This window comes from Aeromonas sp. S12(2024) (genome assembly GCF_041402305.1).
GTDB classification, from domain to species: domain Bacteria; phylum Pseudomonadota; class Gammaproteobacteria; order Enterobacterales; family Aeromonadaceae; genus Aeromonas; species Aeromonas veronii.
Genome location: NZ_JBGLRB010000016.1, coordinates 1 through 115,093, shown reverse-complemented (window position 1 = coordinate 115,093; position 115,093 = coordinate 1). Strand labels below are relative to the sequence as shown.

105 protein-coding genes, 1 pseudogene and 1 riboswitch (1 of these 107 cut by a window edge) are annotated in these 115,093 nt (G+C 59.8%); of the genes and pseudogenes, 31 read left to right on the top strand and 75 right to left on the bottom strand.

What is annotated here, in order from left to right; genetic code table 11:
• Nucleotides 1-2,111: the 3' portion of a DNA mismatch repair protein MutS gene (gene mutS / locus ACB035_RS15650; RefSeq protein WP_371167637.1), read on the top strand. The gene continues 481 nt to the left of window position 1, outside the view; 2,111 of the gene's 2,592 nt are visible here — the last part of the coding sequence; its start codon lies beyond the left edge, outside the window; it ends in the stop codon at nt 2,109-2,111.
• Between the two features lie 76 nt (nt 2,112-2,187).
• On the opposite strand, the gene ACB035_RS15645 is transcribed toward mutS, so the two are convergent.
• The 4 genes from ACB035_RS15645 to ACB035_RS15630 form a co-directional block, all read right to left on the bottom strand.
• Nucleotides 2,188-3,051 (bottom strand): patatin family protein, encoded by an 864-nt coding sequence (locus ACB035_RS15645; protein WP_279486445.1) that lies wholly within the window; start codon nt 3,049-3,051, stop codon nt 2,188-2,190.
• A gap of 277 nt (nt 3,052-3,328) precedes the next feature.
• Nucleotides 3,329-4,228 carry a hypothetical protein gene (locus tag ACB035_RS15640; RefSeq protein ID WP_279486444.1) on the bottom strand — a complete coding sequence of 300 codons (900 nt, stop codon included), beginning with the start codon at nt 4,226-4,228 and terminating at the stop codon, nt 3,329-3,331.
• 74 nt (nt 4,229-4,302) lie between these two features.
• Entirely contained in the window at nt 4,303-4,992 is a 690-nt protein-coding gene (locus ACB035_RS15635) for an LrgB family protein (protein WP_042081343.1), read from the bottom strand.
• On the bottom strand, nt 4,985-5,386 hold the full coding sequence (locus ACB035_RS15630; protein ID WP_040069042.1) for a CidA/LrgA family protein: 402 nt from the start codon (nt 5,384-5,386) through the stop codon (nt 4,985-4,987). The genes ACB035_RS15635 and ACB035_RS15630 overlap by 8 nt, the downstream gene beginning before the upstream one ends.
• A gap of 134 nt (nt 5,387-5,520) precedes the next feature.
• Here ACB035_RS15630 and ACB035_RS15625 point away from each other — a divergent pair, with 134 nt between their 5' ends.
• On the top strand, nt 5,521-6,405 hold the full coding sequence (locus ACB035_RS15625; RefSeq protein WP_371167636.1) for a LysR substrate-binding domain-containing protein: 885 nt from the start codon (nt 5,521-5,523) through the stop codon (nt 6,403-6,405).
• Here the strand turns inward: ACB035_RS15625 and ACB035_RS15620 are convergent.
• Both ACB035_RS15620 and ybaK read right to left on the bottom strand, forming a co-directional pair.
• The gene (locus ACB035_RS15620) at nt 6,399-7,283 is read right to left on the bottom strand and encodes a hypothetical protein (RefSeq protein ID WP_371167635.1); all 885 of its coding nucleotides are present in this window, start codon (nt 7,281-7,283) and stop codon (nt 6,399-6,401) included. The two genes, ACB035_RS15625 and ACB035_RS15620, sit on opposite strands and share 7 nt — an antisense overlap.
• 183 nt (nt 7,284-7,466) lie before the next feature.
• A complete protein-coding gene (gene ybaK / locus ACB035_RS15615) occupies nt 7,467-7,931 on the bottom strand; it encodes a Cys-tRNA(Pro) deacylase (RefSeq protein ID WP_005336092.1) in 465 nt (154 codons plus the stop codon).
• A 218-nt stretch (nt 7,932-8,149) separates the two neighbouring features.
• Here ybaK and ACB035_RS15610 point away from each other — a divergent pair, with 218 nt between their 5' ends.
• Entirely contained in the window at nt 8,150-8,578 is a 429-nt protein-coding gene (locus ACB035_RS15610) for a GNAT family N-acetyltransferase (protein WP_058056327.1), read from the top strand.
• A pseudogene (locus tag ACB035_RS15605) lies at nt 8,578-9,110 on the top strand (GNAT family N-acetyltransferase). The gene ACB035_RS15610 and the pseudogene ACB035_RS15605 overlap by 1 nt, the downstream one beginning before the upstream one ends.
• A 182-nt stretch (nt 9,111-9,292) precedes the next feature.
• Here ACB035_RS15605 and ACB035_RS15600 read toward each other — a convergent pair.
• From ACB035_RS15600 to ACB035_RS15550, 11 genes are all read right to left on the bottom strand, one after another.
• Complete coding sequence (locus ACB035_RS15600) at nt 9,293-9,958, bottom strand: HNH endonuclease (protein ID WP_259584280.1); 666 nt, start codon at nt 9,956-9,958, stop codon at nt 9,293-9,295.
• Nucleotides 9,959-9,961: 3 nt separating this feature from the next.
• Nucleotides 9,962-11,191, bottom strand: a complete 1,230-nt coding sequence (locus ACB035_RS15595; protein WP_371167634.1) for an AAA family ATPase — start codon at nt 11,189-11,191, stop codon at nt 9,962-9,964.
• Between the two features lie 604 nt (nt 11,192-11,795).
• Nucleotides 11,796-13,022 (bottom strand): 2-iminoacetate synthase ThiH, encoded by a 1,227-nt coding sequence (thiH, locus tag ACB035_RS15590; RefSeq protein WP_371167641.1) that lies wholly within the window; start codon nt 13,020-13,022, stop codon nt 11,796-11,798.
• Between the two features lie 17 nt (nt 13,023-13,039).
• Complete coding sequence (locus ACB035_RS15585) at nt 13,040-13,807, bottom strand: thiazole synthase (RefSeq protein WP_371167633.1); 768 nt, start codon at nt 13,805-13,807, stop codon at nt 13,040-13,042.
• A gap of 1 nt (nt 13,808) precedes the next feature.
• On the bottom strand, nt 13,809-14,015 hold the full coding sequence (gene thiS, locus ACB035_RS15580; RefSeq protein WP_069555221.1) for a sulfur carrier protein ThiS: 207 nt from the start codon (nt 14,013-14,015) through the stop codon (nt 13,809-13,811).
• Complete coding sequence (locus ACB035_RS15575; protein WP_371167632.1) at nt 14,012-14,788, bottom strand: ThiF family adenylyltransferase; 777 nt, start codon at nt 14,786-14,788, stop codon at nt 14,012-14,014. Before ACB035_RS15575 ends, thiS begins: the two co-directional genes overlap by 4 nt.
• The gene (thiE, locus tag ACB035_RS15570) at nt 14,778-16,394 is read right to left on the bottom strand and encodes a thiamine phosphate synthase (RefSeq protein ID WP_371167631.1); all 1,617 of its coding nucleotides are present in this window, start codon (nt 16,392-16,394) and stop codon (nt 14,778-14,780) included. The genes ACB035_RS15575 and thiE overlap by 11 nt, the downstream gene beginning before the upstream one ends.
• On the bottom strand, nt 16,391-18,448 hold the full coding sequence (thiC, locus tag ACB035_RS15565) for a phosphomethylpyrimidine synthase ThiC (RefSeq protein WP_371167630.1): 2,058 nt from the start codon (nt 18,446-18,448) through the stop codon (nt 16,391-16,393). Before thiC ends, thiE begins: the two co-directional genes overlap by 4 nt.
• A 280-nt stretch (nt 18,449-18,728) precedes the next feature.
• Nucleotides 18,729-18,841, bottom strand: a riboswitch (TPP riboswitch).
• Nucleotides 18,842-19,101: 260 nt separating this feature from the next.
• On the bottom strand, nt 19,102-20,565 hold the full coding sequence (gene aerA / locus ACB035_RS15560) for an aerolysin AerA (RefSeq protein WP_013724157.1): 1,464 nt from the start codon (nt 20,563-20,565) through the stop codon (nt 19,102-19,104).
• Between the two features lie 260 nt (nt 20,566-20,825).
• The gene (locus ACB035_RS15555) at nt 20,826-21,311 is read right to left on the bottom strand and encodes a hypothetical protein (RefSeq protein WP_371167629.1); all 486 of its coding nucleotides are present in this window, start codon (nt 21,309-21,311) and stop codon (nt 20,826-20,828) included.
• A gap of 86 nt (nt 21,312-21,397) precedes the next feature.
• Nucleotides 21,398-21,820, bottom strand: coding sequence for a hypothetical protein (locus ACB035_RS15550; RefSeq protein WP_371167628.1), 423 nt, complete (start codon nt 21,818-21,820; stop codon nt 21,398-21,400).
• Nucleotides 21,821-21,908: 88 nt separating this feature from the next.
• Here ACB035_RS15550 and ACB035_RS15545 point away from each other — a divergent pair, with 88 nt between their 5' ends.
• Both ACB035_RS15545 and ACB035_RS15540 read left to right on the top strand, forming a co-directional pair.
• Nucleotides 21,909-22,577 (top strand): response regulator transcription factor, encoded by a 669-nt coding sequence (locus ACB035_RS15545; RefSeq protein WP_111900303.1) that lies wholly within the window; start codon nt 21,909-21,911, stop codon nt 22,575-22,577.
• Nucleotides 22,574-23,818, top strand: coding sequence for a sensor histidine kinase (locus tag ACB035_RS15540; RefSeq protein WP_371167627.1), 1,245 nt, complete (start codon nt 22,574-22,576; stop codon nt 23,816-23,818). The genes ACB035_RS15545 and ACB035_RS15540 overlap by 4 nt, the downstream gene beginning before the upstream one ends.
• 84 nt (nt 23,819-23,902) lie before the next feature.
• Here the strand turns inward: ACB035_RS15540 and rimK are convergent, their stop codons facing one another.
• Together rimK and metH are read right to left on the bottom strand one after the other, a co-directional pair.
• On the bottom strand, nt 23,903-24,799 hold the full coding sequence (rimK, locus tag ACB035_RS15535; protein ID WP_005340088.1) for a 30S ribosomal protein S6--L-glutamate ligase: 897 nt from the start codon (nt 24,797-24,799) through the stop codon (nt 23,903-23,905).
• A gap of 231 nt (nt 24,800-25,030) precedes the next feature.
• Nucleotides 25,031-28,726, bottom strand: coding sequence for a methionine synthase (metH, locus tag ACB035_RS15530; RefSeq protein WP_371167640.1), 3,696 nt, complete (start codon nt 28,724-28,726; stop codon nt 25,031-25,033).
• Between the two features lie 216 nt (nt 28,727-28,942).
• Here metH and ACB035_RS15525 point away from each other — a divergent pair, with 216 nt between their 5' ends.
• Together ACB035_RS15525 and ACB035_RS15520 are read left to right on the top strand one after the other, a co-directional pair.
• On the top strand, nt 28,943-30,220 hold the full coding sequence (locus ACB035_RS15525) for a sodium:proton antiporter (protein ID WP_021231596.1): 1,278 nt from the start codon (nt 28,943-28,945) through the stop codon (nt 30,218-30,220).
• A gap of 506 nt (nt 30,221-30,726) precedes the next feature.
• Nucleotides 30,727-30,903 carry a hypothetical protein gene (locus ACB035_RS15520; RefSeq protein ID WP_005340085.1) on the top strand — a complete coding sequence of 59 codons (177 nt, stop codon included), beginning with the start codon at nt 30,727-30,729 and terminating at the stop codon, nt 30,901-30,903.
• Between the two features lie 155 nt (nt 30,904-31,058).
• Here the strand turns inward: ACB035_RS15520 and ACB035_RS15515 are convergent, their stop codons facing one another.
• On the bottom strand, nt 31,059-31,556 hold the full coding sequence (locus ACB035_RS15515; protein WP_069529746.1) for a GNAT family N-acetyltransferase: 498 nt from the start codon (nt 31,554-31,556) through the stop codon (nt 31,059-31,061).
• A 128-nt stretch (nt 31,557-31,684) separates the two neighbouring features.
• Nucleotides 31,685-32,506 (bottom strand): HDOD domain-containing protein, encoded by an 822-nt coding sequence (locus tag ACB035_RS15510; protein WP_129504839.1) that lies wholly within the window; start codon nt 32,504-32,506, stop codon nt 31,685-31,687.
• Nucleotides 32,507-32,675: 169 nt separating this feature from the next.
• Between ACB035_RS15510 and ACB035_RS15505 the strand changes: the two genes are divergently transcribed.
• Nucleotides 32,676-32,942: a hypothetical protein gene (locus ACB035_RS15505; RefSeq protein WP_005348674.1), complete on the top strand. Its 267-nt coding sequence runs from the start codon at nt 32,676-32,678 to the stop codon at nt 32,940-32,942.
• Between the two features lie 72 nt (nt 32,943-33,014).
• On the opposite strand, the gene aphA is transcribed toward ACB035_RS15505, so the two are convergent.
• Nucleotides 33,015-33,734: an acid phosphatase AphA gene (gene aphA, locus ACB035_RS15500; RefSeq protein ID WP_371167626.1), complete on the bottom strand. Its 720-nt coding sequence runs from the start codon at nt 33,732-33,734 to the stop codon at nt 33,015-33,017.
• A gap of 106 nt (nt 33,735-33,840) precedes the next feature.
• Nucleotides 33,841-34,515 (bottom strand): ATP-binding protein, encoded by a 675-nt coding sequence (locus ACB035_RS15495; RefSeq protein ID WP_371167639.1) that lies wholly within the window; start codon nt 34,513-34,515, stop codon nt 33,841-33,843.
• A gap of 166 nt (nt 34,516-34,681) precedes the next feature.
• Here ACB035_RS15495 and ACB035_RS15490 point away from each other — a divergent pair, with 166 nt between their 5' ends.
• From ACB035_RS15490 to ACB035_RS15480, 3 genes are all read left to right on the top strand, one after another.
• The gene (locus tag ACB035_RS15490) at nt 34,682-36,001 is read left to right on the top strand and encodes an MFS transporter (protein WP_371167625.1); all 1,320 of its coding nucleotides are present in this window, start codon (nt 34,682-34,684) and stop codon (nt 35,999-36,001) included.
• Nucleotides 36,002-36,139: 138 nt separating this feature from the next.
• Nucleotides 36,140-36,862, top strand: a complete 723-nt coding sequence (locus ACB035_RS15485) for a MarC family NAAT transporter (RefSeq protein WP_371167624.1) — start codon at nt 36,140-36,142, stop codon at nt 36,860-36,862.
• Nucleotides 36,863-37,021: 159 nt separating this feature from the next.
• Nucleotides 37,022-37,225, top strand: coding sequence for a hypothetical protein (locus ACB035_RS15480; protein ID WP_005340062.1), 204 nt, complete (start codon nt 37,022-37,024; stop codon nt 37,223-37,225).
• A gap of 132 nt (nt 37,226-37,357) precedes the next feature.
• Here the strand turns inward: ACB035_RS15480 and tldD are convergent, their stop codons facing one another.
• The 26 genes from tldD to ACB035_RS15350 form a co-directional block, all read right to left on the bottom strand.
• Nucleotides 37,358-38,806 carry a metalloprotease TldD gene (tldD, locus tag ACB035_RS15475; RefSeq protein WP_042052567.1) on the bottom strand — a complete coding sequence of 483 codons (1,449 nt, stop codon included), beginning with the start codon at nt 38,804-38,806 and terminating at the stop codon, nt 37,358-37,360.
• Between the two features lie 133 nt (nt 38,807-38,939).
• Nucleotides 38,940-39,758, bottom strand: coding sequence for a carbon-nitrogen hydrolase family protein (locus ACB035_RS15470; RefSeq protein ID WP_371167623.1), 819 nt, complete (start codon nt 39,756-39,758; stop codon nt 38,940-38,942).
• Between the two features lie 25 nt (nt 39,759-39,783).
• Complete coding sequence (locus ACB035_RS15465) at nt 39,784-40,104, bottom strand: Dabb family protein (RefSeq protein ID WP_371167622.1); 321 nt, start codon at nt 40,102-40,104, stop codon at nt 39,784-39,786.
• Between the two features lie 34 nt (nt 40,105-40,138).
• A complete protein-coding gene (locus ACB035_RS15460; protein WP_371167621.1) occupies nt 40,139-44,032 on the bottom strand; it encodes a YhdP family protein in 3,894 nt (1,297 codons plus the stop codon).
• Nucleotides 44,033-45,502 carry a ribonuclease G gene (rng, locus tag ACB035_RS15455; protein ID WP_005340056.1) on the bottom strand — a complete coding sequence of 490 codons (1,470 nt, stop codon included), beginning with the start codon at nt 45,500-45,502 and terminating at the stop codon, nt 44,033-44,035.
• A gap of 95 nt (nt 45,503-45,597) precedes the next feature.
• Nucleotides 45,598-46,185, bottom strand: coding sequence for a nucleoside triphosphate pyrophosphatase (locus ACB035_RS15450; RefSeq protein ID WP_005340055.1), 588 nt, complete (start codon nt 46,183-46,185; stop codon nt 45,598-45,600).
• A 2-nt stretch (nt 46,186-46,187) separates the two neighbouring features.
• Nucleotides 46,188-46,673, bottom strand: a complete 486-nt coding sequence (mreD, locus tag ACB035_RS15445; RefSeq protein WP_005340054.1) for a rod shape-determining protein MreD — start codon at nt 46,671-46,673, stop codon at nt 46,188-46,190.
• A complete protein-coding gene (gene mreC, locus ACB035_RS15440; RefSeq protein ID WP_005340053.1) occupies nt 46,673-47,563 on the bottom strand; it encodes a rod shape-determining protein MreC in 891 nt (296 codons plus the stop codon). The genes mreD and mreC overlap by 1 nt, the downstream gene beginning before the upstream one ends.
• Before the next feature lie 42 nt (nt 47,564-47,605).
• On the bottom strand, nt 47,606-48,646 hold the full coding sequence (locus tag ACB035_RS15435; protein WP_005340051.1) for a rod shape-determining protein: 1,041 nt from the start codon (nt 48,644-48,646) through the stop codon (nt 47,606-47,608).
• A gap of 204 nt (nt 48,647-48,850) precedes the next feature.
• On the bottom strand, nt 48,851-52,531 hold the full coding sequence (locus ACB035_RS15430; protein ID WP_371167620.1) for a DUF6701 domain-containing protein: 3,681 nt from the start codon (nt 52,529-52,531) through the stop codon (nt 48,851-48,853).
• Nucleotides 52,528-52,953, bottom strand: coding sequence for an MSHA biogenesis protein MshP (locus tag ACB035_RS15425; RefSeq protein WP_111900315.1), 426 nt, complete (start codon nt 52,951-52,953; stop codon nt 52,528-52,530). Before ACB035_RS15425 ends, ACB035_RS15430 begins: the two co-directional genes overlap by 4 nt.
• 37 nt (nt 52,954-52,990) lie before the next feature.
• Nucleotides 52,991-53,920: a PilW family protein gene (locus tag ACB035_RS15420; RefSeq protein ID WP_371167619.1), complete on the bottom strand. Its 930-nt coding sequence runs from the start codon at nt 53,918-53,920 to the stop codon at nt 52,991-52,993.
• Entirely contained in the window at nt 53,920-54,480 is a 561-nt protein-coding gene (locus tag ACB035_RS15415) for a prepilin-type N-terminal cleavage/methylation domain-containing protein (RefSeq protein ID WP_201954087.1), read from the bottom strand. The genes ACB035_RS15420 and ACB035_RS15415 overlap by 1 nt, the downstream gene beginning before the upstream one ends.
• Entirely contained in the window at nt 54,467-54,961 is a 495-nt protein-coding gene (locus ACB035_RS15410) for a prepilin-type N-terminal cleavage/methylation domain-containing protein (protein WP_139405096.1), read from the bottom strand. The genes ACB035_RS15415 and ACB035_RS15410 overlap by 14 nt, the downstream gene beginning before the upstream one ends.
• Nucleotides 54,962-55,020: 59 nt before the next feature.
• On the bottom strand, nt 55,021-55,464 hold the full coding sequence (locus ACB035_RS15405) for a prepilin-type N-terminal cleavage/methylation domain-containing protein (RefSeq protein WP_120416282.1): 444 nt from the start codon (nt 55,462-55,464) through the stop codon (nt 55,021-55,023).
• A 14-nt stretch (nt 55,465-55,478) separates the two neighbouring features.
• Nucleotides 55,479-56,150, bottom strand: a complete 672-nt coding sequence (locus tag ACB035_RS15400) for a type II secretion system protein (protein ID WP_371167618.1) — start codon at nt 56,148-56,150, stop codon at nt 55,479-55,481.
• A 77-nt stretch (nt 56,151-56,227) separates the two neighbouring features.
• Nucleotides 56,228-56,689: a hypothetical protein gene (locus ACB035_RS15395; protein WP_005340030.1), complete on the bottom strand. Its 462-nt coding sequence runs from the start codon at nt 56,687-56,689 to the stop codon at nt 56,228-56,230.
• A gap of 77 nt (nt 56,690-56,766) precedes the next feature.
• Nucleotides 56,767-57,987, bottom strand: a complete 1,221-nt coding sequence (locus tag ACB035_RS15390) for a type II secretion system F family protein (protein WP_335812750.1) — start codon at nt 57,985-57,987, stop codon at nt 56,767-56,769.
• A 3-nt stretch (nt 57,988-57,990) separates the two neighbouring features.
• On the bottom strand, nt 57,991-59,700 hold the full coding sequence (gene mshE / locus ACB035_RS15385; protein ID WP_371167617.1) for an MSHA fimbrial ATPase MshE: 1,710 nt from the start codon (nt 59,698-59,700) through the stop codon (nt 57,991-57,993).
• A 74-nt stretch (nt 59,701-59,774) separates the two neighbouring features.
• Entirely contained in the window at nt 59,775-60,869 is a 1,095-nt protein-coding gene (locus ACB035_RS15380; protein ID WP_371167616.1) for a tetratricopeptide repeat protein, read from the bottom strand.
• Nucleotides 60,866-61,756, bottom strand: coding sequence for an ExeA family protein (locus ACB035_RS15375; RefSeq protein ID WP_005348609.1), 891 nt, complete (start codon nt 61,754-61,756; stop codon nt 60,866-60,868). Before ACB035_RS15375 ends, ACB035_RS15380 begins: the two co-directional genes overlap by 4 nt.
• Before the next feature lie 92 nt (nt 61,757-61,848).
• On the bottom strand, nt 61,849-63,516 hold the full coding sequence (gene mshL / locus ACB035_RS15370) for a pilus (MSHA type) biogenesis protein MshL (RefSeq protein ID WP_371167615.1): 1,668 nt from the start codon (nt 63,514-63,516) through the stop codon (nt 61,849-61,851).
• A 70-nt stretch (nt 63,517-63,586) separates the two neighbouring features.
• Nucleotides 63,587-63,916, bottom strand: coding sequence for an MSHA biogenesis protein MshK (locus ACB035_RS15365; protein WP_005342886.1), 330 nt, complete (start codon nt 63,914-63,916; stop codon nt 63,587-63,589).
• Nucleotides 63,909-64,556, bottom strand: coding sequence for an MSHA biogenesis protein MshJ (locus ACB035_RS15360; RefSeq protein WP_371167614.1), 648 nt, complete (start codon nt 64,554-64,556; stop codon nt 63,909-63,911). The genes ACB035_RS15365 and ACB035_RS15360 overlap by 8 nt, the downstream gene beginning before the upstream one ends.
• Nucleotides 64,556-65,149, bottom strand: a complete 594-nt coding sequence (locus tag ACB035_RS15355) for a PilN domain-containing protein (RefSeq protein WP_139476573.1) — start codon at nt 65,147-65,149, stop codon at nt 64,556-64,558. The genes ACB035_RS15360 and ACB035_RS15355 overlap by 1 nt, the downstream gene beginning before the upstream one ends.
• Entirely contained in the window at nt 65,149-66,012 is an 864-nt protein-coding gene (locus ACB035_RS15350; protein WP_040069497.1) for a hypothetical protein, read from the bottom strand. Before ACB035_RS15350 ends, ACB035_RS15355 begins: the two co-directional genes overlap by 1 nt.
• Before the next feature lie 87 nt (nt 66,013-66,099).
• On the opposite strand from ACB035_RS15350, the gene ACB035_RS15345 reads away from it, so the two are divergent.
• On the top strand, nt 66,100-67,023 hold the full coding sequence (locus ACB035_RS15345; protein WP_371167613.1) for a 1-aminocyclopropane-1-carboxylate deaminase/D-cysteine desulfhydrase: 924 nt from the start codon (nt 66,100-66,102) through the stop codon (nt 67,021-67,023).
• Nucleotides 67,024-67,099: 76 nt separating this feature from the next.
• Here ACB035_RS15345 and ACB035_RS15340 read toward each other — a convergent pair whose 3' ends face one another.
• Nucleotides 67,100-69,028 (bottom strand): EAL domain-containing protein, encoded by a 1,929-nt coding sequence (locus ACB035_RS15340; protein WP_076493535.1) that lies wholly within the window; start codon nt 69,026-69,028, stop codon nt 67,100-67,102.
• Nucleotides 69,029-69,533: 505 nt separating this feature from the next.
• Here ACB035_RS15340 and ACB035_RS15335 point away from each other — a divergent pair.
• Nucleotides 69,534-71,060 carry an EAL domain-containing protein gene (locus ACB035_RS15335; RefSeq protein WP_371167612.1) on the top strand — a complete coding sequence of 509 codons (1,527 nt, stop codon included), beginning with the start codon at nt 69,534-69,536 and terminating at the stop codon, nt 71,058-71,060.
• A 310-nt stretch (nt 71,061-71,370) separates the two neighbouring features.
• Nucleotides 71,371-72,468 carry a calcium:proton antiporter gene (locus tag ACB035_RS15330; protein ID WP_005340008.1) on the top strand — a complete coding sequence of 366 codons (1,098 nt, stop codon included), beginning with the start codon at nt 71,371-71,373 and terminating at the stop codon, nt 72,466-72,468.
• A gap of 145 nt (nt 72,469-72,613) precedes the next feature.
• On the opposite strand, the gene hutH is transcribed toward ACB035_RS15330, so the two are convergent.
• From hutH to ftsY, 10 genes are all read right to left on the bottom strand, one after another.
• Nucleotides 72,614-74,146 carry a histidine ammonia-lyase gene (hutH, locus tag ACB035_RS15325; protein WP_371167611.1) on the bottom strand — a complete coding sequence of 511 codons (1,533 nt, stop codon included), beginning with the start codon at nt 74,144-74,146 and terminating at the stop codon, nt 72,614-72,616.
• A 4-nt stretch (nt 74,147-74,150) separates the two neighbouring features.
• Nucleotides 74,151-75,860 carry a urocanate hydratase gene (hutU, locus tag ACB035_RS15320; protein WP_371167610.1) on the bottom strand — a complete coding sequence of 570 codons (1,710 nt, stop codon included), beginning with the start codon at nt 75,858-75,860 and terminating at the stop codon, nt 74,151-74,153.
• A 53-nt stretch (nt 75,861-75,913) separates the two neighbouring features.
• Nucleotides 75,914-76,858: a formimidoylglutamase gene (gene hutG, locus ACB035_RS15315; RefSeq protein WP_371167609.1), complete on the bottom strand. Its 945-nt coding sequence runs from the start codon at nt 76,856-76,858 to the stop codon at nt 75,914-75,916.
• Nucleotides 76,851-78,086 (bottom strand): imidazolonepropionase, encoded by a 1,236-nt coding sequence (hutI, locus tag ACB035_RS15310; protein WP_371167608.1) that lies wholly within the window; start codon nt 78,084-78,086, stop codon nt 76,851-76,853. The genes hutG and hutI overlap by 8 nt, the downstream gene beginning before the upstream one ends.
• Before the next feature lie 154 nt (nt 78,087-78,240).
• Nucleotides 78,241-78,945: a histidine utilization repressor gene (gene hutC, locus ACB035_RS15305; protein ID WP_144716013.1), complete on the bottom strand. Its 705-nt coding sequence runs from the start codon at nt 78,943-78,945 to the stop codon at nt 78,241-78,243.
• Between the two features lie 11 nt (nt 78,946-78,956).
• A complete protein-coding gene (gene can, locus ACB035_RS15300; RefSeq protein WP_005339998.1) occupies nt 78,957-79,616 on the bottom strand; it encodes a carbonate dehydratase in 660 nt (219 codons plus the stop codon).
• Between the two features lie 125 nt (nt 79,617-79,741).
• Complete coding sequence (rpoH, locus tag ACB035_RS15295; RefSeq protein WP_005339997.1) at nt 79,742-80,596, bottom strand: RNA polymerase sigma factor RpoH; 855 nt, start codon at nt 80,594-80,596, stop codon at nt 79,742-79,744.
• A 452-nt stretch (nt 80,597-81,048) separates the two neighbouring features.
• On the bottom strand, nt 81,049-82,002 hold the full coding sequence (gene ftsX, locus ACB035_RS15290) for a permease-like cell division protein FtsX (protein WP_005339996.1): 954 nt from the start codon (nt 82,000-82,002) through the stop codon (nt 81,049-81,051).
• Nucleotides 82,002-82,670, bottom strand: a complete 669-nt coding sequence (gene ftsE, locus ACB035_RS15285; protein WP_005339995.1) for a cell division ATP-binding protein FtsE — start codon at nt 82,668-82,670, stop codon at nt 82,002-82,004. Before ftsE ends, ftsX begins: the two co-directional genes overlap by 1 nt.
• An 89-nt stretch (nt 82,671-82,759) precedes the next feature.
• Nucleotides 82,760-84,478 (bottom strand): signal recognition particle-docking protein FtsY, encoded by a 1,719-nt coding sequence (ftsY, locus tag ACB035_RS15280; RefSeq protein ID WP_371167607.1) that lies wholly within the window; start codon nt 84,476-84,478, stop codon nt 82,760-82,762.
• Between the two features lie 110 nt (nt 84,479-84,588).
• Here ftsY and rsmD point away from each other — a divergent pair, with 110 nt between their 5' ends.
• Entirely contained in the window at nt 84,589-85,218 is a 630-nt protein-coding gene (gene rsmD / locus ACB035_RS15275; protein ID WP_042081417.1) for a 16S rRNA (guanine(966)-N(2))-methyltransferase RsmD, read from the top strand.
• Nucleotides 85,202-85,513: a DUF1145 domain-containing protein gene (locus tag ACB035_RS15270; protein WP_005342853.1), complete on the top strand. Its 312-nt coding sequence runs from the start codon at nt 85,202-85,204 to the stop codon at nt 85,511-85,513. The genes rsmD and ACB035_RS15270 overlap by 17 nt, the downstream gene beginning before the upstream one ends.
• Before the next feature lie 854 nt (nt 85,514-86,367).
• On the opposite strand, the gene ACB035_RS15265 is transcribed toward ACB035_RS15270, so the two are convergent.
• The 5 genes from ACB035_RS15265 to ACB035_RS15245 all read right to left on the bottom strand — a co-directional run bounded on the left by ACB035_RS15265 (nt 86,368) and on the right by ACB035_RS15245 (nt 91,489).
• Complete coding sequence (locus ACB035_RS15265) at nt 86,368-87,354, bottom strand: YafY family protein (RefSeq protein ID WP_005339987.1); 987 nt, start codon at nt 87,352-87,354, stop codon at nt 86,368-86,370.
• Nucleotides 87,355-87,641: 287 nt separating this feature from the next.
• On the bottom strand, nt 87,642-88,028 hold the full coding sequence (locus ACB035_RS15260; RefSeq protein ID WP_005339984.1) for a SirB2 family protein: 387 nt from the start codon (nt 88,026-88,028) through the stop codon (nt 87,642-87,644).
• A complete protein-coding gene (locus ACB035_RS15255; protein ID WP_371167606.1) occupies nt 88,025-89,881 on the bottom strand; it encodes a monovalent cation:proton antiporter-2 (CPA2) family protein in 1,857 nt (618 codons plus the stop codon). The genes ACB035_RS15260 and ACB035_RS15255 overlap by 4 nt, the downstream gene beginning before the upstream one ends.
• 67 nt (nt 89,882-89,948) lie before the next feature.
• A complete protein-coding gene (locus ACB035_RS15250; RefSeq protein ID WP_101531252.1) occupies nt 89,949-90,545 on the bottom strand; it encodes an NAD(P)H-dependent oxidoreductase in 597 nt (198 codons plus the stop codon).
• 101 nt (nt 90,546-90,646) lie between these two features.
• Entirely contained in the window at nt 90,647-91,489 is an 843-nt protein-coding gene (locus ACB035_RS15245; RefSeq protein WP_101531251.1) for a LysR family transcriptional regulator, read from the bottom strand.
• Nucleotides 91,490-91,631: 142 nt separating this feature from the next.
• On the opposite strand from ACB035_RS15245, the gene ACB035_RS15240 reads away from it, so the two are divergent.
• The 6 genes from ACB035_RS15240 (at nt 91,632) to ACB035_RS15215 (ending at nt 99,677) form a co-directional block, all read left to right on the top strand.
• A complete protein-coding gene (locus ACB035_RS15240; RefSeq protein WP_005348556.1) occupies nt 91,632-92,354 on the top strand; it encodes an SDR family oxidoreductase in 723 nt (240 codons plus the stop codon).
• A gap of 88 nt (nt 92,355-92,442) precedes the next feature.
• Nucleotides 92,443-92,766 (top strand): hypothetical protein, encoded by a 324-nt coding sequence (locus ACB035_RS15235; protein WP_371167605.1) that lies wholly within the window; start codon nt 92,443-92,445, stop codon nt 92,764-92,766.
• Nucleotides 92,767-92,812: 46 nt separating this feature from the next.
• Nucleotides 92,813-93,244, top strand: coding sequence for a DUF411 domain-containing protein (locus ACB035_RS15230; protein ID WP_371167604.1), 432 nt, complete (start codon nt 92,813-92,815; stop codon nt 93,242-93,244).
• 234 nt (nt 93,245-93,478) lie between these two features.
• Nucleotides 93,479-95,632, top strand: coding sequence for a S9 family peptidase (locus tag ACB035_RS15225; protein ID WP_335829061.1), 2,154 nt, complete (start codon nt 93,479-93,481; stop codon nt 95,630-95,632).
• Nucleotides 95,633-96,046: 414 nt separating this feature from the next.
• The gene (locus ACB035_RS15220) at nt 96,047-97,018 is read left to right on the top strand and encodes a TAXI family TRAP transporter solute-binding subunit (protein ID WP_005339950.1); all 972 of its coding nucleotides are present in this window, start codon (nt 96,047-96,049) and stop codon (nt 97,016-97,018) included.
• A 103-nt stretch (nt 97,019-97,121) separates the two neighbouring features.
• Entirely contained in the window at nt 97,122-99,677 is a 2,556-nt protein-coding gene (locus ACB035_RS15215) for a TRAP transporter permease (protein WP_005357644.1), read from the top strand.
• Between the two features lie 520 nt (nt 99,678-100,197).
• Here the strand turns inward: ACB035_RS15215 and ACB035_RS15210 are convergent.
• Nucleotides 100,198-101,451 carry a phosphatidylserine/phosphatidylglycerophosphate/cardiolipin synthase family protein gene (locus ACB035_RS15210; protein WP_371167603.1) on the bottom strand — a complete coding sequence of 418 codons (1,254 nt, stop codon included), beginning with the start codon at nt 101,449-101,451 and terminating at the stop codon, nt 100,198-100,200.
• A gap of 73 nt (nt 101,452-101,524) precedes the next feature.
• Here ACB035_RS15210 and ACB035_RS15205 point away from each other — a divergent pair, with 73 nt between their 5' ends.
• Nucleotides 101,525-101,701, top strand: coding sequence for a hypothetical protein (locus ACB035_RS15205; RefSeq protein ID WP_005339947.1), 177 nt, complete (start codon nt 101,525-101,527; stop codon nt 101,699-101,701).
• Here ACB035_RS15205 and ACB035_RS15200 read toward each other — a convergent pair.
• The 3 genes from ACB035_RS15200 to tatA form a co-directional block, all read right to left on the bottom strand.
• Complete coding sequence (locus ACB035_RS15200; protein ID WP_371167602.1) at nt 101,679-103,100, bottom strand: transglycosylase SLT domain-containing protein; 1,422 nt, start codon at nt 103,098-103,100, stop codon at nt 101,679-101,681. The two genes, ACB035_RS15205 and ACB035_RS15200, sit on opposite strands and share 23 nt — an antisense overlap.
• 229 nt (nt 103,101-103,329) lie before the next feature.
• Nucleotides 103,330-103,632, bottom strand: coding sequence for a YfcZ/YiiS family protein (locus ACB035_RS15195; protein WP_005339945.1), 303 nt, complete (start codon nt 103,630-103,632; stop codon nt 103,330-103,332).
• 16 nt (nt 103,633-103,648) lie between these two features.
• Complete coding sequence (tatA, locus tag ACB035_RS15190) at nt 103,649-103,810, bottom strand: twin-arginine translocase TatA/TatE family subunit (RefSeq protein ID WP_005339944.1); 162 nt, start codon at nt 103,808-103,810, stop codon at nt 103,649-103,651.
• A 276-nt stretch (nt 103,811-104,086) separates the two neighbouring features.
• Here tatA and ACB035_RS15185 point away from each other — a divergent pair, with 276 nt between their 5' ends.
• Nucleotides 104,087-105,055 (top strand): LysR family transcriptional regulator, encoded by a 969-nt coding sequence (locus ACB035_RS15185; protein WP_005357635.1) that lies wholly within the window; start codon nt 104,087-104,089, stop codon nt 105,053-105,055.
• A gap of 76 nt (nt 105,056-105,131) precedes the next feature.
• Here ACB035_RS15185 and ACB035_RS15180 read toward each other — a convergent pair whose 3' ends face one another.
• Nucleotides 105,132-105,731, bottom strand: a complete 600-nt coding sequence (locus tag ACB035_RS15180) for a YhgN family NAAT transporter (RefSeq protein ID WP_041234986.1) — start codon at nt 105,729-105,731, stop codon at nt 105,132-105,134.
• Between the two features lie 99 nt (nt 105,732-105,830).
• Nucleotides 105,831-106,076: a YecH family metal-binding protein gene (locus ACB035_RS15175; RefSeq protein ID WP_005357633.1), complete on the bottom strand. Its 246-nt coding sequence runs from the start codon at nt 106,074-106,076 to the stop codon at nt 105,831-105,833.
• A 209-nt stretch (nt 106,077-106,285) separates the two neighbouring features.
• On the opposite strand from ACB035_RS15175, the gene ACB035_RS15170 reads away from it, so the two are divergent.
• Entirely contained in the window at nt 106,286-107,569 is a 1,284-nt protein-coding gene (locus tag ACB035_RS15170; protein ID WP_021231554.1) for a dicarboxylate/amino acid:cation symporter, read from the top strand.
• Between the two features lie 11 nt (nt 107,570-107,580).
• Here the strand turns inward: ACB035_RS15170 and ACB035_RS15165 are convergent, their stop codons facing one another.
• Both ACB035_RS15165 and ACB035_RS15160 read right to left on the bottom strand, forming a co-directional pair.
• Nucleotides 107,581-107,895 (bottom strand): DUF2007 domain-containing protein, encoded by a 315-nt coding sequence (locus tag ACB035_RS15165; RefSeq protein ID WP_005339933.1) that lies wholly within the window; start codon nt 107,893-107,895, stop codon nt 107,581-107,583.
• A 9-nt stretch (nt 107,896-107,904) separates the two neighbouring features.
• Nucleotides 107,905-108,807, bottom strand: coding sequence for a LysR family transcriptional regulator (locus tag ACB035_RS15160; protein ID WP_371167601.1), 903 nt, complete (start codon nt 108,805-108,807; stop codon nt 107,905-107,907).
• A gap of 96 nt (nt 108,808-108,903) precedes the next feature.
• Between ACB035_RS15160 and ACB035_RS15155 the strand changes: the two genes are divergently transcribed.
• Nucleotides 108,904-109,956 (top strand): HlyD family secretion protein, encoded by a 1,053-nt coding sequence (locus ACB035_RS15155; protein WP_371167600.1) that lies wholly within the window; start codon nt 108,904-108,906, stop codon nt 109,954-109,956.
• Nucleotides 109,956-111,509: a DHA2 family efflux MFS transporter permease subunit gene (locus ACB035_RS15150; protein ID WP_108541708.1), complete on the top strand. Its 1,554-nt coding sequence runs from the start codon at nt 109,956-109,958 to the stop codon at nt 111,507-111,509. Before ACB035_RS15155 ends, ACB035_RS15150 begins: the two co-directional genes overlap by 1 nt.
• 78 nt (nt 111,510-111,587) lie before the next feature.
• On the opposite strand, the gene ACB035_RS15145 is transcribed toward ACB035_RS15150, so the two are convergent.
• Nucleotides 111,588-112,214, bottom strand: a complete 627-nt coding sequence (locus ACB035_RS15145; protein WP_005348507.1) for a lysoplasmalogenase — start codon at nt 112,212-112,214, stop codon at nt 111,588-111,590.
• Nucleotides 112,215-112,389: 175 nt separating this feature from the next.
• Here ACB035_RS15145 and ACB035_RS15140 point away from each other — a divergent pair, with 175 nt between their 5' ends.
• Nucleotides 112,390-112,545 carry a hypothetical protein gene (locus ACB035_RS15140; protein ID WP_005348505.1) on the top strand — a complete coding sequence of 52 codons (156 nt, stop codon included), beginning with the start codon at nt 112,390-112,392 and terminating at the stop codon, nt 112,543-112,545.
• Nucleotides 112,546-112,624: 79 nt separating this feature from the next.
• On the opposite strand, the gene ACB035_RS15135 is transcribed toward ACB035_RS15140, so the two are convergent.
• Nucleotides 112,625-113,743: a fatty acid desaturase gene (locus ACB035_RS15135; RefSeq protein WP_371167599.1), complete on the bottom strand. Its 1,119-nt coding sequence runs from the start codon at nt 113,741-113,743 to the stop codon at nt 112,625-112,627.
• Nucleotides 113,744-113,890: 147 nt separating this feature from the next.
• On the opposite strand from ACB035_RS15135, the gene fabR reads away from it, so the two are divergent.
• Nucleotides 113,891-114,511, top strand: coding sequence for an HTH-type transcriptional repressor FabR (gene fabR / locus ACB035_RS15130; protein WP_005339921.1), 621 nt, complete (start codon nt 113,891-113,893; stop codon nt 114,509-114,511).
• Nucleotides 114,512-114,530: 19 nt separating this feature from the next.
• Nucleotides 114,531-114,896: a YijD family membrane protein gene (locus tag ACB035_RS15125; RefSeq protein ID WP_139442142.1), complete on the top strand. Its 366-nt coding sequence runs from the start codon at nt 114,531-114,533 to the stop codon at nt 114,894-114,896.
• Nucleotides 114,897-115,093 lie beyond the last annotated feature (197 nt).

The window sequence follows — 115,093 nt, the reverse complement described above, 5'->3', positions numbered from 1 at the left end:
ACATCGGCTCCGGCCGCTTCTTCATCAACCAGTTCGAGAAAGAAGAGACCCTGCTGGCAGAGCTGCAGCGCACCAATCCGGCCGAGCTGCTCTACCCGGAATCCTTCGAATTCCTGCACCATATAGAGGGTCGCCGCGGCCTGCGTCGCCGCCCGGAGTGGGAGTTTGAGCTGGGCACCGCCCGCAAGCTGCTCTGCCAGCAATTCGGCACCCAGGATCTGGTGGGCTTTGGTGTCGACAAGAGCGAGACCGCCCTGTGCGCCGCTGGTTGTCTGATGCAGTACGTCAAAGATACCCAGCGCACCGCCCTGCCCCACATCCGCAACGTACGCCTCGAGCAGCCAGATCATGCGGTCATCATGGATGCCGCTACCCGCCGCAATCTGGAGCTGACCCAGAATCTGGCCGGTGGCTATGAAAATACCCTGGCCGAGGTGCTGGATCGCACCGCCACTCCCATGGGCAGCCGCCTGCTCAAGCGCTGGATCCACCAGCCGATCCGCGATCGGGTGATCCTGAAAGGTCGCCAGAGCACCATCAAGGAGCTCATTGAGCAGAACCTCTATGACGAGCTGGGCAACCTGCTGCGTCAGGTGGGGGATGTGGAGCGGGTGCTGGCTCGTCTGGCCCTGCGCTCGGCCCGCCCGCGCGACCTCACCCGTCTGCGTCAGGCCTTCGCCCAGTTACCCGAGTTGCAGCGCCTGCTGACGGACAACGAGCACGAAGCGGTGCAACAACTGGCCGAGCGTGCCAGCACCTTCCCCGAGCTGCTCGACCTGCTGGAGCGTGCGGTGATGGAGGTGCCGCCGGTGCTGATCCGCGATGGTGGCGTCATTCGTGACGGCTTCAATCAGGAGCTGGACGAGCTACGGGATCTGGCCAACGGTGCCACCGCCAGCCTCGCCCGCATCGAAGAGCGGGAAAAACTGCTGACCGGCATCAACACCCTCAAGGTGGGTTACAACAAGGTGCACGGCTTCTATATAGAGGTGAGCCGCGCCAACAGCCATCTGGTGCCGGCCCACTACATCCGCCGTCAGACCCTCAAGAACAACGAACGCTACATCATCGATGAGCTGAAGAAGTACGAGGACAAGGTGCTCACCGCCCAGTCCCAGGCGCTGGCGCTGGAGAAACGGCTCTACGAAGAGTTGCTCGATGCTCTGCTGCCCCACCTCAGCGATCTGCAGGATTCCGCCGCAGCACTGGCGGAGCTGGACGTGCTGGCCAACCTGGCCGAGCGGGCCGAGACCCTCGACTATCGCTGCCCCACCCTCATCGACGAGGATCAGATCATCATCGAGGCGGGCCGCCATCCGGTGGTGGAGCAGGTGATGACAGATCCCTTTATCGCCAACCCTATCCGGCTGGAGCGGGAGCGGCGGATGCTGATCATCACCGGCCCCAACATGGGCGGTAAATCGACCTACATGCGCCAGACCGCGCTGATCGTGCTGCTGGCCCATATCGGTGCCTTCGTCCCCGCCGACAGCGCCCGCATCGGCCCCATCGACCGCATCTTTACCCGCATCGGGGCATCGGACGATCTCGCCTCCGGCCGCTCCACCTTTATGGTGGAGATGACCGAGACCGCCAATATCCTCAACAACGCCACCGCCCGCAGTCTGGTGCTGATGGACGAGATTGGCCGCGGCACCAGCACCTACGACGGCCTCTCGCTGGCGTGGGCCTGTGCCGGACAGCTGGCGAGCAAGATTGGCGCCTACACCCTGTTCGCCACCCACTACTTCGAGCTGACCCGCCTACCCGAGCTGATGAGCGGGCTGGCCAACGTTCATCTGGATGCAGTGGAGCACGGCGACACCATCGCCTTTATGCACGCGGTGCAGGAAGGGGCGGCCAGCCGCTCCTACGGCCTGCAAGTGGCGGCGTTGGCCGGGGTGCCGAAATCGGTGATCCAGCAGGCCCGCCACAAACTGCATGAGCTGGAGAGTGCCACTCCGGTCGCCGCTGGTGAAAGCCGCCCGGCTCCGGTGACTCTCGCCCCGCAGCCTCATCCGGTGGTGGAAGAGCTGGAAGCGCTGCGCCCCGACGAGCTCACCCCCCGTCAGGCTCTGGATCTGCTCTATCGTCTCAAGCAGATGCTGTAAGCACTGGCTGCCGTGCAAGCATGCAAAAGGGGAACCGCGAGGTTCCCCTTTTTATATTCAGCACCCGGCAAACCAGTCAGGCCACCGCCCGCACCTCTCCACGGGCCCGCAGCAGGCTCTGGCGCCCCTGCCAGTAACCCTGCAGATAGCCGGACTCCAGCTTGACCGGATCCTGGGTAAAACGGGAGACCATGAAATCGGCCGGTGGCGCGATCACCTCGATCTCGCAATCGGCAGGGGGATTGGCAATGAAATCGAGTGCCCGGTTGTAGGCGAGATCCCGCTCCAGCATGGCTTGCGCCAGCGCAGGCTGGGTTTTCAGCAAGGCTTTGACCATCCAGCAGAAACGGGTCGGCTTCTTGCGATAGCCCCAGGGTTCCGACAGCACCACCGTCATCCGCCGCGCCCCGCGCCGATAGGCCTCTATCACCGGAATGGAGTCGCTGATGCCGCCATCAGCCATCGGGCGACCATCGACGCAGGGGGTATCGTGCTGCACCACCGGCAGAGCGCAGGTGGCAGTCAGCACCTCATCCATGTTGTCAGGCCGCACCGGCAGATAGATGGCCTTGCCGCTCGCCACATCGGTCGCCACCGCGTAGAAGGGAATGTCGCGGGCGCAGAAAGTGTCGAGATCGAGCGGGAAGCGATGGCGACTGGCTTGCCACAGCCAGCCGATGTCCACCAGATCGCCCCCTTTGACGAAACGCAGGGGATCGAGAAAACGGGAGCTGCAAGCCAGCTCGGTGATGATGTGGTGACTGCGGCGCGGCTGCTCGCTCAGGTAGGAGACCAGATTGGTGGCACCGGCCGAGACGCCCATGACGAAATCGAACGGGTAGTGGTGACTTTCGACAAACGCATCGAGCACGCCGCTGGCAAAGATGCCGCGCATCGCGCCCCCTTCGACAATCAGGGCGCAAGAGTGGGGATTAAACATAACAAGGCTCCGTCAGCTGTAATACCTGCCGGGATCGATCCCGGCCCAGTGATGGACGCCTTCATGCAGAACATCAAGACGCCGCAGCAGGACGATTCAGGCTCACTCGCGCAAGCCAGAAGCGGGCAGGAGCAAACCTGAACCGTGAAGCGACCCCCAGTATATGCAGCGCACCAACCTTCAAAAAATGAATTTAAATAATAAAAAACATGCCTTCTTGGCATGATTTAGCACATCAGAAGAGACGGCCCTTTATCCGCTAACAGCACCATCAGGATCAAGGCAGCCCGGGCCCGAACGTCCCGTCGACGGGGTTGTAGTGGTAGGCCCGATAGTCAAAGTCCACCTTATCAAGGCGCGGATTGGCCAACTCGAACAACAGGCGCCTGGGGAGCTGCGCCTGCTCGAGGGAAGGTTTGAAGTGGCGCAGCCAGAGCTGTTGCAGCGAGCCATCCCGCCACGCCAGCTTGAGGCCGACCGAGAGGCGGCGGATGGCGGCCTGATTATCCTTGTGGGTGTAGAAGAGGTGGAGGAAGGGATAGTGCAGCGCCACTCGCCGATCCACGGTGAGACCGGGCAGATCACTGTGCTGCTCCTGCTCGATAAAGAGCTCGTTGGCACCGCGGCAGAAGAGGTCGATGCGACCGCGAGCCACCAGCTTGAACAGCCGCTCGTAACCGTCGATCTCCTGTACCTTGAATCCCCCATGACGCAGGATCTCCGCATCCTGCCAGCCACGCCCCTGCCCGTGCAGAAATTGTTGCAGGTCGGTCAGGGTATTGACCCTTGCCACTGCGTCGGCCTGCTGCGGGCTGACAAAGCAGATGCGATAACCGAGGATGCCCAGCTCCACCGGAAAGCGGACGTAATCCAGCGCTTCGCTCTCTGCGGCCGGGCGCAGACTGTCGGCCACAAACAGATTGGGGTATTGCTGAGTCTGCACAATCTGTCGCATCCGGATACGGTTCATCGGCGGCGCGGTTCGCAGCTCGTAGTCACCGAAGCTGTCGCGGGTCTTCTCCAGCGCCAGCTGCAACAGATCGCGAAAATAGAGGGTACGCAAGTCCCGATCGCTTTCGGGGCTGATATGAGTGATGACGTCACTCGCCCGTAGGGGAGTGGCAAGGAGGGAAAGACTGCACAGCAGCAAGCAGGAAGCGAGGCGATGAAAGGTCATACTGCTCATCCCGGAAATACAGGCTCACTAGAGTGTAGCGCCGGGACGAGCAGCCTTCTAAAGGGAAGCCCGGCCTACCAGAACAGCTGGCCCAGCAGGGGCGCCAGCAGCACGGTCACCATACCGGCGATCATCATCACCATGCTGGAGACCACTCCCTCTTCATTTCCCATCTGATAAGCCCTGGCAGTACCGGCTCCGTGGGCCGAGGCACCAAACCCCGCCCCCTTGCCGAGGCGGCTGCGAATGGCCAGCACGGTGAGCACGCTCTCCCCCACCGCCATGCCGATGACACCGGTGAGCACCACAAACAGCGCAGTGAGATCGCTCTGACCACCGATGGCGCGGGTCGCCTCCACCGCAAACGGCGTGGTGATGGAGCGCATCGCCAGACTGCGTTGCAGCATGTCGGAGAGATCGAGCCAGCGAGCCAGCAGCACGGTACTCCCCACCGCCATAATGACCGAGGCGACCACCCCCACCGACAGCGACAGCCAGTGGCGACGAATGAGCTGGCGGTTCTCGTAGACCGGCACCGCGAAGGCGACGGTCGCCGGGCCCAGCAGCCAGAGCAGCCAGTGGGATTCCGCCATGTAGTCCTGATAGGGGATGTGGAACAGCAGCACCACGGCCACCAGCAAAGTCGGCGCCAGCAGCAGCGGCATCAGCGGCAGAATGCGCTTTTTGCCGTAGAGCCATTTGCTGGCGTAGTAGAAGAGCAGGGTGAGGGCGAAACAGATCAGCCCGAGCAGGGTATCAGACATGGCGGCGACTCCGGCGGGCCAGTTTCAGTTCGAGGCGGTAAACCCGATCCACCACCAGAGCCGTGGTACCGAGCACTAGCGTAGTGCTCACCAGCAACACCACCATGATGCGCCACCCCTCCTGCAACAGCAGATCCTGATAGTTGACCACCGCCACCACGGCGGGCACGAAGAAGAGCAGCATCTCGGCCAGCAACCAGCGCGCACCCGCGCTGAACCACTCGGCTTTGACCACTCCGAGCAGGATGCAGGCCAGCAGCAACAGCATGCCGGTGAGGTTGGCGGGCAGCGGCAGATGGAGGGTACGCACCGCGGTATCGGCCAGCAGCCAGATGGCTGCCAGCAACACAATCTGGAAGGGAGTCTGTAACCAGCGCAAGCAGAGGGCTTTCATGATCATCGTCTTTCTGTGAACCGGCTCACAGTATAGAGTTGAGCAAAACCTGCCAGAAATGAATTAAAATTATCGAATTCATGCCGAATAGGCATACTTCATCCCGTACCCGCCAACACGAGTCGAGAGAGTCCATGGATATTCGCGCCCTGCGCTATTTTGTCGAACTGGTGCGGGAAAAGAGCTTCACCCGCGCCTCTGAAAAGCTGTTCGTCACCCAGCCCACCATCAGCAAGATGATCCGCAATATCGAAGAGGAGCTGGGCCAGCCCCTGCTCAACCGGGAAGGGCGCCGCTTCACCCTGACCGACAGCGGCCAGGTGCTGTTCAACCGTGCCCAGACCATCTTGGCGGAGATGCAGCAGCTGGAGGCCGAACTGGCGGATCTGCAGAGCCTGCAACATGGTCGCCTCACCCTCGGCATTCCCCCCATGGTGGGTCACGTCTATGCGGATCTGATCCGCGCCTACCGCACCCGCTATCCCAAGGTGGAGCTGACCCTGGTGGAGTACGGCGGTCGCCGCATTGAACAGGCGGTGCTGGAGGGGGAGCTGGATCTCGCCATCACCATGCTGCCGACCAAAGAGGGGGGGGCCCTCAGCGCGCTGGAGCTGGATCAATACCCGATCCGGGTAGTGCTGCCGGAGCAACCCCGCTGGCATGGCGAGGCGCCGCTGCGGCTGAAGTCCCTGCAGGAGGAGCCCTTCCTGCTCTATACCCAGGCGTTTACCCTGAGCGAGCGGCTGGAGCAGGCGTGTCAGGAGGCGGGCTTTGTGCCGCAGGTGGCAGCGCGCAGCAGCCAGTGGGATTTTCTCACCGCCATGGTACGCAGCGGCATGGGGGTCGCCTTCTTGCCGGAGCCGGTCTGCCACCGGCTGACCCCGGATGGTCTGGTGCTACGGCCGCTGGAGCCCGAATTGAGCTGGCGGCTCGGGGTGATCTGGCCGAGCGAGCGCTATCTGTCGCGCACCGCCGAGGCCTGGCTGGCCCTCTGCCGCCAGCGGCAAGCACCTCAGTAATCGCCGAAGCGATTGGTCTGCGGATTATAGAAGTAGGGGCGGTAATCGAAGCTGATCCCGTCGAGGAAGGGATTATCCAGTCGCAACAGTCGGCGCTGGGAGAGCTTGGCAAAGGCGATTGCCGGGCCAAAGCTCTTGCGCCACAGCGCCTGTAGCGAGCCATCCTGCCATGCCAGCTGCAACCCCCGCTCGACCCGCTGCAGCGCCTCGCGATTGTTGGGATTGGTGTAGAAAACCCGGGGCAGCGGGTAGTAGATCAACAGCGCGTCATCCACCAGCAGATCCGTCATCTCCTTGTGGGTCAGCTGCTCGCTGCGCAGCTCGCTCACCCCGCGGCAGAAGAGATCGAAGCGGCCCCGCGCCACCATCTTGAACAGCTTCTCGTACCCCTCCACCTCCACCGCCTCCATCCCGGCGTAGCGCAGGATATCCACATCCAGCCACCCCTTGCCCTGACCGAAGGTAAACTGCCGCAGCCCCTTGAGGTCGGTCACTTTGCTCACCGCCCCCTTTTGCTGCGGGCTGACAAAACAGATGCGGTAGCTGACGATCCCCAGATGGATGGGAAAACGGACATAGGCGAGCCCCAGATCCTCGCGGGTGCTACTGTAGCTGTCCATTACAAAGAGGTTGGGATAGCTGTCGAGCTGCATGCTGAGCCGCTCGCGCGCCTTGGTCATGGGCGGCGCAGGCTCCAGCAGATAGTCGCCAAACTGCTCACGGGTCTTGTCGAGGGCGAGCCGCAGCAGCTCCCGATCATAAGTGGTACGCGGATCCCGCTCGCTCTCCGGGCTGATATGGGTAAACCGGGTGGCCGCCTGTCCGGTCAGCGACAACACGCAGAGCAGAGCGGCAGCCAGCAGATGCAGGGGTGACATAAACCGCGCCTTGGCTGAAAGGGTACTTTCAGTGTAGCCCTGAGCGTGGGCACCCCACCTTGGCGCGGCCTGTGCGAGGATAAGCAACACGACAAACAGGGGGATGCGGGCAGATATCCTCACGAGTCACATCGCCTCCGGGCCGCCACAGGCCCGGAGAGCAGGTTCACACCGTGCCCGGTACTACTCTTCGCCGATGGGAGCGGCGATCCACTTCATCAGCGTCAGCATATCCTGCGGCGCCACCCCCACCGACAGCCCGCGCTTGCCGCCGCTCACCAGGATCTCGTCAAACTGCAGCGCCGACTCGTCGAGCACGGTGGGCAGCAGTTTCTTCTGGGCCAGCGGGCTGATGCCACCCACCTTGTAACCGGTCAGCTTCTCCGCTTCCGCCGGTTTCATCATCTCCACCTTCTTGAGGCCAGTCGCCTTGGCCAGCTGCTTCAGACTGCACATACCGGATGAGGGAACGATGGCCACCACCGCCTGCTTGTCGTGATGGGCGACCAGGGTCTTGAACACCTGCGCCTCCGGCAGCCCGAGCTGGGTCGCGGCATGCTTGCCGAAATCGTCGTGGGCTTCGCATTCGTAGGGGTAAAGCTTGTGGGGAATTTTGAGCTTCTTCAGCAGGTTGATGGCAGGAGTCATGATGGATGCCTTGAATCGAATCGCATAAAAACAAGGCCAAACAGTCTGCTCCTCACTCTGGGGTGATGCAAGGGGGGATGGAAGTTGCAAGGGCCATTGACTGGCCGCCATGCCATGCACGCTGGTGGCGAGCGACCAGAACACTTGACCAAACAGAGCCCAAACGGGTATTGCTTTAACCCTTTGACGCCGCCACAACCCATACCGCAGGAGCCCATATGCAACTAACCCCACCCCAACCGCCTCAGGACGATGATGTTGAAGCGCTGCGCATTGGCCTGACGGGCTACAACGTAAGCCAGGCAGGCCCTCAACTGTACGAACTTCGGCGCGAGCGGATCGCCAGCTTTATCAAGGATAAAGAGGGCAAGGTACACGGCGGCATCATCGCCGACATCAAGTGGGGCTGGCTGCACGTCGACTGGCTCTGGATCGACGAAAGCATCCGCCGCGATGGCTGGGGCGGCCGCCTGCTCGGCGCCATGGAGCAGTACGCCCAAAGCAAGGGCATCAGCAACTACCATCTGGAAACCACCAGTTTTCAGGCCCTCCCCTTCTATCAGAAGCAGGGTTACGAGGTCTTTGGCCAGCTGCCCGATATGCCGCCGGGGCATATCAGTTACTTCCTGAAAAAGCAGGACAAGTGATGACATTCCAGCGCCTTGCCAACGTCAATATCGTGATCCGCCCGTTCGAACCTGCTGATGCCGACGAGTTTGTCCGCGCGGCCCACGAATCGATCGAGACGGTCGGTAAATGGATGAGCTGGTGCTCCCATTCATTTACTCGGGAGAGCGCACTGGAGTGGTTTACCAGCTGCGAGCAGGATTGTGCGGCGAGACGCGCCTTTGACATGGGCATCTTCTGCGCCACTACCGGCCAACTGCTGGGTGGCGCAGGCATCAACCAGCTGTCGCCCCATCATCGTTACGGCAATATCGGTTACTGGGTACGCCAATCCCGCCAAGGCTGCGGCATCGCCCGACAAGCGGTCGCCCTGCTCCGTGACTTTGGCTTTCAGCAGTTAGGCCTATTTCCGTAATGGGGATTGGCAACAGTGCCAGCGAAGCTGTTGCTATCGCAGCAGGGGCAACCTTTGAGTGCTGGGCAAGAAACCGCATATTTCTCCATGGCCAGCCTATGGATGCGAATGTTTATGCCCTTATTACAGCCTACTAAATCTTGCAGTAGAGTAAATCTTATCGACCTCGATAACCTGCATGGACGATGGTCATGGAAAACTCACTCTGCACTTGCACCTAGGCACCCCAGACACAGAAGCCAAAATAGCGTACCCCTCAGAATTTCATTATATAAGACCCTATTATTTATGTTGGGACGTATATAGTATTCGCTTCAACTTAAAAACCAACTCTTAAGTGAGCATATGTATTAACCAAGAAGGTGTCACCTAAATAGTAGTAACGCCAAAATATTGAAAATGGATGTTTCACTGTCAACATTGCAGAAATAGTTTGCTCTGCACGAATTTTGTCCACCTCTGGAGATTTTTTATTTCTTAAAACGCGTCTAGCATTCAATAAATCTGTGTAGTGATCCCATAACTGCTCCATCAAGGCCTCACGACTTATACCTCGCAATGCAGTATTTTCAAGGTTAAAACATTCATCAAGTAATCTTGCCGTGTTTATCATTTCTTGAGTCGGATTCTGGCTAGTAGTTCCGACCATCACCCTATCTGACGGTGCTGATGGCATCTTGCAACTAATTAATGAGCCTACATCCAAGGTACCATCTGTACAGTCAAGAAGATTGACATGTCGATTACTTTTGATGCTATTACAACGCGAGCAAGAGTAAAAAAGATTCTCCCAAGAATATTTTAACGCATCATCACCCTCATGAGGAATAAAATGTTCTACTTCTACATCTTGAATCTCATCACGTTCACAAAGATAACATTTTTCAAAGAACATTGGTTTTAACACTACGAGAACTTCCTCTTTAGTGTAATGACCTCTTGCTATACATGCCGGTGCCGGATAAATTCGAGTAACATTAAACATCTGCTACTCCTCACCATCATTAGCATCAAGAAGTGCATTCTTACCAAGGAGAAGAAACGCTTTCGACTTCGAATCCAATCGTGCTTCATGAGGCTCAATTAAATTAACAACCTTTTGCACCTCATCTTTGTTAATAGGCCTTTTATTTATAAGTTTAGCCATCAACTCCAGCTGCTCATTTAATAGGTGAGATGTACTATCAACACCTAGCAAACCTTTCAAAATTGACTCATAAGAATACATAGATAAGTCTTCTAAACACTCCATTTTGCTTAAGTCATAAATGACAGCGTCATTTACTGATTGGACCACAAATGGTGAATGCGTTGTAATAATAAACTGTATTTTGGGGAATGCATTATCGAAAAATGAGAATATCTTTCTTTGAATTGAAACATGTAAATGTGCATCTATCTCATCAATCAAAACAAATCCAACGATTTCATCTGCTGATACATCCCTCAGCTCAACCTTCATTAACAAATCAGCATATATACTCAGTATAGAGCTATACCCTGATGATAATTCATTAAATCTAAATGGTATTTTACCTGGCTGAACAATGTAAAAAACTTGCTCCTCCGGACTATATTGCAGCGCCAATGCTGGGTCTTCAAATAAACTTTGCAGATCTTTCTCTACCTTTTTAAACCATTCATCAATAAATTCCGCCTTGCTTTTGTCTTTTTCTCTAGCAATAATATGACTTCCATAATTGAAATATCCAACCAGATACTTCTCAAATTTATCACTTGAGTCGACCTGAAGCCATTCATGTTTCCCACTACTTTTTATCGATGCTATGCTATCAACCTTACCATCACTTGCCAATTGATTGGCTAGACGATTAGCTTCAAAAAAACGGAATATAAGATTATTTGAATCAACTAACCTAAATATTTCTTCGACATTGGTAAATCCTATTTTACTTTTTGAATTTTGTGCAAGTTCAAATTGCAACTCCTTAAGTTTATGTTGATTATAAGGATAGTTGGCATCTGAAACGTCCATTGAAGAAAGTCTTCTGTTACGCGATTCTATCTCATTTAAGATAGTAGCTTCTGACCTGATATTTCGTTTTAAAAAACTCTGTAAATATTTATCAAGTTGATTTAGAAGTCTTGTCTTACCACAACCATTAGCTCCTGTTATGATAAGATTTTTATTATCTAGCTTTATTTTTATTTTTTTGTCTAAACTACCATCCAGTTCGAAATCAATGTACTCAATCATCCGCATCTCCTAAAAAATCAAAAGTAATTTCAAATAAATGAATTCTACACGAACCACATTAACATTAAAGCTATTAGTTAATTATGGAAGGCGGTACCGTAATTCAGTAGGGTTAATATTGTGTGTAATGCTCTCTGTTTATTGAACTCTATGACCACCTCTGAAACTATCGCGGGCACGGTTTTGGTTCCCCCTCTTATTCGCTGAGGCGAGCCCGCTTGTCCAGGCCGCGAGACAGGATGTCGAGCGAGCGGCGCCGGGCCATGGATGGCTCGTCGCCGCGTGCCGTCGGACAAGCGGGTGAGCCGAAGGAACCCGACGTAAGTCGGGCGAATAAGCGGGGGAGAAGACCTTTGGTGCATTTTTTGAAGAGAGCGGGTCTTTCCAAAGTCACTCGCCCCGGCCCGAAGGGCGGGCGAAAACCCTTCGAGGCCAGCGGCCTCGCGTCCTGCACGGCAAAGCCGTGCCATCGACTATCCCCCGGACGATTACGCCTGACGGCTAATCGACCCTACGATTGCACGGCGCAGCCGTGCCTGCTTGCCACAGGCACGGAATCTGGCTGGACGCCGGGATGCCACCGGCAAAAGGGGCGTGGCCGCCCCTATCGGCCCAAGAAGGGTTCCCAATCTTTAAACACCGGCTGCAACCCCGCCTGCCGCACGGCGGCGGCCACTTCCCCCACCGGGCGGTCGTCGTGTATGGCGAACTGCTCCAGCTCCTCGGCATCCCCTTCGGCATAGCCACCCGGCTGGGTGCGCGACTCGGCCGACATCTGGGTGATGCCAAGGCGCACCGCGCCGTTGCGAAAGGTGGCCGATTCGCGGGTGGAGAGCGACAAGTCCAGCGTGGGCGAGAAGAGGCGCCAGGCGCAGATAAGCTGGGCCAGCTGACGATCCGACATGACCACGGCAGGCTCCAGCCCACCGGTGCAGGGGCGCAGGCGCGGGAAGGAGAGCGAGTAGCGGCTCTGCCAGTGGTGGCGCTCAAGCCAGCTCAGATGCTCGGCGACAAAGTAGCTGTCGGCGCGCCAGTCCGAGGAGAGGCCGATCAGCGCCCCCAGCCCAATCTTGTCGATACCGGCGCGACCGAGCCGATCCGGTGTGGCGAGGCGCCACGCGATGTCCCGCTTGTTGCCACGCAGGTGGTGGCGGGCGTAGGTGGGGGCGTGGTAGGTCTCCTGATAGACCATGACCGAATCGAGGCCGAGGCTTTTCAGCTCGGCATATTCGGCCTGCGAGAGGGGCTGCACCTCCATCCCCACCGTGCTGAAGTGGCGGCGGATGATGGGCATCACCTCGCGAAAATAGGCGAGCCCCACCTTGTGCTCGTGCTCGCCGGTCACCAGCAGCACGCTGTCAAAACCGCGCGCCTTGATGGCCAGACACTCGCGCTCTATCTCCTCTACATTCAGGGTTTTGCGCTTGAGGCGGTTGCTCATGGAGAAGCCGCAGTAGGTGCAGTCGTTGGCGCAGAGGTTCGACAGATAGAGCGGCACATAGAAGCCGATGGTGTTGCCAAAGCGCTGGCGGGTGAGCCGCTCGGCCTCGGCCGCCATCTGCGGCAGATACGCCTCGGCGGCTGGCGAGATCAGCGCCATAAAGTCGCTCAGGGTACGGCGCGGTGCGCTTAGGCCTCGCGCTACATCGGCGGCAGTTTTGGCGCGGATCTGCATGCCGATATCGTCCCACTCCAGTTCGTGCCAGCGGTCGAGAAAGGTTGGCTCCTTAGTCCTCACCCCCAGCCCCTCTCCCTTATTTTGTGAAGAGCCGAGAGGGGGGCTATCACTCGGGCGCACTTGGGGTTGTACAAAAGGCTCGAAGTCACTCATCGCGCCAGCATCATGACTCATAACGCCCCCAGAAAATCGGTGAGCGGGCTGGAGGCTTGGGCCTGCAGGGCGCGGGCGCCGAGACCTGCCTCATAGGCGCTGCGACCGGCAGTGCAGGCCAGTGCAAAGGCGCGGCCCATGGCGACCGGGTCGCCGCTCACCGCGATGGCGGTGTTGACCAGCACGGCATCGGCGCCCAGCTCAAAAGCGGCGGCGGCATGGCTCGGCGCACCGATGCCCGCATCAACTACCACAGGCACATTGGCCTGCTCGACGATGATGGAGAGAAACTCCCGGGTCACCAGCCCCTGATTGGAACCGATGGGGGCGCCCAGCGGCATCACGGCGGCGCAGCCCACCTCTTCCAGCCGCTTGCAGAGCACGGGGTCGGCACCGCAGTAGGGCAGCACCACGAAGCCCTCTTTCACCAGCTGCTCGGCGGCTTTCAGCGTCTCGATGGGATCGGGCAGCAGATAGCGCGGGTCGGGGTGGATCTCCAGCTTCAGCCAGTTTGTGCCCAGCGCCTCGCGGGCGAGATGGGCGGCAAATAACGCCTCGGCGGCGGTCTTGGCGCCGGAAGTGTTGGGCAGCAGCTTGACCCCGAGTTGCCGCAAGGGGCTCAGGATATCGTCGTGGGCCTTGCCCGGTTCGAGCCGCTTGATAGCCATGGTGACCAGTTGGGATCCGCTCGCCTCGATGGCGGCGGCCATCAGTTCCGGGCGGGCAAACTTGCCGGTGCCGGTAAAGAGGCGCGATGAGAAGGTGTGATCGGCAATGGTCAGCATGTCAGCCTCCGGCAATGGCGGTAAAGAGGTGAAGTTCGTCCCCGTCATTGAGACGGGTCTCGGCCCAGCGGCCACGGGGCAGCACGGCCCCATTTAGGGCTACCGCCACTCCCTGTGGATTAACGTCTTGCGCCGCCAGCAGGTCGGCCACGCTCTGCCCTGCCGTCAGCGGCTGGGCTTTATCGTTGAGTCGGATGGTGAGGGTCATGGGGTGATCTCCTTATCGTGTGCCGGGCATCGGCGCTGCCCGCAAACCGGGCAATCGGGGTCGGGAGCCAGAGTGAGGGTCTGCCACTGATGGGTCAAAGCATCGAAGCGGCGCAATGTGCCAGCGACCGGACTTGGCAAACCGAGCAGCAGTTTCAATGCCTCCAGCGCCTGCAAAGAGCCCATCACCCCGACCAGCGGGCCGGTGACGCCGCTGGTTTCGCAGCTCTGGCTCACCTTGGTATCCAGCGGATAGAGGCAGGCGTAACAGGCGTGCTCACTGCTGGTGCGCGCCATCAGCTGCCCCTGCCACCCCACTGCGGCGGCGGAGATCCACGGCTTGCCCTGAGCCACGCAGGCGGCGTTGATGGCTTGCCGAGTGGCGAGGTTGTCGCAGCAGTCGATCACCAGATCTACCTCGGCCACAAACTCCGGCAGGCTGGCGGCATCGAGCCGCTGGTTGATGGCAATCAGCTCCACCAGTGGGTTGTGGGCAGCCAAGCGCTCGCGGGCCAGCTCCGCCTTGGAGTGGTTGACCGCCTCGCTATCGAACAGGATCTGGCGCGGCAAGTTGCTGGAATCGACCGTATCGCCATCGGCCAGCCACAAGGTGCCCACACCGGCCCCGGCCAGATAGAGGGCGAGCGGCGAGCCAAGCCCGCCGAGACCGACGATCAGTACGGACTTATCTTTCAGCCGCGCCTGACCCGCCTCCCCTACTTCCGCCAGCATCAGCTGGCGGCCGTATCGCAAATACTCAGCATCAGAGAGCATGGGCAGCCTCCTGCAAGTCGGTCATGAGCAGTGCTGAACGCGGCTCATCCCCTGTCCCCACGGCCGCGAACAGCCGTTCGGTCGCCCCCTGCCAGTCGTCGCTGGCAGTAATGGCCGAGACCAGCGCGATACTGCCGACCCCGCTTGCCTTGACCGCCGCCACCCGCTCCTCGCTGATGCCACCGATGGCCACCGTCGGCCACTCCGCCATCAGGGCGCGGTAGCGGTGCAACCGCACCAGCCCCTGCGGGCGTGAAGGCATCGCCTTGGTATTGGTCGGGAAGATATGACCCAGCGCCATATAGGAGGGGGCCAGCTCGCGGGCTCGCATCAGCTCGAAGTAGCCGTGGGTGGAGATGCCAAGGCGCAGCCCGGCCGCCTGAATGGCGGCGAGATCGGCGGTCTCCATATCCTCTTGCCCCAGATGCACGCCCCAGGCGCCCGCCTCGATGGCCTGCTGCCAGTAGTCGTTGATAAAGAGCCGCGCCCCATAGCGGCGACCAAGCGCCACAGCATCACGAATGGCCGGCGCCACCTCTGCGGCGGGCAGATTCTTGATCCGCAGCTGGATGGTTTTGACCCCCTGCCCCAGCAGGCGGCGCAGCCACTTGACCGAATCCACCACCGGATAGAGGCCGAGGTTGTGTTCGGTCGGCGCAAAGGGGCCCTGCGGCAGGCGGGCGCTGCTTGTCTGATAAAGTCCGAAGCGGCGATCGAGGGTTGATCCCGCCAACACGGCGCGGGGGAAGTGGGCAAGATCGGCTGGCCAGCCGAGATGGGCGATGGGCCCCGGGCCAGCCCCCACTCCCTGCGCTGCCGCCAACCCCTGTTGCAGGTAGGCACGCGCCAGGGTGAAGGCGTCCTCCACCGGATAATCCTGCGCCACCACGGCGGCGATGGCGCTGGCGTAGCAACAACCTGTACCGTGGCCGTGGCGGGTATTCAGGCGCGGCGCCGCCAGCCAGAATTCGCGGGTCTCGTCCTGGTAGTAGTCGAGGCAGAGCTCACCGCTCCAACCCAGATGGCCGCCCTTGACCAGCACGGCGCGGGCGCCGAGTTCGCGCAGCCGCTGGGCGGCGAAGCGCACCAGCACCGGGCTGGTCGCGGGAATGCCGGTCAGGGCTTCCAGTTCGGGGCCGTTGGGGGTGATGAGCGACAGACGTGGCAACAGCTGCTCGCGCACCGCCTCCAGCATATTGGGCTCCGCCATCGGGGTGCCGGTGCTGGCGATGGCCACCGGATCGTAGACCACGAAGGGACTCCCAATAGTTGCCAGTCGGCGGGCCAGCACTTCGACATGAAGCCGGGTCGGCAGCAGGCCGATCTTGATGGCGGCAGGCGGCAGATCGACGCCGAGGGCGTCGATCTGGGCGGTGAAGGTCTGCATCAGCACGGGGTCGACCATCTTCACCGCCACCGAGTTCTGGGCGGTGATGGCGGAGATAACCGAACAGCCGTGCACGCCAAGGTCGTGCAATGTGTGCAAGTCGGCCTGAATGCCGGCGCCACCGCCGGAGTCGGAACCGGCGATGGTCCAGACAACTGGGCGAGAGTCGGTCACGGGCGACAGGTCGGCGGGGCTGACAGCCCCGCTTGCGCTGCTCACGCCTCCTCCCCTGCGGCCTGTTTCAGCACCGCCGCCTGATGGTAGATCTCGCCGCCGGTCTCCTTGAAAGTCTCGGCCATCCGCTCCATGCCGCGCACTACCTCGGCCTGCTTGAAGGTCTCGGGCTCCTTACGGGCCATGCCGCTCTCGACCTGAGCCACTACCTGCTCCTGCTGGCCATCCATACCGACCAGCTTGATCTCTACCACTTCCAGCTTGGCGGCATTCAGTTCGGCGGCATAAGCACGCACATCCTGAGTGATCTTCATGGAGCAGAACTTGGGCCCGCACATGGAGCAGAAGTGGGCCACCTTGCCGGACTCCTGCGGCAGGGTCTCGTCGTGATAGGCGCGGGCGGTGTCGGGATCCAGCGCCAGATTGAACTGATCCTCCCAGCGGAACTCGAAGCGCGCCTTGGACATGGCGTTGTCGCGGATCTGGGCGCCCGGGTGACCCTTGGCCAGATCGGCGGCGTGAGCGGCGATCTTGTAGGTAATCAGCCCCTGCTTCACATCCTCCTTGTTGGGCAGCCCCAGATGCTCCTTGGGGGTGACGTAGCAGAGCATGGCGCAGCCGTACCAGCCGATGAGCGCCGCACCGATGCCAGAGGTGAAGTGATCGTAACCCGGCGCGATGTCGGTGGTGAGCGGGCCAAGAGTATAGAACGGTGCCTCGTGGCAGTGCTCCAGCTGCTCGGTCATGTTGCGCTCGATCATGTGCATCGGCACATGGCCCGGCCCTTCGATCATCACCTGCACGTCGTACTCCCAGGCAATTTGGGTCAGCTCACCCAGGGTGCGCAGCTCGGCGAACTGGGCCTCGTCGTTGGCGTCATAGACAGAGCCCGGGCGCAGACCGTCGCCCAGCGACAAGGCCACGTCATAGGCGGCGCAGATCTCGCAGATCTCGCGAAAGTGCTGATAGAGGAAGTTCTCCTTGTGGTGGGAGAGGCACCACTTGGCCATGATGCTGCCGCCGCGCGAGACGATGCCGGTGAGGCGCTTGGCGGTCATTGGCACGAAGCGCAGCAGGACGCCAGCGTGGATGGTGAAGTAGTCCACCCCCTGCTCGGCCTGCTCCAGCAGAGTGTCACGGAACAGCTCCCAGGTGAGGTCTTCGGCGATGCCGTTGGTCTTTTCCAGCGCCTGATAGATGGGCACGGTACCGATGGGCACCGGGCTGTTGCGCAGGATCCACTCGCGAGTCTCGTGGATATAGCGGCCGGTGGAGAGATCCATCACGGTGTCGGCGCCCCAGCGGGTCGACCACACCAGCTTCTCCACCTCCTCTTCGATGCTGGAGGTGACCGCCGAGTTGCCGATGTTGGCGTTGATCTTCACCAGAAAATTGCGGCCGATGATCATCGGCTCCGCTTCCGGGTGGTTGATGTTGCTGGGGATGATGGCGCGACCGGCGGCCACCTCATCGCGCACGAATTCGGGGGTGATGTTCTGGGGCAGGCGGGCACCGAAATCGCGGCCCGGATGCTGGGTGCGCAGGAGCTCGGAGCGCACCCGCTCACGGCCCATGTTTTCGCGAATGGCGATAAATTCCATCTCGGGAGTGACGATGCCGGCACGAGCATAGTGCAGCTGGGTAACCCGACGACCCGGCTTGGCGCGGCGCGGTTTCGGCAGATGCTCGAAGCGCAGGTGATCCAGCCCCTCGTCGGCCAGCCGCTCCTGAGTGAAGGTGGAGCTGAGCCCCGGCAGTTCGTCGGTATCATCACGCTCCAGCACCCAGTTCTCCCGCAGGCGCGGCAAGCCGCGGCGCACGTCGATGGCGACCCCCTCCTCCCCGTAACGGCCCGAGGTGTCGTAGACCGGCACCGGCTCGTTGGGTTCAAACTTGGGATCGTCTTTGGTGCCGCCGACGAAGGTGTCGGCCAGCTGGATCTCCCGCAGCGGGACACGGATATCTGCGCGGGAGCCTTCGATAAAGATGCGGCGGGAGTTGGGGTGAGCCATCCCCTTGAGGCTGTCGATAAAGGCCTGGGCGCTGGAGCGCTGCTCGCGGCGGCTGGATTTGGCGATATCAGATACGGAAGTAGACATAGCAAAACTCACATTAACTGGTTGAAGTTATGGGTGTTTGCTTGTCTGGAGTTCGAGGAGAAGATGAACTTGCGGCGGGGTGTTTATCTCGGGAGGGAGTGCGCGCGGGATGGATCTCCGCTCTGTTGTTCTGCCACTTCCCGCTCTCTGCATGCTTTGGGCAAGGCGCCCCACGTGCTGGACAACCGGACGGGACAGACTCCCTCCTGTGCGCCCTGACCCATCAAGGGTGATCCCTTCGATGAGCGGAAGAGGCTTGTTCCTCCTCCGGCGCGGTAACCCGCAAGTTACCCTTGTTCCCTTCGCAGGTTTTAACCTGATCAGGTTCCACGGATCCCGAATTAACGGTCTCAGCTTCGCGTCGTTCGACGGTCAGCACTCCGACAAGATGGCGCCAGTATAAGGGGGAAAATTTAAAGCACAAGCCGTTAACAATCTGGCCAACACGCCTCTTTCAACAAATGAGTGAACAATGCCTCGCTCACGGGGCCACCCCAAACAGAGGTCAAACCTGCGTTGGCATCACCTTGGCAAGCCATAGTTTCCCACTGTGATCATTCAGGGACAGGAGGACAAAAAGAGGGGCGCAGGGCAAGTGCATCGTCTTGCGCAGAACAGAAACAGGCCCCTATGAAAGGGGCCTGCGAGGGAGGTTATTGAACCGGAACTATGGTCAGGGATACGTTGCCAAAGCCTTCGTTGGCAAGAGCCTCGCTGTCCAGATCCACACCGGTAAGCGCCACCTCATCGGCAGAGGCACTGCGCAACTGGGCAGCCTTCGCGGAACGGGTCTGGGGCTGACCGATTTCGATATCGCCGGCAAACTGGCTCTCGGCATAGAAGTCACCGGTCACTGCCGAACGGATCGGGCGCAGCACACGACCCAGGTTATTCTGCATGGTCGACAAACCATACTCGCTGATGGTCCAGTTCCAGTCCCACCACTTCACTTCACCCGGGATATAACGCTTGTCCCACTGGTAGCGGATGCTGCTCGCCTTGTCGCGGAACGGGCCGACGGCAAAGGTATGCTCCCAGGTCGGGCGATTCTCAGGATGGGTATACCAGGCATTGCCGCCCCAACGCAGGAAGCCCTTCATGGTCAGGTCATAATTGACCTCGGCCTTGAACTCGTAGGGGTAGGAGATGTTGGACTTGTAGAGGGCAACCCGCACCGGCAGGCTGGAGTGAGGCGGCACCGTGGGGCGCGCTTCAACCGAGACGGTCTCGGTCGTCGAGCCCCCTTTCTGGGAGGCCCAGCTCTGGCTCGCAGCGATCTCGATAGCCAGTTCGGTTTCCCCCACCAGCGGCCACTGAAACTTGTTCTTGGTGGTCACCTTCTCGCTCAGGCTGTAGGTGTCGGTCTTCGACCAGTTAGTGGCCTTGTCGTACTTCAGGGTCACCACCACCTGCTGGGGCAGGTCGGTGTAGTTGGTCGCATTGGCCGTGATGGTCTTGACCAGCTGCTTGCCGCTCTCGGTGACCTGACCATGGCTGAAGGAGTCGGGTTCCAGGGTATATGAGAAGTTGCTTACCTTGATGGAGCTCTTCTCCCCGCAACGATATCCGGAGCAGCCGCCGTCATTATTTCCCTTTATCAGCCAGCCATCGCCAACCCGGGTAACATCCATATCCTCCCCGACATAGGGGCTATGATTTCCACCCACCCAGGCGTATCCCAAATAATGAGCGAGATAGCTGACTGGTTTGATAAAATAATCATTGTCGTGGACAAGCCGCCATTGCACATCGACCTCATCACCCGCCGGAATATTCCAGTCAGAGAGTGTTGGTATTTCTCCGGAAACCGGTGAATTGGGATAGCACCAGGTTTCTCCGGCAGTGCCCTGTTTGATTTCGCCATTATATCCCGACCCCATAATCACCCAGCGGTCAGCCAGCCCGGTAATCTGCCACTGCCCCATGCGGCTGACCAGATTACCCTTGATACTCATGGCTTCATCGCGGGTCAGAGGACGATAACCACTGGCACAGACGCCCGTGCCAAGACCCGCCCACTTGACCTGATCAGGGTAGACAGGTTCAGCCGCCTGCACCTGAGCGAGCATCAATGAAGACGCCAAAAACGCCAGATTGGCGGTAATTATTCTATTCATCATTTATCCCTCTTTCAGACATACGATAATTGTTATTGTGTAGAAATATCCTTTTTCATTTGACAGGTATGGACTCCGACAAAACCTGACACAAATAAAATAAACCACCAAAAAACATCCATGACAAACAAAATAATGGTGGTATAAGAAAATAATTAGAGCGATGACTTTATTGAGGAATAAATCATAAATATTGTGACAGCCATTATTTAATGGCTGCCACAATATGGTGAAGCTATATTAAATAAGAAGATGCTGAATTACTCTTCCGGATTGATCACTTCAATTCCCTGCAATATTCCATCCGCCGAACGGATCAATACCAGCTCGCTCCCGGCATGCAGATCGGCGGCCGAACCGTTGACCCAGCGCACCAGCGGATTGAGTGGCACAGTGCCCAGGGTTGCCAGCGTGAGCTGCCGTTCATCGAAGGATTGCAGGCGATCTTGCGCCCGCTGCCAGGGCAGATTGGCCAGCGGGGCTCTGGCGGCCAGCAGCTCAATGCGGGTGGCAACGCCATCGGCCACCAGCAGGGCGAGCTGGTCGCCGGGCTTGAGTGGCTGCGGCCAAATCTCCCCCTGCCGCCAAACGGCGGCACTGCCCTGTTCCACCTCGGCCCCCTGAAATTGCAGGCGGATGCCGTCGCTGTGCTCCAGCTCCACCAGCCACAATTCGTCGGCTCCCGCCTGCGCCGCCCAGAGCGGTACACCCAGCATCCATGCACACCACTTTCTCGATTGTTCCATCTTCGTTCGTCCCTGAACAAAAAGCCCATGCTGGACAAGCATGGGCTTCATTCGGGAGCATTTCTAATCGGAATGCAGAGATCGGATCAGTCATCCTCGCGGCAACGGCTCAGACGCATGCCGTCAAACTTGCACTCCAGCTCCAGCCAGCGCCCTTCGAACGGCGCCAGACTGTTGTCCGAGGTGGTGTAGCCCCAGATCCGCCCCCTTTCCACCGGCCCCTCCAGATCCATCTCGTCCTTGTCATCTTCGTCGAGGGCCTCGACCTTGCGTACATAGCGCACGCCGTTCTCCACCACCCCCTTCATCTCGACCCAGGTGCCGCCGAGATCATCTTCGTTGAGCCAATCCTTGAAGCGGGTCTGGTCGTCGATCACGAACGGCATGCCGTTGACCATCAACTGGCCAAGCTGCCAGGTGGTGCGGCCGGTCAGTTTGAATTCGGTCGCCTGTGCGGTGCCAAGTGGCAACAAGATAAGCAGCAGGAGGGCGCAGAGAGACTTCTTCATCAGGGATCCTCGGGGTTACACTGGCAAACAGGATGCCGAATCCGGTGTGAAAAGAGCGTGAAACGCTCGCCAACCAGGAGAGCAAAGCATGAAGATTTTGGTAGTGGAAGACAATCCTCAGGTGGCGGAAACCATCATGGATTATCTGGAGCTGGCCGGTCACCGCCTCGATTGTGCCTATCACGGTCAGGCGGCGCTGCAACTGCTGGAGGATCAGCGTTTCGACGTCATCATCATGGATGTGATGATGCCGCGCCTCGATGGCCTCAGCACGGTGGCGCGCCTGCGCGAGCAGGGGATTGCCACTCCCGTGCTGTTTCTCACCGCCCGTGACAGCCTGGAGGACAAGCTGGCAGGCTTCAAGGCGGGAGGGGATGACTATCTGGTCAAGCCGTTCGCCATGGAGGAGCTGGAAGTACGGCTGCAAGCTCTGAGCCTGCGTGGCCCGCGCGGCGATGTGGGGGCCATCAGCTTTGGCGATCTGACGGTCGATGTCGCCAGCGGCCGCGCCACCCGCGCCGGTGAGCCCCTCAAGCTCGGCAAGATCCCGTTCCAAATCCTCGCCCTGCTGGCCCGCCGCGCCCCCGCCATCGTCAGCCGTCAGGAGGTGCTCGACACCGTCTGGGGGGATGAGGAGCCCGACTCCGATGCCCTGCGCAGCCACATCTACGCCCTGCGCAACGCGCTCGACAAACCCTTCCCCACTCCCATGCTGGAGACCCTCCACGGCCAGGGCTACCGACTGGTGAGCGCATGAGCCTGCCGAGCCTGCGTCGCCGCCTGATCATGGCGCTCGGTGGCGCCGGGGTGGTGCTGCTGATCCTGCTCTCCGGCCTGATGCTGGTGGCCGAAGACAAGATGGAGGAGCTGAGCCTGCGCCACTGGCTGGAAGCGGAAGTGACCCGCTACGGCGATGACTGGCTGCGACTCGGCCCGGCCGCCGCTGCCCCGAGCCCCAGACAGTTCTCCAGCTACTGGACCGAGGCAGGCCGCTTGCCCAAGTGGTTGAAGCCCTACCAGACTCCCGGCTTTTTCGAGCACCAACTGGGCAAGGAGGACAAACACTTTCTGGTGGCCCGTCACCCCTCCGGCGAGGGACTACTCTATCTGGTCTTCAACGACGACGCTGACGACTACCTCGACCCCTACGAAGACAAGCTGCATCTGGCGACCCGACTGATCGGGGTGACCCTGCTGCTGGGCTGCCTCGGCTTCGGCATCTGGCTGGTGCGCCATATCACGGGGCCGCTGCAACGGCTGCAACAGAGGGTCGCCCACCTCACCCCGGATCAGGCGGATTTCGAGCCCGACGCCCCCTGGCAGGAGCTGCGGGATATCGAGCTGGCGCTGCTGGCCGGCAAGCAGGAGGTGAGCGCAGTGTTCGCCCGCGAGCAGGAGTTCAGCCGCTTCGCCAGCCACGAGCTGCGCACCCCCAACATGGTGATCCAGGGCTCGGCGGCCCTGCTCGGCAAGGTGACGGACTTGCCCGCACCGGCCGCCCGCGCCACCACCCGCATACGCGCCGCCGCCGACGAGATGGCACTGCTCACCGAGACCTTCCTGCTGCTGGGCCGCAAGGAGGCGGTGGAGCGACCGCTGCAGCAGGTCACCCCGCTGATCCGTCAGGAGCTGGCCCGCCTCGCTCCGCTGTTGCAGCGAGAGGCCCTCGATATCCGGCTTAATCTGGACGAGAGCAGCGAAGTAAATGCCCCCCTCTCCCTGCTCGCCATCGCCCTCGGCAACCTGCTGAAAAATGCCCTGAGCTATGCCGAGGGACATATCGACATCGAGCTGTGTGGCCCGGTGCTCACCATCAGCAACCCGACGGCGGCGGCGCCGGATCAGATCCTCGGCTACGGCTGTGGCCTCACCATCATCCAGCGCATCTGCGAGAAACTCGGTTGGAAGATCGATACCCGGCTGAAGAACGGAATTTTCAGCGCCCGGCTGGCGATGATCACTGCCGAACAGTTCCCTCTCCCTTTGGGAGAGGGCTAGGGTGAGGGATCTTCGGCACCAGCCAGATAGCAACAAGGCGCCCGAGGGCGCCCTGTTTCTATCTGACAGATGCAAGCCTGAGGCTCACTCCGCCGGTTTGTTCTTGCGGCTCGCCTTGAGTTCGAGGAACTCGATGATTTTGCCGGCCACATCCTTGCCGGAGGCGGCTTCCACCCCTTGCAATCCAGGAGAGGAGTTGACCTCCAGCACTAGCGGGCCGCGGGCGCTGCGCAGGATATCCACCCCCGCCACATCCAGCCCCATGATCTTGGCGGCCTGCACGGCGGTGGCGCGCTCTTCCGGGGTGATCTTGATCGCTTCGGCGGTGCCGCCACGGTGCAGGTTGGAGCGAAACTCCCCCGGCTGGGCCTGACGGCGCATGGCGGCAACCACCTTGCCGTTGACCACCAGACAGCGAATGTCGGCGCCATTGGCCTCGCGGATATACTCCTGCACCAGAATGTTGTTGTTGGTCTGGATAAAGGCTTCGATCACGCTCTCGGCGGCCTTCTGAGTCTCGCAGAGCACCACGCCAATCCCCTGGGTTCCCTCCAGCAGTTTCACCACCAGCGGCGCCCCGCCCACCATGGTGATGAGGTCGGGCACGTCGTGGGTGCTGTGGGCATAGCCGGTGATGGGCAGGCCGATACCGTGGCGGGAGAGCAGCTGCATCGCCCGCAGCTTGTCGCGGGAACGGCTGATGGCCACCGAGCTGTTGAGGGCCATGGTGTTCATCATCTCGAACTGGCGCAGCACGGCGGTGCCGTAGGCAGTAATGCTGGCCCCGATCCGCGGGATCACGGCGTCATAGCTTCCCAGCTCCCCACCCTCGTAGTGAATGGAGGGGTTGTGGGAAGCGATATTCATATAGCAGCGCAGGGTGTCGAGCACCTCTACCTGATGACCGCGCGCCTGTGCCACCTCGACCAGACGACGGGTGGAGTAGTTTTTCGGCTCACGGGATAAAATGGCGATCTTCATGACAATTCCGCTAGAAGGCTGTGCCTGGGCAGGATGGGGCGGGAGAGTATAAGGTGCCACAGCGCCAAGACAACGCCAATTGTTTATCCTGACAACAAGACAAACCACACCAAACCGCACGCTACCACATCACTGTGACCAACAGGTTAAACGGCGGCTCTGCGCAGGTTGTTCAACCCGTGCAAGGATGCCGCCGTTTCTCGTTAAAGATCAACCGATGTCACGCGGGAGTCAGTTCAGGTTTGGCCCCAGCCAGCGCTCGGCCTCGGCCAGCGTCATCCCCTTGCGAACAGCGTAATCTTCCACCTGATCTTGCTGGATCTGCGCCACCGCGAAGTATTTGCTCTCGGGATGGGAGAAGTACCAGCCCGACACCGCAGCCCCCGGCCACATGGCGTAGGATTCGGTGAGCTGCATGCCGATAGCCTGCTCCACCTCCAGCAGTTCCCAGATGCTCCCCTTCTCGGTGTGCTCCGGGCAGGCCGGATAACCGGGGGCCGGGCGGATGCCCTGATAGTTCTCGCGAATGAGCTCCTCGTTGCTGAGGGCCTCGTCGGGAGCATAACCCCAATGTACCTTGCGCACCTGCTCGTGCAGATACTCGGCAAAGGCTTCGGCCAGACGGTCGCACACAGCCTGAATAAGAATGGCGTTGTAGTCGTCATGCTGCGCCTTGTAGGCCTTGGCGATGGCCTCCTCACCGATGCCGCCGGTCACCGCGAAGGCGCCGATCCAGTCCGGTTTGCCGCTCTCTTTCGGCGCCACATAGTCCGCCAGACAGTAGTTAGGGAAGCCCTGCTTCTCGCTCTGCTGGCGCAGGTGATGCAGCACCTTGATAACCTCGGTGCGCGACTCGTCACTGTAAACTTCGATGCTGTCCCCTACCGCGTTGGCCGGGAACAGGCCGATCACCCCGGCGCAGCGCACGCTCTGATCCTTTTCCAGCTGGTCCAGCATGGCGTTGGCGTCGGCAAACAGCTTGGTCGCTTCCTCGCCGATGATCTCGTCCTCGAGGATGCGCGGGAATTTGCCCGCCAGCTCCCAGCTGAGGAAGAACGGCGTCCAGTCGATGTAGGGGCGCAGCACCGAAATGGCCACATCTTCGAACTTCTGCACCCCGAGCTCGCGGGGCTTCGGCGGCTGGTAGCCAACCCAGTCCAGCTGGTGCCGGTTGGCGCGGGCGTGGGCCAGACTGACCGGGCGGGAGCGCGGCTGCTTGCGGGCATGCTGATCCCGGGCAATCTCGTACTCCTTGTCGATGCGGGCGACAAATGCCTCCTTGAGATCCGGGCTGAGCAGGCTCTGGGCCACCCCCACCGCGCGGGAGGCGTTGGAGACATAGACCACTGGCTCCGAGTAGTTCTGCTCTATCTTCACCGCAGTGTGGGCCTTGGAGGTGGTGGCACCGCCGATCAGCAGCGGCAGCTTGAAGCCCTGACGCTCCATCTCCTTGGCCACGTGCACCATCTCGTCCAGCGACGGGGTGATGAGACCCGACAACCCGATGATATCGGCGCCGACCTCCCGCGCCGTCTTGAGAATGGTCTCGCAGGAGACCATGACCCCGAGGTCGACAATCTCGAAGTTGTTGCACTGCAGCACCACCCCGACAATGTTCTTGCCAATGTCGTGCACATCCCCCTTCACGGTCGCCAGCACGATTTTGCCGTTGCTGGAGCCGCCCGACTTTTCCGCCTCGATATAGGGCTGCAGATAGGCCACCGCCCGCTTCATCACCCGCGCCGATTTCACCACCTGGGGCAGGAACATCTTGCCCGCGCCGAACAGGTCGCCGACCACGTTCATACCATCCATCAGCGGCCCTTCGATGACGTGCAGCGGCTTCTCGGCACCAGCGCGTGCCTCTTCGGTATCCTCTTCGATAAAGTCGGTGATCCCCTTGACCAGTGCGTGCTCCAGCCGCTTGCCCACCGGCCAGCTGCGCCACTCCTGATCCCGCGGATCCTCCGCCTGGGCACCGGCTCCGCGATACTTCTCGGCGATGGCCAGCAGCTCTTCGGTGGCATTGTCATTGAGGTTGAGCACCACCGCCTCGACCTTCTCTTTCAGCTCTGCCGGAATGTCTTCATAGATGGCAAGCTGACCGGCGTTGACGATCCCCATGTCCATGCCGTTCTTGATGGCGTGGTAGAGGAAGACGGCGTGAATGGCTTCGCGCACCGGCTCGTTGCCGCGAAACGAAAACGAGACGTTGGAGACGCCGCCGGAGATCATGGCGTGGGGCAGGTGCGTTTTGATGTCCTTCACCGCCTCGATGAAGTCCACCGCGTAGTTGTTGTGCTCGTCGATGCCGGTCGCTACCGCGAAGATGTTGGGGTCGAAGATGATGTCTTCCGGCGGGAAACCGACCTGATCCACCAGGATCCGGTAGGCACGCTGGCAAATCTCGAACTTGCGGGCGCGGGTATCGGCCTGCCCCGCCTCGTCGAACGCCATCACGATGACGGCGGCGCCGTAGCGGCGCAGCAGTTTCGCCTGCTGAATGAACTTCTCCTCCCCCTCTTTCATGGAGATGGAGTTGACCACCGGCTTGCCCTGCACGCACTTGAGGCCCGCTTCCAGCACCTCCCACTTGGAGGAGTCGATCATCACAGGCACCCGGGCGATATCCGGCTCACCGGCGATAAGATTGAGGAAGCGCACCATGGCCGCTTCGGCGTCCAGCATCCCCTCGTCCATGTTGATGTCGATGATCTGGGCGCCGTTCTCAACCTGCTGCTTGGCAACGTCGAGCGCCTCATCGTAGAGCCCCTCCTTGATCAGCCGCTTGAACTTGGCCGAACCGGTGACGTTGGTGCGCTCCCCTACGTTCACGAACATGGATTCAGGGGTGATGATAAGGGGCTCAAGGCCCGACAGGCGGCAGGCTACCGGCAGCTCGGGCAGCACACGCGGCTTGATGCCCGCCACGGCGTCCGCCATGGCGCGGATATGGGTCGGGGTGGTACCGCAACAGCCACCGACCAGGTTGAGAAAGCCGCTTTGGGCCCACTCGCGGATATGCTCCGCCATCTCACCCGCATCGAGGTCGTACTCGCCGAACGCATTGGGCAAACCGGCGTTGGGGTGGGCGCTGACGCAGGATTCGCTGATGCGAGACAGCTCCTCCACATATTGGCGCAGCTCATCGGGCCCCAACGCACAGTTGAGGCCGAACGACACCGGCTTTACGTGACGCAGCGAGTGGTAGAAGGCTTCGGTGGTCTGGCCGGAGAGGGTTCGGCCGGAGGCATCGGTAATGGTGCCGGAGATCATCACCGGCAGGCTGTAACCCAGCTCCTCGAACACCCCTTCCACCGCGAAGGCGGCCGCCTTGGCGTTGAGGGTATCGAAGATGGTCTCGATCAGAATGATGTCGGCGCCACCCTCGATCAGGGCATGGGTCGATTCGGTGTAGGCGGCCACCAGCTGGTCATAGGTGACGTTGCGCTTGCCGGGATCGTTCACATCCGGCGAGATGGAGGCGGTGCGGTTGGTGGGGCCCAACACCCCTGCTACAAAACGCGGCTTGGCGGGGTCTTTTGCCGTCCACTCATCGGCCACGGCGCGGGCCAGACGGGCGGCTTCACGGTTGATCTCGGCCGAGAACTCTTCCATCTCGTAATCGGCCATGGCGATGCGAGTGGCGTTGAAGGTGTTGGTCTCGAGAATGTCGGCCCCGGCAGCGCAATACTGCTCGTGGATCTCGCGGATCACCGCCGGACGCGTCAGCACCAGCAGATCGTTGTTGCCCTTGATGTCGGTATGCCAGTCAGCAAACCGCTCACCCCGATAATCCGCCTCCCCCAGCTTGTAGCCCTGGATCATGGTGCCCATAGCCCCGTCGATGATCAGGATCCGCTCCCTGAGGCAGGCTTCCAGCTTCTTTGTTACGTCCGACTGCTTGCTCGGCTCTCTGCTCGACATTACGTTCGACACCGCGTGTTCCTCTTACATCCATGCAACTGCGTAAACAGCATCCTAACAGCAAACAAATAAAATGGAAATCTAGCCGTCTATCAGTCCAAATGCGCCACCATATACTCATTTATGGGTAATGAGTAACATAGGGCCCGAGAGTAACCTATGCCCGTCCTGCATAGGGATACGTGCTTGCTGTCTACCAACGAGAAAAAAATAACTATGAGCGTCTACTACACACTCTGTTTTCTGGCAGCGTTGGCGATTTTTATCGCCTTTGCCAACCAGTATGTTGTGAAGATCCAGACCACCATCGCCATTACTGCGGGCTCCATGCTGATCTCCGCACTACTGGTGCTGTTTGGCAAACTGGGTTGGTTCAATCTGGAACCTCTTGCCGTCAAGACCATGGAGAGCATCGACTTCCAGAACTTCCTGCTGAAGGGGATTCTGGGCTTCCTGCTGTTCGCCGGTGGCCTCGGCATCAACCTCAAGGCGCTGCGTAGCCAGAAGTGGGAGATCACCATTCTGGCCATCATTGCCACCCTGCTCTCCACCTTCCTCATCGGCTACGGCTTCTGGTTTATCGCCAAGCTGCTGGGCTGGGAGTTGCCGCTGGTCTACTGCATGCTGTTCGGCGCGCTGATCTCCCCCACTGACCCGATTGCCGTACTGGCCATCGTCAAGAAGATGAAAGCGCCACCCCAGATCGCCATCCAGATCGAAGGGGAATCCCTGTTCAACGACGGTGTTGGCCTCGTCATCTTCGCTACCGTGTTTGCCGTCGCCTTTGGCGGGGTCGAGCCCACCTTCGGTAGCGTGGCCGGTCTGTTCCTGCACGAAGCCCTCGGCGGCATCCTGTTCGGCGCCGTGCTGGGCCTCATCGCCCACGTGATGATCAGCGCCACCGATGACGGTTCATTGGAGCTGCTGCTGACCCTCTGCATCCCGACCGCCGGTTTTGCCTTTGCCAACATGATCGGCGTCTCCGGCGCACTGGCCATGGTGGTCACCGGCATCATGATCGGCAACTGGACCCGTCACTCCGGCTTCTCCGAGCAGAGCAGCCATCACCTGGATCACTTCTGGGAGTTGATGGACCAGTTCCTCAACGCCCTGCTGTTCCTGCTGATCGGTCTGGCGCTGGTACTGCTGGATCTCGCCTGGCGTGACTGGATCCTGCTAGTCATTGCGGTACCGCTCTGCCTGGGCGCCCGCTTTATCAGCGTGTCGCTGCCCTATGTGGCTTTCCGCCGATTCCGCAATTACAACACCTTCTCGGTACGGATCCTCACCTGGGGTGGCCTGCGCGGTGGTCTGGCGATGGCGATGGCACTGGCACTCCCCTCCGGCGTCATGATGATCCCGGAACATGGCGTCGATCTGCGTCAGGTCATCCTGGTGATGACCTACTCGGTGGTGATGTTCTCCATCGTGGTGCAAGGCATGACCATCACCCCGATGATCACGGCCGCCAAGAAGGCCTGTGGCGACTACTGAGTCGGCCCACTGTGCTGATTGCAGAATGAGAGAGGGCTCCCGTCGGGAGCCCTCTTTTTATGGCGGATAGATGCGAATATTTGCTGCTGATAGCCCCTTGATTACACAGAGGAAAAGCGTACTGACTTCAACATCGGCAAATTATTGTTTGCTTTTTATTCATTTCGAGGAGAGAATGCGCGCCGGCTAGTTAATCAGCCCTGTTTATGTTTACCCTGCAATGCTTCACCTCACGATGAATCCTGCCAGTACCCGCATAACCTTCTTCTGATTTACTCGCCTTGAGAACCGTCAGGCTGTCTGCCTGCGTTGCCCGGCTCTCACGGTGCAGACCCGATCTGCCCACCCAATTTGATTTATGCATCAGCATATTCCTTGAAAGTGCAGACGCCCCTTAACCGGGCTGGGTATTCCTGCGCGCTTGTCGTTCACCCAATCGACCGCGCCCATTGACCTGACATTTGCCAATACAAGGAGCAAACACCTAATTTATATAGAGAAATACCATGATGAAAGCAGTACAAACACACAAGCCCCTGCGTCGCAGCAAGCCCATCAACCTGCCTGTGCAAGAGCACGACAATGATGCGTTTCTGATCCAGTTCAGCACCCGCTTCAGCGGCGGTTTCGCCATCTCCTGTGATGGTATCGCTGGCGAGTTCTCCATCGAAGACCTCAACTGATCCTGCCTGCCCTCCGGCAGCGCCCGATGCAGACAGGCCGCAACTCACGGCGGCCTCTTTGCTTCTCTCTCACGCCTTTAGCCAGACCCGGCCTCTTGCTTGTCACTCAGCCTGACAGCTACCTCGCCATTCGCTTTCCTGCTCTCTGACCTTGATCACTGCTCCAGCAGCAGGCACTCATCTGCATCTTCGCTCAACTTGACCAGTCGACTGCGCACCAGCCCCAGCTTGGCCAACAGGCCGATGGAACGCTCGTTGCCCGGAGTGACGATGGCAACTACCTGCCCGATCCCCAACCGGCTTTTGCCATCGGCAAGGGCGGCCTGCGCCGCTTCAATGGCGTAGCCCTGACCGCGATATTGCGGCAGGAAGGCGTAACCGATATCGACCTGCTCCAGGGTATCGCGCTTGATCAAACCGCAGATACCGAGGCTGGCACCGTCCTCCTTGCGCTCCACCAGATAGAGTCCGTGACCATAGCGGGCATAGCTGACCGCCGGCCCCTGCTGGATATACTCCTGCGCCTGCTCCAGGGTGCGAATGCCCCGATCGCCGATGTAGCGATAAAAGTCGCCGTCATTGAGCAGCTCAAGGATGAAGGGGGCGTCGGTGGCGATCATTTCGCGCAGGATCAGACGGGAGGAGGCAATCATGGCAAGGGCTCTCAAACGGAAAGTGAAGGGCAAAGAGTGCCCCGTCACTCCAGGGCTGGCAAGCCTGTGGCGCCATCAGCCATGAAAAAGGGGCCGCGTTGGCCCCTGATGAGATGAGATAAACGGGCTCAGGCGGCCAGCAACCCGGCGTAGCCATTACCCTGCTCACGCAGCGCAGTGAACTGGGCGGCGCAATCGGCCCAGCTCAACCCCAGCGCATCTGCCACCTTGTGGGGCCACTCGGGTGGCGCCTCTTCCCCCACATCGGATTGCGCAGCCAGCACGATCGCCAGATGGATCAACCCGGCCTCGGGAGAGAACTCCTTGGCCAGCATGGGGTTGTAGTGATACTCCACCGCATTGCTGATGGTCTCGGGGAACTTCCAGTAGCGTGCCATGGCCGCCCCGACCTGGGCATAGTTGAAGCCGACCACCAGCTCTTCCGCCTTGGCCCGCCCCTTGTGCAACTCCAGATCGTGGATGTGATGGACGGTGTTTTCCGGCAGGCCCACATGCATCACCAAGCGGCCGAGATCGTAGAGCAGGGCGCAGGTAAAGACCTCATCCCCCTTCATCCCCTTCTTCACCGCCAGACGACGGGCCAGCTCTGCCACGTTGAACACGCTGCCCCAGAAGTGTTTGAGGTCAATGCCGGGCACCGCAGTGACCGATTCGGTGAGCCCGCAGGCCAGCACCATGTTGCGCACCATCGCCAACCCCAGCCGCACCGCGGCCTCATTGACGGTGCCGATCTGGCGACTGCTGCCGAACTTGGCCGAGTTGGCCAACCGCAGCAACTTGGCGGAGATGACAGGGTCCTTGTTGATCAACTTGCTGATCTTGAGCAGATCCGGATCCTTTTCATTGAAGGTCTGGATCAAATCGCGCATCACTTCCGGGATCTGGGGCAGTAGCTTGGGCTCGGCCAGCAGGGAATCTATCGTGGGCATAGGCGTGTCCATCCATGTTATCTGTGTTCCAACCTGTTTGCCTTGGCAAACTCCTCCTAATTATGGGTAACAAATGGCCTCCCCATCGGATTGTTTATTCGCTGGTCATTCAAGGTGTTAGTCACATTCAGGCTATACTGGCCGCCACATTCACTGTTGCGGATATCCCATGAACGACACTCAGGAATTTTTTGATGAAGACGCGCTGCTGGAGATGGTGGAGAACCAACTCAACGACGGTCACCCGCCCCATGTGAAGGCGACCCTGATGCGGCTGGTGATGAAGGGCACCCCGCGAGAAGAGGCGCTGCAATATATCGCCTGCGCCCTCGGGGCCGAGCTGATGGCGATGGAGGCCGATCAGGGCCCCTTCAATCTGACCCGTTACGGCGAGTTCCTCGACAGTCTGCCCGAGATGCCGTGGGCAGACGACTGACCCGAGCTGGATGACGGATGCAAAAAGGGCGGGTGCCAATGGCCCCGCCCTTTTGCATGGATCCGCTCCGGATCAGAACTGGGAGTTGATGATCACCTCTTCCCCCAGCGCCCCTGCCAACGGCAGTGGCCGATAGCTGGAGTTGGCGGCCCGCAGCAGACGAATGCCGCGAATGCCGACCTCCTGCGCCGCCTTGATATCTCCATCGGCGTCGCCGTAGAAGAGCTTCATCTGCTTATCCTTGAGCCACTGCACCTTGGTGTTCTGACCCGGCTGATCACCGGCGAAGATCACCGGATTGAGCTGGTCGGCCGGAATATTCATGGTCTGCTGCAAGGTCTGGCTCACGGTTTCGGTCTTGGTGGCCGAGCGGCCGGTGACGAAATAGATGTGGTCACCGCGCTTGAGATGCATGGCGATGAGCGCCTTGCCCACCTCTTTCGGCATGCTGAACGCATCCCAGCCATTGTTCATCTTCTCCCAGAAGGCGGGGTTCTTCAGATAGCTCTCGTCGTTGGGCGAGAACTCCTGCTTGCCGCGATAAAAACCCGGGCTGGAGAAGAGCAGGGTATCGTCGATATCAAACCCGACCGCCATCGGGGGCAGGCCATCCAGACTCTTGGCAATCTGCTCCACTGATACCCAGTGGATCGGTGCCTGCTGGGCCAGAGTGACGGTGGTGACACCGGCAGGGGTCGGCTGAACGGTAGCGGCTTGACCCGCGACGGCAGGCAGAGAGAGGGCAGCAGCCAGCAAGGAGGCAAGCAGCGCCGGACGAGAGACGTGTTTCATAAGGCAGGTTGTCATCTTGAATCAAAAGAGGGGGCCAATAGTGCCCCCATCCCGCCCTTCAAATCTGTGAATGCTCCTGCAAAAGGGAGCATTTGACGCCCAATAATTAATCCTTGATTGGCAGCAGATCGGTAAAGACAAAGCCGTCGCGCAGCACTGTCTCGCCGACCCGAATGCCGAGCGGACGGGAGAACATGGGGCCATCATAGGCCAGGGTGTGAAACTCGCCATTCTCGCCGCACGGATCGACCCCTTCCGGCAACGCCGCCAGCAGTGCCTCGTCAAAATCGTGACCACCCAGGCTGGCATCCAGCTTTTTCGGGTCGAGAGCACTGATCCGCGCCTTCAACCCAGCGGCCACCATCTGCGGCGCCAGTTCACGGGTATTGCTGCCCCACAGCGGGAACAGTGGTTCGATGCCGGTGCCTGCCAGCTGCTTTTCACGGTAGGCGCGCACATCCTCGAGGAACAAGTCGCCAAAGGCCATATGGCGGATCCCTTGTGCCACCACATCGGCGATAAAGCCAGTCATGATGCGGGCGTAATCCTCGTTGCTGCAGGGCCAGGGCAGATCGATGGTGATGAGAGGCAGCCCGACGCAGGCGGCCTGCTCGGTCAACAGCTGCTTGCGCACCCCGTGCATCGCCACCCGCTCGAATGCCTGATTGAGGGTGGTAAACAGCCCCACCACTTCAATGGCGGGATCTTGCCGCAACTGATGCAGTGCCCATGCGCAATCCTTGCCACTGCTCCAGGAGAGCAGTACCCGTTTCTTTTCCATCATTCCTCCGCCAGCGGGGCATTCGGATTGCCCCAAAAAGATGCAAGACAGTGTTGCGAATTGCGCGATTTACACACAAGAGGCAGGCAGCATACTCTCGATCACCTGTATATGCCCCTTGCACGGGGTGACAATAACTAAAAAAACCGATGGGAAACATACGGATATGACCACGACCACACAACAGCACGATCACGCCCGCCCCCTCAATCGACAGGATTACAAAACCCTGAGTCTGGCTGCCCTCGGCGGCGCGCTGGAGTTTTACGACTTCATCATCTTCGTCTTCTTCGCCGTGGTCATCGGCGAGCTGTTCTTCCCGGCCGACATTCCCGAGTGGCTGCGCCAGTTCCAGACCTTCGGCATCTTCGCCGCCGGTTATCTGGCCCGCCCGCTTGGCGGCATCATCATGGCCCACTTTGGCGATCTCATTGGTCGCAAGCGGATGTTCACCCTCAGCATCATCATGATGGCGCTGCCGACCCTGTTGATCGGTCTGCTGCCCACCTATGCGGTGCTCGGCATCGGCGCCCCCATCGCCCTGCTGGGACTGCGGATCCTGCAAGGCGCCGCCATCGGCGGTGAAGTGCCGGGCGCTTGGGTGTTTGTCGCCGAGCACGTCCCTGCCCGTCGAGTCGGGGTCGTCTGCGGCACGCTCACGGCGGGATTGACGGCCGGCATCCTGCTCGGCTCCCTCATCGCCACTGCGGTCAACAAGAGCCTGACCCCGGCCGAAGTAAGTGACTGGGGCTGGCGAGTGCCCTTCCTGCTGGGCGGTATCTTCGGCATCGTCGCCATGTACCTGCGTCGCTGGTTGCACGAGACACCGGTCTTCGCCGAGATGCAAGCCAACAAGACCCTGGCCGATGAGCTCCCCCTCAAGTCGGTGCTGCGCAACCACAAGAGCAGCGTGGTGGTCTCCATGCTGCTCACCTGGCTGCTCTCCGCCGGTATCGTGGTGGTGATCCTGATGACCCCCACCTATCTGCAGAAGGTCTATGGCATCAGCCCGGCTGACGCCCTGACCGCCAACTCGCTGGCCATAGTGGCTCTGACCCTCGGCTGCATCGTCTATGGTCGACTGATCGACCTGCTGGGCAGCGGTCTCACCTTCATGTTCGGCTCCCTGCTGCTGGCGGGCTCCAGCTACGCTTTCTATCACGGTCTGGCGGCCGGTACGAGCCAGCTGGTGCCGCTCTACATGCTGGCGGGCTTTGCGGTCGGGATTGTCGGCGCCGTGCCTTACGTGATGGTCAATGCCTTCCCGCCGGTGGTGCGCTTCTCCGGTCTGTCGTTCTCCTACAACGTGGCCTACGCCATCTTCGGTGGCCTCACCCCGATGGCGGTGACCCTCTGGATGAAGAGCGACATGCTGGCCCCCTCCCACTATGTGGTGAGCCTGTCGGTGCTGGGTTTCGCCATCGGTCTCTGGCTCTGGTTCCAGCAACGGGCCATCCGGCAGCAACAAGCGCCGCAAGCGGCCTGACCCGAACAAAAAGCCCCGGTATCTGCCGGGGCTTTTTTGTACTGCTTATGTTCAGTTTCGCCAGCATAAGATAGCCTCCCTCTGGGGCCTGCCACCCGCGTCGCCCCATGACTTCCAACTCTTTATCCGAGGCTCAAGATGTTCTTTCAGGTCGTATTACTCACCTTGCTGGCGCTGCTGCCCATGGTCAACCCGCCCACCACGGCCACCCTGCTGCTGGGACTGAGCAAGGGGATGTCGCGCGAACACGTGCGCCGTCAGGTCAATCTGGCCGCCATCTATCTGTTCTGCACCCTCTGCATCACCTTCTTTATCGGATCCTCGATCCTGGATCTGTTCGGGATCTCCATTCCGGGCTTGCGCCTGGCCGGTGGCCTCATCATCGGCTTTATCGGCTTTCGCATGCTGTTCCCCGCCCCCAGCCAGCAGAGCGGGGTCGATATAAACCAGAGCATTGCCTTCGTACCGCTCACCATGCCCAGCATGTGCGGGCCGGGCACCATGGCACTGGTAATAAGCGGGGCAGCCCAGATTGCCGAGCTGCCTGATGAGTACAACCGCATCACCATCTACGCCGGTGTGGTAACGGCGTTTGCCCTGATGAGCCTGATCAGCTGGGGAGTATTGAAGCTGGCGGACCCGGTCTGCAAGATCCTGGGCGCCACCGGCATCGATGCCATGACCCGCATCATGGGCTTCCTGCTGGTCTGCATGGGTATGCAGTTTTGCATCAATGGCATCAAGGAAGTGGCACAGGATCCGGTATTCCACGGCGGCCAGACCGTGCAAACCGCACCGGCGCAACCAAAGGCTGCCGGCACGTTTGATCAGTTGCCGCAAAAGCCCACCGGCTCTGATTGAAAACGGTATCAAAAAGTCCCTGACGATCTGCACTGATCTTGTTCCTGATCATGTTATTGACACACAAATGAGTTAGTTTGTTTTTCATACAGACTGTATTCAGATGGACGCTGATAGGTTTGTTGATGAATACCCACTCAACTTCAGGAGAGTATGCAGATGGACAAGATGCTGACCGAAATAGGGAGCCATAGCCTGTTTCACGAGTACCTGAACGTGGTTGGGATTGCGAGCCCATCCCTCGCCAAGATCGAGCAACGCTGGGAATATAAAGATCAGGAGCAACTGGTTGCCAAAATCCAGATCGACAAACAGGGTAACGCTCGCTATTTCATCGACGCCCGCGCCATATCCGTCAACTGATACCGCATAACCCGCCAGCCCCGGTCCAACGACCGGGGCTTTTTGTTGCCTGTGGCTCCCTGAATAGCAAAACCCCGGCAAGAGCCGGGGTTTGAATGCGTCGGGTTACGCTGCTGCGCAGCTAACCCAAACCTACGAAGTGCCACCCACGGTGAGCTGGTCCAGTTTGAGGGTGGGTTGGCCGACACCGACCGGTACGCTCTGCCCCTCCTTGCCGCAGATGCCGACACCGCGATCCAGCGCAAGGTCGCTACCCACCATGGAGACCTGGCTCATCGCCTCGGGGCCGTTGCCGATCAGGGTTGCGCCCTTGATGGGAGCGGTAATCTTGCCATCCTCGATGAGGTAAGCCTCGGAGGCGGAGAAGACAAACTTGCCGGAGGTGATGTCCACCTGACCGCCGCCAAAGTTGGGAGCATAAATGCCCTTCTTCACCGAGGCGATGATCTCGGCCGGATCGTACTGACCCGCCAGCATGTAGGTGTTGGTCATGCGCGGCATCGGCATGGCGGCGTAGGATTCGCGGCGACCGTTGCCGGTGAGCGGCACACCCATCAGGCGAGCGTTCTGTTTATCTTGCAGATAACCCTTGAGGATACCGTTCTCGATCAGCACGTTATAACCACCCGGCGTCCCCTCATCATCGATGGAGACGGAACCACGGCGACCCGGCAGGGTACCATCATCGACGATGGTACAGTGCTTGGAGGCCACCTGCTCGCCGATGCGGCCAGCAAATGCGGAAGATCCCTTGCGGTTGAAATCCCCCTCCAGACCATGACCTACCGCCTCGTGCAGCAGCACGCCGGGCCAACCGGAGCCCAGCACCACCGGCATGGTGCCGGCTGGCGCGTCGATGGCTTCCAGATTGACCAGCGCCTGACGCACCGCTTCACGCACATAGCCAAAAGCGCGGCTCTCCAGCCCGTCCAGTTCGAGGAACCAGTCGTAACCAAAGCGCCCGCCGCCACCGGCACTGCCACGCTCGCGGCGATCGCCCTTCTCGGCAATCACGGTCACCGACAACCGCACCAGCGGACGCACATCGGCGGCCAGGGTGCCGTCGGTAGCGGCCACCAGCACCTCTTCGTAGACGCCGCTGATGGAGGCCATCACCTGATTGATGGCGGGATCCAGACTCCTGGCGAACTTGTCCATCTGCTCCAGCAGGGCAATCTTCTGGTGCTTGTCGAGGGTCTGCAGCGGATCCATGGCCGGATAGAGCAGGTTTGCGGAGGTTCTGGCCCATGCCTTCACCTTGCCGTGAGCACCGGCAGCGGCGATGCCACGGGCGGCAGTCACCGACTGTTGCAGCGCCAGCAGGCTCAGCTCGTCCGAGTAGGCAAAGCCGGTCTTCTCGCCGCTGACGGCGCGCACCCCCACACCCTGATCGATGTTGTAGCTGCCATCCTTGACGATGCCATCTTCCAGCATCCAGGACTCGTGCCAGCTGCGCTGGAAATAGAGATCGCCGAACTCCACCTGATGACTCATCAGGCTGCCGAGCAACTGCTGCAGGCGCCCTTCGTCGAGGTCGTTCGGGGCCAACAGGGAGGCACTAACCTGGCTCAATAGACTCAATCTTCTTCTCCACTCTCGTAGCGAGCTGTTTTAAATCGTCTTGCCGACGGGTTGGCAACAAGCCACACCATCACAACAAACGGGCATGCTCCAGCACGGGCAAACGGCTGCGTTTCAATTTTTCACCACACCATCAGAGCAAACGGGCGTGTTGCAGCACTGGCATGGTGCGTTTCAATTCGTCGATAAGCCCGGGCTCCATCTTCACCAGCACGGTGCCGCACCCGGACTCTTTGCTCGCCAGCACCCGACCCCAGGGGTCGATCACCATGCTGTGGCCCCAGGTCTGGCGCCCCGTCTCGTGGGTACCGCCCTGATTGGCCGCGACTACGTAGCACTGGTTTTCGATGGCGCGGGCCCGCAGCAGCGGCTCCCAGTGCGCCTCGCCGGTCACGGCGGTAAAGGCGGCAGGCACCAGCAACACACGGGCACCGGCTCGGGCCAACTGACGGTAGAGCTCGGGAAAGCGCAAATCATAACAGATCGAGAGGCCGAGGGGACCAAAGGGAGAGTCCACCACCACAGGCCACTCGCCGGGGCTGAATGTCTCCGACTCACGGTAGCGACCGTGATTGTCCGCCACATCCACGTCGAACAGGTGGATCTTGTGGTAGTGGCCCCTGAGCTCACCGCTTGGGTCAAACACCAGCGAACTGGTGTGGATATGGTCGGAATCGGCGATGGTGGTCGGCATTCTTGTCGGCATAGCCCCGGCCACCAGCCAGATGCCATAATCGCGGGCCCATTCAGCCAGCTGCTGCTGGATCGGGCCCTCACCTATGGCCTCGGCCCCATCCAGATAACCCTGCCGTTCGCCAAACAGGGCAAAGTTCTCCGGCAACAGCACCAGCAGCGGCCGCTCTTTGGGCAAGGCGGCCAGCTCGGCGGCGATCTGCTCCCGGTTATCCTGCCAGTGACGGCCAGATACCAGCTGTATTGCGGCTAACCACATGACGTTCTCCTTGTCGCTTGGGCCATCAGATGGTGACAGCATCACCCGCCTGCAGGGTGTAATCCAGCACTATGATGCGCGCCAGCACCGGGCGGAAGATGGCCTTGAGGGCATCGTGATCAGGATGGGGCAGATAGCGCTGGCGGGCAGCTTCGTCGGCAAAGGTCATCAGTACGCTGTGGGTAAAGCCACCATCCCTCCCCTCCGGGCTGTCATTCTCCCCCCACTCCACGGCGGTCACGCCGCTGACCTGATGGGGAATGGCGAGAAAGGCGGTACGCACCGCATCTATCTGGGCAGGCTGGGTGCCCGGTTTGAAGGCGATCAGCAGGATATGTCGGATCATGGCTCACTCCTTGTGATGGTGCCGGGCCGCTCGTTCAGCGCTGAGCGGGCCCCGCATGTTTGGGGCTCAGCAGGAAAGGGGTCACCTCTTGGGTCGGCAGGCTGGGAGCAACGGCGTCAACCGCCTCTTTCTGCTGCTGGTTGAGCTTGATGCGCGCGCGATCTCGTCCCGCCTCGATCAGCTTGGGTGCGTCGAGCGGGCCCGAGATGCGAAAATCGATGCGGGTCACCACATCCACCACCGGCTCCAGCAGTTTGGAGAGGGCCAGCACATAGAGACCCGTGACCGGCGTGATGGAGAAAGCCGCCACCACCGGCAGGGTGCCCCCCAGATTGGGGGAGAAGCTCAGCTCGTAGTCGAGCTGCCAGCGCACCAGATCGGCGATCCCCTCGCCGCGCAGGTTGCCTGCCGCCCCCTTCATATAGAAATCATCGTTGCTGACCTGCCCCTGCTTGATGGTGGCAGAGGCGGACATGGATTCGAAGTAGAAACCCTTGTCGAACACATCGCGAAAATCGAGGCGCAGTTTGCGCAGCAGGGAGTCGAGACTGAGCAGGGAGAGCAGCCGCGCCCCCTTGTCGTTGACCTCCCGCAGAGTGCCGCCCTCCAGCTGATAGTTGGCACTTCCCCCCAGAGTCGGCAGGCTCGGGCGATAGGGCACATCCTGCCAGTTCAGATCAAAAGCGAGAGATCCGGGGGCATCGCCGATGGGCGAGGTGTAACCGAGCCGCTTGAGCAGCAGCTCGCTGTTGTTGCTGGTCAGCTTGCCACGGGCACGGGTCTGCATCCGGTTGCCATCGGCCAGCCAGTCGACGCTGCCGGTGAGCTGACTACCCGCCAGCCGCACATCCAGCCCCTTGAGTGTCACCTTGTTGGCGCCGGGCACCAGCTCCCCTTTCACTTCACCAAGAGGTAGCTCGCCAAAGCGGCAATCGACACAGCTCACCTTCAACCAGGGGATGGATGCCATGATGGCGTTGTCCTGCTGCGCATCGGGATCCGGGCTGAGATCCGAACTCTTGCCGGACCAGTAGATGCGGGCAAACTTGGCATCCACCGGACGATTGGCTACTGCAGGCAGGCGGATCACCCCCATCACGTCGGGGCTGTCGATCATCACTTCGGTCGCCTGATTGGTCGGCCCCACGGTGAAACGCGCCGCCTTGAGGGTGGCACTGCCGATATAGGCGCGAGCCAGTTGCCCATCCACCCACCACTCCTGCGGTAGGAAGGCGGGGCCGACCACCGCATTGCCGGTCTGGTTCTGCGCTGGCAGCCACTGCTTGAGTCGCGCCAGCCAGCCGCCCACATCGGCCTCCTGCTGGTTGATGGCAAGCAGCATGGGAGCATCGCGCATTACCCGGGCGCCCGGCTGACCCACATCGACCCGCACCCGACTGAGATAAGGCACCCCTTCGCCGTAGACCAGTCGGGTCTGCATATCCACATCCGCCCCCAGCACGGCACGAATGTCGGCGCTGCCATCTCGGCCACGGGCGATAACCTTGAGCGGCAGCCGGCTGGCACTGTTCTTGGCCAGTGGCAGCGGCAGATCCAGCCCCATCCCCTGCAGGTTGGAGTCGAGCGCCAGCTGGAAGCTGAACGGCTTGCTGTCGGGCAGGGTCAACCCGAGCTTGCCGCCCCAGTTACTGCGGCCGTTGAGAATGCCGAATGAAGAGATGGCGGCGGGTTGGCGGCGGCTATCCCACTGCCCCTTGAAATCGAGGTCGACCTGATAGTGATCCGGATGCTGGCGCCCCTGATAGTCGAGGGTCAGCGGCTGGTTCCACAGGCTCGCCTTGAGGTTGTTGAAACGGGTCTGCTGGTTGTCATATTCAAGGCGCCCCTGCACCTTCTCCAGCGGCAGATCCAGACTGGCGACCCGCACCTTGTTGTTGCTAAAGGTGGCATCGCCGCTCGCCTTCACCTCGCTCTCGCCATCGAGAGGAATATCGAGCTTGACCGATCCTGCCATCGGGCCGCGGATCTCGATCTCCCGCAGCGCCTGTCCCACCGAACTGCCCAGCGGGGAGTCCTGCAGGTAGTCGCTGATGGCCTTGCCCTCCCCCTGCACCTTGGCATCCACATAGAGGTGGGCGCCGGGGGAGAGATCCGGGATCCAGGCATGCACCGAGTCGGAGCTCGCCTTGCCGAGTTTGGTGGATCGGCTGCGCATATCGAGACCGGCATTCTGGAACAAGAGATCGATCTGCAGGTCGGTAAGCGGTTGCCAACCGGGGAAGAACTCGTAGGTGGCCTGCTCCAGCGGCACCGCCACCTGGAAGATGCCCTTGCCGTTGTCGTAGGGGAAATCCCGAAACTCCCCATACCAGAGCAGGTCGGCCCCCTTGGCCTTCCCCCCCTTGATGGCGCCGCTCAGGTAATCCACCAGCCCCTTGTCCATCGCCTGCAGCGGGAAGTAGCGATCCGCATGGCCCGCATTCTTCACATCGATGCGACCGGTCAGGGCGAGGAAAGGGTGCTCGAACAGATCGAGGCGGAAACGGCTGGCCAGGGTCAGATCCGGGTTATCCAGCGCGATATCCTGCCCGTAGAGCACCCAGCCCTGTTCCTCGCGCCACCAGTCGAGGCGGGCCGAGAAGTTGTCGACCGGGATCGGCATCTTGAAGTGACGGGTGGGATCCACCTTGTCGTTCGCCAGCGCCAATCTGGCGCTACCGCCGGTCGGGGTAAGCCAGAACTCGCCGTTGAGATCCTGCATCCCGGGTATATCCTGCCAGGCCTTGAGACGCACCTTGCTGAAGCGACCACTGAGGGAGAGATCCTGCCAGTCGGCGTTGGCCAGCAGCGTCAGATCCTGCACCGAACCCTGCGGATTGGTCTGGCGCAGGGTCTCGCAGAGTGTGGGGTAGAGCGCCGAGACCAGCTGACTGATCTGGGTGATCTTGTCGAACTCTATGCTGGGCAGATAGCCCTGCACCCGATCCCCGATCCGCTCCAGCTGCAAGCGGCTCTGCAACCAGGGTTTGCCATCCAGCTTGAAGGTGACGTTGTGGCTGGCCAGCTGCCAGTCGGTGCCCTCACGGCGCAGCTGGATCTTGCCACCATCGAGACCGAAACGGTGCATCTCCCCTTTCTTGGGATCCTTCCAGATCAGGTAGTTGGAGCCGAATGCCAGCAGGGTATTGCCCAGCTTGCCGCTGTCAAACTCGCTCCAGAGCTGAAAGTCGAGCTGACCGGCAACCTTGGGTTCGCCCGCATGGATTTTGGCCAGGGTCGGGGTGATATCGAGCTGGCGAGCCCCCAGATAAAGCTGACCCTTGAGGCGATCGAGCCGGGCAGTCGGGGCGTCCACATCCAGAATCAGATCGAGGGTGCTCTCGCCCACCCCGTTGATGAGGTAAGCCTTGCCGACCCCCTGATGGCGCTTGCCACGGTTCTGCCAGCGCAGTTGGGCGATGTCGAGGGCGCGCAGATCACCGAGGGAGGTGGTGACGCTGAGACGGGTGTTGTGCACATCGAAGGTAGAGAGCTGGGTCAGCAGAAAGCGCAGCAGGGCGCCCTGCTGGGGATCGCCGGAGGGGCTGTCGTCAGCCGGTTGGCGCAAGTCGATGGTGATATCGCCATCGCTCAGGATCAGCTCGCCAAACACCGGCTTGAGCTCGTTAATGGTGCGCCAGAAGTCGAGGTGCACCCAGGCTTTGCCGAGCTGTACGGCAAAACGCCCCGAATCCGGGGCGATGGCGAGTTGCTGCAGCTCGAGGGCGGGCCCGGACTGTGTCCAGTCCAGCCCCACTTGCTCCACGCTGACCTTGAGTTGTGAATCACCCAGCAGAGTGTGGATCAGACTCTCCCGGTATTGATTCAGCAAAGGGCCCCCGACCCGTACCAGGGTGACCAGCATGGCCATCAGTACGAACAGGACCCCCAGGGCCAACCAGCCCCGACTCAGCCAGCGATAGACCAATTACATCATCACCACGTCGAACTGCTCCTGACCGCAGAGGGGTTCGCTCACTACCCGCACCTGCTTGCCGATAAACACTTCCAGCTCAGCCAAACTGTGGGACTCCTCGCCATGGAGGTAGTCGGCCACGGCCGGGGCCGCGTAGACGGTGAACTGATCCGCATCGTAGGCACGATTGACCCGGATGATCTCCCGCAGGATCTCGAAGCAGACCGACTCCACCGTCTTGACCCGGCCGCGTCCCTTGCACTCGGGGCACTCGGAGCAGAGCACATGCTCCAGACTCTCGCGGGTGCGCTTGCGGGTCATCTCCACCAGACCCAGCTGGGAGAAGCCGTTGACGTTGGTCTTGGCACGATCCTTTGACAGCGCCTGCTCCAGACTGTGCAGTACCCGACGGCGGTGATCCTCGGACTGCATATCGATGAAGTCGATGATGATGATGCCGCCAAGGTTGCGCAGGCGCAGGTGACGGGCGATGGCCGCCGTCGCCTCGACGTTGGTATTGAAGATGGTCTCTTCCAGATTGCGATGGCCGACAAAGGCGCCGGTGTTGATATCCACCGTAGTCATGGCTTCGGTCTGGTCGATGATGAGGTAGCCGCCGGATTTCAGCTCTACCTTGCGCTCCAGCGCCCGCTGGATCTCGTTCTCCACGTCGTAGAGATCGAAGATAGGCGACTCGCCGGGATAATACTCCAGCTTGCTGGCCAGCTCAGGCACGTACTCTTCGGTGAAGCGCTTTAGCTGATCGAAGCTCTGGCGGGAGTCGACGCGGATCTTGTCGAGCTCGGCGCCGACAAAGTCACGCACTACCCGAAATGCCAGACTGGGATCCTCGTAGAGGATCTTGCAGGGTGGATACTTCTGTTTGCGCTCGAGGATCTTGCGCCACAGACGCTTCAGGAAGGCGGCATCCTGCTCCAGCTCCTGCTCCCCCACCCCTTCGGCGGCGGTGCGGATGATGTAGCCACCCAGCTCGTCCACATAACCAGCTACGGTGCGCTTGAGGCGCTCCCGCTCTGCTTCGGACTCGATACGTTGGGAGACACCGACGTGGGCACTGCCCGGCATAAAGACCAGATAGCGGGATGGCAAGGTGATATCGGTGGTGAGACGGGCACCCTTGGTACCCAGCGGATCTTTCACCACCTGCACCATGATGTCCTGCCCCTGACGCACCAGCTCGGCGATGTTGCCGACCTGAAACTGCTCCTTCTCCTTCACCGCCACACATTCGGTGTGCGGCACGATGTCGGAGGCATGGAGAAACGCCGCCTTGTCCATGCCGATATCGACGAATGCCGCCTGCATGCCGGGCAGCACCCGACTGATCTTGCCTTTGTAGATATTGCCCACGATGCCGCGTTTGGCCTGACGCTCTACATGCACTTCCTGCAGCAGACCGTTTTCGACCAGAGCGACCCGGGTTTCGGAGGGGGTAACGTTAACCAGCAGTTCTACCGACATAAGTAACCTTGCCTGTTCCAGTTTTGAATTCTATAGAGCCAATCCGGTACAACGCGCGCAAGGGAGAAACGCAGCAGAGCACAGCTGACGGGAAATTATTTGAGCTGTTCCAGATGATGCTTGATCAGCAAGTCTGTCTCCAGCAGGGGCAGGCCGACCACGGCGCTATAGCTCCCTTCGATGCGGCTGACAAACTTGCCGGCAATACCCTGAATGCCATAAGCCCCGGCCTTGTCACAGGGCTCACCAGTCTGCCAGTAGGCCTCGATCTCGGCCTCGTCCAGCTTGCGAAACGCCACGTTGGTGGTGACCAGACGCACGTCACAACGATCCTTGCTGGCCAGCGCTACCGCCGTCATCACCTGATGCACCTTGCCGGAGAGGGACTCCAGCATATCCTTGGCATCCAGCAGATCGGACGGTTTCTCCAGTACCCGGTCGCCCAGCACCACTATGGTGTCGGCGCCAAGCACCGGCAACGCCGTCGGCGCACACGCCACGCCCGCCATCGCCTTGTCACGGGCGAGGCGGCAGACGTAATCCTGCGCCTTTTCACCCTCTTCCCGCTGCTCGGGCACATCCAGTTTCAGCACCTCGAAGCGGTAGCCAATCTGGGTCAGCAGTTCACGGCGACGGGGAGAAGCCGAGGCGAGATAGAGTTGTGGTTCGTTGTTTTTGTTCATATTTACCTGATATTGAAGCGGCGCCGCACCTTGCGCAGCACCAGAAACACCCAGGGCCATATTAGCATCGTCGTCAACGTCGACCAAAAGTAGGAGAAGTTGAGACTGGCCTGGCTGAACAGATGCTCGGCCCAGAATACCGTCATTTTACCCACCAGCGAGAGGCCACCGATGATCAGTGCCTGCTGCCAGAGGGAGAAGTTGCGGATCTTCTGGAACTGGAAGGCCGCCAGATAGGTGGTGATGGCCATCGCCATCGCCCGCACGCCGAGGGTACTGCCAAGCAGCACATCCAGCAGCAGGCCCGCCACCCAGGCGGTGCCGACGTTGGTCCGGTGCGGCAAGGCCAGTGCCCAGTAGATGAGCACCATGGCCAGCCAGTCCGGGCGGAAGGGGTCAAATTCGAAAGGAAGCGGCAGGATCGACAGGCTCAAGGCCAGCAGGATCGAGATCCAGATCCAGATCCTGCCGCTGGCGGGTTCTAGCATCAGCGGGTGGCTCCTGCGGCGGACGCAGCGGGAGCCGCCCGTTCGCCATCCTCATCATGTACTTCAGGCTTCTTGTCGGTCCACAGCAGCAGCAGATAACGCAGTCTGTCCAGCTCCACCAGCGGTTTGGCCTCGACCTGGGCGAAGGGCTTGCCCTCCACATACTCGGAGCGGGTCACGGTCGCCACCGGATAGCCTTCCGGGAAACGGCCACCCAGACCCGAGGTGACCAGCAGGTCACCCACCTGAATATCGGTGTTGCGCGGCAGGTTGCGCAGCTCAAGCTTGTCGAGTTCACCACTGCCGGAAGCAATGGCGCGCAAGTCGTTGCGCAGCACCCGCACCGGAATGCCGTGGCTGGAGTCGGTGATCAGCAGCACGCGACTGGTGGTGGAGCCCACGTGGAGCACCTGACCAATCACCCCCTGATCGTTGATCACCGCCTGACCGTTGTAGACGCCATCCAGCGCCCCCTTGTTGATCAGCACCTGATGGCTGAAGGGGTCGGAATCCACTGACAGCAGCTCGGCCACCATCTTGCGGGACTCCTTGTGCACCGGCGAACCGAGCAGCTCACGCAGCCGCTGATTCTCGTGCTCCAGCTGATCCATTTTGAGCAGACGGGCACGCAGGGTGAACAGCTGTTGCTCCTGCTGCTTGGTCTGCTCGATGAGATCGGCGCGGGTCTGCACCTGGGTCGACATGGTGTCGAGCAGGGTGCCGGGCGCATTGGCCATGTATTGCAGGGGACTGACTAACGAACTGAGGTAGACGCGGACATGGGTAAACACACCGAAGCGGGAATCCGCGACGATGGCAGCGATGGAGATGATGACGGCGAGAAACAACCGTAACTGAAGCGAAGGGCCTCTACCAAAAATGGGTTTCATGGGTCGTCAAAAAAGAGCCGGCACGCTGGCCGGCTTTGGGTCTTATTCGTAGTGGAACAGATCGCCACCGTGCATATCGATCAACTCCAGCGCCTTGCCGCCGCCACGGGCCACACAGGTGAGGGGATCTTCGGCCACGACGACAGGAATGCCGGTCTCTTCCATCAGCAGACGGTCGATATCTTTCAGCAGTGCGCCACCACCGGTCAGCACCATGCCGCGCTCGGAGATGTCGGAAGCCAGTTCCGGCGGAGACTGCTCCAGCGCCACCATGACGGCAGCCACGATACCGGACAACGGCTCTTGCAGCGCTTCCAGGATTTCGTTGGAGTTGAGAGTGAAGCTGCGCGGTACACCTTCAGCCAGGTTGCGGCCACGGACTTCAATCTCGCGCACCTCTTCGCCCGGATAGGCGGAGCCGATCTCGTGCTTGATGCGCTCGGCAGTCGCTTCACCGATCAGGCTGCCGTAGTTGCGACGGACGTAGCTGATGATCGCTTCGTCAAACTTGTCGCCACCGATACGGACTGACTGGGAGTAGACCACACCGTTCAGAGAGATGATGGCCACTTCAGTGGTACCACCACCGATATCAACCACCATGGAACCGGTCGCTTCGGATACCGGCAGGCCGGCACCGATAGCAGCAGCCATAGGCTCGTCGATCAGGTAGACCTCGCGGGCACCGGCGCCCAGTGCGGACTCCTTGATGGCGCGACGTTCAACCTGGGTTGAACCGCACGGTACACACACCAGCACACGCGGGCTGGGGCGGAAATAGTTGTTGTCGTGAACCTGTTTAATGAAGTGCTGCAGCATCTTCTCGGTCACGTAGAAATCGGCGATCACGCCATCTTTCATCGGGCGGATTGCGGAAATGTTGCCCGGGGTACGGCCCAGCATCTGCTTGGCGGCATGACCGACAGCAGCGACCGATTTGGCGTTCCCGCGCTCTTGGCGAATGGCGACAACTGAGGGTTCGTTAAGGACGATCCCTTGATCTTTTACATAGATCAGGGTGTTGGCAGTTCCCAAATCGATCGACAGATCGTTGGAAAAGACGCCTCTGAGCTTTTTGAACATGGCTACGGGAAATCCTAAGAATTTGGAGGTGCAGAAAACCGGCTAACTTTACCAATGCCCACCCCAATGGGCAAGCGCTCAAACTGTCGCCAATCAATCAGGCGCGACAAAAATGCGAGTCATCACTCACTCGGACACGCTTGCAAACACTAATAAACAAGGATTTAGGGGGATGCTGTTGAGTCAGCCCCCCTTTCACATCATTCAGTGCAATACTTCGCGCCGATAAATAATTCTGTCATTACCCCGGCTGGAGCCGAAAATGGCCTCACCTTGCAGGTTGCCGTCATTGGCACTCGTTGGGTCAGACAACCAGAGGGGCTGCGACGGCTGTTTTGCCAATTCGACCTTGTAGGGGATGCGCACCGAGATGTCCGGCTTGGCAAAGTGGAACAAGATCTCCCCATCTTTCGCCAGTGCAGCATCCCCACCCGGTGCAGAACTACCCAACCCCAGCTTGATCTTGCGGCCCGCCCCCAGATTCAGCTCGCGAGTCGCCGCATCAAAGGTGTGACTCGGATTAAGAAAAATGAACCCCTGATTGGCCAAAGAGAGCTGGGTACATTGATCTTCCTTGTTTTGCAGCCAGTTGCCCCCTTCGTAATATTGCATCTGCAGTGGAATGGCCAGCGGCGCCGAGGCCAGGCCCGCCGCCGTACCAGCCTGCAGGCGGCCGTACAACAGCTTTTGAGTACCCAGCAGCACCGCATTACACCCCGACCCGGAACATGACCCAGCGACAGCAGTATTCATATTTGGATTAGCCAACAGTGTATTGCCGCCATCCATATCATCGACTTTGAGACCAAAGCTCAACGTGGCGAAAGGTGCTTCTGGACTCGCAGCACGATCAAAGCGGGTATTCAGCCCCAAAGGTGACTGCTGATTAACGCTCGCAATACCACTTGCCCAGCTGAGCGAGGGAGATAGTGTAATACGCTTGTCACGCGCAACCCCATCCAGAGCATTGGCAGCCACCATCTCAGCAACCCCTTTAGCGAACGCCCCCTTATAGTTCTCTGTCGTCCCTTTCTGCAGATTGCGTGCAGTGAGGACAAAACCGCTGGCAAAGGGCTGGCTCATATATGTAAAGGCATTGCAGGCAGGCGTGATAAAGCCATTACTCAAACTGTAATCCCAAGGGACAAAACGACCGATGGGTACGCTCCATCGCAACACAGTCTCAAGTTGGGGTAATTCATCCTGATAAGCGGGATAAGGCACAAAGTTGCTGACGCCTAACCGGATCACCCCTACCTCAGACCAATTCGCAGTCACGTTTGCTACCCCGCTCGCCAACGTGATCGTGGTTGGCGAAAATGCTCCGCTGACGCCCGTTGTCGGCGCTAACAGGGCCCAAGAGAGCGTTTTATTACTGGTAGTAAACCCTGGGGTTAACTGATCCTGAGTATTGACTGCACTGGCTTGTAAAGTAAAAGGCTCGCCCGCTTTGCGATAGATAGGACAAGTGGCATAAGTACTGTCGTTATTTCCCGAGCACACACTCTGTCCTTGAGCCTGGAGTGCGATCGCTTTGGGAATCACGGCAACGGTATCACTACCGGTCAACTTGAGGGTGCCTGTGACATCATTCTTAAGGAAAGTAGTATCCAGTCGCAACACACCGGCATCCGGATATTGCAACGTCAACTGGCCAACTCCATTGCTATCGAACGATACGTTAACGTTCCCACTTGGCGATATTGTGCTGCCATTGATCGTCGGCACTGCATTGCTGGCAGTATCAGACACGACCTTGGTAGAGCCGAATTGCAGGGTCTGATTTCCTGTCAATAATGGAACGCATACCTTGGTTGCTCCAACATCGCTGGATTTAATGGCTCGAATCGTCGAGTTTGTTGAACTACCGGCATAAAAGGTGGAGAAATCAAACTGCAGAGCAGCATCGGAAAAATTCATAGAACAACTGCTATCAAGCACACCATCGCGATAACAACGTAATAACGCCGAGGGATTTGCGCTTGATAACCCAATGACAACACTCTTGGCAGCCAGAGAAGATAATGTGATATCAGCTGTTCCTGAACTACCCAAGCTGACTGGGTTACTACTCCATCCGTTGCTCGGCGTCATACTGACACTGGCATTACCTTTATAAAGTTGGCTACAACTGTTATCAAGACACGCGGCAAGCCGAACCTGTGCGGGTTCACACGTCAATGAGGAAGAAGGATAATAAACCTCATAATGGTCAACAACCGCCGTAGCTGTACATTGGAAAGATTGGCTATCGATGCGCGAGTTATTGCCTAACACCACGGATTTACCATTCACGCGCCCCATTAAATATGAAGCAGAAGATAAGTTAATAGTTTTAGCTGAGCTATCTGCTTGATAGACCATCCCGGATAGGGTTGAACCATTGGCTAAATATGCACTATCATAAACAACCATCAGTAACTTACTGATGTCACCGGAAATATTTGAGCCAGGACTGTTAATGTAGCTAGCCGATCCCATATCGAGATTTTTAACAAATATACGAACCGGGCCATCAACAATGATCGATGTATCATTATTCATCTTCAATGTTTCGATCCAGTAATCGCCAGCGGCCAACTTCACCGTATAATCTCTACCACCACGCCCACTTCCCAAGTCAAGAACTTTAATGCTAATACCCGAGTTCTCGATATTTATTTGTGACTGATGAGCTGTGCTAATTGTCCCAAACTGATTGCCCTCTACGGCAGTGAGAAAACGCGTTTCGGCAAAACCAACGGAAATGTTACTACCTGCACTTAATGGAAACCGGGAAGAGGGAGCGCCAGACCAGCCATTTACCATACCTGCAGCAACACAAGCGCTATTATCACAGTTTAGACCAGATGTACCTTTTATCTGACCATTAGGACCGTATCCAAGGCGCCCCCCTTGAGAACCAAATAACTGCCCTGCCGTATAATTCGTATTCCCTGAGAAGTCAATTCTGTCGCTACTTTCTCGACCTTGGGCTGGATAAGGAAAAACCTGTGTACATAAATCATCAAGTACAGGAATATCATTTTTAGGCGTGTAACGCAGGATCATATCATCCCAGCTTATATCATCCCTATCTCTGGCATTTACTGTTTCGATCCATAATTCGTAATTACCAGCAGCAAGCTCATAGTTTATATTCCAATTGACATCCCCATTGCTATTGAAGTAATAAACCAATGGTGTATATGCACTACCAACTGGACGGATGAACATGCGTGAACCGTTATTCACGCCCCAATCACGCAAGTTATATAACGTGAGTGCATTCAATTGTGACCGCTTATTAAGCGTGAATTGATACAATATATAAGTACCGTTTGGCGCGGGGGGATACCAGCGAGTAGCATCAGTATTCTCACCTATATGGGAACGTTCAATAAAATGGAACGCTGTCGTAGCACCATTGGTTACCAACCTTATATCTTTGAATGAAAAGTCATCCCAGTCTCTACAATAAGGGTCATACGCCCCCCAATAGTACCCATTTGAAAAACAACCACCCCAAACAGCCATCTTGTACTCACCGGGGTTTAGCAACCATCCGCCATAACGAGATACCCTATCCCGTGAATAGTCATTAGCCCTCTCATTCAGCACTACATTTCCTAGGCTGTCCCAAATAACAAAATTAGCTCCTGCATCCAAACCAGTAGCGCTCTCAAGCCGGAGCTCGGATAAGGTCACAGGGTGACTAATATAAAAATGGATAGGGTTGACAGGTATGTAAGCCGAAAATCGAGTCGAAACCAAGGTAGTTGGACGAAGGGCATTACTTGTATTATCACCAATCAAAAACTGTCCAGGTAAAACAATATCTGCTCGAGCCAACTGAGAGACCAAAAGCAGCAGCCATAGCAAAAAACACTTCATTTTTTGGCTCATATCTGGCCTCCATCATAAGCTTCGACCATCAGGGTTCGGCTCACGGCAAAATCAGGGTTGGCACTGTTAAGGTCCGAGCTGCCACAGGTTCCGACACTCTCGAGACGATAGCCATTGGTCACAGATCCGTTGTAGGTCACCGGCACCGTGGCGCAACGAACCACAGCCTGACAGTTGGTCAGCCCTGGATTGCTGGCAAAGCTCAGTGGGCTGCTTGCCAGGCAGACCGCTGGGGGGGTCGGTTGGGCAAGCGTGCGCTTGGGGAACAACCGATAAAGCGCCACTTCCAGCCCGCTCTGGGCGGCCAGCAGGGCCCGCACGCTGCGCACCTCCACGGTATTTTTCTCACCGCTATCGACCAGAAAACGGCCCATGGCAGCCGCCAGCAGTGCCATCACCACAATCACAAACAGGGCGATCATCAAGGCACTGCCTCGCATCCGTCCGAAAGCCTGTGGATCAGGGCACATTGAACACCTCTATCTTGTGGTTGAAGGTGACCGACTCCCCCTTGCGTTCGAACACAAAGCGCATGCCAAACTCCCCTTCGGCGTTAAACGCCGAGGTTTCCCGATAGAAGGTTCCAATACGAAGGGAATCGGCCATCAATACGCCTTGTGCAGGTAAGGATGCTCCAATGGGGGCAGTGGCACGGATCAGCGTGTTTCCTTCCACACAGTAACGTACCTGCTGGTTGGCAAAGTAGACCCGGCTGCCCGGAGAGAGACCAGCCAGGCTCTCGGCACTGGTATAGCGGATGGTTTGCGCTCCGGATACGGGCGTCAGCACATCCGTGACCCTGGCTACGCAGCGGCCATAATCGCAGCCAGCCGTGAGCGAACCGGCATTTTTGTCCGGCACAGGGAAGACGATCAGCTGATCATTTTTTTTGACGGCGGTGGCATCCACATCCAGTGGGTTGGCAGCAGAAGCCGGGGTCGCCATCACCAGCTCAAGGGTGGCCGTGCTCCCCGACATAGCACGGTTAAGCGCCAGATAGCGGCTGGAGGTGCTGATGGGCCAAAACCGCAGACAGGCACCGGAGTCGACCCATGCCCCGCCAGTCGTCTCGATCCGCTCCGATCCCGGCACCGCATCGCGCAGTTCGCGGTTAAGCCGCTCCATGGCGAAGCGGGCATCGCTCATCAACTGCTCACGGCTGCTGGCATCGCCATAAATCTGGGTACCGATACCGATAAACTGGCTGGTAAAGGTCGCCATTATCCCGAGCAGCAGGATGACCATCACCAGCTCGACCAGGGTAAAGCCACGATTACCCCGAGGTTTACGGTAGGTTCGATTGGCCGCCAGGCGTAATCTGGCGCCGGAGTTGGCTAGGGGCGCTGAAATTCTGGTAGACAGGCAACACCTGATAGCGGAGCGATCCATCAGTAGTTCCCCCGATAAAAGGAGAAATCGAGCACGCTCTGATCCGGTAGCTTGATCTGCAGATCAATGCGCTTGCCCACAGAGCAGGGGGCGGCACAACTCTTGAAGGTGCCGTCGCTGAAATCGGCTCCACGCACCGCAATTTTCACCTGATAGTTGCGATACTCCTCGCTGCTGACTCCCACCTCAGTTTGGGTCAGGGTGTTGGCATCCACCCAGCTACCTGCGGTATCGAAATCATCCACATCGTTATAGGCATAGGATGCGGGCTCGCCATCCGGGCCATAACTGGTGGAGCAGGAAGAGATGGTCACCCCTGCCACCTGCTCGCCACAACGATAACGACCACCATTATGATCCGAATGTTCATCAAACGACTTTTGCAAGATCTCGCCGGAGAGGCGCTGGGCAAGCTGGGCGGCGCGTACCTGCTGCACCGGATCCACCGCCTGCGGCGCCTGATTGATGAGTAAACCGAGAATGCCGGTCAGCGCCACCGCCAGCAGCACTATGCCGACGATCAGCTCGATCAGGGTAAAACCACGCTTAAGGGATCTCATGAATAAACCCCTCGGATTCAATCTTGATACGGCTGATTTCGCGGCCATCACTCACCAGCAAGGTACAACCGGTAGCACAGTTGCCTAGCGGTCTCCCCATCTGATCGAAGCGCAGCACGAAGCGGTTGTTGTTATCTAGGGAGATGGAGATACCGGCAGAGGGCGTAACCAGTCGACCACGAGTCTCCAACTGTGGAGTCCAGCCACTATTGGTATCCAAATTATCGCTGGCGGGACACGCAGCATAAGTACGGTGGGCAAAACGGGGAGAGGCAACCACCAGCTGGGTACAGCGGTTGGCAGGCTCATGCATATTGACGGTCTGTACCAGCCGCAAGCGGGTCAGCAGCTCGTCACGCACGGTTTGAGTTTCAAAGCCGCCTTTGCCCAGCCATTTGGGCACGGCAAAGGCGGCCAGAATCCCGAGTAACAGGATCACCAGTACCAGTTCAATCAGGGTAAAGCCCTTGGTTGCAGGCATGGGACTTCTCATCAGGGAAAAGAGAAAGCGAGGCCGAAGCCTCGCTTGTCCAGATATTATTACTTACAGTTCTTCAGCTCGACCTTAAACGGTACAGTTTCCGAAGTAGCTGCTGTATAAGTCACATAGCACTCGTTACCCTTGGTATTATCTGGATAGAAATCCGAGGAAGTAGCTGAAGCGCCAGATACTTTCCAACCATCCAAAGTGACAGCCGCAGAAACGGTATCAGCAGTTGGATAGCCGTAAATTACTTTAACACCCGTCATGCCGGTCAGAGCGGTTCCACCCGCAGCAGATGCTTTTTCCTGGCCTTCCAAAGCAGCCTTGCTATAAACCAAATTGGCTGCACTCTGCAGTGCAGATTGAACACCCTGCGCAGCAGACTTACGAGCATCATCCTGCAGATTCAGGAACTTGGGTGCAGCGGTGACCGCCAGAATACCCAGAATGATGATCACGATAACCAGTTCGATCAGGGTAAAACCCGCCTGTTTTTTCATTTCACTTTCCTCTGTTAATTAATATTTGTGGTCACCTGACCGGACGCCGGACGGTAACTGAAACTCATAAATGCATCAGTCTTGCCTTGCGGATCCTGATACTTGCCATCACTGCCCTTACTCAGACTATTGACCAGATAGTAACGGCAGACCGAATCCAGTCCATTACTGCTTACTGTGGCATAGTATTTCAGGTCATTGCCGCTACCGCGCACTTCATTGAAGCTGGCCGTAGCCTTGGGCGGGTTTTGCAGTAACCCCTCCCAAATATTGAGACAACGTTCGGCGGTCAGATTAGCCGGATCCACATCGGGATTACCGCTTGCGGTGGTATCCATCGGATAGCCGGGCGACAGCTCGCCGTTGCTGATCTGGGTATCGGTCGGAGTGGTCAGATAGAAGCGACTACCGTCATAGAGCACAGTATTGAGGCTGTCCTGTTTGGCGCGACCTTCCGCCTCCCATTGCGCCCGCACCAGTGAAACGCCGGTAGCAAAACCGCCAGAGACTCCCTCCACGCTGGCCTTTTTCGCTTCGTCAGTCACATCGAGAAAGCGCGGCAGTGCAGTCACCGCCAGGATCCCCAGGATCACGATAACGATCACCAGCTCAATGAGGGAGAAGCCGGCAGACAGTCTCCTCATCCCGTTTTCCGGCATTGATGGTGCCATTGGTTTCATTGTCATGCTCCCTCCGTAATGCCCCACATTATTTCATGCAGGCCCAAAAAAATCATGTAGTTGGGTCATATGATTAGTTTCATTCAAGGCTTTTTCATCACCCGCCCGTCAGAAAACTGATAAACCAGCCAATAACCATCCCACCCCATCTCGCAACCACTGCCATCGGGACGGGCCAGAACCTGCAGGGGAGGCATGCCCCCCTTCGTCTCACCCATCAGTGCCAGCCACAACTGACGGCAATTTTCCGAAGGGGATTGCAGCGGCACCAGCCCCAGGGGCCACCCTCGGGCGTCAAACTGCCACCCCTTGCCGGCGACATGCAGTGTCTGCGGGCGCCGCTCATCGAGCCAAATGCCGTGCAAACGCTGTGCCCGCTCGGCAAATTGCTCCCCCAGCAGGGTGAGGGTGAGCTGCTGCGCCTCTTCCCGGTGCCCCTGATAGCTACGCACCAACGTAGCAACAATCACCATCAACAGGATGATCACGGCGATCCGCCGATATCCGGTCAGCCAGCGATCATCCTGCTGCGTCTGTCTGCTCATCCAGCCCTCGACTCCACCGCTCACTTGCCTCTTACGGCTCTCATCATGTCCCACCATTCAAGCGTGAAGATGCCGAGTTACTTGCCGCGAACTGCGCGCATCATGTCCCACATGGGGGTGAAGATACCCAGTGCCAGGATCAGTACCATTACTGCCACGATCCCGATCAGGATCGGCTCGATCCGAGCGGTGAGACTCTTGAGGTCATAATCCACCTCCCGCTCGTAATACTCGGCCGCTTCGTGTAGCAGGTCATCGACCTGACCGGTCTCCTCCCCCACGGCGATCATCTGCATCACCAGCGGGGTGAACAGGCCGCTGCTGCTGGCGGTGCGCAGCAGGCTCTCGCCCCGCTCGATACCGGCGCGCATATCCCGCACTCGCCCCGCCATATAAGCGTTATCCACCGCATCGGCCACCAGGGTCAGCGCCGTGTTTAGCGGCACCCCGGCCTTGAGCATCATGGAAAAACTGCGGGCAAAACGGGCCAGCAGGGAGCGCTCTATGATGGTGCCGACGATCGGCAACTTGAGCTGCCAGCGGTGCCAGGTCAGCTTGCCCTTGATGGTGGCGACCCAGCGGCGCCAGCCGAACACCATCCCCACCAGAATAGCGAGCAGCAGCCACCAGTAGTTGACAAAAAAGTGCGAGGTGGCGAGCAGAATGCGGGTCGCCAGCGGCAACTCCACCCCGAACTTGGCGAACATGCCGGCAAACACCGGGATCACCATGATATTGAGGATCACCATGGCGATGCCGATGGCGATCATCACGAAGCTGGGGTAGCGCATGGCGGTCTTGATGCGCTTGCGGGTCTCCAGCTCCAGCTCGAAATAGTTGGCGAGCTGCAAAAAGGCCTCTTCCAGCTGACCTGTGTTCTCACCCACATGGATGATGGCGACAAACAGGCTGCTGAATACCTTGGGGTGCGCCTGCATCGAGCTCGAAAGCGGGCGACCGTTGCCAAGATCTTCCCCCAGCGAATGAAGCGCCCGCTTGAGCGGCTTGCTGTGAGTGCTCTCCTCCAGCCCGGCAATGGCGCGCAGGATCGGGATCCCGGCCCGGGTCAGGGCATACATCTGGCGGCTGAAGATCACCAGCTCGTCCAGCTTGACGCCACCTTCCAGCAACAGTGACCAGTCGATGGCGGCGGACTTGGCCTTGCCCGGTTTGAGTTCGGTGGGCATCACCCCGCGGCGCATCAGCTGCTCGGCGGCCGCCATCTCGTTGGCCGCTTCTACCACGCCACTGGTGGCGTTGCCCTGGCTGTCACGCCCCTTGTAGGCAAAGTTAGCCATCGCTTACCCCAAATCCTCGGCCAGTCGCAGCACCTCATCCACCGAGGTGATCCCCTGACGGGCATAATCGAGGGCAGTGAGGGCCAGCGGCCGGTAGTGTTCATGTTGCCGGGCCGCTTTGGCGAACCCTTCCGCATCGTTGCGGCGCAGGGCATCCATCATCGGCTGATCCAGCTCCAGCAGCTCGTAGACCCCGATCCGGCCGGAATAACCGGTAAAGTTGCAGCTCTGGCAACCCCGGCCCTTGTGATAGGTATGCTGGCCAGGCACCTCGCCGGAGAGCACGGTGAGCCAGGTGGCCTGCCCTTCGTCGGGCGCCTTCTCCTCGACGCAGTGCTCACATACCCGCCGCACCAGCCGCTGGGCGACCACCGCCCGCAGGGCACTCGCCACCAGATAGCCGGGCGCCCCCATGTCGATAAGGCGCAAAGCACTGGTCACCGCATCGTTGGTGTGCAGTGTGGTCAGCACCAGGTGACCTGTGATGGAGCCACGCAGACCGATCTCTACCGTCTCGTTGTCCCGCATCTCCCCCACCAGCAGGATGTCCGGATCCTGACGCAAGGTGGAGCGCAGCACATTGGAGAAGGTGAGGCCGATCTTGGGGTTGACCTGCACCTGATTGACGCGGGAGAGACGATACTCCACCGGGTCTTCTACCGTGATGATCTTGTTGCTGGACTGGTTGAGCTCGGAGAGAGCGCCATAGAGGGTGGTGGTCTTGCCGCTACCGGTCGGGCCGGTCACCAGAATCATCCCGTGCGGGCGTTTGAGCTGGCGACGGAAACGGGTCAGGATCTCAGGCGGCATGCCGGTCTCGGTCAGCGACAGGATGCCGGAGGATTGATCCAGCAGACGCATCACCACCGACTCGCCATATTGCACCGGCATGGTGGACATCCGCACATCCACATCGCGACCGCGCACCTTCATATTGAAACGGCCATCCTGCGGCAAGCGCTTCTCGGAGATATCGAGCCCCGCCACCAGCTTGAGGCGCAGCACCAGCGCCTGGGCGATGCGCACCTCGTTGAGGATGTTCTCGTGGAGGATACCGTCGATCCGCTGGCGAATGCGCAGCACTTTCTCGTCCGGCTCGATGTGGATATCCGACGCTCCCACCTGCACCGCATCCTCGAACAGGGAGCGCAGCAGCTTGGCCACCGTCGCCTCCCCCTCATCGTTAGCCCCTAGGTTACTGGAGCCCAGCTCGAAGCCGGAGTCCTGATACTCCTCCTGCAGCTGTTCGGCGAAGCTCTCGATCTCGCGGGTACGGCGATAGAGGCGGTCGAAATACTCCAGCAACTGCCCTTCCCTCGCCACCGCCAGCACCATGATGCGCGGGCTGAGCAGGGCGGCGACGGCATCCAGTGCGCTCAGATCAGCCGGATCCGACATCGCTACCGTCACCTTGTCGTCGGTGAGGTTGACCGCCAGCGCCCGATAGCGACGCGCCTGCACTTCCGGCAGCAGTGGCACCGCAGCTGCGTCGATGGTCAGGTTGTTGAGATCGAAGAAGGGCACATCCAGCTGGCGGGCGAGGAACTGCAACAGCTGCACCTCGCTGATAAAGCCGAGGTCGATGAGGGTGGTGCCCAGCTTGCGGCCGGTCTGACGCTGCTGCTGCAGGGCAAGCTGCAGCTGATCATCAGAGATGATCTGCTCTTGTACCAGCAGGTCGCCGAGGCGCATTTTCAGTCTGGGTTGTGCCATGTTTGCTCCGATCTCTGTTACTTCACACCCGTTGCCGCATCCGATTCCGCTTCGCTAATCGAACCTGCTGTTTATCAAGGGGTTAGTTGGCCAATTCGTTGTTCCAGCCAATTGGTCGACGCCTCGCCGAGGTTGCCGTGCAGCAGGGCGTTGCGATAGGCATCGAGCGCCCGCTGGCTGTGGCCCTGACCATCCTCGGCCACGCCGAGACCAAGCCACCAGCGGCCCTGATCCGGCTGCTGACGCAGCAGCTTCACATAGAGCGCCGCCGCATCGGCATTCTGGCCCAGCTCCTGAGTCAGTCCTGCCCAAGTGGCGTAGTAGTCCATGTTGCTGGCGAGATCCGGCTGATAGCCGGACAGCCAGCCAAGCGCCTGCTGCTGTTGCCCCTCGCTGATGGCAAGGCGGGCCAGTAGCAGACGAAAATCGGCCTGTTGGGGATCGAGCCGGATCCCCTCTTCCAGCAGCTGACGCGCCTCGGTCAGACGGCCCTCGCCGTAGAGCAGCCCCGCCAGCTGCTCGCGCGCCCCCTGATTGTAGGGATCGTGGGCCAGCACCTGATAGTAGTTGTCCTGCGCATCCCGCAGGCTTCCCTTGGCCATGGCGGTGGTCGCCTTGCGCTCCGCCAGTGCCGCCAGCTCCTTGGCCGACAGCTCGACCGTCTCGATCTTCAATACGCTCGGTTTGCGGGGCGTGCTGGCGACGGCCTGCTGCTCTGCCGCCAGTTCGGCGTAAAGCTCGGGCTGCAGCTCTTCATCGGTCGGCTCCGTCTCGTCAACATCGCTGGAGGCATCAAAGGGCGCACCGTCGGCCATGCCATCCGAGTCACTCTCGCCTGCCTCATCATTCACCTCATCCTGGCTTGGCAGCGGCAGCGAGGCCGCAACCTCGACCGGCTCGACCTGGCTGACTGGCGCGGCGGCCCTTGCCACCACATCGGGAGTCACCGCATCGGGAGCTAGCACTTCGCTGGCAGCCGAGACGATATGGGTCTGCTGCCAGTAGATCCAGGTTCGCCAACCAAGGATCCCCAGTGCCAGACCGCAGATCAGGGTCAGCAGCAACATCCACCATCCCTGCTGGCGCGCAGGGGCAATATAGACAGCAGCACCTTCGGATCCTTGCTGGCGCCGGTCCAGATCTTTCAGCATCTGGTTGATAACGCTCATGGCCAGACTCCATAAGCCAGGGCGCACCCCAGCAACAGTAACAGGGGCCACCAGCGCCGTGGCGCAAAGCGGCGGGCATCGTCGGTATCGCGAATGGCGAGCCGTACCAGACGGCTATCGACCTGACGCACACCCTGACCATAGGCCAGCATCAGGCACTTCTGCGCCAGGATATTGATAAGTCTCGGGATCCCTCGCGATGCGCGCCACAACAGACGCATGGCGCGACCTGCAAACAGCGGTGCCCCGCGGTAACCGGAGACCTGCAATCTGTGCTCCAGATAGGCGCGGGTCTCGTCAAAACGCAGCGGCCGCAGGCAGTAGGAGAAGCCAATCCGCTGGCGCAGTTGGCGCAGATGCGGCTTGCCCAGTCTGGCATCCAGCTCCGGCTGGCCGAACAGCACGATCTGCAGCAGCTTGCTGGATTCGGTCTCGAGATTGCCGAACAGGCGGACCGCCTCCAGCGTCTCGTCCGGCAGCGCTTGCGCCTCGTCGATCAGCACCACCACCCTGCAGCCCTGCTGGTGCAGGCTGATCAGGTGACGATGGATACGATCGGTCAGATCCAGCTCGCTCTGATCCCGTACCGCCAACCCCAGCTCCAGCGCCAGCGCGATGCGCAGCTCGGCCGGAGTGAGATGGGGATTGGGCAACCAGGCAAGCCGCACCGGACGCGCTTCCGAACCCAGCTCGCTGAGCAGCTTGCGGCAGAGCAGGGTCTTGCCGGTGCCTACCTCGCCGGTCACCTTGATAAAGCCCTCCCCCTGCGCCAACGCCCAGTTGAGCACCTGCAGCGCCTCTTCGTGAGGCGGCAGGCCGTAGTAGAAGCCGGTATTGGGAGTGAGGCTGAACGGTGCCTCCTGCAGGCCGAAGTGGGTCAGGTACATGAGATCTCACCTGCCACGACAAGCAAGCAGCCTGTGCTGGCAAGGCAGCACAGGCCGTTCGGGATAAGGGTGACCGCATCTGGTGTCATGGGTCAGCCCTTGGCCGGATACCACTTGTCGAGCAGCTCGGAGGAGCGTTGCAGCTCGTTTTGCCAGGTATCTTTCTCCACCACGGTCGGTTTGAGCATGATCACCAGCTCCACCTTCTTGGTGCTCTCGCGGCGGTTGGTAAAGGCTTCACCCACCCAGGGAATATCCCCCAGCAGCGGCACCTTGCTGACGATCTCCTGCTTGTCGGTCTTCATCAGACCGCCAATAACGATGATGTCACCGTTATTGGCCTGCACCACGGTATCGGATTCGCGTATCGAGCTTTTCGCCAACGGCAACACCAGCGTATCGCTGTCTGTCACCTTTATGGTCTTGGTTTGCTCTTCAGTATCGATAACGGAGGGATGGATATGCAGCAGCACCTTCCCCTCTTCATCGATCTGTGGTGTTACATCCAAAGAAATACCTGAGAAGAAAGGGGTCAACTCTACATTGGGCGTTGTTCGATCACCGCTCGTCGTGCTCACGGTTGTTGTCGATGCATTGGTGACGAAATATTCGTCCGTGCCCACCTTGATCACCGCCTTCTGGTTGTTGGTCGCGGTGACACGGGGGCTGGAGAGGGTATTCACATCGCCCTGAGTCTTGAGCAGGTTGACCGCTACATTGAAGTTGCCGTCAGAGACCTTGAAACCGGCGCCGCCACCCAGTGCAGTGAAGATCTGATTAGGGGTGGTGGGTAACTGGGTATTGGCCAGTGAACCGCCACCGGTAATCCCCTTGTTGCCATCCCAGCTGGCGGAAAGACCGCTCCAGTCCACTCCCTGCTCATACCCTTCGTTGAGGGCAACTTCGATGATCCGCGCCTCCAGCACCACCTGCCGCTTGAGGTGACTATCGGATTGATTCAGGAATTCACGCACTGCCTTGAGCTCTTTCGGGTAGGCGCGAATGGTGACCAGACCCGCCTGCGGGCTGGTGATCACCGCGCGACCATCACCCGTGCCAATTAGGGTCTGCAGAGAGTCGCGCAGATCGGTCCAGTAGTCGCTGTTGGTATCGGTCTCGATACGGGAGCCATTGCTGCTGTTGCCGTTCGAGTTGTTGCCGGAGGAGTTATTGGTGCTGTTGTTGTTCGATGCACTGTCAAAACTGCTGTCGCTGCTGTTATTGCTGTCATTGGCCGTCACCCCGCCGGTGCTGACCGAGGTGCGGGAGAGGCCACGACGGGACATCATCAGATAGTTGACCGGGATGGTTTCAGTACGCAGACCCGCCGGATAGATATGGAAGACATTGCCCTTGCGCTGCACGTCGAAGCCGTACATATCGCCCACCACCGCCAGCACCTCCGGCAGAGTCACATCCTTGAGCTCGACGGAGACCAGCCCGGCCACCCCGGGGTGAACCGCCACGCTGTAGCGGGAGCCCTTGAACAGGGAACCGAAAAACTCCACCGCCTCCACATCGTGAGCCGCGATACGAAGCCGCTTCTCCGGCATGCCGACCGGCATCTGCGGCCGGTTCAACTGCAGCAATTCACTTTGCACCGATTTGGGCAACGCGGTCAGAGGGGCAGCCTGTTTCTGCTGTTCGTTCATGGCCTGTTTGAGAGCATCCTTCGCCTGGGTCGGCTCGGGGTGCTGATACGTGGTACAGCCTGTAGCCATCATGGCCACGGTGATCAGACAGAGACGGTGTTTTTTCATGTAATTAGGGCACCCTGACTTGCAATTAAACTCGATAAAGCCGATTCACCTCTCGAGAGGCAAGCACGACTCAAACCCGGATCTTGCTGGCAAACAGTGTTACCGCATGGCGTTTTCCCGCCTTTTCCAGCACCACGGCATCGGCATTGATGGCCACCAGCGTATAGCCGTCCACCTGTTGCCCGACCCGATAACTCTTGCCATTGAGTACCGCCAGTGCCGGGCCATTGCCCAGCACCACACTCTGCAGCTTCGGCAAACCGGCGCTGCTCTCGCCGGTCGCACGGGCGCCAACCGCCACATCAGCCAGCGGCGCGGTGGGATCCTGCAATACCTCGACCTGCTCCGCCTGTACCAGCAAGCTGAACAGGCAACAGCACAACGCAAACACTCTAGCCACGGATAAACTCCTTGCTGGTACTCAGGGTGTAGATCTCCATCTCCACCACCGCGCCGGGATAGGCCTTGACCTGATAGTCGAACTGCTTCCAGTAGAAGTGACGCGGCAAGGCTTCCAGCGCTTTAAGATATTGATACACATCGAAATAGCCGCCTTCAAGCTGAAGCCGGATACCGTGCTTGTAGAGATTGACCTTCTGCTCCCCCGCCATCAGCGGGGTCGGCTCCAGCGAAGTGAGGGCCAGCATGTGAAGGTTGGCGGAGCGGGAGAGCAGCGCCTCCAGCACCAGCGGCATCTCGTGCGCCGGGATCAGATCGACGGTCTGGGCCTTCAGCTCATCGTCGATCCGGGCCAGATCCGCCTCGACTTGCGCCAGCTGGTCGCGAACGCCCTGATTGGGATCCCGCTTGAGCCGGGCCTGTTTGCCGAGGTTTTCCAGCTCCATGATCTCGAGGTCGCGCTCGGCGGCGCTCAGGGCCATGCGATCCTGCTGCAGGCGGGTATCGGCGCCATCGAGCCAGCCGTAGAGTCCGGCCGCGCCCAGCAGCACCAGACCGGTCAGCAGGATCAACACCCGCTCCCGCTGGCTCAACAGGGCGATACGCTGGCCCCATGCCTGCCATTGTGCTTTCAGATTCATCAGGGTTTCTCCCGCGCAATGCCGCTCAACTGGAAGGTCAGGCGACCCTCCTTGTCACGGCCGAGGGTCAGTTCACCAAACTCCTTGCCTACCAGACTCGGGGTCTGCTTGAAGCGGTTGACCCAGGCCGGTACATCCTGACTGCGTCCGGCAAAGCCGGAGAGGTTGATCCGCCCTTCGTTGATCTCGATGCGCTGCAGCGAGAGGTTGCTGTTGCGAATGCGGGAGAGATCCGCCATCACGCTGGCATAGCCCTGGGATTTTTGCAGGGTCAGGCTGCCCAGCTGGCGCATCAGCCCCTGCTTGGCCGTCAGCTCATCCTGCTTGTTGACCAGTTGCTGTTGCAGCCTGGGATCTGCCTGATGGCGCGCCAGCTCAGCATCGAGCCGCTGCGCCTCGCTGCGCTTGAGTTCCAGCTCGGCAGAGCGCTGCGCCAGCGCCCGGCTGACCTGCTGCTGCTGCCAGCCGTAACCGACACCCGTCAACAGGATCAGCAACAGCGCAAAGCCCCATACCAGCGCCATCTGATTGAGGCTGGCCCACTGCCGCTTGGGGCGAAACTCGGCGCCATAGAGGTTTATCTGACGTTTCATCACGCATCCTCCCCGATGGCGGCGGCGTAGGCCGAGAGGTATTCGACGCCGGCCAGGATCGCCTTGTTGGCCATGGCGGAGACGGCAAAGCCGAAGGTCTGCTCCATGTGACGCACCAGGGTACCGATAAAGGGCGAGGCGACGGCAAACTGCATCTGCCCCAGCTCGGGCAATTTCAGCTGGCCCGCCAGATAGTCGAGGGAGCGCTGGATCTCCAGCGCCAGTGAATCGAGCAGCATACTGTCCGGCTCATGTTCGCCAGTCAGGCTGGTGAAACCGCGCAGCTGGCGGGAGAAGCAGAGCCCGCCCTGATGGAAGACCAGCAGTTGCAGATCCTGCCCCTTGGGCTGCCACAGCAGCATGCGCACCGTGTCATCCGCGTCATAGAGAGAGGTGAGCGCCAATTCGTCGCTGATGATGGATTGCAGGGTAGCGATGCCGTTGATGGCATCGGCCAGCTGCTGCACCCGGCTCTTGGGCAAGCAGATCACATTGATGCGCGGGCGACCGGCAGGCGGGGTGGGCAAGTCCACATAATCCATCGCCAGTTGCAGCACGGGTTCGCTGACATAATCCTTGATAGCCCAGGGGAGCGCTCCCGCCATCTCGGCGTCAGGCACGGCAGGCTTGTCGATCTGGATCTGTTGATAAAGGCTGGCGGCGAGGGCCACCCGCACCGTAGACTTGGCCAGCCCATGACGGCTGAACAGCTCGTTCATGGCCACTGCCCACTCCTGTGGGCCGTTGATGGTGCGCGTCGCGAAGACGGGGGGATTGCCCACCGCAGCCAGCATGATCCTGTCATTGGCCAGCAAGAGCCCGACCTGGCGGCTTGGCGTCGACCGTCTGAACAGTTGTTTCATGTAAGCCCGCCCATCAATAGTGATTAAATGTATGAAATATTAACATAAACAGCAGATTAGCCTCCAGATTAAAAGACGGACTCACCATTGCAAGCCAGCCTTTCCGCCGAGTCAGAGGGTCAAGCCATCCTCCCTTCCCCCCTGCAACGCCTCCACCATCCGTTGCTGACCTGCTATGGCGTCGAGCTGTGGTGCAAGCGGGATGATCTGATCCATCCGGCCATCTCCGGCAACAAGTGGCGCAAGCTCAAATACCATCTGCTGCATGCCAAAGAGCACGGCAAACGGCACCTGCTCTCGTTTGGTGGCGCCTACTCCAATCATATCCACGCGCTGGCGGCAGCGGGGTGCCAATCTGGTCTTCGTACTACCGGTATCATACGGGGCGAATATGACGCCGTCAGTAACTCTACCCTGCGGGATGCCCGGCACTGGGGCATGGATCTCGTTTTTGTCGACCGCCAGAGTTACCGGCGACGGCAGGATCCCGACTGGCTGGCCCAATTCGATGCACCCGATACCCTGATCGTGCCGGAAGGGGGTAGCAGCACGCTGGCCATCCCCGGGGTGGCAGAACTGGTCGGCGAAGTGCCCTTCTCGCCGGATCTCTGGGTACTGCCCTGCGCCAGCGGCGGCACTCTGGCGGGCCTGATCGCCGGCAAACGGGATCGGGAGCAGATCCTCGCCATTGCGGTACTGAAAGGTGGCGGCTTTATCGCTGACGAGGTGTGTCGCCTCCATCCCGCGGCTGCCAATATCCCCGGCTGGCGCATCGCGCTCGATCACCACGATGGTGGCTATGCCAAGTTCAGCCCGGACCTCTGGCAGTGGGTGCAGAATTTCAGCGCCACAACCGATCTGCCCCTTGAGCCTATCTACAGCGGCAAGGCGATGTGGGGTCTGTTTCGCGAGCTGGCGGCGGGCCGCATCGCCCCCGGCAGCAAAATCGTCTTTATCCACACCGGCGGCATGCAAGGACTCGCCGGGCTGCGGGAGCAGGGCCGACTGTAATCCCCGCCTGACAGCAACCGCAAACAGCATCGCAAGCAACAGAGGGTCGCCCCAAGGCGACCCTCTGTTGTTTATCTCAATCACCAGCCGGTTCCAGCACCAGCCGCTGGGGCTCGGCAAACCAAGGCCCCTGCCCGGCATGCACCCCGAGGTGGCGCAGCATCTTCCACTCGTCGCCACTCTCCACCCCCACTGCCAGCACCCGGGTGCGGGTATTGGCGCAGCCGCCGACCAGACTGCGGACCGCCATCTGGTTGACCTGACGGGCATGGATCTCCCGTACCAGGCTGGGGTGCAGCTTGAGGAAATTGATCTCGAACTCCTTGATGTACTGGGTGCTCACCACATCCTGACCGGCATGATCGATGGCCAGCTGGCAACCCAGCATCCGCAAGGAGCGCAGCGGCCGCTTGAGCGCCTCGAAGTGGCGGGTCACCTGGGATTCGGAGAGTTGCAGGATCAGCCGCTCGTTGGTGCTGCGCGGCAGCTGGAACAGGGCGAAGAAGAGCCAGCGCTGGAACTCGCGATTGAGCAGGCTCTGGGCACTGAGGGTCAGGCTGATGGGGCAGCTCTGCTCGGAGCGCTGACGCAGCAGGGTGAGGGTCTGCTCCGCCACCAACCGATCCAGTTGCAGCAACAAGCCCACCTTCTCCGCCATCGGCATGAAAATACCCGCCTGCAGGGCACGCCCCTGCTCGTCGTGCAGATAGGTGAGCAACTCCTGCTGCAGCACCACCTGCCCCCGATCCTGCTGGATCGGCTGGGTATAAAATTCGATGCCGTGCTCTTCGAGACGGCGGCTGATCAGGGTGCGCCAACGTACCGTCCCCTTGCTGCTCTGCTCCTCATCCAGCTGCTTCTCGTAGAGGAACCAACCGTTGTGGCCCTGTAGACGGGCGCTCTTGAGGGCCAGCTCCGCCTCCTCCTGCACCTTGAGCAGGCTGTCTTCTGCCTGATAACAGACGGCGCCGAGATAGACCGCAGTCTCGGGGTTGACCTCCTGCGGCCAGTGCAGCCGTTGCAGGCTCTTGAGCAGCTGGCTGGCGCTATCCACCATCTCGCTCTCGGACATATTGGGCAGCAACACCGCAAAAACCTGACCGGCGTAGCGGGCCTGCAGGGCACCGTTGTGTTTGCGCACGAAGGCACCGATGGTGGCGCTCGCCTCCATCATCAAATCGTGCCCCAGCAACTCGAACTGATCGGCCTCCAGCTCCTCCAGACAGGCGAGATCGATCAGCAGCACGCCGCCGCTCATCACGCTCGCCTCCATGATGGCGCTCTCCAGCCGGTTGTCGAAAAACAGCCGGTTGCCGATGCCGGTCATCTTGTCGACGAAGGCGTTACTGCGAATGAAGTTGTCGAAGCGGCTGCGCTCCTTGCGGGCATCCGCCAGCTCGGCGAGCAGATGATCGAGGGCCTGACTGGCGGCCACCGGCCACTCTTCGGCGGGGTCATGACTCAGTTTGGAGAGCTTGTCATCGAGGATCAGCTGGGCGCGAATGCCCAGCAGCTCGGCCCCGCGCAGCTGCTGGCGCAGCCAGCGGATGGAGTACCAGAGACCGAACACCACGATAAAAATGCCCAGCGAGATGCCGGACATCGCCTTGATGGAGTATTCCGCCTCCTTGAAGGGGCGCTCCAGTTTGAAGTTGGCCTGCATGCCGGCCTGATGGGGCAGCGGGTGGCTGTATGGCACCAGCAGCTGTTCGTCGACCGGATTGCGCACATCGCGGAACCAGTAGACCCGCTGGTTATTCTGGCGCACCTCCAGCTCTACCACATGGGCAGCCCGCAGCAGGGTGGGCAGCCAGTGGCTCATATCTTCCATGTCGTGAGCAACATCGAGCTGCTTGTCGATCACTTCGACCAGCGCATCGACCTTCTTTTGCTGCAACTCCATGCCCAGCTCGCGAAAGCTGAACACCCCGCCAATCAGCACGGTCGCCATGGCTGCGATCACGCAAAGGGTGATAAATGAGACAAGCTGTGTAGTGAGTTTCATGCGCCTTTCCGTATGCCCAGCATCATCCATGTCGCCTCATGGTAGCAGCGGCGATCGGGCCACAGCTATGGATGAAGATCCCGCTTCTGCAATTTAAGCGGGCAAGCATAACCCAAAGCAGAGGGAGAATACCAAGGATGACGGGCTACAGATGCGGGAAAGGGGCGGGATGACAGACAGAAAAATGGTCCCTCAAAGGGGACCAAAAGGAACACTCATATCAAAACTAACACTCTGTGCTACTGACAAAAAACAGATACAGGAGTATTGAACACACGGTGAGTCAAACCGCAGGGCTACTCTAATGCAGTTCGGATAAGCTGAGCAATTGTCATTTATGACAGGTCAGCGATTGAATCTAGCCAAAGTTAATAATAAACACATTTAAAATCATGCAGTTAAAAAATCAATCAACAAGTGTGACAAGTCGGACTCAAATTGATTGCACTAATGCTCTATGATGGCTAAGTCCATTTGTGTCTCATGAAACTGGCAGGTACTTCCTTTGCGTAAATCACCCGTCTGGATCGCTCTGTTGCTGTTCGTCCTGCCTGTCGTGGGCAGCCAGTTTCTCGGCCTGTGGTTTGCCAAGCCGATGGCCTTTCATCTGCTGGAAGAGAAGGTTGCCGAGCTCAAGGGAGCCATGGCCGTACGTCACCGGGAGCTGGATGCCGCCATCAACAAACAACTGGCACAATTTGAGTTCAACTGCGGCGCCAAAGACATGGAGCTGCTGCGCGATCCGCGCTTCTACAGCGCTCATATCCGCCTGCAAGGGTTGGAGCTCGCTTCCGGCAACAGCTGCTCCAGCCTGGGGGTGGAGATCCCGCTGATCAAAGAGCTCCAGAACAGCGGGCAGAAGTTTGGCAAACTGGGGATCACCGCCACTGTGGCCAAATACAATACCGAGCAGGAGCTGATGGCCTTTTACCGATCCGGTGACAACCTCGCCTACTGGGTGCTGGATAACAGCTGGAGCCACGACCTGCTGCAACACCCCTGCAGCCACTGCTTCTATCTGGAGTTCAGCCGACAGGATACCGATGCAAGCACAGTCCACTTCCCCCGTGGCGACAAGGAGATCAAACAGGAAGAGAGCAATATCAGCCTCAGTTTCTTCGATCCCAATGAACTCACCAAACAGACGATCTGGGCGGGTAAAGCGCTGGAGCAATATGTCCATGATCAACTCAATCACTACGGTCTCTGGTTCGGTATCGCGCTCGGCGCCCTGTTAAGCGTCACATACTGGCTGCTGCGCAGCTATCGGCGCTCCCTCAAGGGACTGCTGCAAACAGGGTTGATCCGCAGGGAATTTATTCCCCTCTACCAACCGATAGTGGATGCCCGTACCCACCAAGTGGTGGGATTCGAGGCGCTGCTGCGCTGGCAGCGGGGAAACGAGCTGATCCCCCCGGGCACCTTTATCGAATATGCAGAGGAGCAGGGGCTGATCCTGCCGATGACTGAACAGTTGCTGGAGCAGGTGATCACCGACCTGCCGCAGCTGGCGCCAGAGCAGTGGGTCAGCGTCAATCTGGTGGCGGCCCATATCGAGCAGCCCCTGCTGCGCACCCTGCTCGCTCACAGCCAAAACCCCTCACCCGCCCGGCTCACCTTCGAGCTGACGGAGCGCAAGCCGATCCTCGACATCAAGGCTGCCACCGAGGAGATCACCCTGCTGCAACAGATGGGGTATCACTTCAAGCTGGATGATTTTGGTACCGGCTACGGCGGCTTTGCCTACCTGCAGAGCCTGGGGATCCGCCAGATCAAGATCGACAAGATGTTCGTCGATACCATAGGCACCAACGACCTCAAGCGCAGCGTACTGGATGCCATCATCGTCTTCGGTCGGGAATCGGGCATGGAGATGATCGCCGAAGGGGTCGAGAGTCAGCTGCAGGTCGACTATCTGAGCCAGCACGGCGTCTATCTGATCCAGGGCTACTTCTTCGGCAAGCCCATGCCGCTGAAGATACTGACCCACTGGCAACGGGAGTGGCAGTTGCAACACCAGCAGGCCAGCTAACGCAGATATGGCAGGATCTGGCCGTGAAACGGTTTGGCTAGCAGCTCGACATCATCAGGTTGATGCTGGCGGTAGCGCCGTAACCCTACCCGGCCATCAGGCGGGTAAATCCCCCTGCAGACCCAGGCCCGGCTCCATGGTGAAATCAAACCGTCTCCTGCCACCCCTTATTTACATTCAGCAACAAAATGATCTGCCCTGACGGGGATAACAACCTTTATCATAAGGAGCCGGTTATTGCGCAACCGATAACCGAGCAGCCTGTTTATGTCATCCGGTCGTCAAGACCCCCAATAGAGAACCATTGCCTATGAAGACAGTTATCCGGCAAGAGATTGCCCTGCCCGTTGGCCTGCTGACCCTGCTCTTTTTCAAGACCCTGGGCAGTGACCTGCTGACAGAGACAACTCCGCTCGGGATCTATCTTCCGGTTTCGGCGGCACTACTGGCCATCGTCACCTGGGCCATCTTCTCGGTGGTGCGCCACTCCGATGCCCTCGCCATCAAGCTGGGCGAGCCCTTCGGCACCCTGATCCTCACCCTCTCGGTCATCTCGCTGGAGGTGGTGATGATCTCCTCGGTGATGCTGACCGGCGAGCCCAACCCCACCATGGCCCGCGATACCATGTTTGCGGTAGTGATGCTGGTGAGTACCGGTCTGGTGGGCTTCACCCTGCTGTTTGGCGGCTGGCGCTACCACACCCAGAGCTTCAATCTGGACGGGGTCAAATCCTATCTGGTGGCCATCATCCCTCTGGCCCTGCTCTGTCTGGTGCTGCCCAACTTCACCGAGGGTGGTGCAATCGGCAGTATGTCGCGCGCCATGTCGTGGATGCTGATCATCATCTCGATCCTGCTCTACGGGGTCTTTCTGCTCATCCAGACCCGCAGCCACAGCCACTTCTTCGTCGACAGCGATCACGAGGATTACGAGGAGCACCACGGCCCGCTGCAGAGCAACGTCTATCACACCATCCTGCTGCTCGCCTACCTGCTGGTGGTGATCCTGCTGGCCAAGACCCTGGCCATCCCCATCAACTACGGGGTGCATGTGATGGACGCGCCCGCCGCACTGGGCGGATTTATCGTGGCCTGCATCGTTCTGGCCCCCGAAGCAGTCGGCGCCATCAAGGCCGCCTTCAACAACCAGCTGCAGCGGGCAATGAACCTCTACTTCGGCTCTGTGCTGGCCACCATCGCCCTCACCGTGCCTGCCGTGCTCTTTATCGGCTCCATGCTGGATCAGGAGGTACGCCTCGGCCTCTCCCCCGCCGATATGGTGCTGCTGGTCACGACCCTGATGGTCTGTAAAGTAACCTTCAGCAGCGGCCGCACCAATGTGCTCCATGGTGCGACCCATCTGGTGTTGTTTGTGGTCTATCTGTTCCTGATGTTCGAACACGAATAACCGCGTTCAACCAACGTCAGAAACGCAAAGACCGCCCGATTGGGCGGTCTTTTGTTATCTGCTCCCGGCTGTCACCGGCGCCTGTGAAGCGGCGTCCCCCTCATCCCCAACCCTTCTCCCGCCGGGAGAGAAGGGTGACCAAGGCTTACAGACTGGGCAGCACCCCGGTCGGGATCAGGTCGTTGTAGCTGGCACGGCCCAGCAGGGCGGCGGCCGCTTCGATATCCGGCGCGAAGTACCTGTCCTTGTCGTAGAAGCTCACCTCTGCCCGCAGTCGCCCCTTGGCCAGCTCGATCAGCTCGGTACTGCGCAGCGGCGCGCGGAAATCGAGCCCTTGCGCCGCCGCCAGCAGTTCAACAGCCAGAATGCCGCGGGTGTTCTCCGCCATGTCTGCCAGCCGGCGGCCAGCGAAGGTCGCCATGGAGACGTGATCCTCCTGATTGGCCGACGTAGGCAGGCTATCCACCGAGGCGGGATGGGCCAGGGTCTTGTTCTCGGAGGCCAGCGCCGCCGAAGTGACCTGAGCGATCATAAAGCCGGAGTTGACCCCGCCGTTGTTGACCAGAAACGCCGGCAGACCGGACATCCGAGAGTCAATCAACAGCGCCATGCGCCGCTCTGAAAGTGAGCCGATTTCGGCGATGGCCAGCGCCAGATTGTCGGCGGCAAAAGCGACCGGCTCGGCATGGAAGTTGCCGCCGGAGAGGATATCTTCATCCTCGGCAAACACCAGCGGGTTGTCGGAGACCGCGTTGGCCTCGCACACCAGCACCTCGGCGGCCTGACGGATCTGGGTCAGGCAGGCACCCATCACCTGCGGCTGGCAGCGCAATGAGTAGGGATCCTGCACCTTCTCGCAGTTGTGATGGGACATGCCGATCTCGCTGCCATCCACCAGCAGGTGGCGATAGCAGGCGGCCGCATCGATCTGGCCACGCTGACCGCGTACTTCGTGGATGCGGGCATCGAACGGCCGGCGGCTGCCGAGCGCAGCTTCAACGCTCATGGCGCCGATGGTGATGGCACCGGCGTAGAGATCCTCGGCATGGAACAGCCCTTCCAGCGCAAAGGCGGTGCTCGCCTGAGTGCCGTTAAGCAGCGCCAATCCTTCTTTGGGTGCCAGTGCGATAGGCTCGAGCCCGGCAATTTTCAGTGCAGTAGCGGCGTCGATCTGCTCGCCCTTGTGGCGGGCCTTGCCTTCACCGATCAGCAGGCAGCTCATATGAGCCAGTGGCGCCAGATCGCCGGAGGCGCCGACGGAACCCTTCTTCGGCACCACCGGATAGACTTCGGCGTTGATGAGGGTCATCAGGGCCTCAAGCACCGTCAGCCGGATGCCGGAGAAGCCCCGCGCCAGCGAGTTGAGCTTGAGCACCATCATCAGCCGCACGGTAGCGTCATCCATGTACTCGCCAATCCCTGCCGCGTGGGAAAGCACGATGGAGCGCTGCAGCTCGTCCAGCTGCTCCACCGGAATGCGGGTGTTGGCCAACAGGCCAAAGCCGGTGTTGATGCCATACACCACCCGGTTCTGCTCGATCACCTTGGTAACCACAGCAGCTGAGGCGTGGATCCCCGGCAGCGCGGCCGGATCCAGTGAAACATGTACCGGCTCACGGCTGACGCGGCGCAGGGTAGCAAGATCCAGCTCACCCGGAGTAATAGTCAATTCAAACATGGTGTTACACCTTTCCTTTGACACCGTTGGCGCCGTCAATCATCGGCAGATCCAGTTTCGCCTCATGGGCACAGTTGATGGCAATCTCGTAGCCGGCATCGGCATGGCGCATCACACCGGTGGCCGGGTCGTTACGCAGCACGCGGCCGACCCGCTTGGCAGCGTCATCGGAGCCGTCGCAGACGATCACCACGCCGGAGTGCTGGGAGAAGCCCATGCCGACCCCGCCGCCGTGGTGCAGGGAGACCCAGGTCGCGCCACCGGCGGTGTTGAGCAGGGCGTTGAGCAGCGGCCAGTCGGAGACAGCATCCGAGCCATCCATCATCGACTCGGTCTCGCGGTTCGGGCTCGCCACCGAGCCGGAATCCAGATGGTCGCGACCGATGACGATGGGGGCTTTCAGCTCGCCGTTTTTCACCATCTCGTTGAAGGCCAGACCGAGCCGTACCCGATCCTTGACCCCGACCCAGCAGATCCGCGCCGGCAGTCCCTGAAACGCGATGCGCTCGCGGGCCATGTCGAGCCAGTTGTGCAGGTGAGGATCATCGGGGATCAGCTCTTTCACCTTCTGATCGGTCTTGTAGATATCTTCCGGATCGCCAGAGAGGGCCACCCAGCGGAACGGGCCAATCCCCTCGCAGAACAGCGGGCGAATGTAGGCGGGGACGAAGCCGGGGAAATCGAAGGCGTTCGCCACCCCCTCCTCCAGCGCCATCTGGCGGATGTTGTTGCCGTAATCCAGAGTCGCCGCGCCGCGCTCTTGCAGGGTCAGCATCGCCTCCACCTGACGGGCCATGGAGCGACGGGCGGCCAGATTCACCTCCTGCGGGGCGCTCTGTTGCAACTCGCGCCACTGGGCCACGCTCCAGCCCTGCGGCAGGTAGCCGTGCACCGGGTCGTGGGCGGAGGTCTGGTCGGTCACCACATCCGGTGTGATGCCCCGGGCCACCAGCTCGGCGAAGACGTCGGCGGCGTTGCCGAGCAGGCCGACGGAGACGGCGGTGCCGCCCTGTTTGGCCTCTTCGACCATGGCCAGCGCCTCATCCAGGCTGTGAGCCTTCTTGTCCACATAACGGGTGCGCAGACGAAAATCGATGCGGGTCTCGTCGCACTCGACGGCGATCATCGAGAAGCCGGCCATGGTAGCGGCCAGCGGCTGGGCACCACCCATGCCGCCGAGACCACCGGTCAGGATCCAGCGCCCTTTGGGTTCACCGTTGAAGTGCTGATTGGCCACCGCAAAGAAGGTCTCGTAGGTGCCCTGCACGATCCCTTGGGTGCCGATATAGATCCACGAACCCGCAGTCATCTGGCCGTACATCATCAAGCCCTTCTTATCGAGCTCGTTGAAGTGCTCCCAGTTGGCCCAGTGGGGCACCAGATTGGAGTTGGCGATCAGCACCCGCGGCGCATCCTTGTGGGTCTGGAACACCCCGACCGGTTTGCCGGATTGCACCAGCAGGGTCTGATCCTCCTCGAGCCGGGTCAGCACCTCGACGATCTTGTCAAAGCAGGCCCAGTTGCGGGCAGCGCGACCGATGCCGCCATAGACCACCAACGACTGTGGATGCTCGGCCACCTCGGGGTCCAGGTTGTTCATCAGCATCCGCAGCGGCGCCTCGGTGAGCCAGCTCTTGGCGGTCAGCTCGGTACCGCGCGGGGCACGGATCACGCGGTTCGGATCATGACGGGGATCCTGCTGTTGCACAGACATACACACTCCTTGTTGTATCAATAGGGTGCCTTCGGCGATATGCGGCCAAAGGGTTAACGGGTCAACAGATGAACCAGTCGCGCGGCCACGCGGGCACTGCGATTGTCCTGATCCAGCGTCGGGTTGTACTCGGCCAGATCGGCAAGCCTCAGCTTGCCGCTGGCCCGGATATGGGCAATGAGCGGTTCGATCACCGCCAGCTCCACGCCACGGGCGGCGGGGGCGCTCACTCCCGGCATCACGGCCGCCGGCAGCACGTCGAGATCGATGGTCAGATAGAGGAGATCACAATCGGCGATAAAGGCGTCCAGTCCGCTTAGCAAGGCTGGCAGCCCGGCCTGGGTCATCGCCTCGTCCAGCACATGCCACACACCCAGCGCCTTGGCACGGGCAAACAGGGCTTGGGTATTGGCGGTCTCGGCCACCCCAAGGCAGGCGTAGTGAAACGGTGTGCCCTGAGCGGCGCACTGCTCGGCAATCTGGAAAAAGGGGGTGCCAGAGCTGGCCTGCTCCTGCTTCATGCGCAGGTCGAAGTGGGCGTCAAAATTGATAATGCCGACTCGCCCCTGACCCGCCAGATGCAAGTTGAGGCCGCTCCAGCTACCGAAGGCCACCTCGTGACCGCCCCCCAGCACCAGCGGGAAGTGGCCCAAATCGAGCGCGGCAGCGACCCGCTCGGCCAGATGGCCGTGGGCGGCGTCGAGATTGCCATCGGTACAGCTCACATCTCCGCCATCGTAGACGGGACGGTTCAGGTGCCAGGCAGTGTTGGCCAGCAGCTTGCGCACCGCCAGCGGCGCCCCGGCAGCACCAATGCGCCCCTTGTTGCGGCGCACCCCTTCATCGCAGGCAAAACCAAGCAGTACTACACCGGCAGCCTCTTGTGCTCCGGCGGTCCAGGGCAGCACCTTGTCGTGCCAGCGCAGGGCCAGTTCGCCATCTTCCGGATCCTGCCGCCCCTGCCAGAGCGACATGTCGATCGGGTTGAACTTATCCATGGATGGTCTCCTCGCCGTTGAAGATGCGGCCTGCCAGCTGATCGACGCCGACCATGTAGCTCAACTCGGCCGGATGGGCGCAGTGCCAGATCAGGAAATCGGCAGCCATCCCCACCCTGAGCTGGCCAAGGCGCTCCTGCTCGCCAAGCGCTTTGGCGGCGTGGCGGGTCACCCCGACCATCGCTTCCACCGGAGTCAGGCCAAACAGGGTACAGGCCATGTTCATTGCCATCCGCAGCGAGACGATGGGGGCGGTACCCGGGTTGATGTCGGAGGAGACCGCCATCGCCACCCCCGCCTTGCGCAGGGCGGCAACCGGCGGCAGCTTGGTCTCTTTGAGAAAATAGAAGGCGGTGGGCAGCAGAGCGGCGACCACGCCACGGTGGGCCAGCGCCAGGATCCCTTCCGGATCCAGATACTCCAGATGATCCACCGAGAGGGCGCCAAAGTGGGCAGCGAGGGTGCTGCCACCGAGATTGGAGAGCTGATCCATATGCCCCTTCACCGGCAGGCCGTACTGATCCGCCGCCAGATAGACCTGCTCGGTCTGGGCCAGCGAGAAACCGATATGCTCGCAGAAGACATCCACCGCATCGGCCAAGCCCGCTTTGGCGGCGGCCGGGATAATCTCCTGACAGATGGTCTCGACCCAGCTGTCGGGGTCATCGCGATACTCCGGCGGCACCGCATGGGCCGCCAGCAATGTGGTCTTGACCCGGATCGGCAACGCCTCTCCCAGTCGGCGGGCCACCCGCAGCATCTTGAGTTCATCATCCAGCGTCAGACCATAGCCGGACTTGATCTCCACTGTGGTGACACCCTCGCGGATCAGGGATTTCACCCTCGGCAATGCCAGCTCGAACAGTTGCTCTTCGCTGGCGGCGCGGGTGGCACGCACCGTGCTGATGATGCCGCCGCCCCGACGGGCGATCTCGGCATAGGGCACCCCCTGCTGACGCAGCTCGAACTCCTCGGCACGGCTACCGGCAAAGACCAGATGGGTGTGGCAATCGATAAGGCCGGGAGTGACCAGCTTGCCCTGCATATCCTGCCAGTGAGCAGGATGGGGCCCCTTCAGTTCGGCCATCGGCACCAGCGCGTGGATCTTGCCATCTTTCACGCCGATGGCGTGGAGCGGCAGCAGGCCGTAGTCGGCCAGCTCATCATTCAGGGTAGCGGGCGTCACGTTGAGCCAGACCCGCTCGCAGTTCAACAGTTCCTTGTTCATAGCGACCTCAAATGTATATACATATTCTTATAGTCGATCTCTATGACGAAAGAAAGAGCGGTGTTCACATCCTGATAACAGCATCAAACTTAGAGTTTAAGCACAAAAAAGCCCACCAGGAGGTGGGCTTTGCAAAATCGAGTTGTATATACATTCACTCCAGCTGAGTCTTGGAGCTGAGCTTGTAGCGGGAACCGGGGGAGAGCAAACGGGCGTAGGAGACGAGATGCCCCTCCGACCAGGTACGCCGGTGCAACAATAGGCAGGGGGAATCTACGCGGATTTGCAACAATCCCGCCTCACCGGCGCTGGGCAACACGGCTTCCACCACGTGCTCCATCTCGGAGAGGGGGCAGACATCCATCAGATAGCGGTTGGGGGTCTGTTGGGTAAAATCCTGCTCGCCATAGCCAGGCAGGCGTCCGGCATCGACGAAGCGCTCCTCCAATTGCAGCGGCTCGCCATCGGCCTGATGGACGATCAGGCTGTGAAAGATGGGGGCGCCAACCCGCAGCCCCAGTTGTACCGCCACCTTCTCGTCGGCGGCCAGCCGCTGCAGCCGGATCACCCGGGCACTGTATTGGCCGCCACGCTCGGCGATCTCGTCGGCAATATTGCGAATAGCCAGCAGCGGCGACTCGGTGCGCCTGTCCGCCACGAAGCTGCCGGAACCGGCGGTACGCACCAGCCAACCTTCCGCTACCAGCTCCCGCAGCGCCCGGTTGACCGTCATCCGGCTCACGGTGAACTGCTCGCACAGGGCAGCTTCGGTCGGGATCCTGTCCCCCGCCTGATAGTGGCGTTCGCGGATCCCGTCCAGAATGTGCTGCTTGATCTGCAGATAGAGAGCTGGCGCCACCATGAAGCTCCCTAGCGCCGACGGTGGGGCGGACGCATATCCGGCCAGGCGCGGTAGACATCGGGGATCTGATCCGGGCCGCTGATGCAAAGATCGAGATCGTGCAGCAGACCGTCTTTAATCCCGTAGATCCAGCCATGCACCGCCAGCTCCTGCCCCTTGCGCCAGGCGTTCTGGATGATGGTGGTATGGCAGACGTTGGCAACCTGCTCGGCCACGTTCAGCTCGCACAGGTAGTCGAAGCGCTCGTGCTCATCCTCGATGGCCTCGAGCTCTTCACCATATTTGAAGTAGACATCCTTGATGTTGCGCAGCCAGTTGTCGATGAGACCCAGCTCCTGGTTCTGCATCGCGGCCTTGACGCCGCCGCAACCATAGTGACCGCAGACGATGATGTGCTTCACCTTGAGGACTTCTACCGCGTATTGCAGCACGGAGAGGCAGTTGAAATCGGTATGTACCACCAGATTGGCGACGTTGCGGTGGACGAAGACATCCCCCGGCAGCAAGCCCATCAGCTGGTTGGCGGGGACCCGGCTGTCGGAACAACCAATCCAGAGGTATTCGGGGGCCTGCTGGGCAGAAAGAGTGGCAAAGAAAGCGGGATCTTCGGCTTTGATCCGTTCGGCCCACTCACGGTTGTTGGTAAACAGGTCGTTCAACAGTTTCACTTCTGCTCTCCCTAATGTGGCAGTGGCGGCAACATAACACACTCAAGGGTAACCAAAGCAAGGCCGACCTGATCCCTGCGAAACAAAAACAGGGCCATCAGGCCCTGTTTTTATGAGAGGAAGCATCAGGCTTCCATGGCATCTTTCAGCTTCTTGAGTGCGTTTTTCTCAAGCTGACGCACACGCTCGGCAGAGACGCCGTAGGTATCGGCCAGCTCCTGCAGAGTGGTCTTGCTGTCATCATCGAGCCAGCGGGCGCGGATGATGTGCTGGCTGCGCTCATCCAGAGTGGCGAGGGCCGAGCTCAGACGACGGGTCGCGTGATCGTCCCAGTTGTCGTTCTCGATGGTCGCGGCCAGATCGGAGGATTTGTCCTCCAGATAGTGAACCGGTGCGAAGCCGCCCTCTTCCTCATCGTCACCAACCAGATCGAACGCCTGATCGTAGTTGGCCATCCGCGCTTCCATCTCGGTCACGTCAGCGGCAGAGACGCCGAGATCGGCCGCCACGGCCTGAACCTCTTCGTGGTTCAGCCAGCCCAGACGTTTTTTGGATTTGCGCAGGTTGAAGAAGAGCTTGCGCTGGGCCTTGGTGGTCGCCACCTTGACCATGCGCCAGTTGCGCAGGACATATTCGTGGATTTCGGCCTTGATCCAGTGCACGGCAAAGGAAACCAGACGCACGCCGACCGTCGGGTCGAAGCGCTTGACCGCCTTCATCAGGCCGATGTTGCCTTCCTGAACCAGATCGGCCTGAGGCAGGCCGTAACCGGCATAACTCTTGGCGACATGAACGACAAAGCGCAGGTGCGACATAACCAGCTGACGAGCAGCCTCAAGATCGCCATCCTGCTGCAAACGCTCAGCCAGTTCACGCTCTTCCTCTGCGCTCAGCACAGGAATAGAGTTTACTGCCTGGATATAGCCTTCCAGACTACCTTGCGGAATCAGAGCCATAGTGCGCTGCAATGAAGTTCCCATCTGTTACCTCTTACTTTTCAATCGAATCAGTCTAACACCCTGAGAGGGTCTGTCTACTGACCGGATGCCATTCTGCGGCGTGTATCAAAGAACATGCCCAGTTTTAGACCGGCTTATCTTAAGCCTGCAGGATGAATCATGAATGAACAGTCAAAAAAAAGGGGGTCACAATGAAGGACCCCCGAAAAGTAGCATGCTAAGTCCATTGTTGCGGAGCTCGCAACCTTCACATGCTTGCCAAGTCTGACGAGCAAGGCAGAGGGGCCACACCCGTATAAATGCTTCAGCTTTAATAGACTGCTTATAAATCAGAAGGTTCACTGGATCTAGCGAAGATCCGGAAGATCATTGTTATTCAGAATACTCTGACTATAGGGGCCAAGCCAGAAACGGCCCCTCTTTTACTTGATCCGCCTCTCAAAATCCAGCGATTTACTTTGATGACAAAGTAATCAGGATGGTTCGATGTCGCGAATGTGGCGATGGACCGAGAACCAGGAGGCAATCAGCCCCAGCAGGGCGCCCAGCAAGATCAGATTGATCCCGTCTACCGCCCCCATGCCAACCAACCGGAAGTTACTGTTATACAAGCCCGCCAGCTCCTTCACCACCCCTTCGCTCCAGATCACCATCACTTCGGTCAGCCACCAGGCCAGCATGCCGCCGATCACCCCGAACCAGATACCGGTATAGAGGAAAGGGCGATGAATGAAGGAGTCGGTCGCCCCCACCAGCTTGAGCACTTCGATCTCGGAACGCTGGTTGAGGATGTTGAGACGCAGGGTATTGCCGACGATCAGCAACACGGCGGAGAGCAGCAGCACCGCGATACCGGTAATGGTGTGGCGCAGCAGGTTCATGATCCCCTGCAACCGGGTCAGCCACTGCAGATCCAGCTTGCCCTGCTCGACCCCCACCTCGTTGTTGAGCTTGCTGAGCAGCTCGGCGGCCCCTTCCGGGTTCTGCCAGCGTGGATCCGGAATGACGCTCAGCACAGGTGGTAGCGGGTTGCTGTCCAGATAATCGAGCGCATCGCCGAAGCCGGAGATCTCGCGAAACTCCCGCAACGCATCGTCACGGCTCAGGTAGGTGACCGAATCCACCTCGGGATAGAGCAGGATCCGGTGCTGCAGATCGAGAATGCTCTGCTCCGGCAGATCCTTGCGCAGGTAAAGAGAGATCTGGGAACTGCTCTGCCAGCTCCCCTCCACGACCTCGGCGTTTTTCAGCAACACGTGGAAGCAAGAGGGCAGCGCCAGACTGACGCCAAGCACCGCCAGCGTCATCAGGGAGGCGAGCGGATTGCGCCACAACTCCCCGAGACTGGCAAACGCCTGCCGCACATGGTCAACCCCGTACATCATCAGACGGCGCAGCGGCGGTTGTTTATGACGAACGATAGCCATCAGAGCTCCTCCCCGGCCGAATACATGCGGCCCGCCTTGAGGGTCAGGGTGCGATAGCGCATGCGCGCGATCAGCCCCAGATCATGGGTGGCAATCAGTACCGAGACCCCAAAATTGTTGAACTCCTGAAATAGCCGCATGATGTCCATGGAGAGCTGAGGATCCAGGTTGCCGGTCGGTTCATCCGCCAGCAGCAGCGGCGGCTTGTTGACGATGGCACGAGCGATGCCAACCCGCTGCTGCTCACCACCGGAGAGCATGCGCGGCTGGTAACGCTCCTTGCCGAGCAGCCCCACCTTGTCCAGCGCCGCAGCCACGCGCTTGTTGATGTCCGCATGGCTGTAACCATCGATCACCAGCGGCAGCGCCACGTTGTCGAACACGGTTCTGTCCATCAACAGCCGGTGATCCTGAAAGATCATCCCGATCTGACGACGAACATAGGGGATCTGGCTGCGCTGGATATGGCTGACATCATCGCCATGAAAGAAGACACGACCATCGGTCGGGCGCTCCATCACGCTGATCAGTTTGAGGAGGGTACTCTTGCCCGCCCCCGAGTGCCCGGTCAGAAAGGCCATCTCCCCCTTGCGCAGGTGAAAGCTGACCTTTTGCAGCGCCTGATGGCCGCCGCTGTATACCTTGCTGACCTTGTCAAAACGAATCATAACGGTTCCCTGAAATTGACAAACCCCGACCGGAGTCGGGGCATGGAACACTTACTCATCACGGCTGAGCTGACTCATCGCGGCCGGACTTATTCATCGCGGCTGAAGAGCGCCTCGATGAAATCGTTGGCAACGAAGGGACGCAGATCGTCGATCCCCTCGCCCACCCCGATGTAGCGGATCGGGATCTGGAACTTGTCGGCCACCGCGAAGATGACGCCGCCCTTGGCCGTGCCATCCAGCTTGGTAAGGGTGATGCCGGTCAGGCCCACCGCCTCGCTGAACAGCTTGGCCTGGCTCAGCGCGTTCTGGCCGGTGCCTGCATCCAGAGTCAGCATGATCTCGTGGGGCGCCTCTTCATCCAGCTTCTTCATCACCCGCACCACCTTCTTGAGCTCTTCCATCAGGTTGCTCTTGTTCTGCAGGCGACCGGCGGTGTCGGCGATCAGCACATCAGCCCCGCGGGAGCGGGCGGCCTCGATGGCGTCATAAATGACGGAAGCGGAGTCGGCACCGGTATGCTGGGCAATCACCGGAATGTTGTTGCGCTGACCCCAAACCTGCAGCTGTTCGACCGCTGCGGCACGGAAGGTGTCACCCGCCGCCAGCATCACGCTCTTGCCTTCAGCCTGGAACTGCTTGGCCAGCTTGCCGATGGTGGTGGTCTTGCCGACGCCGTTTACGCCGACCATCAGGATCACGTAAGGCTTCTTGCTGGTGTCGATCACCAGCGGCTGCTCGACCTTGGCCAGCATCTCGCCCATGTCCTGCTTGAGCAGGCCGTAGAGCGCCTCGGCATCCTTGAGCTGCTTGCGATCCGCGTGCTGCACCAGCCCTTCGATGATGCGGGTGGTGGTGTCGACGCCAAGATCGGCGGTCAGCAGCTGGGTCTCCAGCTCTTCAAACAGCTCATCGTCGATCTTCTTGCCACGGAACAGGCCGAAGAAACCGGAGCCGATATTCTCTTTGGTGCGCACCAGACTGCGCTTGAGGCGAGCAAAGAAGCCCTCCCGCTGCGGTTTGTCCTGGGTGTCGTCGTCCACCTTGGCGGCCAGCGGCAGAGCGGCCAGGGCGGCGGCCTCAGCCTCCATCGCGGCGACCAGGCGCATATCTTCCGCGCGCTGGGCCTCTTTGGCGATACGGGCTTCTTCAGCAGCCTGAGCTTCAGCGGCAATACGAGCCTCCTCCGCAGCGCGAGCTTCGGCGGCGATACGAGCATCTTCTGCAGCGCGGGCTTCGGCAGCAATGCGAGCCTCTTCCGCAGCGCGAGCTTCAGCAGCAATGCGAGCCTCTTCCGCAGCGCGAGCCTCTTCCGCAGCGCGAGCCTCTTCCGCAGCGCGAGCCTCGGCAGCAATGCGAGCCTCTTCCGCGGCGCGGGCTTCGGCAGCAATGCGAGCCTCCTCTGCAGCGTGAGCTTCGGCGGCGATGCGGGCCTCTTCTGCGGCGCGAGCCTCGGCGGCAGTGCGAGCGGCGTCAGCGGCACGCTCCTCTTCGGCGATCAGCGCTTCGTTGACGATCACCGGCTCCAAATCGGAAGCGCACTCCTCCACCACCAGCGGGCCGTGATCGTCCAGCTCGGTCGGCAGGCAGCAATCATCTTGCAAAACGGGATTCTGTGCGCTGGCAGGCACTTCGGGGGCAACAGCCGGCGTACTATCGGAAACAGTTATATCGGAAACGGGAGCGGGGGTAGCAGTGACCTCGGGCTCAACGGTAACGGGGGTGGCTTGGGGTGTCTGTGGTTGGACAGCCTCAGCCTCTTCTTTCTTGCGGCCGAAACCCAGCCAGGAAAACAAACCTTTTGCCATCTAAAAATACTCACATCAAAGGCTGACTGCTAAGATAGCCGTCCCTTGGCGGGTCGGCATAAAAATGAACCGCCTTATACTACCACTTTATTTTCTGACGATGAAACGCGATGCCCAGAGTGAAATCCAGCCGTAGCAACCCGAGCAAGAGTCCCGCCCCGCAAGGAAAATCGGGCTTTGTAAGAATCATCAGCGGCCAGTGGCGAGGCCGCAAATTGCCGGTCAAGGATGTGGAGGGGCTCAGACCCACCACGGATCGCGTCAAGGAGACCATCTTCAACTGGCTGGCCCCCCACATTCGCGGCACCCGCTGCCTGGATCTGTTTGCCGGTAGCGGCGGACTCGGGCTGGAGGCGCTGTCGCGCTATGCCGAGCAGGTGACCCTGATCGAGATGGACAAAGGGGCCGCCGACCAGATCAAGAAGAACCTGACCGCCCTCGGCAGCAGTCAGGGTCAGGTGATCCAGTCAGATGCTGTGAGCTGGCTGCAAGGCCCGGCCACGCCGTTTGACCTAGTATTCCTCGATCCGCCGTTTCGCCGCGAGCTGCTGCCGCAAGTGTGCGAACTGCTGGAGCAGCGCGGCTGGCTGGCACCGGACGCCCTCATCTATCTGGAGCGGGAGAAGGAGATGGCCGATCTGGCGCTGCCCGCCAGTTGGCAACTACTCAAGGACAAGCAGGCAGGTCAGGTCTGTTATCAACTCTATCTACGGGAGGTAAACAATGAAGCGGGTCTTTAATCTGTTGGCGATGGGGCTGATATTGTTCTTCTGGTTTGGCGTGCTGGTGAGCCTGATTGCCCCGCTGCCCGGCAAACTCAACGGCTTTCTGCCGGTCTGCGGCGTGATCGTCGCCCTGCTGCACTGGCTGCAGGCCAGCATGATCAAGGCAGCTTGCAAACGCTACTTCGCGGTCACCAAGGCCGAATTTGTCACTGTGCTGATCTTTGGTGTGTTTGGCATGGTCGACATTCGTCAGCGCCTGCAAGAGATCGTCAACGCCGCCCAGCGCGGCAATCTCTCGGACAAACCATAAAAGAAAAGGGGACGGCGGTAGCCGTCCCCTAGAGTCGTGTCGTCCTGTCCGTAGAACTGCAATGCTCCCTGCAATCCCTGACGTTATCCTAATCCTTTGGAATATCCCCTTTCCAATCCGTTGGCGTGTCCTGCGGCGTTCCTGGCCTGGCAATTCATCCTGAACTGCTTCCCTGTCTCCATCCTGGAGGTGTCCATTACCACGTCCTGTGGGGTTCCTTGCGTCTTCCTGACAGATAACCATCCGGGTTATCTCACTTCATCCTGAAGTATTCCTCTCGCATCCGGCGAGGTCCTGTTCATCCTGAAGAACGAGGTTCCGTTCGTTCTGCTCCCATCCCGAGAGAGTCCTGCCGCATCCCGCGGTGTTCCTTTATTCATCCATGACGATAATCATCCTGATTATCGAGCTCATCCTGAGGTGTCCCTTGTCCACATCCTGCGGACTATTCCATCTTTATGCGCTGCCCTGCATCCTGCCGGACCAGCTCCGTCCTTGTGAGACCCATACTAAGGAAATGCGCACCCCGAACAAGGGCCATCCGATGATAAAGATCCGATGCGGCTCCCATCTAAAAAAACGAACTTAAAAACTAACCCTTTAATATCAGTTAGTTATTTAGTTTCACGGGAAAGCTCGACCATTCTGGCATGGCTTCGCGTACGGCTCAAAGCGCCAGCCTCTTACAGTCGCTATGGCAGATCTCTTACACGGGTTTCGCCCCCGAAAACGGGGCAGGAAAACGGTTCAATCCTGACGTTAAGACTTAAAAATTAGTTGAATAAATATGCTTAAAAAAACCGCAAAAAAAAGAGCCGAGACCAGGCTCGACTCTTCAACATTCCAATTTTTAATCAGCTCAAGCGGTTGGCCGGATTGAGATAGGCCTTGCGCAGCGATTCCGGTGCCAGCACTTCCAGTTCACCGCCGATGTTGTTCAACCAGCTGCGAAACTCCGGGGTGTCCTGCACTTCTGTCTCCACCACCACGCTGCGCTTGTCATAGCGGGTCATGCGTGGATTGTTGCCGGGGATCTGGTTATCCACCAGCGACTGGCTGTTGGCATCGATCCGGCCGACGAAGCGGATCGGGCCGCTCACATCCTGATAGCCCTGATCGCGGATCAGCTTCTGGATATTGAAATCCTTCGGCTGGGTGGCGCTGAAGTTGGTCAGCTCCACGTTCTTGATATGGTCAAACGGGATGCCGTAGACCTTGGGATCCAGCTCGGACAGAGTGCAGAGCAGGATCGGACCGTCCGGCTGATTGAGAATGCCGAGCGGGTTGATACGGTCGTAGCAGAGCCATACGGTGCGCTCTTTGATCACGCGCTGGATCTCGGCACTGAACTTGCGACCACGCCAGAGCGCATCGCGGATCAGGGTGCTGCGGCGGATCTCCGGGTTGCCGGCAAACGGACGCGGTGACTGGTGGACACTCTCCAGCCAGCGTTCGGCCAGTTCGCTCTGGCTGTCGCGGATCACCTGGCTCGCCTTGTCGACCAGCGGGTTCAATTCGGTCAGTACACTCGCCGGCAACAGTTGGCTCGCCTGATCACTCCAGGTTTTCAGGGCCACCGCCAGCGAGAGCGGCATGATATTGGCAAAGTCGTTGAGGCCGTGGCGCTCGAAGCACCAGCCATGGGGTTTGCTGCGCTCGTCCGAGGTGAGGTCGAACAGTCCCATGCCGGACATCTCCTCCAGGTCCCGTTGCACGGTACGCAGACTGACGTGGATACCTTCCTCTTCCAGTTTTACCTGGAGTTGGCTGGCGGTCAGCTTGTAAGGGCGGTGCGGGATGCAACGCGCCAAGGTCAGTTGTCGTAACAGCTTCTTGCTCATGGTGCTTGCCTTCACTGGTTTAGCGTTGACTGTATGCTAGTCGTGACTTGCGACAGTCTATGTCGCAAGTTTTGCTGCGACAACTGTCGCCATTTTCATACAAAACACACTAAACAATTGATTTTCAAAGACAATGCACTCAAAAAAGGAGCCGCTAGAGGCTAAAATTAGCCAAAAATCCCTCAAATGAAAGTTCTATGTTGTGATTTATTGTCAGCATAAAACTCCGATTAATTAATTCATCTCAGAATATGATTTCAGGGGAGAGCATGACTCTCCCCTTTTGCTCACATCAGCCACGACCAGGCTGACTTGGTGATGGCCGCACCGACCATGTAGCCAAACACCGCAAGCGCTGCCACACCGGCCACCAGCTTCTGACCGCGGGCCGGGCGCTTGAGTGCCATGACACCCAGACCGATATAGAGCACCAGTGCAACCAGCTTGGCCATCAGCCAGGGTTGTTGACCCGGGCTCAACTGCAAGGCCACCGCCAGCAACACACCAAACAGCAGCAGGAAGGTGTCGTTGATATGCGGCAGGATCTTCAGCCACTTCTGCTGCAACCGATCGCTGCCAGCAAGCGCCAGACTCCAGCGATAGATAAAGAGCAGCAGACTGACCAGCGCGAGCGTCATATGCAGGTGTTTGAACATGGGGTAATAGGCAATCATTTTGCTTCCTTGTCGTCGTCGGGTAGCCCGCTGTTCCAGTTGTGGGCATGGATACGCTCCTGCCCCTCCTCGTCGTCTTGCAACAGATCGGAGAGGATCTCCCGGTATTGCAGGCTCTTGTTGATATAAGTGTGTTCGTCGTCCAGATAGTTGACCTGCTCGCGCAACAGCCAGTTATCGTGCTGCTTGAAGGTCTGCCCCGCCCGCCAGGCCTGGTTGGCCCGAAAACCGAGCTGGGTCAGGGCTTCCACCCCCAGATCGACTGCCGAACCCAGGGTTTCCCGGTGTACGCTCTCGACCCCGTGGCGCAGGATCTCGTGGGCATGGGGTCGATCCAGCGCTCGCGCCAGGATCTTCAGGTGCGGGAAGTGCTTCTGCACCATCTCGATCACCGCCAGCGAGGTAGCCGGATCGTTGATGGAGAGCACCAGCAGCTTCGCCTTGTGTGCCCCTGCGGCATGGAGCAGATCGATCCGGCTGGCATCGCCATAGAAGACCTGATAACCGTACTTGCGCAGGGTCTCTATCTGGCTGGCATCCTGCTCGAGGATGGTGGTGCCGATGCCGTGACCGTGCAGCAGACGCCCCACGATCTGACCGAAGCGGCCGAAGCCCGCGATGATCACCGGATGCTCCACCAGCTCAGGTTGCTCATGCTGCGGTGCGTCGCTCTGGTTACGGTAATCGAACCAGGGCTGGATCACCCGATCGTTGAGGATCAGCAGCAGCGGCGTCAGCGCCATGGAGAGCGCCACCACCAGCGTCAGCAGCGAGATGGTCTCGCCGGGCAGCACCCGGTTCTGGGCGGCAAACGAGAAGAGCACGAAGGCAAACTCGCCCCCCTGCGCCAGCGCCAGCCCGAAGGTCCAACGTTGACTCGGTGAGATGCGCAAGACGAAGCCGAGCGCCATCAGCACCAGCCATTTGAGCACCATCAGGCCAACGACCAGGGTTGGTATCAGGAAGGGGTGCTCGGCAAACAGCCCGAAGTCGATCCCCGCCCCCACCGACATAAAGAACAGGCCGAGCAGCAAGCCCTTGAACGGCTCTATGTCGGCCTCCAGCTCATGGCGATATTCGCTGTCGGCCAGCACCACCCCGGCGAGGAAAGAGCCGAGAGCGGGCGAAAGCCCCACCGACTCCATCAACACGGCGATGGCGATCACCAGCAACAGAGCGGCGGCGACGAAGATCTCCCGCATATGGGACTGGGCGATGGCACGAAACACCGGCCGCATCAGGTAGTGGCCACCCAGCACGATGCCGGAGATGGCCGCGACCACCAGCAGGCCATGCTGCCAACCCGCCAGCTCAGAGCCACCATTGCTGGCGACCGGCGCCATGGCCAGCAGCGGCAGGATCGCCAAGATCGGAATGACCGCAATATCCTGAAACAGCAGCACCGCAAAGGCGGAGCGACCGCTCTCGCTCTGCATCAGCTTGCGCTCCTGCAGGCTCTGCAACACGATGGCGGTGGAAGAGAGCGCCAGAATGAGGCCGATGGCCAGCCCCTGTTGCAGCGGCAGACCGATCAGGTGCGCCACGCCGGTCAGCGCCGCCGTGGTGAGCAGCACCTGCAGGCCGCCGGTGCCGAGGATCGGCCCCTTCAGCTGCCACAAGAGGGCCGGACGCAATTCAAGACCGACCAGAAACAGCATCAGCACCACGCCAAACTCGGCGAAGTGCATCACATCCTTCTGCTCCCCCACCAGCCCCAGCAGAAAGGGGCCTATGATGATCCCCGCCAGCAGGTAGCCGAGCACCGAGCCCAACCCCCAGCGCTTGGCCAGCGGCACCGCGATGACGGCGGCGGAGAGGTAGATAAAGGCATCAAACAGGATCCCGTGGCCCATCAGTCGGCCCTCCGCATGAACATCTGATCCGGCTCATGAGCTCGGCCAACAAGCTGCCCGTGTGTCATCAGAGCACCTCCAGCAAGTCGCGCAGATAAGGACGCCCGGCCAGTTGCTCCGGGGTCAGCAGATCATCACGCAGGGCGCAAAGCAGCTGGCGGTAATCCTGTCCACAGCGGCGCAGGGCGGCGGGATCCTTGATCTTGTGAAAGGAGTGCAGCACGAAAGGGGGCAGCCAGTTCATGCCGCACAAGGTGGCAGCCTGCTGAAATGGCAGCAGAAAGTCGAGCAGCGGTCGGCTGTTATACCCCTCGCTGCAGTAGGACTCCGGCGCCCCGCCCGTGGTGATGGCGCTCAGCCACTGCTTGCCCTTGAGGGCATGAGCCTCGGGGCCGTAGGCATAGCCATACTCCAGCACCAGATCCATCCACTCTTTCATGATGGCCGGGCAGGAGTACCAGTAAAACGGGTGCTGGAAGACGATGATGTCGTGCTCACAGAGCAGCGCCTGCTCCCGCTTCACATCGATAAACATGTCGGGATAGTGCTGATAGAGGTCGTGAACCGTGACCCCCTCCAGCCCCTCAATCGCCTGCAACAGCTGCTTGTTGGCCCGCGAGCTCTGCAGCGCGGGATGGGAAAAAATAACCAGAATGCGTTTCATGACCACATCACCCGAGCAAAGCCTTGCGGTGCAAGACGAGGTAAACAGAAAAGGGGAGTCTGGGGAGCTGCATCGTAAAGGTGCACAGGAGAGCGACCTTATCAGGAAGCGCCATAGCCTGCCAACTCGGGGATCAGCTCCCGCAGCGCCGGATTGAGGGTCTGGTGAGCGGGATAGCAGAGCCCAATCCGGCGAAACATCCGCGGCCCGCTCACCGGCAGGGTACAGAGCCCCGCCTCATCCTCGACCAGCCCGTCCGGCAGAAAACTGATGCCGACCCCCGCCAGCACCAGCGCCATCACCAGCCCCTTGCTCTCGGCCTTGGCCACCAGATTGAGGGTAAGCCGGTCACAGGCCAGCAGACCTATGGTCTGTTGATGAGCTTCACAGGGTGGGCACTCAATAAAATCATAATGTTGCAGCTCGGCCAGCTCAATTTTCTCGCGGCTGGCCAGGGGATGGTCGACCGGCACGCAGAGCACGTAATCCTCCTCCCACAGCGGCAGGAAGATCTCGTCCTCCCGGCGCAAGGCATCCAGCGTCAAGCGGCAGTCGGCAGGTGTGGCGTAGTCGGAGAGGGTGAGATCCAGCTGCGGCAACACGCGCTGTACTTGCTGCAACAGCCCGGCCACCCGACGGCGACTCAAGTCCGGCATGATGGCGATATTGAGCCTCGCACGCGTCGCTTTCTGGCGAAACAGCTCCGGCAAACGGCGCGCCTCCTCCACCAGCTTGACCGCGTGGGGATAGAGATAGTGGGCCGGATCTTTCGCCACCACCCCCTTCTTGCCCCGGACAAACAGGCTGTCACCGAGCGCCTCTTCCAGCTGGCGCAGTCCCGCCGAGAGGGAGGGCTGGCTGACGTGGCAGCGCTCGGCCGCCGCCGTGATGTTCTTCTCTTCATAGATGGCGATGAAGAAACGCAGCAATCTCAAGTCCAGCATAAACCAACCATAGTTTTTTTAGATGATAACCAGCGGAAAACAATATTTATCACTTATAGATACAGTGACTATAGTGATTGGGTTCCGTGCTGGCCAGCCACCTGTTTGCTCAAACCGACTCTTGAATCAGAAGGAAAGACCCATGTCCAAATCTCTCGTCGTGATCACCGGTGCCTCCGCCGGGATCGGTGCCGCCATCGCCCGTGCCTTCTCTGCCGCCGGTCATCCGCTACTACTGCTGGCCCGCCGGGTCGAGCCGATGCAGGCACTGAACCTGCCCGATACCCTCTGCATCGGGGTCGATGTGACCGACACCGCCGCCATGAAAGCCGCCGTCCAGCAGGCAGAAGCCAAATTTGGCCCGGTCGGCTGCATGGTCAACAACGCCGGTGTCATGCTGCTGGGTCAGGCAGATGTGCAGGATCCCGCCGAGTGGCAGCAGATGCTCAACATCAACGTGATGGGGGTACTGAACGGCGTCCACGCAGTGCTGGCAGGCATGAAGGAGCGCCGCAGCGGTACCATCATCAACATCAGTTCCATCGCAGGTCGCAAGACCTTCCCGAACCATGCAGCCTACTGCGCCACCAAGTTCGCCGTGCACGCCCTGACCGAGAACATCCGGGAAGAGGTAGCCGATGTCGGCGTGCGGATGGTGACCATTGCCCCGGGTGCGGTCGAGACCGAGCTGCTCAGCCACACCACTGACGAGAGCATCAAGGCCGGTTACCACGACTGGAAAGATCAGATGGGTGGCGTCATTGCGCCGGAAGTGATCGCCGATGCCGTGCTCTACGCCTGGAACCAGCCTGCCAACGTCTGCGTGCGCGAGATCGTGCTGGCGGCGACCCGTCAGCAACCTTAATCCTGGCTGACTGACACCATGGGGAGGGCTTGACCCTCCCCCGGGGCACAGGGTTACCATGTGCCCCTTGTTTTTTCCGAGTCATTCCATGGTTCTCACCCGTCGCCAACTCACTCACGCCCGTCGCTGGCTCCCCTTGTGGAGTCTGGTGCTGGTGTTGATGTCGTTTGGCAGCCGGGCCGCAACCGACCTCTGTACCCTGACTACCCACTGCAGCCAGAGCGAGCGCACCCTGGAAAAAGCGATGCCCTGCGGCAGCTTTACCACAGCACTCTCGATGACACTGGTAGGCAGCGACAGCCTGACGGTCGCCGTACTGGAACCGGATACCCCCGACTTCGCCTCCCCCTCTCTCTTTATGCCGGACGCCCCGTGCGAGCGGCTCGAACGTCCCCCACGCACCCGGATCTGAAACGCATCCCGTATCGGGCATCTTTTCTTTCAATCTGAGGTGAGTGATGTACAAACCCCTGTTACTGGCCATGCTGGCCGGTACCGTCAGCTTTTCGGCCCTCGCGGCCGAGAAGATGACCGTCTACAAATCCAAATATTGTGGCTGCTGCCAAAGCTGGAACGAGCACATGGAGCAGAATGGCTTCGAACTGGAGGTCATCGAAACCGAACAGCTCGGCGCAGTGAAGCAGCAATACGGTATCGCGCCGGAACTGGCCTCTTGCCATACCGGTATCGTAAATGGCTATGTGATCGAGGGGCATGTACCGGCCGCCGATGTGCAGAAGCAGCTCAGGGAAAAACCGGCGATCCGTGGCCTGACCATTCCGGGCATGCCCCAGAGTGCACCGGGCATGGATATTCCGGGCCATCCCTATGAGGTACTGAGTATCAGCAACGAGGGCGCGACCAACCGCTGGTCGAGCTACCCAGGCTGACGAAAACTGGCCATGAGAGGGCACTCCCATATCATGTGAGGCACACCTGAGCGGACTCTTGCCGCTCATGGCCAGAAAGAGGGCCGCTATCGCGAGATAGCGGCTTTTTTTGAGTACATTTCCTGCAATAACAAGGGATTGCTTGCAACCACCGGCAACAAGGGGCAGATTTAACGCCAATTCATGGAGCCGATGCTCAGGTCTACCAACCCTTTCCAGCGCCAAGGATGCGACATGTTTACCTTTTCCCGAGGAGTTCTGCTGCTAGCCTTTCTGACAGTTCTCCCCCCCACTTATGCCAATGAAGAGCCCGCCATGCTGACAAGCGAACATCCAATCCAGCCGCCCGTGGCCGCCAAACATCCCCGCACGCTGAAAAAACACGGGGATACCCGCATCGACAACTACTACTGGCTGCGCGACGACGAGCGGCAGAAGCCCGAGGTATTGGACTATCTCAAGGCCGAGAACGCCTATACCGAGGCCATCCTCAAGCCGACCCAACCCCTGCGCGAACAGCTTTACAAAGAGATGGTCGCCCGCATCCCCCAGCAGGATGAGTCGGTACCCTATGTGAAGAATGGCTACCGCTACCAGACCCGCTATGAGCCGGGCAAGGAGTACGGGATCTATTCGCGCACCAAGCTCGGTGAAGAGCAGGCGAGCCTGCTGCTCGACAGCAACCTGCGGGCTGAAGGGCACGAGTTCTATGCCCTCGGCGCCCTTGAGGTGAGCCGCAACAACCGCTGGCTGGCGGTGGCGGAAGATTTCCTCTCCCGCCGTCAGTACCAGATCCAGTTCCTCGATCTGGAGAGCGGCCAGTGGGCCACCGACAAACTGGAAAATACCTCCGGCAATCTGGTGTGGGCCAACGACAACAAGACCGTCTTCTATGTGCGCAAGCACCCGCAGACCCTGCTGCCCTATCAGGTCTATCGCCACACGCTCGGGACGGATCCGGCCACGGACAAGCTGGTCTACGAGGAGAAGGATGACTCCTTCTACATCAGCCTCTACGCCACCACCTCGGAAGATTTCATCGTCATCGCCCTCTCCAGCACGACTACCGGCGAAGCACGGCTGATCGATGCCAACCAGCCGGAGCACGCCCCCCGCCTGTTCCTGCCCCGTCAGGTGGATCACGAATACAGCCTGGATCACTACCGCGGCCGCTTCTATGTGCGCTCCAACAAGGACGGCAAGAACTTCGGCCTCTACGAGACCAAAGAGAGCCCGGTGGATCGCTGGAAGGCGGTGATTGCCCCCAATCCGGACGTGCTGCTGGAGAGTTACGCCCTGTTCAAGGATTGGCTGGTACTGGAAGAGCGCAACAAGGGGCTGACCCGACTGCGCCAGATCAACTGGCAGAGCGGTGACGAGAAGGAGATCGCCTTCGACGATCCCGCCTATGTCACCTGGCTCGCCTACAACCCGGAGCCGGATACCAGCGCCCTGCGTTATGGCTACTCCTCCATGACCACCCCCGCCTCTACCTATGAGCTGGATATGGCGAGCGGCAAGCGCACCCTGCTCAAGCAGCAGCCGGTGGCAGGCTTCAAGGCCGACCAGTACGCCAGCGAGCGACTCTGGGTGACCGCCCGCGACGGCGTATCGGTGCCGGTGTCGCTGGTCTATCGCAAGGACAAGTTCAAGAAAGAGCAGGCCGATGCGCCCAAGAATCCGCTGCTGGTCTATGGCTACGGCTCCTACGGCGCCAGCATGGATCCCGACTTCAGCAGCTCGCGCCTGAGCCTGCTGGATCGCGGCTTCGTCTACGCCATCGCCCATATCCGGGGTGGCGAAGAGCTGGGACGTCACTGGTACGAAGATGGCAAACTGCTGAAAAAACAGAACACCTTCAATGACTTTATCGATGTCACCAAGGCGCTGGTGGAGCAAGGCTACGGTGCCAGGGATCAGGTCTACGCCATGGGCGGCAGCGCCGGCGGCCTGTTGATGGGGGCCGTCATCAATCAGGCGCCCGAACTCTATCGCGGCGTGGTTGCGCAGGTGCCGTTCGTCGATGTGGTTACCACCATGCTGGACGAGTCCATTCCCCTCACCACCGGGGAGTATGACGAGTGGGGCAACCCGAACCAGAAGCGCTACTACGACTACATGAAGAGCTACAGCCCCTACGATCAGGTGAAGGCGCAAGCCTATCCCAACCTGCTGGTCACCACCGGGCTGCACGACTCGCAAGTGCAATATTGGGAGCCCGCCAAGTGGGTCGCCAAGCTGCGCGAACTGAAGACGGATGATAACAAGTTGTTACTGAACACCGACATGGACGCCGGCCACGGCGGCAAGTCGGGCCGCTTCAAAGCCTACGAGGATATCGCGCTGGAATACGCCTTTATCCTGGATCTGGCCACCCCGGCCAACTGATCTCTCATGACTCCGGCCCTTGTCATTCAAGGGCCGCATAAGAATCCTCTCGTAGTTTTTCCCTCTTCCATTTCCCTCCATATCAAATTAATCTTCGGCAAGAAAATGAATGATCGAGGTCATGTTTCTCAAGATTTAACTCCGCTATTTTGCCATTTCGTTTGATTTATGTTGGGTGAATGTGCTTAATCGGAGTGCTTGCAACTTTTTATTTGGCCCCTCAGGGGCCAATTTATCTTCGACCGACAGGAGGTCGGTAGCCTCACCACAGGATGAGGGTGACTGCCGGAAAAGGGGGGAATCAACTCCCCCGCTTTCGCGCAACGAGAAGAGCGGGCAAGCCCGGCGCAGAACGGGATTGCCATCAATTTATCCGGGGATCGGATAAACAAAATCAAAGAAAAGGGAGAAAAAATGAAAGGATTAACTTTGGCATGCGCCCTGTCGGCGGCTCTGGTCGGTGTTTCATTCGGTGGTCCGGTACAAGCGCAGGAGCGCTTCGTGACCATAGGCACCGGCGGTCAGACCGGCGTCTACTATGTCGCTGGCCAGTCCATCTGCCGCTTCCTCAATCGCGGCGCCGCCGATCACCAGATCAAGTGCAACGCCCCGGCCAGTGGCGGCGGTGTTGCCAACGTCAACGGCATCCGCAGCGGTGAATTCAACTTCGGCATCATGCAATCCGACCACCAGTTCAAGGCGATGAAGGGGCTGCCACCGTTCCAGGCCGAAGGGGCCATGGACGACATGCGCGCCGTCTTCTCCCTGCAGAGCGAGGTGTTCACCATCTTGGCTCGCCGCGATGCCAAGATCGCCAGCTTCGACGACCTGAAAGGCAAGCGCGTCAACATCGGCAACCCGGGCTCCGGCCAGCGTGACACCATGGAAGAGATCATGGCGGTCAAAGGCTGGAAGAAGGGTGACTTCGGTCTGGTCTCCGAGCTGAAGCCGGCCGAACAGGCCTCCGCCCTCGGTGACAACAACATCGACGCCATGAGCTACTTCGTCGGTCACCCGAACGGCGCCATTCAGGAAGCCTCCACCACCACAGATGCGGTACTGGTACCTGTGACCGGCGCCGACATCGACAAGCTGCTGGCCGAGAAGAGCTACTACAGCAAGGCCGAGATCCCGGGCGGCATCTACAAGGGCAGCGACAAGCCGACCCCCTCCATCGGTGGCAAAGCGGTGCTCTCCACCAGCGCCAAAACCGATCCGGAAGTGGTCTATCAGCTGGTCAAGTCGGTGTTCGACAACCTGGATCGCTTCAAGCGCCTGCACCCTGCCTTTGCCGACCTGAAAGAGGCCGACATGATCAAGGTGGGTCTCTCTGCACCGCTGCATGAAGGGGCTGCCCGCTACTACAAAGAGCGCGGCTGGCTCTGATTGAAGGCCCCGGGGCCTTTGTCACTCTCTTCGACACCCGTCTGCCGCCTGATTGCGGGGGCGGGTGTCGCTCTTGTTGTACTCGTTGGCACAAGTTAACCCTATGCAAGATAAACAACTCTCTACCGAGGAACTGATCGCCCAGGATGTGGGCGCTCGCCTGCCGCTGGGCATCATGGGCTGGCTCATCACAGCACTGGCGCTGGCCTGGTCCCTATTCCAGCTCTGGATCGCCTCGCCACTCCCCTTTATGGTGGGGTTTGGCGTACTCAATGACACCGAAACCCGCTCCATTCACCTCACCTTTGCCCTGTTGCTCGCTTTTCTGGTGTTCCCGGCATTTCGCTCCTCGCCACGGGATCGGGTTCCCCTCGGTGATATCGCCCTCGGCCTGATCGCTGCTGGCGCCGCCTCTTACCTGTTTGTGATGTATGAAGCACTGGCGCTGCGTCCCGGCACCCTCACCACCGCCGATCTGGTGACCGCCTGCATCGGCATTCCGCTGCTGCTGGAAGCGGCGCGCCGCGCCCTGGGGCCGGCACTGGCGGTCATCGCTATCGTCTTTCTGATCTACAGCCTGGCGGGCCCCTGGATGCCGGGACTGCTGGCACATCGCGGGGTAGGCTTTACCGCGCTGGCCAACCACCAGTGGATCACCACCGAAGGGGTGTTCGGCATCGCCCTTGGCGTCTCCACCAGCTTCGTGTTTCTGTTCGTGCTGTTCGGCGCCCTGCTGGAGCGGGCCGGTGCCGGTCACTACTTTATCCAGCTCGCTTTCAGCCTGCTCGGTCACTTGCGCGGCGGCCCGGCCAAGGCGGCAGTGGTCGCCTCCGGCCTGACCGGCCTGATCTCCGGCTCGTCGATTGCCAACGTGGTGACCACCGGCACCTTCACCATCCCGATGATGAAGAAGGTGGGCTTCAGTTCAGAGAAAGCGGGGGCGGTGGAAGTGGCCTCCTCGGTCAACGGCCAGATCATGCCGCCGGTGATGGGGGCTGCGGCTTTCCTGATGGTCGAATACGTGGGCATCCCCTATGTGGAGATCATCAAGCACGCCTTCCTGCCTGCCGCCATCTCCTACATAGCGCTGCTCTACATCGTCCATCTGGAGGCGCTAAAACTGGGCATGCAGCCCATCGGCAACCATCAACCCAAGCCCTGGCTGCGCCGCCTGACCGGCTTTGCCTTTGGCGCGGCCCTCATCAGCGGCCTGTCACTGGCGGTCTACTATGGCCTCGGCTGGCTCAAACCTGCACTGGGTGACTACGCTCTGCCGGGGATCTCGGTACTGCTGGCTGCCACCTATGTGGCTCTGTTGAAGATCGCCGCCAGCAATGAACCGCTGCCTGCCGAAGATCCCGACAAGCCGCTCACCGAGTTGCCCAACACCCGCGCCGTGCTGCTCTCCGGCCTGCACTTCCTGCTGCCGGTGGTAGTACTGGTATGGTGCCTGATGGTGGAGCGCCTCTCGCCGGGGCTGTCGGCCTTCTGGGGTACCGTGATGCTGGTGATCATCCTGCTGACCCAGCGCCCGCTGCTCAACTGGCTGCGCAAGGACGGCAAGCACGACTACGGCACCGTCGCTGATGGCGTGGTGGATCTGCGGGAAGGGCTGGTCGCCGGTGCCCGTAACATGATCGGTATCGGCATTGCCACCGCCACCGCGGGGATTATCGTGGGTGCGGTCTCCCAGACCGGGGTTGGTCTGGTGCTGGCGGATCTGGTGGAGTTCCTCTCCATGGGCAACCTGCTGCTGATGCTGCTGCTCACCGCCCTGCTGAGCCTGATCCTCGGCATGGGGCTGCCGACCACTGCCAACTACATCGTCGTCTCCAGCCTGCTGGCACCGGTGGTGGTGACGCTGGGGCAGCAAAACGGGCTGATCGTGCCGCTTATCGCAGTGCACCTGTTCGTCTTCTACTTCGGCATCATGGCGGATGTGACGCCGCCGGTGGGGCTGGCCTCCTTCGCGGCAGCGGCTGTCTCCAAGGGCGATCCCATCAAGACCGGGATCACGGCGTTTTACTACAGCCTGCGTACCGCGGCGCTGCCGTTCCTGTTTATCTTCAACACCGACCTGCTGCTGATCGACGTGGACTTCGCCCACGGGGTGCTGATCTTCATCGTGGCGACCATCGCCATGCTGATCTTCGCCGCCGCCACCCAGGGCTGGTTCCTGGTGAAGAGCCGCTGGTACGAGAGCGTGCTGCTGTTGCTGGTCGCCTTTACCCTGTTCCGCCCGGGTTTCTGGATGGACATGGTGCACGACCCCTATCGCGAGACCCCGCCTGCCCAGCTGGCCCAAACCATGGGTGAAGTGGAGGCGGAGAGCACCCTGCGGCTGCGGATCCTCGGTGAAGATGCCGTGGGCAAGCCACGCAAGTTCACCCTGCTGGTCGCCGTACCGGATGGGGCAAATGGCGAGGAGCGGCTGGCCAATCTGGGGCTGAGCCTCTATGAGCAGGATGGCAAGACGCTGATCGACAACGTCGCCTTTGGCAGCCCGGCCGCCACCATGGGGCTGGAGTTCGATCAGGAGATCCTCACCGTCAAGGCGCCGACCGAGCGCTGGACCAAGGAGTGGATGTGGATCCCGGGCTTCCTGCTGTTCGGGGCGATCGTCTGGCTGCAGCGTCGCCGCAGCGTCAAGGCTGGTTAATCCACCGGGCAGATGAGACAGAGGGCCGCTATTGCGGCCCTCTTTTTATTGCCTTGCCCTCTGCGGCTCTTGCGATGAGCGACAGTCATGGAAAGGGTAAACGGTGGCGAGCAGCCAAAAAAGTGGGGTGACATGTCCATGTCACCCCCTCGCAAATAGCATGTTCCATATTGGAGTCCGGCCACACCGGGTCTCTGTTTCACTTTACGATAGTTCGCGACCCATCTGAAGTGAGCGCCAATTGCAGCGATGCAACTGGCCAGCTACCCGTTACAACCTTCGTCCACACGGCAGACAAGCCGCCGTGTTTGTCCTTGCATCTGAAATATTACGCATAAAAACAAAATAAAAAACGTTTTTATGCTAATTCCATTCACATCAGAGTACAAAAAACAGCCTTATCATCACCACTAAATTGTTATAAAACAGTAAGATAAATTCATGCATGGTTATTCACCCGCAAAGGGCATCAGCAATGGCTTACAAGGCTTTGCGAGATCTCGCACAAAAAATGGCCGCCTCACAGCCAACGCCGCAGTGGCAACCAGTCGCTCAGGCGGGATATCAGTCGCCTTGACCACCCCTCGGGTTTGCGCGGCAATCCACCCGCCTGCTCCTGCCAGCGAGCCAGCCACGTTCGCAGCGCCTCGCAGATCGGCGGGCAGTGCAAATGCAGCATCAGTTCGGTATTGAGAAACAGCGAGCGGGGATCGAGGTTGAGGCTGCCAAACAGCGCCCGCTCCTCCCCCAGCAGGATCAGCTTGGCGTGCAGGCTGCCGTGGCCATGGTCAAACTCGGCGACCCGGATCCCGCAGCGCAGCAACCAGCCGAGATAACGCTGATAGGCGCCATAGACCAGCGGCACATCGGTGCTGGCCAGTGAGTTGGTGAGAATGTCGATGGCGACCCCCTGCTGGCGCAGCCGCGCCAGACGGTGCCGAAACCCGCGAGTAAGGATGAGGTAAGGGGTCACCAACCCCAGCGAGCCGGGATTGTCAGCCAGCTGGCGCCAAAGCTGGCGGGCGGTGGTGGGACGGGAGATAAGCCCCTTTCCGGGACGGTCGAACCATACCTCGGCCCTCCCCTCATGCCATTGCAGCGGCAAATCGCGCTCGTCAAACAGCGCCGCAGGCAGATCGTAGACCGTCGCCACCGTCGGATCCGTCATGGTGAACAGGAAGTCGTTGACCACCTCTATTTCGGCGGGCAGCAGCTCGCGGCGCAGCAGATGGCGAATGGGGTGACTCCAGCGACTGTGCCAGAACTGCTCGAACCCCTGTGCCATCTGCTGGCACAGTCCCCCCTGACAGGCGAGATCGAGATCCACGAAGGGGGCTTGCGGATCCAGACCGAAGTAGCGATCGCCGATGTTGCGCCCGCCGATCAGCGCCAGCTTGCCATCCACCAGCAGCAGCTTGTTGTGCATCCGGTGGTTGATGCGGCGAAAGCTGAGCAGCCCCTCCAGCAGCAGTGCCAGCGGGCGCCAGCCCCGCAGCCAGAAGGGGTTGAACAGCCGTACCTCGATCCCCGGGTAGTGAGCCACCATCTCCAGAAAGCGGTTATCACCGGCATAGAGATCATCCACCAGCAGCTGCACCTTGACGCCGCGCCGGGCGGCGTGGAGCAGCTCGCTCAGCAGCAGCTTGCCGCTGCTGTCCTCTTCCCAGCTGTAGTACTGCGCCTGGATCCGCTCGCGGGCATGACGGATCCAGTGGCAGCGCACCTTGAGCGCCAGCAGGGGATCGTCGATCAGGGCAAAGGATCCGGGGATCATGGTGTCATCCTGCTGTCATGGCCGGGTGTCATAACGCTGGCGAGCCTCTTCACATATTCAAAAGGAGTTGCTGATGGAACTGCATGATACCCCGATGTTGCGCTATCTGGGCCAGCTCAGCCAGCCAGATCTCATCCCGGCCACCGGCCCTGCTCACTGGTTTTTGCAACACAGGGACGGTGGCTGGCAATTGCCGACCGTGCAGGCGACCCTGCCGGTCAACCGGCTCAGGGCTGAGCCGCTTCGATAGCGGCAGCCTTGCCCTCGATCTGGGGCAGGCTGAAACGATAGGCCACGTAGTACTTGTAGATGGTGCCGACATAGTTGATCGGCCCCTGTCCGACTTCGTTGGCCACCAGCTGATCCACGTTGCCGAACCAGACGTTGGGATCGAGCCCCAGCTTCTCCGCCTTGTCTCGCAGCGCCTGCACCCGGTTCGGCCCGGCGTTGTAGGCGGCGAGGGCAAACAGGTGGCGATTGAGCCGATCCAGCTTGGGATCATTGAAGTAGGTATCGAGGATCAACCGCATGTAGCGGCAGGCGGCCTCCACATTGCCCTCCAGCGTGGTGAGTCTGGCGCCGTTGATGCCGACTTCCCGCCCCGTACTGGGCAGCAGTTGCATAAGGCCCACGGCCCCCTTGGGCGAACGCGCCTTGGGATTGAGGCCGGACTCCTTGTAGCCGAGCGCCGCCAGCATCAGCCAGTCGAGATCGTATTGATTGGCGTACTTCTCCAGCACTTTGCGAATGGTCGCGAGGCGCCCCATGGGATCCGGCGCCAGGATATTGCTCATCTGATCGCTGCGAACCAGCAAGCGGCGCAGGGTCATGTCGCTGTAGAGGCTGTTGCGGCTGACACTCGCCAGATAGCCATTGACCGCCTTGAGCAGCTCGGGGCTGTTCTTGCGCAGCGCCCAGGCGCTGGTGCCATTGCTGCGCAGGGGGATCAACTTGTGGGCCTTGAGGCCGGAGATCATGCCACCCAGCCAGATCCGCCCCTTGTAGCTGTCAGTCACCGTCAGGGGAATAATGCCGGCGGCCACCATCTCCAGCAGATCGCCATCCTGCAGGTATTCGGGCACCGTTTCGATATAGACGGGGGGCAGCCCCAGCTCGCGAAACAGCCAGTTGAGCTGGCGCAGACTCTCGTAGTAGCTGGAGCTGGCGCGCACCCAGACCCGCCTGCCGGAGAGCTGGGTAATGCGGCTGAAGGCGGGCAGGCTCTGCTGGCTCACCACCCACTCCTCGATGGATGAAATGAGCGGCTGGGAGAAGGCAACCTGTTCACGCCGGGTCGGGGTCACCGTCATGGTCGCCGCCACCAGATCGCCACGCCCCTCGGTCAGATAGTCCAGCAGCTTGTCCTGCCGCACCGGTATGTAGACCACCTTGAGTTTGACCTTCTCTTTGGCGAGATAGGTCTTGTTCAGCCAGCGCTCGAACCCTTGCAGCTGATTGACCAGAATGCCGTACTGGGCGCCGCGATCGAGAAAATAGAAGCCGCGCTCATAGACCACCAGCGCCCTGAGTTCGCGCTTTTGCAGAATGCTTTCGAGGTCCCCGGGTTGGGGCAGACGCTGTGGCTTGAGTTCAGCCGCCAGCAGGGGAAAACAACAGAGGGCCAGCAGCGCCCAGATCCAGCGTCGCATCACGATGGCTGCCCATGTGATGACGTCACACCTGCTGCCTGTTGGCAGCACGGATCACGATAGAGGGTGGGATTGGGGGCAGAGATCCATCGCTGCGTCATGATGTTTGCGCCTTCTGTTGGCCGACTCGCGCCGGGCAAAAACGTCTGTGGGATAGAGTAACTATAGAACGCCGACCCACAGCAGAAGGGTCAACACGGCAGGCAAACCTGCCGCGTTATCAGACAACTCAGATAGAGCGGGCCCGCATTTCGAAAATCAGTTTTTCAGCGGTGCAGGTGAATTGCAGGCGGGCTTTCAGGATCACGCCGTTGGCGCCCTGGGTCAGTTCGCTGCTCACTTGAGCTTCGGCAGTGACCTGTTTGGCCAGAGCTTCATAGGCAGCCAGCTTGGCGCGGGCATCAGCCTCGGCAGCGGCTTCAATAACCAGATCCATCACATCGTCGCCTTCGCCGATGATGGTGCCGATCTCGGCAAAACAGCCACAGCTGTCACAGGTTTCGTTCAGTTCAACTTTCTCGTCTACAGACATTTTCTACTCCTACTGCTTATTTCGGATGATTTGCGTCGTCACGCATCGCCTTGCGAAAATCTTTGATGGCGGTACCCAGATCCTCACCTGCACTGGCAAGACGCTTGCTGCCGAAGACCAGCACAACGACCAGCAAGAGGATCAGCATATGCCAGATATGAATTCCACCGAGTCCCATAGGGATACTCCCTCACAAAGAGATATCTGTTACTTGTATCAAAATAGAGCGCAGGGATTGTTGGGCAAAATCAAGGCAGGTGCAAGTGAGCAAATAAATCATAGCCAAAAAATAGGGCGACCCTGAGGTCGCCATATTGATTGTGCTACATGTCCCCTCAACCGCTACATCCTGTACCAGTGGTTCATGCGAACCTGAGACCATTCGAGGATAAGATCGCCAAGATATGAAAACAAATGGTATAAATTCATCTTAGAATTGAAGAGGATTCATATCATGCTGCTGGAACAACTGGGTCGTATCGACCTCAATTTGCTGATTATCCTGCAGGTACTGCTGGAGGAGCGCAACGGCAGCAAGGCGGCACGCCGCCTTCATCTAAGCCAGTCCGCCGTCAGCAAAGCCCTCGGCCGTCTGCGCGATACCTTCAATGATCCCCTCTTCATCCGCTCTGCCTACGGGCTGGAACCCACCGGCCGTGCCCTTGCACTGCAGCAGCAGTTGCAACCCATCCTGCTGTCGCTGGATAACCTGATCCAGCCGCCCGAGTTCGACCCCGCCAGCTCGGAGCGAGAGTTCGTCATCGCCAGCATGGACAGCGCCTTTACCCTGTTTGCCCCGCTCTACCTGAGCGAGCTGAAGCGGCAGGCACCAAGGATCCGCTTGCGTTACGAGGAGTGGACCGAGAACAGTCTGACCGAGATGAGTCAGGGACAGGTGGACATCGCCTTCGCGGTGCGAGAGAACTGCATCAGCTCCGATTATCGGCTCGATACCCTGCCCGACAGCATCTGTCAGCGAGTGCTGGCGGTCGATGATCTCACCTGTCTGGTGCAGCAGCACCACCCCGCGCTGCGGGAGCCCAACTGGAATCTGGAGCACTACCTCAGCTATCCCCATGTACAGACTTACTGCGAGGGGCGGGACCGCTGGATGCTGGATCACAAGCTGGCGGAGCAGGATCTCTACCGGCGTATCGAGGCAACCGTGCCCTCCTTCGAGGCGGCGCTGCGGATGGGGATGCACTCCGACATGATAGTGACCCTCTCCAGGCTCTACGCTCGCCACGCTACCCAGGTCTATCCGCTGTTGCAGCTGCCGCTGCCCATCGGGTTGGACAGCATCTCCCATCTGCTCATCTGGCATCAGCGTCACAGCGAGGATCCGGGCCACCGCTGGCTGCGGGAGCTGCTACTCTCCCTCATCATGAGCAAACTGGAACCCGCTGCGACCACTCACGGGTGACGGCACGCCCTCTCGACAGCAAAAAAGAACGGGGCTCTGCGTAGCCCCGTTTTATTCACTTCAACATGTAAAACGCTCAGCCCTGACCGGTCACCGCCAGATAGTGATGTACCCCGTCCAGCAACATCTGGACCGAGATCATCACCAGCAGCATACCCATCAGCCGCTCCACCGCAGTGAGTCCCCGCTCACCCAGCAGCTTGTTGAATACCTCGTAGAACATCAGGATCACCGCGCTGGCAGCCCAGGCCATAAAGAGCGCCAGCGACCAGTCCACCATCCGGGTCGGCTCCTGATTGGCCAGCAGCATCAAGGAGGCGAGGATCGATGGGCCGGCGATCATCGGGATCGCCATCGGCACCAGGAAGGGCTCCTCGCCCGCCGCCAGCCCGGTCACGCCCCCCTCACTCGGGAAGATCATCTTGATGGCGATCAGGAACAGGATGATACCCCCCGCAATGCTGACCGCCTCCTGCCGCAGGTTGAGGAAGCCGAGGATCTGCTGACCGACGAACAAGAACAGCATCATGATAGCCAGCGAGAAGAGCAGCTCGCGCACCATCACCTTGCGACGTCGCTTGGGATCGATATGACGCAGGATAGAGAGGAAGACAGGCAGGTTGCCCAGCGGGTCCATGATCAGAAACAGCATGACTGCGGCAGAGAAAGTATCCATACAACGCCCGGGCTACGCCCTGAATAGGGAAAAGAGAGGGGGCGAAATATAGCAAAGGGCGAAGAATTGAGCGAGCGCCATGATGCGCTCGCAGCGGGATTAACCGTGGTTGCAGATCTTGTCGGCGCGGGTCTGGAAACCTTCGGCCGAGTCGATGAATTTGCCGCGGGCAGCCAGAAAGTCGATCAGTGCTTCCGCATCCATCTCGCTGGCGCTGCAGGTATGAAAACGGGCCTCGGCACCGAACCGCTCGGCCATCGCCTGCTTCAGGCTGGCACGGGTAAATTGCCCCCCTTGCGCCAACATCATTTCCATCACCTCATGACCATGAACCGATTGCGACATCTCTCACCTCAATAATGAACATATTTAATGCCAATTAAATATCTCCCCGCCCGGAGGGATCTTGATATAGGCCAATAAATTGCGCATTACCTGGTCAGGGGAGTGGTCACCGCGACCACTTTGTCGATAATGTGGCAACCCGCGTCAGGGATCGCTACACTGGCGCCCCTTTTTGGCCATCGCAGACAATGTATAAGGATATTGGCGTCATGCTGTTCCATGGAGAGGCTCTCAAGCCCTGGCAGATCTGGACCCGCCGACCACTCTGGCTCAAGACCCTGATCGGCATGCTGACAGGGGTGGGTCTGGGCGTCGGCTTTGAAGAGCAAGCCCTGCTGCTCAAGCCCCTTGGCGTCCTGTTCGTCAACACCATCCAGATGCTGATGGTGCCCCTCATTTTCTGCTCGGTCATCGCCGGTCTCACCTCGCTGCTCAAGGGCAAGGCCCTCGATCGCATCGGCAGCAAGGCGATCTGTCTCTACTTCTGTTCGACCGCCATCGCCATCTGCATCGGCCTGATGATGGGCTGGCTGCTGGAACCCGGCATGGGTGCCGACATGGGCCCCTATGAGCGGGTCGGTATGTCGGAACCACCCACCCTGGCCAGCGTGCTGAGCCATCTGGTGCCGAGCAACCCGGTACAGGCGATGGTGGATGGCAAGATCCTGCAAGTGATCGTCTTTGCGGTGGCGCTGGCAGTCGCCCTCAATGCCAGCGGTCGCCGTGGCCGCCCCGCCATCCTCTTCTTCACCTCGCTGGCCGAGGGGATGTTCAAGCTGACCCAGATGGTGATGGCGCTCGCGCCTTACGGTGTCTGCGCCCTGATGGCCTGGATGACCGGCAAGTACGGTCTCGACCTGCTGCTGCCGCTGCTCAAGGTGATCGGCGCCGTCTACCTCGGCTGCCTGCTGCACGTGCTCGGGGTCTACAGCACCCTGCTGCTCCTGCTGGCACGGCTCAATCCGCTGCACTACTTCAAGAGCATCGTTGATGCACAGGCGGTGGCCTTCACCAGCAGTTCCAGCAACTCCACCCTGCCCATCAGTCTGGCATGCGCCGAGAAGCGGCTGGGAGTCTCCCCCGCCATCACCGCCAAGGTGCTGCCCATCGGCGCCACCATCAACATGGATGGCACCGCCCTCTATCAGGGAGTGACTGCGCTGTTCGTAGCTCAGGCATTCGGTGTGGAGCTGCACATGGTCGATTACCTGACCATCATCAGCATCGCAACCCTGGCCAGTATCGGCACCGCAGGCACCCCGGGCACCGGGTTGATGCTGCTGACCCTGACCCTGACGGCGGTGGGCTTGCCGCTGGAAGGGGTGGCACTGATTGCAGGCATTGACAGGATCCTCGACATGGCGCGCACCACGGTCAACGTATCGGGGGATATTCTGGTGTCGGTGCTGATCGCCCGCAGCGAAAACGAGCTGGATCTGGCGACCTATCACGATGCCAGCGCAGGGGAAGATATCGAGTTCCCGCCGCGCTAGCGGGAGAAAGATCAGCTGTCGTGGGGATCGTGATGACAGCGCCAGCAGACGTCGAAGTTGGCGCCGTTCTCCTCCCCGCACTGGCCGCACAGCCAGCCGTTACCCTGACGCTGCTGGTAACGCTCGATGACCCGTCCTGCCTTGCTGCGATCCTCGGCCCGCACCATCAGGGTCACCTGCAACATGTCGACCGGCAGCTCGCCAAGGGCGCCCGACAGCCCCTCGCCATTGAGGCGCACCAGCACCCCTTCCGCCTCCAGCGCCCCTTTCAACGCGTGCGCCTCCAGGGTGTGTGAGGCGCGATAGAGATTGATCCAGTTATCCATAGCTCCCCCTTACAACAACTTGTCGATGCCAAACTCGGCGCCGTTCTCAATCATGAAATCGATGAATGCCCGCAACTTACGCGGCATCAGTTGCCGCTCCGGAAACAGCAAATAAATCGGCACCCTGGGTTGCTGCCACTCTGGCAGCAGGATCACCAATTCGCCGCTGGCAAGCTCATCCTGACAGAGCATAGCGGGTAACGAGGTCAACCCCAGCCCCGCCTTCGCCGCCTCCCGGGCACAGGTAATATTATTGACCCGAAAACGGGATGGGGGGTCAACCAGCACCTCTCTGCCATCCAGCTCGAAGCACCAGTGAGAGGCGAGAAACCCGCTGCTTACCGTCACCCGCTCGAGGTTAGCCAGATCCTCCGGCCGCTCGATGACCGGGCTGCGGGCCAGATAGTCCGGGCTGGCACAGAGCAGCCTCCCGGTGCTCCAGAGTCGGCGCGCCGCCAGATTGGAGTCGCTCATGTCGCCAATCCGCACCACCGCATCCAGCCCTTCGCTGATGGGATCCACCACCCGGTTGGTCAGTTCCAGCTCCACCTGCAGGGCGGGATAGGCCTGCAAAAACTTGGCGACCAAGCGCCCGACCACCAGTTGCCCCGTCTCGATGGGCACCGCCAGTTTGAGGGTGCCGGTCACCTCCTGCTGGCTGGCGCTCAGCATCAGCTCGGCTTCGGTCAGGGCATCGACCGCCTTGCTGCAGTGCAGGTAGTACTTCTCCCCCTCCTCAGTCAAAGTGAGCTGACGGGTGGAGCGATAGAGCAGACGCACTCCGAGCCGCTGTTCCAGTTCGGCGATGCGGCGGCTGACCATCGCCTTGGTCATCCCCAGCTCGCGGGCGGCCCCCGTAAACGAGCCCTTGTCGACGATACGCACCAGAATTAACGCGGCATTGAGATCCATTGTTGCACCAGTGAAACTGTATATCTCGTGAACCAATACTAATCGAAACAGTTGACCAGTGTTAGCCTGCGCCCCTTAAGTTCAGGAATCACAAAAATGAGTCAACACAAAAAAATTCCCCTGCTGGCAGCCATGATATTGGCGCTGCTCGGTCTGCTGTTCGCCGGTTACTGGTATCTTCACGGCCGCTATTTTGAAAGCACCGACAACGCCTATCTGCAAAGTGAAGTGACCGGGATCAGCTCCAAGCTGCCCGGCTATATCCGCGAAGTGCTGGTCACCGACAACCAGCCGGTCAAAGCGGACCAACTGATCGCCCGTCTCGATGATCGCGAATACAAAACCAGGGTCGCGGAGGCCGAAGCCGACCTGCGCCTCAATCAGGCGACGGCCGAAAATCTGGCCGCCACCCGCACCCAACAACTGAGCCTGATCCAGCAGGCCGAGGCCAAGGTCGCCTCCGCCAATGCCGAACAGCTGCGCGCCAGCCAGCAGGTCAACCGGATCAGTCAGCTCAACCAGCGCCACTACAGCTCGCAAGACAGTCTGGACGAGGTGCGTGCCGGCCTGCAGGTCAATCAGGCGCAAGCCCGGGAGGCCCAAGCCGCCCTGCAAGCGGCCCGTGAACGACTGCTGGTACTGGATGCCGAACGCAAGCAGAATCTGGCCAAGCTGGCATTGAGCGAAGCACAACTGGAGCAGGCCAAGCTGGAGCTCGGCTACACCGAACTGCGGGCGCCGGCCGACGGCATCATCGGCAAGCGCAGCCTGCGGGAAGGGCTCTACGTCCAGTCCGGTATGCAGGTCGCCAGCCTGGTGCCGCTGCAGCAGGTGTGGGTCGAGGCCAACTTCAAGGAGACCCAGCTCGCCCATATGCAGCCGGGCCAGAAGGTCGAAGTGGTACTCGATGCCTACCCGGATCAACCGGTCGAGGGGATCATCGACAGCCTGGCTCCGGCGACCGGCGCCAAGTTCGCCCTGCTGCCACCGGAGAATGCCACCGGCAACTTCACCAAAATCGTGCAACGGGTACCGGTGAAGATCCGCATCCCCGAGCCGGGCCCGCTGGCAGGCAAGCTGCTGCCGGGTCTCTCGACCGAAGTGATCGTGGATACCCGCACTCCTGATCCCGTGGTGGCTGCCAACTGATGGAACCCATTCCACGTCGCAACTGGATCGCGGTCATGGGGGGCCTTATCGGCGCCTTTATGGCCATCCTCGATATCCAGATCACCAATGCCTCCCTGAAGGACATTCAGGGGGCCCTGTCAGCCACCCTGAGCGAGAGCTCCTGGATCTCCACCTCCTATCTGGTGGCGGAGATGATCGCCATCCCCCTGAGTGGCTGGTTGAGCCGGGGGCTGAGTGTGCGCCGCTACCTGCTCTGGACCACCGGCGCCTTTATAGCCGCCTCCGTGCTCTGCTCGTTCAGCTGGAACCTCACCAGCATGATCGTCTTCCGGGCGCTGCAGGGCTTCACCGGCGGGGCGCTGATCCCGATGGCCTTCTCCCTCATCGTCACCCTGTTGCCGTTACAGAAGCGGGCCACCGGTATGGCGCTGTTTGGCCTCTGCGCTACCTTCGCCCCCGCCATCGGCCCAACCCTCGGCGGCTGGCTCACCGAGCAGATGTCGTGGCACTACATCTTCTATCTCAACGTGCCGCCAGGATTGCTGGTGATGGCCATGCTGGCCCACGGGCTTGATAAAAAACCGGTGGACTGGGCCGTGATCAAGCGGGTAGACCTCATCGGCATCGTCACCATGGCGCTTGGCCTCGGCTTGCTGGAGGTGGTACTGGAAGAGGGCAACCGGGAAGACTGGTTCGGCTCAAGCTTCATCGTGCGACTGGCGGTCATCTCGGCGGTAGCGCTGGTGTTCTTCGTCATCAGCCAGCTGATCCGCCGTCACCCGCTGGTCAATCTGCGGCTGCTGCACAACCCGCGCTTCGCGCTGGCCTGCTTCGCCTATCTGATCCTCGGCATGGCGCTGATGGGCTCCATCTATGTGTTGCCGCTCTATATGACCCAGATCCACAACTACAACGCGCTGGAAATCGGCGAAGTCCTGATGTGGATGGGACTACCGCAACTGCTGGTGTTGCCGCTGGTGCCCAAACTGACCCACAAGATAGACCCGCGCTATCTGGTGAGTTTCGGCTTCCTTATCTTCGCCGTCAGCTGCTTTATGAACGTCAACATGAGTGCCGACTACGCCGGGCCGCAGCTGATCCAGTCGCTTATCGTGCGGGCGCTGGGGCAGCCCTTCATCATGGTGCCGCTCTCCCTGGTCGCCACCGCCAGCCTGAACCACGACGAGATCCCCTCCTCCTCGACCCTGCTCAACGTGCTGCGCAACCTCGGTGGTGCGTTCGGTATCGCCATCATCGCGACCATGCTCGACAACGATACCCGCACCCATGTGCTGCAAATTGGCAGCACTCTGGCCGCCAGCAGTATCGAGGGGCAGAGCTATCTGCTGCAGCTGGCCCAGAGCATGATGGCGCAGGGTTCAGGCCCCGAGATAGCCCAGCAGCAAGCCCACGCCATGCTGGCCAATACCATCAACCGGGAAGCGGCCATCATGGCCTACAACCAGGTGTTCTACATCATGGGGATCTTCTTGCTGATCGCCAGCGGCCTGATGCTGTTGCTCAAATCCCCCGCCCCACGGGCAGCGAATGCCGAACCGCTAGAGGCGTGAAAAACCGCCGGGAATAAAACGAAAAACGGGCAAGCGCCCGTTTTTCGTTATCTGTTGCCTGTACTCAACCGCATGGCGTTATCCCGCCAGCGACCCCGCAATCAGGAATTGCGCCGCAAAGTAGCTACTCATCACCCAGGCGCGGGCGTGGGGAAAGGGGCGGCGGAAGCGATCGAGCGCCAGCATGCTGTCGGAGAAGAGGAACATCAGTGCCCCTACCAGAGCGGCGGCCGAACCGGCAGTGAGAGAGGCGTGCCAGGCACCGGCAGCCACCCAGGCCATGCCGATGATCACCAGCATGTAGCAGAAGACCGGGATCCGCATCTCCCCCAGCTTGCCCCACAGCAGGCCGAATACCATGCCGGCGATCAGCAACAGCAGCAAACCATCCACCAGATTGAGCAGCAATGGTCCTTGGGCAAAACCGACGATATAGCAGAGATGCGCGACAAGAAATGCCGCCAACCCCTGAATGAAGCGATCACTTGGCAGCATCAGCAGCACATCGCCCGCCAGCGAGAGACAAAGGCCGAGCAGGATCCAGGCGTGTGAACCGTCGTGGTCATAACTCTGGTAGCCGAACGCCAACGCGATGATAAGCAACATGGTCAGTGGCTTGCTGATATAGAACTGGCGGCTGTCTGAACCGTAGGCAGCACGGATGTGCCACCAACCTGAAGCGATGATCAAGAAACTCAATAACATGCCCTGCTCCTCACCTGTTGCTCGCAGTCATACGGCAACCGTTTTTATCATGGTGCAGGGTAACAAATTCCCTCCCCCAGTGGCAGGGGTGCTTATCAAATGGGCAGGCTAAGCCTAAAGTCTAATTGCCGCAACGAGTGGTTCAGGGCATAAGTGACGGGTCTGGAGGATCACCATGGAAGAAGCTATGAAGAACTATCTGCCCGCCATCGATATCATGATGTGCCATCTGGGGATCAGCTTTGAGCAGGCCTGCGAACAACTGGGTCTCAGCCAGCAGGAGCAACAGGCACTGGATCAATTGCAGCAACAGCAGAGCCAAGCCAACTAGTCCGTTCTAACATGCATACCAAAGAGAAGACCGCCAGCAGGCGGTCTTCTCTTTTAGTCTCTGTGATAACCAGACGGCATCATGCAATGCCTGCCAGCAGGCGACTCCAGTTGCGTTTACCAGCGATGAAGCCGTCCCGCAGGGCCCGATACTCCAGTTGCAGCTTGAGGCCGTCATAGCGCGCCAGCGCCTTGCGCTTGCGCAGCTCCAGCAGCCGCTTGCGACTGGCATAATAGTGTTGCAACTGCTGGCTCAGCTTGTCGTACTCCTCCTGCAGCAGCGCCTGCCACAGTTCTAGATCTTCCTGCTTGCGCAACTTGGCTTGTGCCCGTTTCAGCTGCATCTGCAGCCGGGCCTGCTCGATACGCTCCTCCGGCGAAGATCTGAGATCTCCCGCCAGACCACACCAGGAGGCGAGCCGGATCAACCACTTGGTCGGATCGAACTGCCACCAGTGAATGCCGTTGCGGTAGTCATTCTCGAACAGGTGGTGAAAGTTGTGGTACCCCTCGCCAAAGGTGAAAAAAGCCAGGATGCCGTTATCGCGAGCGGTATTGCGATCGGTATAGGGCTGACTGCCCCAGATGTGGGCCAGCGAGTTGATGAAGAAGGTGGTGTGGTGAGTCATCACCATTCTCAGCACGCCTGCCAACAGCAACATGCCGAGCATATCCCCGTGCCACAGGCCGAGCAGCAGCGGCAGCCCCAGATTGGCCGCCAGCGCCAGCGTCAGATAGTGACGGTGCTGAAACGCGACCACCGGGTTGTTCTGCAGGTCACGCACATTGCTGTAATCACCATAGCGATCTCCCTGATGCTCCCGCAACATCCAGCCGATGTGGGAATACCAGAAGCCGCGCCCCGCGCTGTAGGGGTCTTTATCGTTGTCATCCACATGACGATGGTGACGGCGGTGATCGGCCGACCAGTGCAGGGCCGAATTCTGTAGCGCCAACGCACCGCCGATGGCAAACAACCACTGCAAAGCGATGTGCGCCTTGTAGGCCTTGTGCGACCAGAGCCGGTGATAGCCTGCGGTGATGGAGAGACCACTCAGGCAGAACAACAACAGGAAACTGGCCCACTGCCAGAGATCGTAACCGTGGCTCATGCCGTACCAGGGTACGACAATCAACGCCACTATCCCGGAGAGGGAAAACAGCAGAGTATTAGTCAAAATAATGGGGGGTCTGGCCATCTCATTGCATCCTTTCAGCGAACAGCTGTTAGCCATTTTCTATGGTGATTTCCTCACGGTCAATGGTAAAAAAGTAGGATACAAACCTGATCCTGAGGCGCCTTCGGGTTATCATTTGTCCTCGTTAAGCTGAAGGTGACTGATTTCGTGGGTATTCGCGCTCAACAAAAAGAAAAAACCCGGCGTACATTGATCGATGCTGCATTCAGCCAACTGTGCGCCAATCGGAGTTTCTCCAATCTCAGCCTGCGGGAAGTCGCTCGTGAAGCGGGCATCGCCCCAACCTCTTTCTATCGCCACTTTCGCGACATGGAGGAGCTGGGCCTGACCCTGGTTGACGAAGGAGGTCTCACCCTGCGCCAACTGATGCGACAGGCACGCCAGCGCATTGCCGGTGGTGGCAGTGTCATCAGCACCTCGGTGCAGACCTTTATGGAGTTCGTCGAGAACAACCCCAACATCTTCCGGCTGCTGCTAAGGGAACGCTCCGGCACCTCGGCCGCCTTTCGCCAGGCGGTGGCTCGCGAAATCCAGCACTTTATCGCAGAGCTGACCGATTATCTGGAAGCCACCACAGAAGCACCACGGGAAGATGCCTACATCCAGGCAGAAGCCATGGTCACCATCGTCTTCAGTGCCGGTGCCGATGCACTCGACATGACCAGCGAAGAGTGCCGGGCACTCTCCGACCGAACAATTCGCCAACTGCGGATGATCGCCATGGGCGCCGAGGTACAAAACCAGAAGCGCCGTGAACCTCACCCATGACCACAGAATGGAGTACGACATGCCTGAACAGCTTATGATCCCGAAAAAACCACTCGCCATGGCCATGCTGATTGGTATCTGTGGCGATGCCTCTTTGGCCGTGCTGACAAACTCGGTTGTGCCCTTCTCCTTCTTCCCGCTGATTGCCCTCTGGCTGGCGGCCTATCAGCTGTTCCAGCACTATCGCCATGAACCTATGGTGGGCAACACCCCCATCTGCACCCTGCTCTGCTTTTTTATCGGTGTCTTCGGCCACTCCGCGCTGCTCAAGGTGCAATACCCGGAGCTTGGCAGCAACTTCTTCTCCCTGATCATGATGCTGCTGTTACTGGCGGCCCTCTCCATCAAGCTCGGCCTGAGCATTGGCAACAAAGAGAAGCCCTGATAAATAGACCGAGTGATGCTAATCAGCTGATAGATAAAACAAAGAGGCTTTCCCGTCGGGAAGGCCTCTTTGCTTGAACGATACCTTGTAGTGGTCTAATCATCCCGGACACCATTTTAGGTGGTACAGTCGCCACCATGACCTGAGGTGTTCAATGACAAGATTACGTCGCTCATTTACTGCCGAATTCAAACTCG

Coding starts and splice junctions, on each gene's coding strand:
- ACB035_RS15215 (WP_005357644.1), top strand. CDS start 97,122: ATGCAAGATAAACAACTCTCTACCGAGGAACTGATCGCCCAGGATGTG.
- ACB035_RS15540 (WP_371167627.1), top strand. CDS start 22,574: ATGAGCCTGCCGAGCCTGCGTCGCCGCCTGATCATGGCGCTCGGTGGC.
- ACB035_RS15205 (WP_005339947.1), top strand. CDS start 101,525: ATGGAACTGCATGATACCCCGATGTTGCGCTATCTGGGCCAGCTCAGC.
- ACB035_RS15470 (WP_371167623.1), bottom strand. CDS start 39,758: ATGTGGTTAGCCGCAATACAGCTGGTATCTGGCCGTCACTGGCAGGAT.
- ACB035_RS15225 (WP_335829061.1), top strand. CDS start 93,479: ATGTTTACCTTTTCCCGAGGAGTTCTGCTGCTAGCCTTTCTGACAGTT.
- ACB035_RS15545 (WP_111900303.1), top strand. CDS start 21,909: ATGAAGATTTTGGTAGTGGAAGACAATCCTCAGGTGGCGGAAACCATC.
- ACB035_RS15555 (WP_371167629.1), bottom strand. CDS start 21,311: ATGGAACAATCGAGAAAGTGGTGTGCATGGATGCTGGGTGTACCGCTC.
- ftsY (WP_371167607.1), bottom strand. CDS start 84,478: ATGGCAAAAGGTTTGTTTTCCTGGCTGGGTTTCGGCCGCAAGAAAGAA.
- ACB035_RS15260 (WP_005339984.1), bottom strand. CDS start 88,028: ATGATTGCCTATTACCCCATGTTCAAACACCTGCATATGACGCTCGCG.
- ACB035_RS15645 (WP_279486445.1), bottom strand. CDS start 3,051: ATGTTTAATCCCCACTCTTGCGCCCTGATTGTCGAAGGGGGCGCGATG.
- ACB035_RS15340 (WP_076493535.1), bottom strand. CDS start 69,028: ATGAAACTCACTACACAGCTTGTCTCATTTATCACCCTTTGCGTGATC.
- ACB035_RS15595 (WP_371167634.1), bottom strand. CDS start 11,191: ATGATTGAGTACATTGATTTCGAACTGGATGGTAGTTTAGACAAAAAA.
- ybaK (WP_005336092.1), bottom strand. CDS start 7,931: ATGACTCCTGCCATCAACCTGCTGAAGAAGCTCAAAATTCCCCACAAG.
- ACB035_RS15135 (WP_371167599.1), bottom strand. CDS start 113,743: ATGGCCAGACCCCCCATTATTTTGACTAATACTCTGCTGTTTTCCCTC.
- tatA (WP_005339944.1), bottom strand. CDS start 103,810: ATGGGACTCGGTGGAATTCATATCTGGCATATGCTGATCCTCTTGCTG.
- metH (WP_371167640.1), bottom strand. CDS start 28,726: ATGTCGAGCAGAGAGCCGAGCAAGCAGTCGGACGTAACAAAGAAGCTG.
- ACB035_RS15480 (WP_005340062.1), top strand. CDS start 37,022: ATGGACAAGATGCTGACCGAAATAGGGAGCCATAGCCTGTTTCACGAG.
- ACB035_RS15620 (WP_371167635.1), bottom strand. CDS start 7,283: ATGTCACCCCTGCATCTGCTGGCTGCCGCTCTGCTCTGCGTGTTGTCG.
- ACB035_RS15255 (WP_371167606.1), bottom strand. CDS start 89,881: ATGGGCCACGGGATCCTGTTTGATGCCTTTATCTACCTCTCCGCCGCC.
- ACB035_RS15390 (WP_335812750.1), bottom strand. CDS start 57,987: ATGGCTAACTTTGCCTACAAGGGGCGTGACAGCCAGGGCAACGCCACC.
- ACB035_RS15355 (WP_139476573.1), bottom strand. CDS start 65,149: ATGAAACGTCAGATAAACCTCTATGGCGCCGAGTTTCGCCCCAAGCGG.
- thiH (WP_371167641.1), bottom strand. CDS start 13,022: ATGAGTGACTTCGAGCCTTTTGTACAACCCCAAGTGCGCCCGAGTGAT.
- ACB035_RS15360 (WP_371167614.1), bottom strand. CDS start 64,556: ATGAATCTGAAAGCACAATGGCAGGCATGGGGCCAGCGTATCGCCCTG.
- ACB035_RS15270 (WP_005342853.1), top strand. CDS start 85,202: ATGAAGCGGGTCTTTAATCTGTTGGCGATGGGGCTGATATTGTTCTTC.
- ftsX (WP_005339996.1), bottom strand. CDS start 82,002: ATGGCTATCGTTCGTCATAAACAACCGCCGCTGCGCCGTCTGATGATG.
- ACB035_RS15245 (WP_101531251.1), bottom strand. CDS start 91,489: ATGCTGGACTTGAGATTGCTGCGTTTCTTCATCGCCATCTATGAAGAG.
- thiS (WP_069555221.1), bottom strand. CDS start 14,015: ATGACCCTCACCATCCGACTCAACGATAAAGCCCAGCCGCTGACGGCA.
- ACB035_RS15515 (WP_069529746.1), bottom strand. CDS start 31,556: ATGATTGCCTCCTCCCGTCTGATCCTGCGCGAAATGATCGCCACCGAC.
- ACB035_RS15575 (WP_371167632.1), bottom strand. CDS start 14,788: ATGCTCTCTGATGCTGAGTATTTGCGATACGGCCGCCAGCTGATGCTG.
- ACB035_RS15380 (WP_371167616.1), bottom strand. CDS start 60,869: ATGAGCGTTATCAACCAGATGCTGAAAGATCTGGACCGGCGCCAGCAA.
- hutG (WP_371167609.1), bottom strand. CDS start 76,858: ATGGATAAGTTCAACCCGATCGACATGTCGCTCTGGCAGGGGCGGCAG.
- ACB035_RS15240 (WP_005348556.1), top strand. CDS start 91,632: ATGTCCAAATCTCTCGTCGTGATCACCGGTGCCTCCGCCGGGATCGGT.
- ACB035_RS15410 (WP_139405096.1), bottom strand. CDS start 54,961: ATGCCTGCAACCAAGGGCTTTACCCTGATTGAACTGGTACTGGTGATC.
- ACB035_RS15630 (WP_040069042.1), bottom strand. CDS start 5,386: ATGAAAGCCCTCTGCTTGCGCTGGTTACAGACTCCCTTCCAGATTGTG.
- hutU (WP_371167610.1), bottom strand. CDS start 75,860: ATGTCTGTGCAACAGCAGGATCCCCGTCATGATCCGAACCGCGTGATC.
- ACB035_RS15525 (WP_021231596.1), top strand. CDS start 28,943: ATGAGCGTCTACTACACACTCTGTTTTCTGGCAGCGTTGGCGATTTTT.
- ACB035_RS15350 (WP_040069497.1), bottom strand. CDS start 66,012: ATGAAACAACTGTTCAGACGGTCGACGCCAAGCCGCCAGGTCGGGCTC.
- ACB035_RS15640 (WP_279486444.1), bottom strand. CDS start 4,228: ATGACCTTTCATCGCCTCGCTTCCTGCTTGCTGCTGTGCAGTCTTTCC.
- ACB035_RS15490 (WP_371167625.1), top strand. CDS start 34,682: ATGACCACGACCACACAACAGCACGATCACGCCCGCCCCCTCAATCGA.
- ACB035_RS15425 (WP_111900315.1), bottom strand. CDS start 52,953: ATGATCGCCCTGTTTGTGATTGTGGTGATGGCACTGCTGGCGGCTGCC.
- ACB035_RS15585 (WP_371167633.1), bottom strand. CDS start 13,807: ATGCTGACCATTGCCGATCACACCTTCTCATCGCGCCTCTTTACCGGC.
- ACB035_RS15505 (WP_005348674.1), top strand. CDS start 32,676: ATGAACGACACTCAGGAATTTTTTGATGAAGACGCGCTGCTGGAGATG.
- ACB035_RS15220 (WP_005339950.1), top strand. CDS start 96,047: ATGAAAGGATTAACTTTGGCATGCGCCCTGTCGGCGGCTCTGGTCGGT.
- rng (WP_005340056.1), bottom strand. CDS start 45,502: ATGTCGGTAGAACTGCTGGTTAACGTTACCCCCTCCGAAACCCGGGTC.
- ACB035_RS15145 (WP_005348507.1), bottom strand. CDS start 112,214: ATGTTATTGAGTTTCTTGATCATCGCTTCAGGTTGGTGGCACATCCGT.
- ACB035_RS15235 (WP_371167605.1), top strand. CDS start 92,443: ATGGTTCTCACCCGTCGCCAACTCACTCACGCCCGTCGCTGGCTCCCC.
- ACB035_RS15610 (WP_058056327.1), top strand. CDS start 8,150: ATGCAACTAACCCCACCCCAACCGCCTCAGGACGATGATGTTGAAGCG.
- ACB035_RS15200 (WP_371167602.1), bottom strand. CDS start 103,100: ATGCGACGCTGGATCTGGGCGCTGCTGGCCCTCTGTTGTTTTCCCCTG.
- ACB035_RS15265 (WP_005339987.1), bottom strand. CDS start 87,354: ATGAGCAAGAAGCTGTTACGACAACTGACCTTGGCGCGTTGCATCCCG.
- ACB035_RS15520 (WP_005340085.1), top strand. CDS start 30,727: ATGATGAAAGCAGTACAAACACACAAGCCCCTGCGTCGCAGCAAGCCC.
- ACB035_RS15160 (WP_371167601.1), bottom strand. CDS start 108,807: ATGGATCTCAATGCCGCGTTAATTCTGGTGCGTATCGTCGACAAGGGC.
- ACB035_RS15330 (WP_005340008.1), top strand. CDS start 71,371: ATGAAGACAGTTATCCGGCAAGAGATTGCCCTGCCCGTTGGCCTGCTG.
- rsmD (WP_042081417.1), top strand. CDS start 84,589: ATGCCCAGAGTGAAATCCAGCCGTAGCAACCCGAGCAAGAGTCCCGCC.
- ACB035_RS15375 (WP_005348609.1), bottom strand. CDS start 61,756: ATGTACCTGACCCACTTCGGCCTGCAGGAGGCACCGTTCAGCCTCACT.
- ACB035_RS15635 (WP_042081343.1), bottom strand. CDS start 4,992: ATGTCTGATACCCTGCTCGGGCTGATCTGTTTCGCCCTCACCCTGCTC.
- ACB035_RS15450 (WP_005340055.1), bottom strand. CDS start 46,185: ATGAACAAAAACAACGAACCACAACTCTATCTCGCCTCGGCTTCTCCC.
- ACB035_RS15395 (WP_005340030.1), bottom strand. CDS start 56,689: ATGAGCAGACAGACGCAGCAGGATGATCGCTGGCTGACCGGATATCGG.
- ACB035_RS15155 (WP_371167600.1), top strand. CDS start 108,904: ATGAGTCAACACAAAAAAATTCCCCTGCTGGCAGCCATGATATTGGCG.
- mreD (WP_005340054.1), bottom strand. CDS start 46,673: ATGCTAGAACCCGCCAGCGGCAGGATCTGGATCTGGATCTCGATCCTG.
- ACB035_RS15400 (WP_371167618.1), bottom strand. CDS start 56,150: ATGACAATGAAACCAATGGCACCATCAATGCCGGAAAACGGGATGAGG.
- ACB035_RS15150 (WP_108541708.1), top strand. CDS start 109,956: ATGGAACCCATTCCACGTCGCAACTGGATCGCGGTCATGGGGGGCCTT.
- ACB035_RS15415 (WP_201954087.1), bottom strand. CDS start 54,480: ATGAGATCCCTTAAGCGTGGTTTTACCCTGATCGAGCTGATCGTCGGC.
- ftsE (WP_005339995.1), bottom strand. CDS start 82,670: ATGATTCGTTTTGACAAGGTCAGCAAGGTATACAGCGGCGGCCATCAG.
- ACB035_RS15230 (WP_371167604.1), top strand. CDS start 92,813: ATGTACAAACCCCTGTTACTGGCCATGCTGGCCGGTACCGTCAGCTTT.
- ACB035_RS15510 (WP_129504839.1), bottom strand. CDS start 32,506: ATGCCCACGATAGATTCCCTGCTGGCCGAGCCCAAGCTACTGCCCCAG.
- ACB035_RS15485 (WP_371167624.1), top strand. CDS start 36,140: ATGTTCTTTCAGGTCGTATTACTCACCTTGCTGGCGCTGCTGCCCATG.
- ACB035_RS15250 (WP_101531252.1), bottom strand. CDS start 90,545: ATGAAACGCATTCTGGTTATTTTTTCCCATCCCGCGCTGCAGAGCTCG.
- aphA (WP_371167626.1), bottom strand. CDS start 33,734: ATGAAACACGTCTCTCGTCCGGCGCTGCTTGCCTCCTTGCTGGCTGCT.
- ACB035_RS15185 (WP_005357635.1), top strand. CDS start 104,087: ATGCTGCTGGAACAACTGGGTCGTATCGACCTCAATTTGCTGATTATC.
- ACB035_RS15550 (WP_371167628.1), bottom strand. CDS start 21,820: ATGAAGAAGTCTCTCTGCGCCCTCCTGCTGCTTATCTTGTTGCCACTT.
- ACB035_RS15165 (WP_005339933.1), bottom strand. CDS start 107,895: ATGGATAACTGGATCAATCTCTATCGCGCCTCACACACCCTGGAGGCG.
- hutI (WP_371167608.1), bottom strand. CDS start 78,086: ATGAACAAGGAACTGTTGAACTGCGAGCGGGTCTGGCTCAACGTGACG.
- ACB035_RS15170 (WP_021231554.1), top strand. CDS start 106,286: ATGCTGTTCCATGGAGAGGCTCTCAAGCCCTGGCAGATCTGGACCCGC.
- thiC (WP_371167630.1), bottom strand. CDS start 18,448: ATGTCTACTTCCGTATCTGATATCGCCAAATCCAGCCGCCGCGAGCAG.
- ACB035_RS15175 (WP_005357633.1), bottom strand. CDS start 106,076: ATGTCGCAATCGGTTCATGGTCATGAGGTGATGGAAATGATGTTGGCG.
- hutH (WP_371167611.1), bottom strand. CDS start 74,146: ATGTTTGAATTGACTATTACTCCGGGTGAGCTGGATCTTGCTACCCTG.
- ACB035_RS15180 (WP_041234986.1), bottom strand. CDS start 105,731: ATGGATACTTTCTCTGCCGCAGTCATGCTGTTTCTGATCATGGACCCG.
- ACB035_RS15600 (WP_259584280.1), bottom strand. CDS start 9,958: ATGTTTAATGTTACTCGAATTTATCCGGCACCGGCATGTATAGCAAGA.
- mreC (WP_005340053.1), bottom strand. CDS start 47,563: ATGAAACCCATTTTTGGTAGAGGCCCTTCGCTTCAGTTACGGTTGTTT.
- ACB035_RS15195 (WP_005339945.1), bottom strand. CDS start 103,632: ATGTCTGTAGACGAGAAAGTTGAACTGAACGAAACCTGTGACAGCTGT.
- aerA (WP_013724157.1), bottom strand. CDS start 20,565: ATGAATAGAATAATTACCGCCAATCTGGCGTTTTTGGCGTCTTCATTG.
- mshL (WP_371167615.1), bottom strand. CDS start 63,516: ATGAAAAAACACCGTCTCTGTCTGATCACCGTGGCCATGATGGCTACA.
- ACB035_RS15210 (WP_371167603.1), bottom strand. CDS start 101,451: ATGATCCCCGGATCCTTTGCCCTGATCGACGATCCCCTGCTGGCGCTC.
- ACB035_RS15430 (WP_371167620.1), bottom strand. CDS start 52,531: ATGAGCCAAAAAATGAAGTGTTTTTTGCTATGGCTGCTGCTTTTGGTC.
- ACB035_RS15435 (WP_005340051.1), bottom strand. CDS start 48,646: ATGTTCAAAAAGCTCAGAGGCGTCTTTTCCAACGATCTGTCGATCGAT.
- ACB035_RS15465 (WP_371167622.1), bottom strand. CDS start 40,104: ATGATCCGACATATCCTGCTGATCGCCTTCAAACCGGGCACCCAGCCT.
- rpoH (WP_005339997.1), bottom strand. CDS start 80,596: ATGGGAACTTCATTGCAGCGCACTATGGCTCTGATTCCGCAAGGTAGT.
- ACB035_RS15125 (WP_139442142.1), top strand. CDS start 114,531: ATGCCTGAACAGCTTATGATCCCGAAAAAACCACTCGCCATGGCCATG.
- ACB035_RS15495 (WP_371167639.1), bottom strand. CDS start 34,515: ATGGAAAAGAAACGGGTACTGCTCTCCTGGAGCAGTGGCAAGGATTGC.
- ACB035_RS15140 (WP_005348505.1), top strand. CDS start 112,390: ATGGAAGAAGCTATGAAGAACTATCTGCCCGCCATCGATATCATGATG.
- ACB035_RS15405 (WP_120416282.1), bottom strand. CDS start 55,464: ATGAAAAAACAGGCGGGTTTTACCCTGATCGAACTGGTTATCGTGATC.
- ACB035_RS15625 (WP_371167636.1), top strand. CDS start 5,521: ATGGATATTCGCGCCCTGCGCTATTTTGTCGAACTGGTGCGGGAAAAG.
- rimK (WP_005340088.1), bottom strand. CDS start 24,799: ATGAAGATCGCCATTTTATCCCGTGAGCCGAAAAACTACTCCACCCGT.
- mshE (WP_371167617.1), bottom strand. CDS start 59,700: ATGGCACAACCCAGACTGAAAATGCGCCTCGGCGACCTGCTGGTACAA.
- ACB035_RS15420 (WP_371167619.1), bottom strand. CDS start 53,920: ATGGATCGCTCCGCTATCAGGTGTTGCCTGTCTACCAGAATTTCAGCG.